At 73.7% G+C, this 97666-nt stretch carries 70 protein-coding genes, 1 other RNA gene and 1 pseudogene; 25 read left to right on the plus strand and 47 right to left on the minus strand.

What is annotated here, in order from left to right; all coding sequences use genetic code 11:
- The first annotated feature begins 149 nt into the window (after positions 1 to 149).
- From ACYVGT_RS15050 to ACYVGT_RS15060, 3 genes are all read left to right on the plus strand, one after another.
- Positions 150 to 1325: a hypothetical protein gene (locus ACYVGT_RS15050; protein WP_460858539.1), complete on the plus strand. Its 1176-nt coding sequence runs from the start codon at positions 150 to 152 to the stop codon at positions 1323 to 1325.
- Between the two features lie 157 nt (positions 1326 to 1482).
- Positions 1483 to 4338: a stealth conserved region 3 domain-containing protein gene (locus ACYVGT_RS15055; RefSeq protein ID WP_460858541.1), complete on the plus strand. Its 2856-nt coding sequence runs from the start codon at positions 1483 to 1485 to the stop codon at positions 4336 to 4338.
- A 59-nt stretch (positions 4339 to 4397) separates the two neighbouring features.
- On the plus strand, positions 4398 to 4964 hold the full coding sequence (locus tag ACYVGT_RS15060) for an acyltransferase (RefSeq protein ID WP_460858543.1): 567 nt from the start codon (positions 4398 to 4400) through the stop codon (positions 4962 to 4964).
- A 10-nt stretch (positions 4965 to 4974) separates the two neighbouring features.
- On the opposite strand, the gene ACYVGT_RS15065 is transcribed toward ACYVGT_RS15060, so the two are convergent.
- The 7 genes from ACYVGT_RS15065 to ACYVGT_RS15095 all read right to left on the minus strand — a co-directional run bounded on the left by ACYVGT_RS15065 (position 4975) and on the right by ACYVGT_RS15095 (position 13234).
- Positions 4975 to 5520 carry a dihydrofolate reductase family protein gene (locus ACYVGT_RS15065; RefSeq protein ID WP_460858544.1) on the minus strand — a complete coding sequence of 182 codons (546 nt, stop codon included), beginning with the start codon at positions 5518 to 5520 and terminating at the stop codon, positions 4975 to 4977.
- A gap of 120 nt (positions 5521 to 5640) precedes the next feature.
- On the minus strand, positions 5641 to 5967 hold the full coding sequence (locus ACYVGT_RS15070) for a MafI family immunity protein (protein WP_460858545.1): 327 nt from the start codon (positions 5965 to 5967) through the stop codon (positions 5641 to 5643).
- 118 nt (positions 5968 to 6085) lie between these two features.
- The gene (locus ACYVGT_RS15075; protein ID WP_460858547.1) at positions 6086 to 7369 is read right to left on the minus strand and encodes a nucleotide sugar dehydrogenase; all 1284 of its coding nucleotides are present in this window, start codon (positions 7367 to 7369) and stop codon (positions 6086 to 6088) included.
- Between the two features lie 3 nt (positions 7370 to 7372).
- Positions 7373 to 9367: a glycosyltransferase gene (locus ACYVGT_RS15080; RefSeq protein WP_460858550.1), complete on the minus strand. Its 1995-nt coding sequence runs from the start codon at positions 9365 to 9367 to the stop codon at positions 7373 to 7375.
- Positions 9368 to 9798: 431 nt separating this feature from the next.
- On the minus strand, positions 9799 to 10911 hold the full coding sequence (gene wecB / locus ACYVGT_RS15085; protein WP_460858552.1) for a non-hydrolyzing UDP-N-acetylglucosamine 2-epimerase: 1113 nt from the start codon (positions 10909 to 10911) through the stop codon (positions 9799 to 9801).
- Positions 10908 to 12113, minus strand: a complete 1206-nt coding sequence (locus ACYVGT_RS15090; RefSeq protein WP_460858554.1) for a Gfo/Idh/MocA family oxidoreductase — start codon at positions 12111 to 12113, stop codon at positions 10908 to 10910. Before ACYVGT_RS15090 ends, wecB begins: the two co-directional genes overlap by 4 nt.
- Entirely contained in the window at positions 12110 to 13234 is a 1125-nt protein-coding gene (locus tag ACYVGT_RS15095) for a DegT/DnrJ/EryC1/StrS family aminotransferase (RefSeq protein WP_460858556.1), read from the minus strand. Before ACYVGT_RS15095 ends, ACYVGT_RS15090 begins: the two co-directional genes overlap by 4 nt.
- A 301-nt stretch (positions 13235 to 13535) precedes the next feature.
- On the opposite strand from ACYVGT_RS15095, the gene ACYVGT_RS15100 reads away from it, so the two are divergent.
- Positions 13536 to 16004 (plus strand): glycosyltransferase, encoded by a 2469-nt coding sequence (locus tag ACYVGT_RS15100; RefSeq protein ID WP_460858559.1) that lies wholly within the window; start codon positions 13536 to 13538, stop codon positions 16002 to 16004.
- A 105-nt stretch (positions 16005 to 16109) separates the two neighbouring features.
- Positions 16110 to 16445 (plus strand): hypothetical protein, encoded by a 336-nt coding sequence (locus ACYVGT_RS15105; RefSeq protein ID WP_460858562.1) that lies wholly within the window; start codon positions 16110 to 16112, stop codon positions 16443 to 16445.
- Between the two features lie 118 nt (positions 16446 to 16563).
- On the opposite strand, the gene ACYVGT_RS15110 is transcribed toward ACYVGT_RS15105, so the two are convergent.
- Together ACYVGT_RS15110 and ACYVGT_RS15115 are read right to left on the minus strand one after the other, a co-directional pair.
- On the minus strand, positions 16564 to 17376 hold the full coding sequence (locus tag ACYVGT_RS15110; protein WP_460858566.1) for an SAM-dependent methyltransferase: 813 nt from the start codon (positions 17374 to 17376) through the stop codon (positions 16564 to 16566).
- An 88-nt stretch (positions 17377 to 17464) separates the two neighbouring features.
- Positions 17465 to 18271 (minus strand): SAM-dependent methyltransferase, encoded by an 807-nt coding sequence (locus ACYVGT_RS15115; protein ID WP_460858568.1) that lies wholly within the window; start codon positions 18269 to 18271, stop codon positions 17465 to 17467.
- Between the two features lie 147 nt (positions 18272 to 18418).
- On the opposite strand from ACYVGT_RS15115, the gene ACYVGT_RS15120 reads away from it, so the two are divergent.
- Both ACYVGT_RS15120 and ACYVGT_RS15125 read left to right on the plus strand, forming a co-directional pair.
- Entirely contained in the window at positions 18419 to 18943 is a 525-nt protein-coding gene (locus tag ACYVGT_RS15120; RefSeq protein ID WP_460858571.1) for an HAD domain-containing protein, read from the plus strand.
- Positions 18944 to 19702: 759 nt separating this feature from the next.
- The gene (locus tag ACYVGT_RS15125) at positions 19703 to 21355 is read left to right on the plus strand and encodes a hypothetical protein (RefSeq protein ID WP_460858573.1); all 1653 of its coding nucleotides are present in this window, start codon (positions 19703 to 19705) and stop codon (positions 21353 to 21355) included.
- Here ACYVGT_RS15125 and ACYVGT_RS15130 read toward each other — a convergent pair.
- Positions 21339 to 23387: an NB-ARC domain-containing protein gene (locus ACYVGT_RS15130; protein WP_460858575.1), complete on the minus strand. Its 2049-nt coding sequence runs from the start codon at positions 23385 to 23387 to the stop codon at positions 21339 to 21341. The genes ACYVGT_RS15125 and ACYVGT_RS15130 overlap by 17 nt on opposite strands.
- A 718-nt stretch (positions 23388 to 24105) precedes the next feature.
- Between ACYVGT_RS15130 and ACYVGT_RS15135 the strand changes: the two genes are divergently transcribed.
- Positions 24106 to 25176 carry a CDP-alcohol phosphatidyltransferase family protein gene (locus tag ACYVGT_RS15135; RefSeq protein ID WP_460858578.1) on the plus strand — a complete coding sequence of 357 codons (1071 nt, stop codon included), beginning with the start codon at positions 24106 to 24108 and terminating at the stop codon, positions 25174 to 25176.
- A 185-nt stretch (positions 25177 to 25361) separates the two neighbouring features.
- Here the strand turns inward: ACYVGT_RS15135 and ACYVGT_RS15140 are convergent, their stop codons facing one another.
- From ACYVGT_RS15140 to ACYVGT_RS15170, 7 genes are read right to left on the minus strand one after another with little or no spacing between them, the layout of a single operon-like run.
- On the minus strand, positions 25362 to 26045 hold the full coding sequence (locus ACYVGT_RS15140; protein WP_460858581.1) for an N-acetylmannosamine-6-phosphate 2-epimerase: 684 nt from the start codon (positions 26043 to 26045) through the stop codon (positions 25362 to 25364).
- Positions 26042 to 26980 (minus strand): ROK family protein, encoded by a 939-nt coding sequence (locus tag ACYVGT_RS15145; protein ID WP_460858583.1) that lies wholly within the window; start codon positions 26978 to 26980, stop codon positions 26042 to 26044. The genes ACYVGT_RS15140 and ACYVGT_RS15145 overlap by 4 nt, the downstream gene beginning before the upstream one ends.
- Positions 26977 to 27906 (minus strand): dihydrodipicolinate synthase family protein, encoded by a 930-nt coding sequence (locus ACYVGT_RS15150; RefSeq protein ID WP_460858585.1) that lies wholly within the window; start codon positions 27904 to 27906, stop codon positions 26977 to 26979. Before ACYVGT_RS15150 ends, ACYVGT_RS15145 begins: the two co-directional genes overlap by 4 nt.
- Positions 27903 to 28901 carry an oligopeptide/dipeptide ABC transporter ATP-binding protein gene (locus ACYVGT_RS15155; protein ID WP_460858587.1) on the minus strand — a complete coding sequence of 333 codons (999 nt, stop codon included), beginning with the start codon at positions 28899 to 28901 and terminating at the stop codon, positions 27903 to 27905. The genes ACYVGT_RS15150 and ACYVGT_RS15155 overlap by 4 nt, the downstream gene beginning before the upstream one ends.
- On the minus strand, positions 28898 to 30877 hold the full coding sequence (locus tag ACYVGT_RS15160) for a dipeptide/oligopeptide/nickel ABC transporter permease/ATP-binding protein (protein ID WP_460858589.1): 1980 nt from the start codon (positions 30875 to 30877) through the stop codon (positions 28898 to 28900). Before ACYVGT_RS15160 ends, ACYVGT_RS15155 begins: the two co-directional genes overlap by 4 nt.
- A 4-nt stretch (positions 30878 to 30881) precedes the next feature.
- A complete protein-coding gene (locus ACYVGT_RS15165; RefSeq protein WP_460858591.1) occupies positions 30882 to 31832 on the minus strand; it encodes an ABC transporter permease in 951 nt (316 codons plus the stop codon).
- A gap of 59 nt (positions 31833 to 31891) precedes the next feature.
- Complete coding sequence (locus tag ACYVGT_RS15170) at positions 31892 to 33469, minus strand: ABC transporter substrate-binding protein (protein ID WP_460858592.1); 1578 nt, start codon at positions 33467 to 33469, stop codon at positions 31892 to 31894.
- 104 nt (positions 33470 to 33573) lie between these two features.
- On the opposite strand from ACYVGT_RS15170, the gene ACYVGT_RS15175 reads away from it, so the two are divergent.
- The 3 genes from ACYVGT_RS15175 (at position 33574) to ACYVGT_RS15185 (ending at position 36052) form a co-directional block, all read left to right on the plus strand.
- Positions 33574 to 34326 (plus strand): FadR/GntR family transcriptional regulator, encoded by a 753-nt coding sequence (locus ACYVGT_RS15175; RefSeq protein ID WP_460858594.1) that lies wholly within the window; start codon positions 33574 to 33576, stop codon positions 34324 to 34326.
- A 53-nt stretch (positions 34327 to 34379) separates the two neighbouring features.
- The gene (locus tag ACYVGT_RS15180; RefSeq protein WP_460858596.1) at positions 34380 to 35531 is read left to right on the plus strand and encodes a sialidase family protein; all 1152 of its coding nucleotides are present in this window, start codon (positions 34380 to 34382) and stop codon (positions 35529 to 35531) included.
- 218 nt (positions 35532 to 35749) lie between these two features.
- The gene (locus ACYVGT_RS15185) at positions 35750 to 36052 is read left to right on the plus strand and encodes a nuclear transport factor 2 family protein (RefSeq protein WP_460858598.1); all 303 of its coding nucleotides are present in this window, start codon (positions 35750 to 35752) and stop codon (positions 36050 to 36052) included.
- Between the two features lie 91 nt (positions 36053 to 36143).
- Here ACYVGT_RS15185 and ssrA read toward each other — a convergent pair.
- The 8 genes from ssrA to ACYVGT_RS15225 form a co-directional block, all read right to left on the minus strand.
- Positions 36144 to 36516: a transfer-messenger RNA gene (gene ssrA, locus ACYVGT_RS15190) on the minus strand.
- Between the two features lie 625 nt (positions 36517 to 37141).
- The gene (locus ACYVGT_RS15195; protein WP_460858600.1) at positions 37142 to 39244 is read right to left on the minus strand and encodes a penicillin-binding transpeptidase domain-containing protein; all 2103 of its coding nucleotides are present in this window, start codon (positions 39242 to 39244) and stop codon (positions 37142 to 37144) included.
- 22 nt (positions 39245 to 39266) lie between these two features.
- A complete protein-coding gene (gene smpB, locus ACYVGT_RS15200) occupies positions 39267 to 39731 on the minus strand; it encodes an SsrA-binding protein SmpB (protein ID WP_460858603.1) in 465 nt (154 codons plus the stop codon).
- Positions 39732 to 39806: 75 nt separating this feature from the next.
- Positions 39807 to 40715, minus strand: coding sequence for a permease-like cell division protein FtsX (ftsX, locus tag ACYVGT_RS15205; RefSeq protein WP_460858605.1), 909 nt, complete (start codon positions 40713 to 40715; stop codon positions 39807 to 39809).
- Between the two features lie 257 nt (positions 40716 to 40972).
- A complete protein-coding gene (gene ftsE, locus ACYVGT_RS15210; protein WP_460858607.1) occupies positions 40973 to 41662 on the minus strand; it encodes a cell division ATP-binding protein FtsE in 690 nt (229 codons plus the stop codon).
- Positions 41663 to 42054: 392 nt separating this feature from the next.
- Entirely contained in the window at positions 42055 to 43170 is a 1116-nt protein-coding gene (gene prfB / locus ACYVGT_RS15215) for a peptide chain release factor 2 (protein ID WP_460858609.1), read from the minus strand.
- 110 nt (positions 43171 to 43280) lie between these two features.
- Positions 43281 to 48185: an NAD-glutamate dehydrogenase gene (locus ACYVGT_RS15220; protein WP_460858611.1), complete on the minus strand. Its 4905-nt coding sequence runs from the start codon at positions 48183 to 48185 to the stop codon at positions 43281 to 43283.
- 787 nt (positions 48186 to 48972) lie between these two features.
- A complete protein-coding gene (locus tag ACYVGT_RS15225; RefSeq protein WP_460858614.1) occupies positions 48973 to 49674 on the minus strand; it encodes an HAD family hydrolase in 702 nt (233 codons plus the stop codon).
- Between the two features lie 524 nt (positions 49675 to 50198).
- Here ACYVGT_RS15225 and ACYVGT_RS15230 point away from each other — a divergent pair.
- On the plus strand, positions 50199 to 51290 hold the full coding sequence (locus ACYVGT_RS15230; RefSeq protein ID WP_460858616.1) for a protein-L-isoaspartate O-methyltransferase family protein: 1092 nt from the start codon (positions 50199 to 50201) through the stop codon (positions 51288 to 51290).
- Positions 51291 to 51311: 21 nt separating this feature from the next.
- On the opposite strand, the gene pruA is transcribed toward ACYVGT_RS15230, so the two are convergent.
- The 3 genes from pruA to ACYVGT_RS15245 form a co-directional block, all read right to left on the minus strand.
- Positions 51312 to 52940 (minus strand): L-glutamate gamma-semialdehyde dehydrogenase, encoded by a 1629-nt coding sequence (gene pruA, locus ACYVGT_RS15235; RefSeq protein WP_460858618.1) that lies wholly within the window; start codon positions 52938 to 52940, stop codon positions 51312 to 51314.
- A 123-nt stretch (positions 52941 to 53063) separates the two neighbouring features.
- Positions 53064 to 53525 (minus strand): DUF6912 family protein, encoded by a 462-nt coding sequence (locus ACYVGT_RS15240; protein ID WP_460858620.1) that lies wholly within the window; start codon positions 53523 to 53525, stop codon positions 53064 to 53066.
- Positions 53526 to 53611: 86 nt separating this feature from the next.
- On the minus strand, positions 53612 to 54421 hold the full coding sequence (locus tag ACYVGT_RS15245; protein ID WP_460858622.1) for an HAD family hydrolase: 810 nt from the start codon (positions 54419 to 54421) through the stop codon (positions 53612 to 53614).
- Between the two features lie 249 nt (positions 54422 to 54670).
- Here ACYVGT_RS15245 and ACYVGT_RS15250 point away from each other — a divergent pair, with 249 nt between their 5' ends.
- Positions 54671 to 55867: an acyl-CoA dehydrogenase family protein gene (locus ACYVGT_RS15250; RefSeq protein WP_460858625.1), complete on the plus strand. Its 1197-nt coding sequence runs from the start codon at positions 54671 to 54673 to the stop codon at positions 55865 to 55867.
- A 469-nt stretch (positions 55868 to 56336) separates the two neighbouring features.
- Here ACYVGT_RS15250 and ACYVGT_RS15255 read toward each other — a convergent pair whose 3' ends face one another.
- The 7 genes and pseudogenes from ACYVGT_RS15255 to ACYVGT_RS15285 all read right to left on the minus strand — a co-directional run bounded on the left by ACYVGT_RS15255 (position 56337) and on the right by ACYVGT_RS15285 (position 63302).
- Entirely contained in the window at positions 56337 to 58007 is a 1671-nt protein-coding gene (locus ACYVGT_RS15255) for a glycoside hydrolase family 3 protein (RefSeq protein ID WP_460858628.1), read from the minus strand.
- 412 nt (positions 58008 to 58419) lie between these two features.
- Positions 58420 to 60102: a phosphoenolpyruvate--protein phosphotransferase gene (gene ptsP, locus ACYVGT_RS15260; RefSeq protein WP_460858630.1), complete on the minus strand. Its 1683-nt coding sequence runs from the start codon at positions 60100 to 60102 to the stop codon at positions 58420 to 58422.
- A gap of 23 nt (positions 60103 to 60125) precedes the next feature.
- Positions 60126 to 60383, minus strand: a complete 258-nt coding sequence (locus tag ACYVGT_RS15265; RefSeq protein ID WP_460858633.1) for an HPr family phosphocarrier protein — start codon at positions 60381 to 60383, stop codon at positions 60126 to 60128.
- A 150-nt stretch (positions 60384 to 60533) separates the two neighbouring features.
- Positions 60534 to 61190: an HAD family hydrolase gene (locus ACYVGT_RS15270; protein WP_460858635.1), complete on the minus strand. Its 657-nt coding sequence runs from the start codon at positions 61188 to 61190 to the stop codon at positions 60534 to 60536.
- Positions 61187 to 61639 carry a PTS sugar transporter subunit IIA gene (locus tag ACYVGT_RS15275; protein ID WP_460858638.1) on the minus strand — a complete coding sequence of 151 codons (453 nt, stop codon included), beginning with the start codon at positions 61637 to 61639 and terminating at the stop codon, positions 61187 to 61189. The genes ACYVGT_RS15270 and ACYVGT_RS15275 overlap by 4 nt, the downstream gene beginning before the upstream one ends.
- 211 nt (positions 61640 to 61850) lie before the next feature.
- Positions 61851 to 62099 (minus strand): annotated as a pseudogene (locus tag ACYVGT_RS15280) (glucose PTS transporter subunit EIIB); the annotation flags it as partial.
- Positions 62100 to 62258: 159 nt separating this feature from the next.
- Positions 62259 to 63302, minus strand: coding sequence for an SIS domain-containing protein (locus ACYVGT_RS15285; RefSeq protein WP_460858641.1), 1044 nt, complete (start codon positions 63300 to 63302; stop codon positions 62259 to 62261).
- A gap of 346 nt (positions 63303 to 63648) precedes the next feature.
- On the opposite strand from ACYVGT_RS15285, the gene ACYVGT_RS15290 reads away from it, so the two are divergent.
- A complete protein-coding gene (locus tag ACYVGT_RS15290; RefSeq protein WP_460858644.1) occupies positions 63649 to 64389 on the plus strand; it encodes a GntR family transcriptional regulator in 741 nt (246 codons plus the stop codon).
- Between the two features lie 34 nt (positions 64390 to 64423).
- On the plus strand, positions 64424 to 65857 hold the full coding sequence (locus ACYVGT_RS15295) for a PTS transporter subunit EIIC (RefSeq protein WP_460858646.1): 1434 nt from the start codon (positions 64424 to 64426) through the stop codon (positions 65855 to 65857).
- A gap of 214 nt (positions 65858 to 66071) precedes the next feature.
- Here ACYVGT_RS15295 and secA read toward each other — a convergent pair whose 3' ends face one another.
- Positions 66072 to 68981: a preprotein translocase subunit SecA gene (gene secA, locus ACYVGT_RS15300; RefSeq protein ID WP_460858648.1), complete on the minus strand. Its 2910-nt coding sequence runs from the start codon at positions 68979 to 68981 to the stop codon at positions 66072 to 66074.
- A 203-nt stretch (positions 68982 to 69184) separates the two neighbouring features.
- Here secA and ACYVGT_RS15305 point away from each other — a divergent pair, with 203 nt between their 5' ends.
- Entirely contained in the window at positions 69185 to 69559 is a 375-nt protein-coding gene (locus ACYVGT_RS15305) for a hypothetical protein (protein WP_460858651.1), read from the plus strand.
- A gap of 255 nt (positions 69560 to 69814) precedes the next feature.
- On the opposite strand, the gene hpf is transcribed toward ACYVGT_RS15305, so the two are convergent.
- From hpf to mtrA, 7 genes are all read right to left on the minus strand, one after another.
- Positions 69815 to 70489, minus strand: coding sequence for a ribosome hibernation-promoting factor, HPF/YfiA family (gene hpf / locus ACYVGT_RS15310; protein ID WP_460858653.1), 675 nt, complete (start codon positions 70487 to 70489; stop codon positions 69815 to 69817).
- 774 nt (positions 70490 to 71263) lie between these two features.
- Complete coding sequence (locus ACYVGT_RS15315) at positions 71264 to 71704, minus strand: MarR family winged helix-turn-helix transcriptional regulator (protein WP_460858655.1); 441 nt, start codon at positions 71702 to 71704, stop codon at positions 71264 to 71266.
- Positions 71701 to 72081 carry a hypothetical protein gene (locus tag ACYVGT_RS15320; RefSeq protein ID WP_460858657.1) on the minus strand — a complete coding sequence of 127 codons (381 nt, stop codon included), beginning with the start codon at positions 72079 to 72081 and terminating at the stop codon, positions 71701 to 71703. The genes ACYVGT_RS15315 and ACYVGT_RS15320 overlap by 4 nt, the downstream gene beginning before the upstream one ends.
- A 230-nt stretch (positions 72082 to 72311) precedes the next feature.
- Positions 72312 to 72959, minus strand: coding sequence for a ComF family protein (locus ACYVGT_RS15325; RefSeq protein ID WP_460858659.1), 648 nt, complete (start codon positions 72957 to 72959; stop codon positions 72312 to 72314).
- Between the two features lie 76 nt (positions 72960 to 73035).
- The gene (locus ACYVGT_RS15330) at positions 73036 to 74904 is read right to left on the minus strand and encodes an LpqB family beta-propeller domain-containing protein (RefSeq protein ID WP_460858661.1); all 1869 of its coding nucleotides are present in this window, start codon (positions 74902 to 74904) and stop codon (positions 73036 to 73038) included.
- Positions 74901 to 76625, minus strand: a complete 1725-nt coding sequence (mtrB, locus tag ACYVGT_RS15335; RefSeq protein WP_460858663.1) for an MtrAB system histidine kinase MtrB — start codon at positions 76623 to 76625, stop codon at positions 74901 to 74903. The genes ACYVGT_RS15330 and mtrB overlap by 4 nt, the downstream gene beginning before the upstream one ends.
- 10 nt (positions 76626 to 76635) lie before the next feature.
- The gene (gene mtrA / locus ACYVGT_RS15340; protein WP_460858665.1) at positions 76636 to 77313 is read right to left on the minus strand and encodes an MtrAB system response regulator MtrA; all 678 of its coding nucleotides are present in this window, start codon (positions 77311 to 77313) and stop codon (positions 76636 to 76638) included.
- A 380-nt stretch (positions 77314 to 77693) separates the two neighbouring features.
- On the opposite strand from mtrA, the gene ACYVGT_RS15345 reads away from it, so the two are divergent.
- The 6 genes from ACYVGT_RS15345 (at position 77694) to ACYVGT_RS15370 (ending at position 88150) form a co-directional block, all read left to right on the plus strand.
- A complete protein-coding gene (locus tag ACYVGT_RS15345; protein WP_460858667.1) occupies positions 77694 to 79103 on the plus strand; it encodes a glycerophosphoryl diester phosphodiesterase membrane domain-containing protein in 1410 nt (469 codons plus the stop codon).
- Positions 79100 to 79786, plus strand: a complete 687-nt coding sequence (locus ACYVGT_RS15350) for a DUF4129 domain-containing protein (protein WP_460858669.1) — start codon at positions 79100 to 79102, stop codon at positions 79784 to 79786. The genes ACYVGT_RS15345 and ACYVGT_RS15350 overlap by 4 nt, the downstream gene beginning before the upstream one ends.
- On the plus strand, positions 79783 to 81042 hold the full coding sequence (locus ACYVGT_RS15355; protein WP_460858671.1) for a DUF4350 domain-containing protein: 1260 nt from the start codon (positions 79783 to 79785) through the stop codon (positions 81040 to 81042). Before ACYVGT_RS15350 ends, ACYVGT_RS15355 begins: the two co-directional genes overlap by 4 nt.
- Before the next feature lie 91 nt (positions 81043 to 81133).
- On the plus strand, positions 81134 to 82120 hold the full coding sequence (locus tag ACYVGT_RS15360) for an AAA family ATPase (RefSeq protein WP_460858673.1): 987 nt from the start codon (positions 81134 to 81136) through the stop codon (positions 82118 to 82120).
- A gap of 216 nt (positions 82121 to 82336) precedes the next feature.
- Positions 82337 to 83641: a DUF58 domain-containing protein gene (locus tag ACYVGT_RS15365; RefSeq protein WP_460858676.1), complete on the plus strand. Its 1305-nt coding sequence runs from the start codon at positions 82337 to 82339 to the stop codon at positions 83639 to 83641.
- 2439 nt (positions 83642 to 86080) lie between these two features.
- Positions 86081 to 88150, plus strand: a complete 2070-nt coding sequence (locus ACYVGT_RS15370; RefSeq protein ID WP_460858678.1) for a tetratricopeptide repeat protein — start codon at positions 86081 to 86083, stop codon at positions 88148 to 88150.
- Between the two features lie 73 nt (positions 88151 to 88223).
- Here ACYVGT_RS15370 and ACYVGT_RS15375 read toward each other — a convergent pair whose 3' ends face one another.
- Positions 88224 to 89219, minus strand: coding sequence for a stage II sporulation protein M (locus ACYVGT_RS15375; RefSeq protein ID WP_460858681.1), 996 nt, complete (start codon positions 89217 to 89219; stop codon positions 88224 to 88226).
- Between the two features lie 142 nt (positions 89220 to 89361).
- Between ACYVGT_RS15375 and ACYVGT_RS15380 the strand changes: the two genes are divergently transcribed.
- Positions 89362 to 90156, plus strand: coding sequence for an RDD family protein (locus tag ACYVGT_RS15380; protein ID WP_460858683.1), 795 nt, complete (start codon positions 89362 to 89364; stop codon positions 90154 to 90156).
- A 1574-nt stretch (positions 90157 to 91730) separates the two neighbouring features.
- Here the strand turns inward: ACYVGT_RS15380 and ahcY (ACYVGT_RS15385) are convergent.
- Both ahcY (ACYVGT_RS15385) and ahcY (ACYVGT_RS15390) read right to left on the minus strand, forming a co-directional pair.
- Positions 91731 to 92993, minus strand: a complete 1263-nt coding sequence (ahcY, locus tag ACYVGT_RS15385) for an adenosylhomocysteinase (RefSeq protein ID WP_460858686.1) — start codon at positions 92991 to 92993, stop codon at positions 91731 to 91733.
- A 24-nt stretch (positions 92994 to 93017) separates the two neighbouring features.
- Complete coding sequence (gene ahcY / locus ACYVGT_RS15390; protein ID WP_460858688.1) at positions 93018 to 94454, minus strand: adenosylhomocysteinase; 1437 nt, start codon at positions 94452 to 94454, stop codon at positions 93018 to 93020.
- Between the two features lie 140 nt (positions 94455 to 94594).
- Between ahcY (ACYVGT_RS15390) and ACYVGT_RS15395 the strand changes: the two genes are divergently transcribed.
- Entirely contained in the window at positions 94595 to 94999 is a 405-nt protein-coding gene (locus ACYVGT_RS15395) for a MerR family transcriptional regulator (RefSeq protein WP_460858690.1), read from the plus strand.
- Positions 95000 to 95249: 250 nt separating this feature from the next.
- On the opposite strand, the gene ACYVGT_RS15400 is transcribed toward ACYVGT_RS15395, so the two are convergent.
- Positions 95250 to 97358 (minus strand): acyltransferase family protein, encoded by a 2109-nt coding sequence (locus tag ACYVGT_RS15400; RefSeq protein WP_460858692.1) that lies wholly within the window; start codon positions 97356 to 97358, stop codon positions 95250 to 95252.
- A gap of 109 nt (positions 97359 to 97467) precedes the next feature.
- Here ACYVGT_RS15400 and ACYVGT_RS15405 point away from each other — a divergent pair.
- A partial coding sequence (locus ACYVGT_RS15405) for a hypothetical protein (RefSeq protein WP_460858694.1) occupies positions 97468 to 97666 on the plus strand: 199 nt, incomplete at its 3' end.

Consider the following 97666-nt stretch of genomic DNA (forward strand, 5'->3'; position numbering starts at 1 on the left):
GGTGATCTCGACTTCGAGGCCGGCCATGCCGCCGGCGGCGCGGACGCGGCCGCCGGCCCGGCGGGACCGCTCCCCGGCCAGGCGGGGCCCGTCGCCGGCGCGGAACCGCTGGCGGAGGGGCCCACCGGAACCGACCCACTGGAGGGTGCGTGACCCGTCTCCCCCGCGTCCTGCCGGCGCGGCTGCGCCCGGAGCGGATCCGGCGCGCGGCCGCGGGCCGGATCCGCTCCGCCGCGGCGCGCTGGGGCCCGCCCCGGACCGCGCCGGAACTGCTCGCCGTCCTCGACGGCTGCACTCTGACGGTCCGCCTGCCCCTCACCGGCGCGGCCGACCTGGAGCTCCGCAGCGGCCGCCGCCGGATCCGCCTGCCCCTGGCCCCCGCCGCGGACGGAGCAGCGGCCGCCGGCGGCTCCGGCACCGGCCCCGCCTTCTCGGGTGCGCAGCAAGGCCGCGGAGCGGCACAGCACCGCACCGGCTGCGGCCCGGAGGTCCCCGCCGCCCGCCGCGGCGGCGCCGCCGGCGGTTCCGCCGTCCCGGTCCGCCGCGCCGGCGAACCCGCCCGCAGCCACCGGCGGCAGAACACCGCAGCAGCCGGTGCGGCACTCGCGCCGCCGGGTGCAGCACCGGGCGGCATCGGAGCGTCGCTGGCGCTGCACGGCAGCACCGTGGAGGTGCCGGACGGCCGCTGGGAGCTCGCGGTGGTGACCGCGGACGGACGGCGGGTACTGGAGGCACCGGCCGCGGCGCCCACCGCGGTGCCGGGGTGCGCGGTCTGCGGGCGGGAATTCGCGGTGGAGGCCGATGCGCTGAGCCGCGCCGTCCTGTCCGTGCGCCCGCGCAGTCCCGCAGCAGAGCTGCGCGGCCTGCTGCTGCGCCCGCACTGCGCGACGGTGCTGGCCGCGCTGACCGGCCCCGGGCGCGGCGGTGCACCCCCTTCCGCCGACCCCGCCGCGTTCGCGGTCCCCGCCGGCGGCGGGGCTCCCGTCCCGGCCGCCACCCGGAGCGATCCGGAGACGGGCGGCTTCCGGATCGACCTGCCGGTCTCCGCGATGGCCGCGGCCGGCGGCCGCTGGGAGATCGCCGTCGCACCGCCCTCGGCGGGCGCGGGCAGCGGCGGCGCGGACAGCACCGCCGGCACCGGCGCACCCGCCGCAGGTCTGCGCGTGCGCCTCGGCCCCGGCGCCCTGCTGCCGCCGGACCAGCCGTTCCGCGCGCCCGCGCGCACCGTCCTTCCGCCGGACGGCCCTCCCGTGCGCATCCGCACCTCCGCCACGAACGAGGGGGTGCTCACGGTCTCCGCCAACCTGCTCGGCCTCCCCCGGTGAGCGCCGAGCGCCCCAGAGCCCCTCTCCGAAGCCCGCTGCCCTCCGACGCGTCCCTCCCGGTGCCGCAGTCCCGGGCGCCGCATCGCCGGCGCTCCGCCGGCCGACCCCGTGGACGTGTCCGGCGGGCGGCGTCCGCGCACGCCCTAGGAGCCCCGACGTGAAGATCACCTACCTGCTGGGCCGCCTCGACGAGATGGGCGGGACACAGGCCGCCGTCCTCGCGCAGACCCGCGCGCTCGCCGACCGGCACGACATTGCGCTGCTGTCGGTACTGCGCACCGCCGACGCCCCCTTCTTCGCGACCGATGAGCGGGTGCGCGTCAGCCACATGGTCGACGCGCGCGGCCCCGTCCATCGGCCCATCCGCTCCGGCAGCGGCCAGACCGCGGGACAGCCCGGCGACGCCGAGCTGGCAGCGCTCACGGCACTGCCCAGCGAGCTGGTGCCGCCGGGCGGCGAGCCCGGCTTCCACCGGCTGTGCGACCTGGAGGTGATGCGGGCCCTGCCGCGGCTGGACACCGACGTGCTCGTCGCCACCACCCCGGCGCTGACGTCGCTGGCCGCGCGGTTCGCCCCGCCGGATGCCGTCCTCGTCGGCCAGGAGCACCGCGCCTCGGAGATGCGCGGTCCCAGCGGCGACCCCCTCCTGCCGTACGCGCCGCGGATGGATGCCGTCGCCGTGCTCACCGAAGCCTCCCGCGACTGGCTCGCGGCGTCGCTCGGCGCCGCAGCGCCCCGGCTCGACGTGCTGCCCAACCCGGCTCCCGACGGGTTCGCGCCGCGTTCCTCGCTGGACGCACCGGTCGTGCTCCTCGCGGGGCGGCTGGTCGCGGAGAAGCAGGTCGACCACGCGATCCGGGCGTTCGCCGACGCGGCCGCCGAGCACCCGGAGTGGCGGCTGCGGATCTGCGGCAGTGGACCGGAGGAGCCGGGCCTGCGCTCCTTGGCCGACGGGCTGGAGCTGGCCGGGCGGGTCGAGTTCGCCGGGGCCCGCACCGACATGGCGCAGGAATGGGCGCGCGCGTCGGTGTGCCTGCTCTCCTCGCGCACGGAGGCGTTCCCGACCGTGCTCACCGAGGCGTTCGCGGCGGGGGTTCCGGCGGTGTCCTACGACTGCCCGACCGGGCCGGCCGAGATCATCCGGCACGGCACCGACGGGTTCCTCAGCGCGGCCGACGACGCGGGCGCGCTGTCGGCGGCGCTGTCCAAGCTGATGGGCGACCGGGAGCTGCGGCAGCGGATGGGGGCGGCCGCACTGGCGGGTGTCGGGCGGTTCGCCCCGGACGCGGTCGCGCAGCGCTGGGAGGAGCTGTTCGGCGCCCTGGCGGCGGTCCCGCCGGCCGAGCGGGCCGCAGCGCGCGCCGACCGGGCGGCGCACTTCGCCGCGGCCGCCGCGGCCGGCGGCGGCACCGTGCTCCCCGCGCCCGCCTGGGAGCACACCCGGCCGCGGGTGCCCGGCCTGAAGGAGCACGAGCGCGCCCTGCTGGAGCTGCCCGGCACCGAGCGCTCTGGCGGGCAGGTCACCGAGGTCCGCGACGGGCTGCAGCCGCAGGACGCGCTCGGCGCCAATCTCGACCTGGCCGCCGGCGCCCTGGACGCCGCCGGGATCGCGCACCATCTCGTCCGGCACTCCGGCCGGAACCCGCGGCTGGCCATCGGGGCCGAACGCGCGGCCGAGGCCGCGTCCGCGCTGGCCGCCGCGCACGGCAGCGCACCGGTCTATGTGCAGGCCATCGATCCGCGCGGCGCGCCGCCGCAACCGGTCCCGGCGGGCCTGCTCGGCGCGGTCGACCTGGTCACCGGTTCGGCGGGGCTGCGCGTGTTCCGGCCATCGATCACCGGCACCCGAACGCTGCGCTACGGCGCGGGCTACGGCGCCGACATCGAGTTCTGGGCCGATGACGGCTCCGGTGGCCGCACCGCGCCCCGCCGCAACGCGATCGGCGCGGGCCTCGCGGCCGGCTCGCTCGCGCCGGCCCGCATCACCCGCTACGGCAGGGAGCGGCCCACCTGGGAGCCGTTCACCCGGACCCTCATGGACGACATCGACTTCCCCATCGACGCAGTCGTACCGTGGGTGGACGGCAGCGACCCGCGGTGGCGCGAGCGGCGCGACGCCGCGCTCGCCGAGGAGGGCGGCCGGGCCAGCCCGGACGGCGCGGCGGAGAACCGCTTCACCGACGCCGGGGAACTGCGCTACGCGCTGCGCTCGATGGCGATGTTCGCGCCGTGGATCCGCACCGTGCACGTGGTCACCGACGGGCAGGTGCCGGACTGGCTGGACGCCGGCCACCCGCAGATCTCGCTGGTCGACCACCGCGACCTGTTCCGCGGCACGGGACGGCTGCCGACGTTCAACTCGCGGGCGATCGGCTCGCGGCTGTACCGGATCACCGGCAGCGCGGAGCACCTGCTGGTCTTCAACGACGACGTGTTCCTCGGCCGCCCGCTGCGCCCGCAGGCGTTCTTCCTGCCCAGCGGCCTGCCGAAGTTCTTCCGCTCGTCCACCGCGGTGCCGTTCACGCCGGTCGACCCCGCCGACCCGGCCTATGACGCGGCCCGGAAGAACGGCCGGGCGCTCATCGAGGAGCGGTTCGGCCGCTCCCCGGCGCACGGCTACCGGCACGCGCCGCACGCGACCCGCCGGTCGCTGCTGGCCGAGGTGGCGGAGGCGTTCCCGGAGGAGGTGGCGCGTACGGCGGAGCACCGGTTCCGCTCGCCGGACGACGTGAGCATGCCGGGCGCGCTGGACCACGACTACGCGGCGCTGGCGGGCCTGGCGGTGCCCGGCGAGGTCCACTGCGAATACGTCGACGCGGGCGACCCCGAGCACCACCGGCGGCTGTCGGTCCTGCTGGCGAAGCGCTCCTACGACGTGTTCTGCGTGACCGACTCGCCGCCGGACCGGGTGCCGCGCACCGAGCAGGCCGCGGTGATCCGCGCGTTCCTCGCGTCCTACTTCCCGGTGGCCGCCCCCTGGGAGCGGCCGGGGCGGGGAGCGGACCCGGGGTAGCGGAGGCAGCGCGGGACGCCGCTGGGATCGGGCCGCCGCGCAGCGCCGTGCGGAGTCTGGTGAACCTGTCGAGGAACGGAGCCTCCATGGAGTACCGCATCCAACCGTCGGCCCAGGTCGACCCGACCGCCGAGCTGGGCCCCGGCTGCGCCGTGTGGGAACTGGCGCAGATCCGGGAGAAGGCGTCGCTGGGGCCGGGCTGCATCGTGGGCCGCGGCGCCTATGTCGGCACCGGCGTCCGCATCGGCGCCAACGTCAAGATCCAGAACCACGCGCTGGTCTACGAGCCGGCGGAACTGGCGGACGGCGTTTTCGTCGGCCCCGCCGCAGTGCTGACCAACGACCGGGCACCGCGCGCGGTCACCCCGGACGGCGACCGCAAGTCCGCTGCCGACTGGGACGCCGTGGGCGTCAGGGTGGAGGAGGGCGCGTCGCTGGGGGCGCGGTGCGTCTGCGTGGCGCCGGTGACGGTCGGCCGCTGGGCGATGGTCGCCGCGGGCGCCGTGGTCACCCGGGATGTGCCGCCGTTCGCGCTGGTCGCCGGGGTTCCTGCGCGCCAGGTGGGCTGGGTGGACCGCTCCGGCGTGCGCGTCCCCGAGCCGCCGGAGGAGGCCCGGGGCAGCTGAGACAGGGCGGCTAGGACTTCGGCGCGTAGCGCAGCACCAGGGCACCGGAGGTGAGCTCGGCGCGGTCCACGAGCTCCAGTTCGAGGGGGTTCGCGAGACCGGCGAAGAGGGTCGGGCCCCGGCCGGCGATCCGGGGGTGCACCACGAACTCGTACTCGTCGATCAGTCCCAGTTCGGCCAGTGCCAGGGGCAGCCGCACGCCGCCGGTCAGCAGGCCCTCGCCGGGCTCCTGCTTCAGCCGCCGCACGGTGCCGGCCAGGTCGCCGCGGATGAGTTCGGCGTTCCAGTCGACCTCGCCCAGGGTGCTCGACACGACGTACTTCTTCGCGGCGTCGATCGCGCGGGCGAACGGGAGCGTCCACTCGGGCATGCCCTCGGACAGCGGCAGCCGCCAGGCCGACTCCATCATCTCGTAGGTGGTCCTGCCGAAGAGGAGGGCGTCGGCGCGCGCCAGGTTCGCGGCGTGGTGGCGGTGCAGTTCCTCGTCCGGGGACCCGCCCCGGTGGTCGCAGCACCCGTCCAGGGTGATGTTGATGGAGTACCGGAGAGGTCGCATTTCCCCAGGTTAGACCGGTTCTGGGCGCCCGAGGCCGTGCTGCGCGCAAAAGGATGGCCAGGGCCGGACACCCGTCCGCGCGCCGGCCGGCGGGGCCGCCGGGGCTGGAGCGGTACCGCCTCACAGGTGTTCCTGTTCAGAGGCGGCAGCGAGGTGGCGGCGGCAGAGGTCGGCGGCTGTGAGGCGGGGGTGGTGCAGTGCATCGCTGTAGAGCCGCATCTCCCGCGCCGCCCGGTCCAGGTCCTGCCAGAAACCCAGGGGCAGGTCGAGGCCGCCCCCGATGTCGACCAGGCAGTCGAAGGCGAGTCCGAGCTCGTTGTGCTCCAGGAACTCCAGCGCTGCCGAGTCATCAGTGCCCGGTAGACGGGCGAGGTGGGCCCGTGCGGCGTTGAGGTGGCCGCGGGTCCGGTTCCAGCTGGCGTGCAGCGCCGCACGGTCGTCGGTCATGCCACCAGTCTTGCCGGTGGCCGGAGGTGCCAGGCGCCGCTGCCGTACGCCCCGCCGGCAGCAGGCCTCCCGGGCACCGCCGCCCTGGTCGAGCGGTGCCCGGGCATGCCGCAGGAGTTCAGCCGCCGATGACGACGCGCTGGGCGGTGGACCATGCGGACGGGTCGGTGATGCGGCGGCCGTCGACCAGGGTGCGGACTCCGGGGAGGTCGTCCGGGCTGAGGGTGCGGTACTCGGCGTGGTCCGCCTGGACGACGGCGGCCTCGACCGGTTCGCCGCGGTGCGCCGGCAGGCCGAGGGCCTCCAGCTCCTCGGGGCCGTAGAGCGGGTCGGAGACCCACGCCCGGGCGCCCTGCTCGCGCAGGGCGTCGACCACGCCGAAGACGCCGGAGAACGCCGTCTCCTTCACGCCGCCGCGGTAGGCCGCACCCAGCACCAGCACGCCGATTCCCGCCAGCGGGCCGTACGCCTCGGCGAGCAGGCGCACCGCGTAGCCCGGCATCGCCGCGTTGGCTTCGCGGGCCGCGCGCACCACGGTCGCCCCCGGGTCGTTCCACAGGTACATCTGCGGATAGACCGGGATGCAGTGGCCGCCGACCGCGATGCCGGGGCGGTGGATGTGGCTGAACGGCTGGCTGTTGCAGGCGTCGATCACCTGCTGGACGTCCACGCCGACCGCGTCGGCGTGCCGGGCGAACTGGTTGGCGAGCCCGATGTTGACGTCCCGGTAGGTGGTCTCGGCGAGCTTGGCCAGTTCGGCGGCCTCGGCCGAGCCCAGGTCCCAGGCGCCGTTGGGGCGCGGCAGGTCGGAGCGCTCGTCGAAGTCGAGGACCGCCCCGTAGAAGGCGGTGCCGGCCCGGCCCGACGCGGGGTCGATGCCGCCGACCAGCTTGGGGTAGCGGCGCAGGTCGGCGAAGACCCGGCCGCTGAAGACCCGCTCCGGGCTGAACACCAGCGGGAAGTCCGGTCCGGGGCGCAGCCCGGACCCTTCTTTTAGGGCGGGCGCCAGGCGCCCGCGGGTGGTACCCACCGGCAGCGTGGTCTCGTAGGAGACCAGCGTGCCGGGGCGCAGCCCGGCCGCTACGGCGGCGGTCGCGGAGTCCATCGCCGCGAAGTCGGGCGCGCCCGCGGCGTCCACGTAGAGCGGGACGACGATGACGACCGCATCGGAGGCGGCCACCGCCTCCGCCGTGGACGTGTCCGCGGTGAGCCGCCCGTCGGCCACGACCCGCTTCAGCTCCACGTCGAGGTCCTCCTCGCCGGGGAACGGCGGGCGGCCGGCTGCGACGGCCGCGACCACCGACGGGTCGGTGTCGGCCCCGCGCACCCGGTTCCCGCCGGCGGCGAACCGCACGGCCAGCGGCAGGCCGATCTTGCCCAGTCCGACGACGCAGATGTCCATGCCCTACTCCCCCGCCTCTGCGGCGCGCGGCGCCGCCACCGTGTCGTGTCCGCCGGCTCCGCGGTCCGCCCGCTGCTGCCGGATCGGGCCCGTTGCGTCCGCCCGGGCGCTGTGCCCGGCGACCTGCGCGGGCCGTTCCTCCTGCCGCGGCACCCCGGTGCTGTCCTGCATTCCGCCAGGACGGCCCCCGCTGCCGGCCCTGCCTGCGGCGGAGCGGTCCGCCGCGTGCCGCCCGCGGGCGGGCGCGGGCGCAGGCGGACGGCCGGCCTCGCTGTCCAGGAGCCCCGCATAGACCGCGTCCAGCCGCGCCGCCTGCTCCGACCACCACCAGGTGGCGACCTCCGGCGAGGCGTCCATCGCCTCCCGGTAGCGCGCCGGATCGCCCAGGACCTCCGCGGCCGCGCGGGCCAGCGAGCCTGCGTCGTCGGCGGTGTACACGGCGCCGATGCCGAGCCGCCGGACCACCTGTGCCATCAGCCGCACGTCGCTGGCGATGAGCGGCAGCCGCGCGTGCACGTACTCGAAGAACTTGTTGCTCAGCGCGATCTCGTGATTGGGCACGTGCGACAGGCCGGAGACCGCTGCATCGGCGGTGGACAGGAACCGCACCACCTCCCAGTGCGGCACGTAGGGGAAGACGTGCACCCGGTCGGCGACGCCGAGCTCGGCCGCGAGCTCCAGCACGGCGTCGACGTGCCGCGTCGACTCCTTGCCGGGCGGCACCGACGCCAGCGCCAGGTGCACGCCGGGCAGCATCGGCAGCGCTTCGACGGCGGTGTCGACGCCGCGGCCGGGCGCGACTCCGCCGCTGTAGGCGATCAGCGGCACGTCCGGGGCCAGCCCGGCGCGGGCGCGGATGTCGAGGAGTCCGGGCTCCGCGGCCGCGTCGTCCTGCGCGTCCTGGCCGCTCTGCTCCTCGGGCGGGCCGGCCTGCGGCCCGCCGGCACCGCCGGCGTCCGGCGCAGGCGCGGTGGCGGTGTCGGCTCCCGGGCCGCTGTCCTGGAGCTCTTCCGCTGCGGCCTCCTGCGGCGCCCCTTCCAGCAGCTCGCCCTGACCTGCCTCCGGTTCGGCGGGCGGCGGCTCCATCTCCGGCATCGGCGCCGCACTGGGCGCATTGAGCACCACGGTCGGCGGCGCGGGCAGCGCGAAGTCCTCCGACAGCAGCTCGGCCAGGCCGGGCGAGACGGTGACGACCGCATCGGCGAACCGCGCATACTCGGCCTCGTGCGCGCAGACCGCGGGGTGCCAGGTGGGCCGGTCCTCGCGCGGCGCAAGCCCGGCGACGTACTCGTGGGCGTCCCAGACGAGCCGCACCCGCCGTCCGCGCGCTGCCGCCCGCAGCTTCGCGCGCGCGGCGACGCCGAGCATCTGGTGGTCGTTGGCGTGCAGCAGGTCGGGCTCCAGCGCGTCGATGGCCGTGCCGTAGGCGAGCTCCCAGTCCCACAGGTGCGGGTGGAGCCGGCGCCACGCGCGGTCGCCCATGAGCAGCGGCCACAGGGCGATACGGACCCGGTCGGCGCCCTCCAGCGGCGCCCTGAAGCGGGCGTCGCGGGCGCGCTGCTGGCGGCTGCGGAACTTCACCCAGGACTGCATGCCGCGGGACGCCGCGCGCAGCGGCATGCCGAGCGGCCCGTCGAGTTCACCGGCGGCGCGCCGCACGTACAGGTCGGCGCGCCAGGCGCGCATCTCCTGGGTGCGGCGGCCCGCGATGCGCTCGCTGTGGTAGGCCAGCGGGTGGCGCGGGGAGAAGCGGCGCAGCCGGCGGCGCGGCCGGTTCAGCGGCGTGGGGACCGGGAGCAGGACGACGCGTGCGCGGCCGAGCCGCCACTCCTGGCGGCGCCTGCTGGGCGAGCGCCCCACCAGGACCACGTCCCAGCCCGCGTCGGCCATTGACACGGCTTCCTTCTGCACGCGCGAGTCGCCGCGCACGCCGTTGTCGACGAGCATGACGATGCGCCCGCGCTCGGGCGCCCGGTCCGGTTCGGTTCGTGTCTCCACCACTGGCCTCTCTCGGGGTCACACGGATGGCTGCGCCGGCGGGGCGGCGGAGGGTTCCGCACCCCCGCCCGCCGGCGCACAACGGTGTCGGGGCTTCGCAGTCCGGGGGGCCGCCGCCGTCCGCTGCCGCCGCGCATGCGGCGGGCGGGCCGGCAGCGGCCGGGTTCCTGGCCGGCGCGGCGGCCGGGCCGGGCCGGGCCGACTCCGGTGAACGACTCCGCCCGCGCCGCGGCCGGCGGCGCGGCAGCCGCCTTCGGCTCCAGCTGCGCGCCCCCGTTTCCTGCTGCCCGGGGCAAGCGCGGCGGCCGGGGGATCCGCGGCACCGTGCTCGGGGTGCGGGCGGGGCGGAGGAGGGACGGCGGGCGGCGCGGGGGCGGTACGGGGCGAGGGGGCGGACGGGTCCGCCGCCCCGGGGGCGGGGGCGTGTGCGGTCACCCTCGCTCCTCCAGGGCGCGGACGGCGCGGGCGGCGGCGCCGGGGGTCCCGAACGGCGCGGCAGACGGGCCCGCGGGATCAGGCGCCGGGCGCAGCACGATCTCCTCCAGCCCACCGGGGTTCAGCGCCGCGGGGTCGGCGACCAGCGTGTTCCAGCCGTCGGCCAGCGTCTCGGGCCACTCCGTCTCGGTGCGCAGCGTGGTGCAGACGCGGCCCAGCAGGAACGCCTCCTTCTGCATCCCGCCCGAGTCGGTGACGACGGCCGACGCGGCGCGAACCGCGCGCACGGTCCCCGCGTAGTCCAGCGGCTCCACCGGAACGATCGCGCCCTTGCGCAGCGGTATCCCGTACTCGTCGGTGCGGGCGCGCAGCCGCGGGTGCACGGGCAGCAGGACCGGGACGTCGAGCTCCGACACGGCCCGCAGCAGCCCTTCCAGGCGCTGCGGATCGTCGGTGTTCTCCGCCCGGTGCAGCGTGGCCAGGACGAAGGGTTCACCGGGGGCGATGTCGCCGGGCAGCTGGCCGGCGGCGTCTTCGCCGGCGCCGGCGCCGGCGTCGGCTGCCTCGACCGCGGCGCCGACCCGCAGGCACACGTCGACCATCACGTCGCCGGTGAGCACCGAGCGCGCGCCGAGCCCCTCTGCGTCGAGGTGGCGCATGGCCTGGGCGGTCGGCGCGAGCAGCAGGTCGCAGGCGTGGTCGGCGAGGACCCGGTTGACCTCTTCGGGCATGCGCCGGTTGAACGAGCGCAGCCCCGCTTCCAGGTGCGCGACCGGGACGTGCAGCTTGGCGGCGGCGATCGCGCCGGCCAGGGTGGCGTTGGTGTCGCCGTAGACGAGCACCCAGTCCGGCGCGTGCTCGGCGAGCGCCGCGTCCAGCCGCTCCAGGGTCTGGCCGGTCTGCCGGCCGTGCCCGCCGGAGCCCACGCCCAGGTCGGTGTCGGGGCGCGCGATGCCCAGACCGTCGAAGAACACCTGCGACATGGCGGTGTCGTAGTGCTGCCCGGTGTGCACGATGACGTGCTCGTGCCCGGCTTCCGCGACCGCCGGGGCGACGGCGGCGAGTTTGACGAACTGGGGCCGGGCCCCGACCACGCTGAGGATCTTCACGCCTGCTCCACTCCCGAATCGTTGGCGGCGCTGCCGGCGACCGCGCCATCGGCCGGGGCACCGCCGTGCTGCGCGCCGCCGGGCGCCCTCGGTGCCGGCGCACCGGGTGCGCCCGCCGCCGGATCGGCAGCGGCCGCCCGGTCCGCGGCGCCGGCCTGGACCGGCACGGCGGGTCCGAGCAGGACCACGCGGCCGCCACGCGCCGAGTCGAGCAGGGCTTCGGCGACGGCGACCGTCCCCGTCCCTTCGCGCAGGGTGACGATGCCCGCGGAAGCATCGGCGGCGCTGTCCGCGGCGCCGCCCCCCGCGGCGGCGAGCACCGCGTCGCGGAAGCTCTCGTGCTCGACCAGCAGCGGCTCGCGCTTGGTCAGCGCGTAGCGCACCATGTCGCCCTCGGCGACCCCGCGGAACGCGCGCAGCGCCTCCCACTCGGTGGCCACCACCCCGTTCGCGTAGAAGGTCAGGTCGGCCGTGAGCGTGTCGGCGACGAAGCAGCCGCGCTCCCCGGTCACCACCGCCGAGCGCTCCTTGAGCGGGCTCAGCCAGTTGACGAGGTGGCTCACCATCGCCCCGCCGGACAGCCGGCCGATCGCGGCGACCATGTCCTCGTGCGCGTTGCCGCTCTTGGACACCGCGTGTGCCGCGACGGAGGCGTAGTGCTGCCCGGTCACCCAGCCGGTGAGGTCGATGTCGTGGGTGGCGAGGTCCTTGACCACGCCCACGTCGGAGATGCGGAACGGGAACGGGCCCTGGCGGCGCGTGGTGACCTGGTAGATCTCGCCGAGCTCGCCGCGGGTGAGCCGCTCGCGCAGTGCGCGCAGCGCCGGGTTGAACCGCTCGATGTGGCCGACTCCGGCGACGGTCCCCGACCGCTCGAACGCCTCAGCGAGCCGCTCGGCCTCGTTGACCGAGCCGGCGAGCGGCTTCTCGATGAGCGCGGCGGCACCCGCGGCTGCCAGCGCAGCGCCCACGTCGGCGTGCAGCGCGGTCGGGCAGGCGACGACGGCGTAGTCGACCCCGATCCGCAGCAGGTCGTCCACGGTGCGCACCAGCTGCGCGCCGGGAGGCACCGCGTCCTGCTTGGCGTCGGGGTCGGCGACGGCGACCAGGTCGACGCCTTCCAGGCCGTCCAGGATGCGGGCGTGGTTGCGCCCCATCATGCCGAGCCCGACGAGGCCCGCCCGCAGGTGCTCTCCGCTCACCGCAGCCCCTCCGCTGCCGCACCGGAGAGCGCCGCCGCGGCTGCCTCCGCCACCCTGCCGAGCTCGTCGGGGGTGAGCGAGGGGTGCACCGGCAGCGACAGGACCTCCGCCGCCGCGGCGTCGGTCGCCGGAAGGTCGGCGCAGGGGCTTCCGTCCGGGCCCAGGTAGGGCTGGAGCCGGTGGATCGGCGTCGGGTAGTAGACCTCGCTGCCGACTCCGGCGTCAGCCAGCGCAGTGCGGACCGCGTCGCGCCGCCCGCCGGGAACGCGGAGCGTGTACTGGTGGTAGACGTGCCGTGCACCGGGCCGCACTGCGGGGGTCGCCGCGGGGTCGGCGATCTTCGCGTCGAGCAGGGCGGCGTTGGCGCGGCGGCGCTCGTTCCACTCCGGCAGCCGCGCCAGCTGCACACGGCCGACGGCGGCGGCGACGTCGGTCATCCGCTGGTTCGCGCCGACGACCTCGTTCTCGTAGCGCCGCTCCATGCCCTGGTTGCGCAGCAGCCGCAGCATGCGCGCGGTACCGGCGTCGCCGGTGGTGACCATGCCGCCTTCGAGGGCGTGCATGTTCTTGGTCGGGTAGAAGCTGAAGCAGCCGGCGGCGCCGAAGGCGCCGACCTGCTGGCCGCCGAGCTCGGCGCCGTGCGCCTGGCAGGCGTCCTCGACGACGGCGAGCCCGTGCCGGCGGGCCAGTTCGCCGATCCGGTCCATGGCGGCCGGGTGGCCGTACAGGTGGACCGGCAGGATGGCGGCGGTGCGCGGACCGACGGCGGCGGCCGCGGCGTCCGGGTCGAGGCAGTAGTCGTCCGGGGCGATATCGGCGAAGACCGGTTCGGCGCCGGCCAGCCGCACCGCGTTGGCGCTCGCCGCGAAGGAGAAGGCGGGGACGACCACCTCGTCGCCGGGCCCGATGCCCAGAGCGGCCAGGGCCAGGTGCAGGGCAGCGGTCCCCGAGGAGACGGCGATGCAGTGCCGCCCGCCGGCGAGCGGGGCGAACTCCTCCTCGAACGCCGCGACCTCCGGCCCCTGGACGACGCGCCCGCTGCGCAGCACGCGCACGGCCGCGGCGATCTCGTCCTCGCCGACGGCGGGGCGCGCCGGCGGGATCATCTCCGCTGCGGCCACGCTGCACCTCCCCATTATTACGCTTCGTATTTATTTGATTCCCCAGAGTTAAGGACCGGTGCCGTCCGCGTCTACCGGACGCTCCGCCGACACACGGGTTTTCTCCGCAACCGGCCTCCGCCGCGCGGTTGGCGATCGGCCGCTGACCTGCACCGCGGGCGCCTGCGGCGTGTCCGCTTCCTCCTGCGGTGCCCGGCGGAGGATGCTGGCTGTGCCGGGTGGGCGCGCCGCCCGCCCGGTCGGGCCCCCTCCCGCCGCCCCTCCTGCGCCGCCATGCTGTCGACGGGAGCCGGAGGGCACCGTGAAGATCGTGTACGTCATCCACGACCTCTACGGGATCGGCGGGACGATCCGCACCGTCCTCAACCAGGCCGGGGCGATGGCTGCGCGCGGACACGACGTGGAGATCGCGTCGGTGTTCCGGGACGCCGACGAGCCGGCGCTTCCGGTGCCGCCCGGCGTCGCCGTTACCCCGCTGGTGGACGAGTGCCGCACCTCGCCCGACCCGCGCGCGCAGCAGCCGTCCCGCCTCTACCCCGCCGAGGAGAAGCACTACTCCCGGCACAGCGCACGCAGCGATGCGCTGATCGCGGGGCTGCTCGCCGCCCGCCGCCCCGATGTCGTCGTCGGCACCCGCGCCGGGATCAACGTGCTCCTGGCGCGGCTGAGCCCGGCCGGCCCGCTCGTCGTCGGCCAGGAGCACCTGACGCTGGGCATGTACGACGCTCCGCTACTCGCCGTGATGGCGCGCGCCTACCGCGGGCTCGACGCGCTCTGCCCGGTGACCGAGGCCGACGCCGCCGCGTACCGGGCCCGGATGCGGCTGCCGGGCGTGCGGATCGCGGCCGTGCCCAACTGCGTGCCCGAACCGGGCCTGATCGCCGACGCGGAGGCGCGGTCGGCGCCGCCGGAGCTCATCTCGGCCGGCCGGATCACCGGGATGAAGGGCTACGACCTGCTGATCGACGCGTTTGCGCGGATCTGCGGCGACTACCCTGACTGGACGCTGCGGATCTACGGCCGCGGCCGCGGCATGGCCGACCGCAAGCGGCAGATCGCCGCGCTGGGCCTGCACGACCGCGCGTTCATGATGGGCGCGCACCCGCGGATCGAGGAAGCCTGGGCGCTCGGGGCGCTCGCCGCGGTGCCGTCCCGGGATGAGCCGTTCGGCATGTCCATCGTCGAGGCGATGCGGTGCGGCCTGCCGGTGGTCGCCGCCGACTGCCCGCACGGGCCGCGGGAGATCATCGCCGACGGCGAGGACGGACTGCTGGTCGCACCCGAGGACTCCGCGGCCCTCGCCCGCGGCCTGGACCGGCTGATGGGCGACAGCGCCCTGCGCGCCCGGATGGCGCGGGCCGCGCTGCGCGCTTCCGCCCGCTACGCCCCGGACACCGTCGCCCAGCGGCACGAAGAGCTGTTCGGCGCGCTGCTCGCGGCGCGCGGCCGCGGCCGGCGCACCCCGCCGCCGTCGCCCCGGGTGATCGCTCCGCGCGGTGCCGCCACCGGCGGCTGCACCGCGGCAGCGGGGCCCGACGGGTCGGTCGAGCTGCTGTTCCCGGCGCCACCCGACACGGTGGTGCTGCGCAGCGCCGGCGGCACCGGCGCCGAGCAGCGGCTCCGCACCGACCCGCGCGGAGCCGTGCTGGTCGATGCGGCCGATCTCCCGGAGGGCATCACCCGCTGGAGCGTGCTGCGCTCCGACGGCGGCGAGGAGCGGGAGGTGCACGCCGACCTGATCGACCTGCGCCGCGCACCCTCCGACCCGCGCACCGCCAAGCGCCTGCGCACCGTGCTGCCCGAGCGGACCGGGCACGGCGCGCTCACCCTCACCGGGCACCTGCTGCCGGCCTACGCCGAAGCCGAGCGGGTCGCGGTGCTCGCCGAGGAGACCGTCGTGGCGGGGCGCGTGCTCGGCGCGTCGGCCCCCGACCCGGACGCGGTGCTGCTGCTGCGCGCCCGCGGGCATTCCGACGTCAGCGCAGAGGTACCGTGCCCGGTCGACGCCGCGGGCCGGTTCCGGGCCGCGATCCCCACTGCGCTGCCGTGCGAGCGCGCCGCCCCGATCCTCGCCGCCGGCCGCGGCAACCGGAACGGCGCCCAGCTGTGGAACCTGCGGCTGCGCGCCAAGGGCCGCAACCACCCGATCGGGCGGACGCTGCTCGGCGCCGCGCGGTGGAAGCACATCGTGAGCTACCCCGCGGTGCCGCACCGGGTCGCCGCGGTGCTGGGCGGCGATGCGCCGCCCGGGATCCTGCTGCACCCCTTCTATAGTGCGGACGGGCTGCTCTCACTGGCCACCGAGCCGCTGGACGCGGCGCCGGAGGATGCCGGGGCGCTGGCCGCCGCAGCCTCGGACGCGGTGCTGCGATGGGGCGGGCCGCACCTGCTGGAGATCGAGGGCCTGGTGCGCTCCCGGGCCGCCGAAGCGGCGGAACTGGCGCTGACCGCCGTGAACGCCGACGGCGCCACCGTCGGACTGGACCTGCACACCGAGCGGACTGAGCGGGGCGTCCGCTACACGGCGGCGGTCGACCTCGGTCCGGGAGCGCTGCACTTCGGGTCGTGGCGGCTGATACTGGCGGCCGAAGGGCCGGAGGGGACGCGCACGGTCGATCTCGCCTCGCCCGGGCCGAAGCTGGCACGGCGCTGGTGGCGCGGCGTGCGGCCGGTCGCCGGGCGGATCCTGCCGGCGCAGCGCGACGGCGACGTGCTGATCGAGCACACGCCGCTGCAGCTGGCAAAGGCGGTGCTGGCAAAAGTCCGGTGATGGGCGGCGATACCGCTGCGGCGTGTCGCACCGTTAGTTACGGCAGGGTAACTCTGCGTGGGGTGACAATGGCGGTGAGCAGCACCCGCGTGAGGAGGAGGCGCCATGGCCACGGAGGACAACGCCCGGACCGGCGCGGCTTCGGCCCCGGACTCGGAGCCGGAAGAAGGGGCGGGCGAGCGCCGGCAACTCGGGCTCCTCGCCGAAGCGCTCATGAAGTATGGGGTAACCACCGAGGTGGTGGGCGCGGCGGGCGAAGAGGCGCCGGTGCTCCGGGTCGGCAATCCCGAGTCGGAGTACGCCGTCGAGGACATCGGCTGCGAGCGCCGCGAGCACGGCCACGCGTTCCTGGCATCGTTCGGAGTGCACTTGGGCTCGTCCGAATCCATCCCGATGACCGCGAAGAAGGTCGCCTGGCTCGTCGGCGCTACGGCGCCCTGAGCCGATCACCCCGCAGGAGCCGGACCACCGGACTGCGGTCGGGCCCCGGAGGCAGGCGCGTCCCGGAGCCGTCGGCGGTCCAGGCCCGGCCGCCCGGCGGCCCCGGGGCGCCCGCCGCTCAGGCCGGCCCGTCCCAGCGGCCCACACCGCAGACGGCCCAGACCTGGTCGGGGTCGTAGTAGGGCTCATCGGGGCGCGGGCGCCAGTCGGCGAGGTGCACGACACCCGGTTCGAGCAGCGTGAGCCGGTCGAAGAACCGGCGCACCTCCGCCTGCGGCCGGATCTGCCCGGGCGAGCTCGTCGCCTGGTACATCTCCTCCATGAACCGCGCCCGCTCCGGGTGCGTGTCGTTCTCCGCGTGGCTGATGGCGACGAACGATCCGGCGGGCAGGTGCTCCAGGTACCGGTCGAGCAGCGCGAAGGGCTCCTGCTCGTCCCGGACGAAGTGCAGCATGGCGATCATCAGGACGCCGACCGGGCGCGACAGGTCGATCCGCTCGCGCAGCCCGGCATGTGCGAACAGCGCGTCCGGGTTCCGCATGTCGGCGTCGACGACCGCTGTGCGGTCGGGACGGTCGACCAGCAGCGCATCGGCGTGGGCGCGCACCACCGGGTCGTTGTCGACGTAGACCACGCGCGCCTCGGGAGAGTGCTCCCGCGCCACCTCGTGCACCGGCCCTTGCGCGGGCAGCCCGGCACCGATGTCGAGGAACTGGTCGACCCCTTCGGCGCACATCAGGTCGACGGCCCGGCGCAGGAACGCCCGGTTGGCGTGCGCCCACATCCGGATCTCCGGTACCGCCGCCAGCATCCGGTCGGCCGCCTCGCGGTCCACCGCGTAATTGTTCTTTCCGCCAAGGAAGTAGTCGTACAGCCGCGCCGAACTCGGCACGGTCGTGTCCACGCCCGCGGGCGCCGGTCCGTCATTCATTTCTGACCTCGAGTCAGGCAGCAGGGGGTGCACACTCTGGGCGCAGCACGCCGGTTCCGCTTTCCGGCGGGGCCGGGCGCTGCCGGCGTCAACCGTCCAAGCGGCCGACGCCGCCGACCGCCCAGACCTGGTCGGAGCCGTAGCGGGGCTCGCCCTCGCGCGGGCGCCAGTCCGCCAGGTGCACGACGCCCGGATCGAGCAGGGCGGCCCGGTCGAAGAAGCGGCGGACCTCTGCCTGGGTCCGGATCTGGCCCGGGGAGCTAGTGGACTCATACATCTGCTCCAGGAACCGGGCGCGCTCCGGCTGGCTGTCCTTCTCCAGGTGCGAGATCACCAGGAACGACCCGGGGGGCAGATGCTCCAGATAGCGCTCGACCAGGGCGTACGGCTGCTCCTCGTCCTTGATGAAGTGCAGGACGGCGATCAGCAGCAGCCCGACCGGCCGCGAAAGGTCGATCCGCTCGCGCAGCTCCCGGTCGGCGAAGACCGCGTCCGGATCCCGCAGGTCGGCCTGGACGGCGGCGGTGCTGTCCGGCCGGTCGACCAGCAGCGCATCGGCGTGCGCCCGCACCGCCGGGTCGTGGTCGACGTAGACCACGCGCGCGTCCGGCAGGTGCCGCCGCGCCACCTCGTGCACCGGCCCCTCCGCGGGAAGCCCGGCACCGACGTCGATGAACTGGTCGACGCCCTCCGCGCACATCGCCTCGACAGCCCGGCGCAGGAACGCCCGGTTGGCCCGGGCGGCCATCCGCAGCTCCGGAACCGCCGCGAGGATCCGCTCCGCCGCGGCCCGGTCGACCTCGTAGTTGTTCTTACCGCCGAGGTAGTAGTCGTACAGCCGCGCCGAACTCGGCACCGTCGTGTCCACGCCAGCGGGCGCAGATCCGTCGTTCATTGCGTCAATCCTCACGCTGGGGGGCGGTGTCGTGACCGCGACTCTAGTTGCCCCGTCCCCGTTCCCCGACCGCCCCGCCGATCCCCGTGCGGACACCTTTCTCCGCTGCCCTTGCCCACCGCGCGCGGGCCGCTGCAGCCTGTCCCCATGCCCGCGAAACCGGACGGCGGGCCGGCAGCATCCGCCCCTGCCCGCCCGCTGCTCTTCCTCGACGTAGACGGAGTCCTCAACCCGTTCGCCGCCCGCGGATGCCCGGACGGCTACCGCGAATACGGCTTCTTCCCCGATGAAGAGCCGGTCCGCCTCAGCGCCGTCCACGGCACCTGGCTGGCTGCCCTCGGCCGGGTCTTCGATCCGGTCTGGGCAACGGGCTGGGGCGGCCCAGATGCGAACCGGTGCATCGCTCCCGCGCTGCACCTGCCGCAGTTCCCCGCCGTCGTCTTCCCGCCCGCCCCGTTCCCGGCCGCGGCGAAGGTCCCCGCGATCTCCGCTTATGCCGAGGATCGCCCCGCGGCCTGGAGCGACGACGCCCACGCCCCCGAAGCCCGCCGCTGGGCCCGCACCCGAACGGCGCCCACCCTGCTCGTGCCTGCAGACCCGTCCCGCGGGATGACCGAACAGGACGTGCACTCCCTCCTGGCCTGGGCGGCCGGCACGTCCACCCGCGCCTGAGCCGCCGATTCGCGGAATCGCCGGTGCGCGACGGCCGAACACGATAGAGCGGTGCTATGCGCACCCACCCCATCGCCGTCCGAGCCGCCATCGTCGCGGCCCTGTCCGCCGGCGTCCTGGCCGCCGCCGGCCTGGCCGCCTCCTCCGCGTCAGCGGAAACACGGCCCGTTCAGACCTCCGCTCCCGCGCCGAATCCGGATCTTCACCTGCTCTGACCACTCCGCCGACCGCCGCCGGCCACCGGGCCTGCCCCCTGAAGGCCCGCGCCGACAGCGCCCCCTCCGCCAACCGCCCCGGTCTCGACGCTGTGCTGAGGCCACCCCTCGTTGCCCCTTTCGTCCTCCCGTGCACTGGTCGATACGATCTGCCCACTAGATCACCCGATCAGGCGCCTAACTCTTGGCAAGGCCAAGTCGAGGCCCGTAGAGGACGAGAAATTGTTCCCGCGTTCCCGCGTTCGCTCTGCGCGAGACTGCGCGAGGAACCACCGTGTTCCCGCACAGCACCCCATGCTTCCCGCATTTCGGCGCCCCTGCACCGCGGTTGGGCGAACAACCACTGTGTTCCCGCGCAGCGTCCAGCAGTCCCAGCCACCAATGCATCCCCACTTTTCCCCGCAATGCCCAGTTCCCTCCTTACTGCGCCGGATCAGCAGCAATGGCAGCGGCCGACCCCGCGCATATGGGCGGGTGAGGGACGGGAGTTCAAGACCGGGGCGCCACAGACCTGAGCCAACCCTCGGCCGCAGAGGGCCGAGTGTTGGCTGAAGTGCCCGGCCCTGATACGGACAGTGCGCGGTGGGAAGCCGCCAATCGCGGAGCCCGAAAGGTCCTCGCCGTCGCCCGCACACTCACGTCGGCCATCCGGGTCCTCGAAGCGCTCGACGGGCTGCGCGGCGACCACCGCATCAAGACCGCCTTCACCGTCGAGGGCACCTCCGCCTACAGCGACGGCGCCGAGGACCTGCTCCGCCGCGCCGGCGCGCGCATCATCCCGTGGGAGTCCGTCGGCGGGCACCGCTTCGACCTGGCCGTCACCGCCAGCGAAAACGTCGACCTCGAACCCTTGGACTGCCCCGTCCTCGTCCTCCCGCACGGCATCGGCTTCCACAAGTTCGTGCCCGACGCGCGCGGCACCGGGCAGCGCATCTCCGGTCTCGTCGGCGAGAAGTTCCTGCGCAGCAAGCACGTCACGATGGTCGTCACCCACCCGCGGCAGGCCGAGTACCTGCGCGCCGCGGGCGGCGAAGGCAGCGGAGGCACCGTCGTCGCGCTCGACCCCAGCCGCGAGCGCCTGCGCGCCGGCCGGAAGCTCCGCGAGCTGTACCGGCGCGAACTCGGTGTCGCGCCCCGCCAGAGCCTCGTGCTGACCACGTCCACGTGGGGCCCGCAGTCGCTCGTCGGCCGGCATCCGCGCGTCAACTCGCTGCTCCTCGCCCGGCTGCCCTATGACTCCTACCGGGTCGCCGCCGTACTGCACCCCAACGTCTGGTCGCGCGAAGGCGCCTGGCAGGTGCGGACGGAGACGGCGGACGCCGTCGACGGAGGGCTCATCCTGGTGCCGCCCGACGAGGGCTGGCACGCCGCGATGCTCGCCGCGGACTGCGTGGTCGGCGATCACGGCTCAGTGACGCTCTACGCCGCCGCGCTCGGCCTGCCGGTGCTGCTGGGCGCGTTCGGCGACGGCACGGCGGTCGTTCCGGGGACGCCGATGGCTGCCCTGGGGGCGGAGGCACCGCGCCTGGACCTCGGGGGCGACCTGTCCGCCCAGATCGACGCGGTCGCCGCGCAGCATGCACCGGACCGGTACGCCGCCTTCGCCGCCGATCTGTTCACTCCGGCCAGCGACGACGTGCGCACCATTGCCGAAGCGGTCTCCGCTCGGCTCGGGCTCGCCCCGCTCCCGTCCGCAGCCCAGACCCGGGCTGCCGCACCGCTCCGCGGCCCCGCCCGGCGCGTCGGCGCGTTCCTGGTGCACACCACCGTCACGGACGGCGGTGTCGACCTTCACCGCTTCCCTGCCGCAGCAGCGCTCGCCATCGACCGCGACCCGGGGCCGGCGCACCTCAGTGCCGCCGAGGGGGAGCCCGACCGGATGCTGGTGGAGAACGCCGCGGTGGTCTGGGACCCGCAGCCGGCCGGGGACGAGGAGGCCGCGGCCACCGCAGCGCGGCTGCTCGGCGCCTACCCGGGCTGCCGGATCGCCGCTGCTGCGACTGCCGCCGGATGCACCCTGGCGCTCCGCGACGGCCGGATGATCGACGCCGCCGCGCAGTCGGGAACACTGCTGTCCCCATGCCTGCTGGCAGGCGCCGTCTATGCCCTGCTTGTCGCTGGCCGATCACTCGTCGGCACCGTGCTGTGCCGGGTCGGCGGGGCCGAGCACAAGGTGGCGCTCAGCCCAGCTCTCTGAGCTGCTCCTCCAGCTTCGGAACACGGCGGTCCTCGGGCGCCAGCACTGCCAGTGCGCGTTCCCGATGAGACCGCGCTGCCGCCACATCGCCGTCGGCCGCATCCAGGTCGGCGAGGACCGAGCGGACGTCGGCTTCGTAGGACAGCCCTTCCAGCACCGGCAGCGCCGCGGCGAGGTGCGCGCGTGCCCTCTCCGACTCGCCGCTGGCGGCGTGGACCAGCCCGATACTCGCGGCCGCACGGGCCGCCATTCTGCCGTCGTCCAGTCCGGCCAGCTCCGCGCGGGCCGCTTCCAGTTCGCGCAGCGCGTCCTCATGCCGGCCGATCCGGGCCAGCGCCGTTCCGAGGAAATAGCCGGCCAGGGCCGCTCCGCGCCGTTCGCCGGCGCTGCCGGCGAGCTGCCGTGCCCGCTCGTAGGCGTCGACCGCCTCGGCGTCGGCGCCGGTGGCGTCGAGGTAGCGGCCGTGGAACTCGGCCACCGACGCGGAGAGCACCGTGTTGCCGGCGCCCGTCGCGGCGTCGAGCGCTCGCGCAATCTCGCGGCCGGCCTCCGCCAGCCGGCCCAGGTCGGTGAGCGGCCGGCTGCGAAGGCTGCGCAACCGCGCTTCGACGTCCTGCGCGCCCGCGCGCTGCGCCGCATCCGCGCCCAGCTCCGCCGTCTCCACCCAGTCGTTCAGGTGGCGGTGGTTCAGGTAGAGGGCGGTCGCCGCCTCCGCCAGCGTGTACGCCTCTCCGTCGAAGCCGGCCCGGGCAGCCGCGCGGACCGCTGCATGCAGGTCGATGCGCTGCAGCTCCAACCACGCAAGTCCTTCGGAGCGCGCTTCGGTACCGGCGAACCGGCCCGTGGCGGCCCGTTCAGGGGAGGTGCGCAGCCGCTCCCCCATGACCGCGCGGTCAGCCTCGGCGACAAGGCCGGTGTAGGCGCCGAGCATGCGGAGGAGCGCAGCTCCGCGCTCCTGCGCGGAATCGTCGCGTTCGGCGAGACCGCGGGCGTGCGCGGGCAGCAGGCCGTGCTGGAAGCGGTGGTCGCCCTCTTCGGTGTCCACCAGCAGATCGGCGTCAGTGAGGGCGGCCACCTCCTCGGCCGCGTCCGGCACGTCAAGGGCAGCAGCCGCGACCAGGGCGTCGATGCGGGTTCCCGGCCACTCTCCGAGCGCGCGGTACAGCTGCGCGGCGCGCGGGGACAGCGCCGAGTAGGACGTGTTGAAGACAGAGTCGAGGTTGTGCTGATCGCTCACTGCCATCCCCTTCAGCCGCTGCCTCTCATCGCGAAGCTCGTCCACGAGCCGCTCCGGGGTCAGCGCGGAGTCGGAGCGCAGCCGGGCGGCGGCGAGGACGAGGGCCAGCGGCAACCCGTCGCAGAACGCCGCGATCTCCCGCAGCGCGGCGCGCTCCGGGGCATCGGAGGTGGCGGCATGCCCCGATTTGGCGGCCAGAAGTTCGACGGCGTAGTCACCGCTCAGGACCTCCAGCAGGAAGAACTCGGCTTCGTCGAGGTGGAGGGCGCTGAGTGACGAGCCTTCCCGGGCGACCACGACCAGACTGCCGGGCGCGCTGGGGACGAGCGGCGTCACCTGGGCGGGGTACCGGACGCCTTCAAGGACGACCAGGGTGGGGCGGGTCGTCCGGGCGGTGTAGAGGTTCCGGCGTCCCGCCAGGCCGCTGGGGATCTGGGCCGCGTCCACCCCGAGTGCGCGCAGCGCATGGTCGAGAGCCGCGGAGCCGTCGCTTCCGCTGCCGAGGGCGAACTCGGCGTAGTCGATGTGCAACTGGCCGCCGGGGAACCGGTCCCGGGCGGTGGCGGCCCAGCGCCGGAGCACGGCGCTCTTACCGATTCCGCGGGCGCCGTAGAGCACCGCGATCGACGTGTGCCCGGATCCGGCCGCATCGTCGGCCAGCGAGTCCAGCCGGCTCCGCTCGGCCTCCCGGTCCACAAACCCCCGCGGCCCCGGCGGCACCTGAAAGGGAACGGGGGCACCGGAGGCAGAGACGTACATGTTCACCGTCCCGGAATTGACTCCGACCTGCGTCACCACTTCCGCGTTCCCGCTGAACGAATTCCCGACGTCCCGCCCCATCGACCGCCTCGCTCCCGTCCTCGCGCCCCACCGTAAGCACTCCGAGGCTACCGACACGAGGGCCGCTGGCGCTGTGGCGGACGATTGGTCCCCGCCGCACTTCAGCAGCGGAAGTGAAGAATCCAGACGTGCAGCCTCTGGGCCCGAACCGGGGGCGGCCGTCCGGACGAACCGAACGGTCATCGGCCGCTGCTCCTGGATCCCCGCTTCGGCGCATTCGTTCTCGGCCGTTCCGGATTGCCGGATTCTCCGGATCCGCGGACTACCGCAAATCGGTGGCCGGATATCCGAACCTCAGTGCGTCGGACACTGGCACGGCGACGGTTGCGGCCGAGGGGCCTGCCGCGGGGCGCGGGTGGTTGTCCCCGCCCCCGGTGGCACCCGCCGGTGCCGCGGCTGCGCCTTCCGCCCACCCCAGCACCGCGACCCGCCCACCGCTGGCGCACTTGGTGCGCGGAGGCGACCCGGTCGCCCTGCGGTGCGGGGGTTGTGGAGCGAGAGGCACCTGACGTTATGTCACAATTCAGTCACTCGCCATGATTGCGTCATCTTTCTGTGCTTCTGAGGCGTCCCGTACGGGGGTTCGCCTTGCGACCGCGGACCCGCGTCAGAGGGTGGGCGCCAGGCGCCCTACCCCCCGCAGGCGCTGCGGCGCCAACACGTACGGAGCACTATGAGCACGTTCACGCTGGCTGAGGTCCAGGAGCGGACCTACAAGCCGAAAGACTCCTGGTGGACGGTTTGGCTGGTGGACCCGGTGGCCTCGCGGCTGGTCACCTTCGTCGCCAACCGCACCTCGATCACCCCGAACCAGCTGACGCTGGCTGCCCTGGTCCTCGGGGCGCTCGCGGCGGCCTGCTTCGCGTGGGGCGAGTGGTATGCGCTGGTCACCGGCGTGGTGCTGTTCCATCTCAGCTTCGTACTCGACTGCATGGACGGCAAGATTGCCCGGCTCAAGGGCAACGGCTCGATCTTCGGCAGCTGGCTCGACTACGTCTTCGACCGGCTCCGGGTGCTGGTCTGCGCCATCGCGCTGATGGGCGGGCAGTACGCGCACACCGGCGAGCCGATCTTCCTGTGGTTCCTGCCGGCGATCGTGTTCACCGACATGTTCCGCTACCTCAACTCGCCGCAGATGGCGAAGGTCCGCGTGGCGATGCGGCGGCACATCACCCACGCCATCCGCGAGGCCGAGCACACCACCGACGGCGACATGGCCGAGATGCACCGCGCCGCCGGCGGCTTCAACGACGGCAGTGCCGACATCGACCACCTCACCGACGGGGAGGGCGGCGTCGCCATCGGCCACGCCGAGCGCGTCCAGACCCCGGGGCTGCCCACCAGCGACGAAGAGCACGAGGCGATCGCCGCGCCGACGGCCACCCGCCGCGCCAAGGAGATCCAGGGCACCGAGCTGCAGAGCCGGTTCCACCGCCTGTTCCCCTGGTACAGCAGCATGCGCGACACGCTGCGCGCCAACCGCATCCGCCCGCACCTGTTCAGCGGCATCGAATACCAGATGGGCGTCTTCATCGTGGCGCCGCTGATCGGCGTCTTCTCGCTCACCGGCATGCTCGCCACCATCGCCATCTCGGCGGCGCTGATGTTCGCCTTCGAACTGGCCCTGATCTACAAGCTCTGGCTGTCCACGCGCGACTTCGCCCGGGTCACCACCGACATCAACGCCGTCCTGGCCTCCCTCCCGGAGCCCGCCCAGGCCGAAGAGCAGAGCACGGCCGCCTAATACGCACAGCGGCCCGCTATGAGGGCCGCCGTCGGCGAGGGAACGTCTACCCGTACGGACGTTCCCTCGCGGGCGGCGGCATCCCCCTACCCGCATCGGTTCCGCTCGCGCGCAGCGCAGACGCAGCGCAGGCAGGAAGAGCCTCCGCCCCGCCCCGGGCCGGAGGCTCTTCTGCTGTCACCGGCTCACCGCGGCCCGCGGGCGGCCGAGGCGAAACTGCGGGTGAGCGTGGTGGGATGGGTGATGGCGGTTCCTACGACGACGGCGAATGCGCCCCGGTCGAGGGCCGCAGCCGCCTGCCCGGGGGTGCGGATGCGCCCCTCGGCCACGACGGGGACCTCCAGCGGCGCGAGTTCGGCGACCAGGTCGAGGTCGGGTCCGGCACTCTTGCGGGAGTGCTCCGTGTAACCCGCCAGCGTGGTGCCGACCAGATCGGCACCCGCCTCCTGCGCCGCCAGGCCCTCGTCCCGGGTGGAGACATCGGCCATGGCCAGCGCGCCAGTGTCGTGGACAGCCCGGACCAGCTCGCTGAACGTACTGCCGTCCGGGCGCGGGCGGGCGGTCGCGTCCATGGCGACGATGTCCGCCCCGGCGCGGGCCGCCGCGACGGCCGCCCGCAGGGCGGGGGTGATCACGACCCCTGCCGCGCCCTCCTTGACCAGCCCGATCAGCGGAAGGTCCAGAGCAGCCCGGATGCAGGCGATGTCCTCCAGCCCTTGGGCGCGGATCCCCACCGCGCCCCCGGCCGCCGCCGCCAGCGCGACCCGCGCCATGGTGTCCGGGTCCCGCATCGGTTCGCCGGGGTACGCCTGGCAGGAGACGACGATCCCGCCCCGGAGGGGTTCGATCAGCGCCTGCGCGGTACTCATGTGTGCTCTCCCTGCTCTCCCTGCTCTCCGTACTTCCGCCACGCCATCCGGCCCGCTCCCAGAAGCGCCGCGTCGGCGCCCAGCTCCGCGGGCTCCACCGGCAGCCCCCGGAGCGCGGGGATCAGGCCCTGCTCGACGCCCTTCCGCAGCGCCGCCCACCAGGTGCGGCCCGCAGCCGCAACGCCTCCGCCGACCACGACGATGTCCGGGTCCACCACGTTGGCGGCACCGGCCAGCGCCGTGCCCAGCGCTGCGCCTCCCCCTGCCAGGACCGCGGAGGCCGCGGCGTCGCCGCTGCGCTCGGCGCGGACGACGTCCTGCAGGCGGCCGGCCGCGCGGCCGGCCCGCTCTCGGTAGGCGCTCGCGAGCGCGGGCCCGGACGCCACCGCTTCGACGTGTCCGGACGCCCCGCAGGGGCAGCGGACTCCGGCCGCCGCAGGCACCGGAACGTGGCCCAGGTGGCCCGCCGCGGCGCGCGCACCGCCGTGGACAGCGCCGTTTAGCAGCAGGCATCCGCCCACGCCGGTGCCGACCGCCGCGAACAGCACCGTCGCGGCATCGCGCGCCGCCCCCAGCCAGTACTCCCCCAGAGCGTGTGCGTGGACATCGTTGGCGGTGGCCACCGGCAGCCCGAGCGCGGAACCCAGACTGCCGGCGAGGTCGGTGCCGGCCCAGCCGGGAAGGGCGTCGGTGGCCGAGCGCACCCGCCCCGAAGCGGGGTCGACCGCGCCGGCGCTACCCACCCCGAGCCCGATGGCGCGATGCTCCCCCACCGCCCGGCGGACCAGCGTCGCGGCAGCACCCAGCACCGCATCCGGGCCGTCCGCCGCGGGCGTGGGCGCGGTGCAGCGGGCGGCGACGGCGCCGTCCGCGGTGACCACCGCCGCCGCGGTCTTCGTACCGCCGATATCGAGGGCAGCGGCCACCACCGTCACAGCAGCCCGACCTCCTTGAGGCAGCGGCGCACGCGCTCGGTCTCCTCAGCGGTGAACGGCCGCATCGGCAGCGCCGGCGTCGGATCGTCGATGATGCCGAGCAGGGCGAGAGCGCACTTGAACCCGCCCACCCCGGCCGTCGACCCGCCCGCCGTGGCCGGATCGGCGGCGCCGACGAGGCGGAACAGGCGGATCAGCCGCTCCTGCTCGCGCCCCGCTTCGGCCCAGTCGCCGCGCGCGCACGCCTGCAGCAGCCGCACATAGCCGTGCGGGTCGACGTTGCCCAGCCCCGGAACCGCGCCGTGCGCGCCGATCAGCATCATCGCGTCGACCACTGCCTCGTGCCCGGTCAGCACGGAGAACCCGGGGATCTCCCGGGCGCCGATGACGAGGTCGCGCAGCCCCGGATCATCGCCGCTGGAGTCCTTCACTCCGTCGATGACCCCCTCTGCGGCGAGGTCGAGCAGCATCCCGGCGTCGAGCTTGGTGTGCACCGAGACCGGCACGTCGTAGGCCAGCAGCGGTAGACCCGTGCCGGCGCGGAGGTGGCGGAAGTGGCGCTCGACCTCCGACGGGTGGGTGCGGGTGTAGAACGGCGCGGTGGCCACCACCGCGTCGGCGCCGGCCTGGGCCGCGGCACGGGCGCGCTCGACGACGCGCGGGGTGGTGGTTTCGATGCAGCCGGCGAGCACCGGAACCCGGCCAGCTGCTGCGCTGGAGACAACCCGCAGTACGGTGTCGCGCTGCCGGTCGGTCAGATAGGCGGCCTCGCCGGAGCTGCCGAGCGCGAACAGCCCGGAGACACCCGCGTCGGCGAGGTGCCCCGCCAGCCGCTCCAGCGATGCCGCATCCACCTCGCCTTCGCCGGTCAGAGGGGTGATGATCGGCGGGATCACACCAGTGAAGGTCGGTGCGTTCCGGGTCATGCGCTGCTCCTCGCTGTCGGTTCCGGATCGCCGGTCGGCTCCGGATGGATGCAGTGCCACGCGTGACCGCCGTCGGACCCGCGGGCGGGGAACGCCTCCGCGCAGTCGGCCTCCGCCTTCCAGCACCGGGTGCGGAACGGGCAGCCGGACGGCGGTGCCGTGGCCGACGGAACCGGGCCGTGCAGCACGATCCGCTCGGCGCGGTCCAGCAGTCCGGGAGCCGCGGAGAAGAGCGCCCGGGTGTAGGGGTGGCGGGGTGCGGCGGCGACCCGGTCCGCGGGCCCCTCCTCCACGATCCGCCCGAGGTACATCACCGCGATGCGGTCGGAGAGGTGGCGCACGGTCTGGATGTCGTGCGAGACGAACAGCAGGCCCAGGCCGAGGCGGGACTTCAGCTCGCTGAGGAGGTTGAGCACCTGGGCGCGCACCGACACGTCCAGCGCACTGGTCGGCTCGTCGGCCACGACCACGTCCGGGCCGAGCGCGAGGGCGCGGGCGACGGCGACGCGCTGGCGCTGCCCGCCGGAGAGCCGCGCAGGCAGCGCGCCACCGGTGTGGCCGGGCAGGCCGACCAGGTCGAGGAGCTCGTCCACGCGCGCCTCGCGCTCCGCCGGCGTGCCCCGGCGGTGCACGTCGAGGGGGTCGCGGAGGATGGCCCGGACCGGCATCCGGGGGTTGAGCGCGGTGCTGGCGTCCTGGAAGACGACTCCGACGCCCGCGCCCATGCGCGAGCGCCGCCGGCCGGCGGGCATCGCCCACAGGTCGCTGCCGCGGAAGCGCACGGTTCCAGCGGTCGGCCGCTGGAGCCCGGTCGCGACGTTGGCCAGGGTCGACTTGCCGCACCCGGACTCCCCCACGACGCCCAGCACTTCGCCGCGCGCCACCCGGGTGCTCACCTCCGCCAGAGCCCGGACCCGGTCACGGCGCAGGAGGCCGCCGGTCCGGGCGGTGTGCTCGACGCGGACGCCGTCGAGTTCGAGGATCGGCTCGGTCACAGCAGCGCTCCCTTGGGGTCGGCGGCCGGGTGCACGCAGGCATAGGAGTGGCCGGGGCCTGCCGTCGTCGGCGCCGGCGGTTCGGTCCGGCAGGCGTCATCGGCGGCCGGGCAGCGGTCGGCGAAGCGGCAGCCGGGGCCGAAGTCGTGCGCTGCGGGCACGACACCGGGGATCTGGTGCAGGCGCTCGGCGCCGGCTTCCAGCGACAGCACCGAGCCCAGCAGGCCGCGGGCGTAGTGGTGGCGCGGATGCACAAGCAGGTCGCGCACCGTGCCGGATTCGGCGAGCTGCCCGGCGTACATCACCGCCAGCCGGTGGGACATCTCCGCGACGAGCGCGATGTCGTGCGAGACCAGCACCATGGCGAACCCGAGCTCGTCGCGCAGGCGCCCGAGCAGCTCCACTACCTGGGCCTGCACGGTCACGTCGAGGGCGGTGGTGGGCTCGTCGGCGATCAGCAGGCGCGGGCTGCGCGACAGTGCCATCGCGATGAGGACCCGCTGGCGCTGTCCACCGGAGAGCTCGTGCGGGTAGCTGCGCAGGGTGCGCTCGGGTGCCAGTCCGACCAGGTCGAGGAGCTCGGCCGGACTCTGCTTGCCGCCGCGCCGGGTGAGCTGGCGCAGCTGCGCGCCGACCATGACCGAGGGGTTCAGCGACGACAGGGCGTCCTGGTAGACCATTGCGAGCTCGGGGCCGGAGATGGCGCGGCGCTCCCGCGCAGAAAGGGCGAGCAGGTCGCGGCCGTCGAAAAGCAGCTGCCCCTCGACCCGGGCCTCCGGCGGCAGCAGCCCCATCAGGGCGAGGCCGGTCAGGCTCTTGCCGCAGCCGGACTCGCCGACCAGGCCGAGCGTCTCGCCGGCCCGCACGTCGAAGGAGACCCCGTCGACTACCGGCGCCGCTCCGTGCACCCCGGGAAAGGAGATCCGCAGGTCGCGGACTGACAGCAGGCCGGGCGCACCGTCAGGCACCGGGGGCGGCCCCGGGGTGTGCTCCCGCGCCGCGGCGGACAGCCGCGCCAGGGAGCGCTCCGCCTCGGCCGCTTCCCTCCCGCTGTCGGCGCCTTCACTCTGGGCGGCGCCAGAGGCGGCGCCGGCCGCGGCCCCGGCCGGACGGTCGGCGCGCCGGGTGCGCGGCGCCGACCAGGCGTCGGTGAGCCCCTCGGAGAGGATGGTGAGGGCGAGCACCGTCAGCAGGATCGCCAGGCCGGGGAAGAACGTCGCCCACCAGCCGCCGGCCAGGACCAGCTGGCGCCCGTAGGAGATGACGTTGCCCCAGCTGGGCAGCGGGTCCTGGATACCCGACCCGATGAACGCCAGGCTGGCCTCGTAGACGATGGCGTCGGCGACCAGGATGGTCGTGAACACCATGACCGGCGCCGCGCAGTTGGCCGCGACGTGCTTGGCGAGGATGTAGTGCCGGCGCGCGCCGATGAGGCGCTCGGCCGCCACGTAGTCCTCGCCGTACTGCTCCAGGACGTTCGCCCGCACCACCCGGGCCAGCGACGGTACGTAGATGATGGCGATGGCGGTGACCAGCACGGGCAGCCCGCTGCCGAAGACCGCCACCAGCACCGCAGCCAGGGCGATTCCGGGGAACGCCATCAGCACGTCGAGCACGCGCATGACGGCCTCGTCCACGGCGCGGTGCGACGTGGCCGCGATCCCGCCGAGGATGCCGCCGATGAGGAGGGCGAGCGCGGTTGCCCCCAGGCCGATCAGGAGGGAGTAGCGCGCCCCGTGGACGACCCGGGCGAAAACGTCGCGCCCGACCCGGTCGGTCCCGAACCAGTGCTCGGCTCCGGGGGGCTGCATCGGCACGCCGGTGGCCAGCGGGTCCTGGGTGAACAGCGGGGCGAAGGCGGCGGCCGCGCCGATCGCCAGCAGGATTGCGAGCGCCGCCTTGGCAGCCGCGGGCAGCCGGCGCTTTCGGGTCGGGCGGGAGAGCCCCGTCAAGCGGGATGCGAGCCGTGGACGCACGTGGTCACACCTCTCGGATGCGCGGATTGATGGCGACGTAGAGCAGGTCGATCACGAGGTTGACGACCAGGAGGGCGGCGGCGACCGTGAGCACGGCGCCCTGGACCAGGGCGACGTCGCCGTTGGTGACTCCGGTGAGCAGCAGCTGGCCCATGCCGGGCAGGTTGAAGATCGTCTCGATGACGACCGCGCCGCCGAGGGCGTAGCCGAACCGCCAGCCCAGCACGGTCATCGGCGTGATGAGGGCGTTGCGCAGCACACCGCGGAGCACCAGCCACCGGGGCAGGCCGCTGCCGGTTGCGGTGCGCACGTAGTCGCGGTCCAGCTCCTCCACCATCGACGTGCGCACTAGCCGGGACAACTGGGCGCCTACCGGCACCGCGACCGCGGCGGCGGGCAGAGCCATGCTGGCCAGCCAGCCGCCGACCGATTCCGCCGGGTGCACGTACCCGCCCGCGGGCAGCAGCCCCAGCCCCAGGGAGAACTGCTGGATGAGCAGGATGGCCAGCCAGAACGGCGGGAGCGCGACAAAGGCGATGGAGACGACCCGGAGCACCTGGTCGGGCCAGCGGCCCCGGTACAGCGCGCCGCAGGCGCCCATTGCCACGGCGAGCACGATGGCCGCCCCCATCCCGATCAGCGTGAGCTGCAGCGTCAGCGGAAAGGACTCCGCGATCCGCTCGGCGACCGGGACGGCTGGCGGGGCGGTCTCGCCGAGGTCGCCCTGGAGGAGTCCGCCGACGAAGCGCGCGTACTGGAGGGGCAGCGGCTGGTCGAGGCCGTGCTCCGCGGCGTAGTCGGCGCGCGCCTCTGCGCTCGCCCCCACCCCGAGGGCGTTGTAGGCGGGGTCGTTCGGCGAGAACTGCAGCACGACGAAGACCAGCAGGGAGACGCCCAGGAGCATCACAGGCAGGACGAGGACCCTGCGCAGGGCGAGCCTCGCGAAGACGCGCATCGGCGTTCTCTCCTCAGAGGGGGTAGGCGGGCCGGCCGCGGCCGCGGTGGTGGCAGCGGTCAGGCGGGGCCGACGTCCAGGAAGGACAGGCCGGTGGTGGCGACGGGCTGGAAGCCGTCCAGTTCGCCGCTGTTCCAGGAGGTGGTGATCTTGCGGTGCAGGATCGGGTAGATCGGCACCTCGTCGGCGATGAGGTCCTCGACCTGCGCCCACAGGGCGGCCCGCTCCGCCGCGCCGGCCGCGCGCGCCGCCTCATCCAGCAGCTCCAAGACGCGTCCGGCCTCCTCGGTGCCGGACCAGTAGTAGTAGCTCGCCGGCCATTCGCCGTCGTAGAACCAGCGGAGCAGCAGGTCGGGGTCGTTGCCGAATACCGAGGGGTCGCCCGGCGCCACCATCACCCGGTACCGGCCGGTCTCCACCTTGTTGGCGTACTGGCCGCCCGACTCTCCGATGTCGAGCGTGGTCGGGATGCCGGCAGCGTCCCAGCTCTCCTTGATCAGCGGCACCAGGTCGCGGACCCACGCGGTGTTGGTGGTGACCAGGTCGACCGCGAGTCCGTCGGCACCGGCCTCTGCCAGGAGCTCCCGGGCGCGGTCCGGGTCGTAGCCGTACACCGTCGCGGGCCGCTGGTAGTCCGGGTGCGACCGGGGCAGGTAGCCCTCGGCGGGCGCGGCGCCGCCCATCATCCCGGTCTCGATGATCTTGTCCCGGTCCAGGGCGTAGTGCAGCGCCTGCCGCACCCGCCGGTCGTCGAAGGGCGGTTCGGCGCAGTTGAACATCAGGAACAGGAGCCCGAACGACTGCTCTTGGGCGACCTCGGCCGTGCGTTTGAGCCCCTCGGCGTCCAGGTAGGGGACGTCCTCGATGACGCTGACCCGGTTGGAGTGCAGGGCGGTGACGCGCGCGCTGGGATCGTCCAGCAGCAGCCACGCCATCTCCTCCGCCCGTGCTCCCCGCGGCCCGTTGTAGGCCGCCCACCGCTCGAAGGTGATCTGGTCCCCGGCGCTGGCGTCGACCAGCGCGTAGGGCCCCGAGCCGATGGGGTGGGCGTCGAACCCGCTGCTGTCGTCCTCGACCAGCGCCCTGGGGACGATCTTGATGATCCCCAGTCGCTGCACGGCCAGCGGGAAGGGGTGCTTGAGGGCGATCTCCACGGTCCCCTCGTCGACGGCGCTGACCTCGTCGATGAAGCTCACGAACTGCGCCATCAGCGAGTTGTTCGCGGGATCGAGGACGCGGGCGAAGCTGAAGGCGACATCGTCGGCGGTGACCGGAGCACCGTTGTGGAAGACGGCCTCCTCACGCAGGGAGATGCGGAGGGTCCGGTCGTCGACCTCCTCCGGCATCCCGGCGGCGAGCGCAGCGTAGGGCTCGCGGGTGACCGGGTCGAGGTCGACCAGCCCTTCGAAGATGTGCAGGTTGGCCGCCTGCGGCAGGGCCCCGGTCGCGGTCATCGGGTCGAACCCGGTCGAGAGCGTGTAGGAGAGCCCTGCCTCGATGCGCCGGCGCCCGGCCGGCCCGCCGGGCGGTGCACCGCAGGCACCCACGGCGCCGGCCACGGCGGCCGCCGCGCCCGCCGCACCGAGCAGCGTGAGGAAGCGCCGGCGGGCCAGCACTTCGGAGTTGCACAGGGCCACGTTCACTCCTCGGCATGCGCAGGGTCCCGCAAGGCATATGACGTCTGATGTCTGATGCCTGTTAAGGTGTGACTCTAAGCACGAAGCCTGAGGGGGGTCAATACGTGACCGCACAATCGGGGGCCGGGGCGCCGTCCCGGAACGCACTGCGCGGCCAGGAAGTCACCGAGCAGATCAAGGGGCTCATCGTGCGCAGCCGGCTGGGACCGGGAGACGCCCTGCCGACCGAATCGGAGCTCTGCGCCGAACTGGGCGCGAGCCGTTCCAGCGTGCGCGAGGCGGTCAAGCGGCTCAGCGCCCTGGACATCGTGGAGGTGCGGCACGGCCACGGCACCTATGTCGGCCGGCTCTCTCTGGACGCACTGGTGGAGAGCCTCACGTTCCGCGGCCGGCTGCACTCCGGCGACGACACCGCCGCGCTCGCCGAGCTGGTCACCGTCCGCAAGGTCCTGGAGCAGGGGCTGGGCGAGGCCATCATCCGCGGCTACACCGCGGAGCAGCACAGCGCGCTGGCCGAACTGGTCGACCGCATGGAGGAGGCGGCAGCGGCCGGCACGAGCTTCGTCGAGGAGGACCGCGCGTTCCACCTCCTGCTCCTCGGCCCGCTCAGCAACCAGCTGGTCACCCAGCTCACCGGGGCGTTCTGGGACGTGCAGTCGGTCGTCGCCCCCACGCTGCTCGCCACCGAGCAGGACGCCCGGGAGACCGCCGCCGCGCACCGGAACATCATCGCGGCCGCCGCCGACGGCGACCTGCCCGGTTTCTCCAGCGCGGTGGCCGATCACTACGCACCGCTGCTCAACCTCCTCGAAAAGATCTCGGCAACCGGGGTTGCCGCGGAACGGCGCGCTGTCTAGCCTCACAACGTCTGATGTCTGATGCCTCCGTTTCCGATGACGCGGAGGTATCCGTGAAGAAGCACGCAGCGCCGGCCGCGCTGGTCCTCAGCCTGGTTGCGGCCGGCGCCGTTCCGCACGCCGCCGCCGAGACCACGGCCGCCGATCCCCTGTTCGAGACGACTGACCTGGCATCCGCGGGCAGCGGAGCGCCCTCCTGGCGCATCCCCGCCCTGGAGAGGCTCAGTGACGGAACGCTCGTTGCCGCCTACGACCGCCGCAACGAAGACTCCTCCGACCTGCCCGGCGACCTCGACGTGATGGTCCGCCGCAGCACCGACGACGGCCAGACCTGGAGCACCCCCGAAGCCGTCGCCGACTACGACGGCGGCGCCGGAGCAGGCGACCCCAGCCTGCTCTACGACCGCGAGGCCGACCGCCTCTTCCTGTTCCACGCCTTCGGACCGGACGGCGTCGGCTTCCACAACTCCGGCTCGGGCAACGCCAACGACAGCGACTCCATCCTGCACACCGACTACTCCTACTCCGACGACGGCGGAGCCACCTGGCAGCACCGCCGGATCACCGAGGACATCAAGGACCCGGCGTGGCTGGGGATCTTCGCCTCCTCGGGGACCGGCATCCAGCTGTCCAACGGGCGCCTGGTCCAGCAGTACGCCTACGACTCGGGCGACGGGATCTACGCGGTGAGCGCCTACAGCGACGACCACGGTGCGACCTGGCAGGCCGGCGAGCCGGTGGGCCCGGGGATGGACGAGAACAAGACCGTGGAGCTTGCCGACGGACGCCTGATGATGAACAGCCGGACCGCTGAGGGCCCGTACCGCAAGGTCGCCTACTCCGAGGACGGCGGGGAGACCTACAGCGAACCGGTCCCCGAGCCCACCCTGGTCGACCCCGGCAACAACGGGGCGATCACGCGCTACGACCCCGGTGCCGCTCCGGGCAGCACCGAGGCTGAGCAGCTGCTGTTCACCAACACCGCGCACGCCACATCGCGGCAGAACCTCACCGTGCGGATGTCCTGTGACAGCGGGCAGACCTGGCCCATCAGCAAGTCCGTCGATGAGGGGGCCGCCGCCTACTCCACAATCGTGCCGCTCGGCGAGGGGGAGTTCGGCGTGCTCTACGAGCGCGGCGACATCGAGCACATCACCTTCGCCCGCTTCAACTCCGCCTGGCTGGGAGAGGATTGCCCGGCCTAGCCCCTTACCAGGGCGCTGCCGCTGCGCAGCGCTCCGACACCGAAGAGCCTCCGGCCGAAGGAGCCCATTGCAGGCCGGAGGATTCTCATCATCAGGGGCACGGGACGCCAACCCACCGGAATCCCCCACGGCGGGTACACCCCACGCTGAAGTACCTGTTCAGGCGCGCTGCAGACGAGGAGGACCAGCCGATGGCGACACCAGAGGTGCCCGAACCCGTGGCTACGTTCATTGAACGGGTCAACGCCCACGACGAGGAAGCGTTCCTCAGCGCCTTCACGGCTGAGGGGACGGTCGACGACTGGGGGCGCACGTTCACCGGCCGCGAGGCGATCAAAGCGTGGAGCGGCAAGGAGTTCATCGGTTCCCGGGGGGTTCTCACCGTTGAGGAAGTCGCTACTGCGGGCAGTAGCGTCACCGTCGTCGGCGATTGGCGGTCGAACCACGCCAACGGCCGCTCGAAGTTCATCTTCGACATCGACGGCGGCAAGATCGCCGCGATGACCATCCGCGAAGGCTGAAAATGGCCGGCGCCAGTCGGAGCGAGGCTGGCGGAAATGCAGAAGAGGCCCCGGTCCGCGGCGGTCTGCCGCGGGCCGGGACCTCTTCCAGGGGTGGAGGTGGCGGGAATCGAACCCGCGTCCTTCAGCATCGAAGCAGAGCTTCTCCGGGTGCAGTTCGTGCTGCCGTTCTACTCGGCCCCAGCGCTACCACGAACAGTTCGCTGACGGGCCCAGCCACGGAGATGTCCCACTCGGGCCTCGTGGCCCGATCCGAGCGGTAAGTCCTCTTAACGATGCCGGACACCGGGCCGAGAACAAGCCCGGGCCGACAGAGTTGCTATCGCTTAGGCAGCGAGAGCGAACTCAGTGCGCTTAGAATTGGCACTTGATATTTATGCGAATGCAGGATTAACGAGGTCACAAACGCAACCCTCGACCCGCTTCCCCTACGACTAATGCCAAAGTCGAAACCGATCACCCCCTGTGCAGTTGTCAACGGGCCCAGGGCCCGCAGACGGGGCCGGAGCCCCGCGCGCCGAAGCACCCGCGGCCGGGCGTGCTGCCCGGGCGCATCGGCATTCCAACGCTACCGGGACAACGCCTCGGACACCAAGCTGATTCCCGGCGAAGCGGAGGAGTGTGGCCGAGTCGTGGCCGATCGGCCGCCGCACCCCGCAGCAGCAGCCTGGCAGCACCGCTCTGCCTCCCGCAGCCGCCGCGCCGGCCTGCGGCGGTGCACCCCCACCCGGACATGCAGAAACCCTCGCGGGCGCGGACGAGAACCATCAACGCCACCCGCGAGGGCGGCCGGCAGGGTCGGGCCGGCCTTCCTGCAGCGGGGCCTCCCCCGAGATGGGGCCCCGCCTCATGGACTGGAGTTCCGCAACCCCCCATTACGTCACCCAGTCACCCGGGAAGACGCCGGACACCCCCGCGAGGGTTGCTCCCGATTCGCGGCATTTGGAGTGACCTGTCCCGCACCACCGCACGGCGCTCTCGCACCGACGGCTCCGGCCCGGTCCCCGGAGGGGTTCCGGGCCGGTGGGCGGCTGCAGCAGCCGCGGCGCTTCGCCGGCGGGAGCGCCATGGTCAGCCGGCGCGCCGGGGTCAGCCGGTATTGGCGACGTCGTCCTCCGCCGTGCCGGAGCCTTCGCCGGAGCCCGCCTGATCTTCGCGGGCGCCCGCTTCGGGCTGGCCGTCTCCGCCGCCAGCGCCGTCCCCACTGCCGCCCTCGGTGCCCTCTCCGTCCTCGCCGCCCTCGGCGTCTTCGGGATCGGGCACGACGGGCGCCGCGTACTCCTCTTCGACGTAGCCGGGCGGCAGACCCTGCAGGAAGCCGTTCCCGGTCAGCAGCGCGTACTGGTCCCACAGCTGGTCGGGGTCGACCTCGGCCACCGCGGCGAACGCCACGTGGCCCTGGTAGCCGACGAACCACTGCACCGCGGTGGCGTCGCCGCCGATCTTCTGACCGACCTGGGCGACCTGGCCGTGCACCGGAACCGTGCCGATGTTGGCCGGGTTGGCCTGGCCCTGCTGGACGGCGGAGCGCATCAGCGTGCGGAGCTGCTCGACGGTGCCCGCGTCGAGCTCTCGGTCGGTGCCGGGCGACTCCTGCACGTCGTCGTCGCCGTCCACCGCGAGCCGCGGCGCGCGCCAGGTGCCGTCGGCGACGGCTCCGGCCACCAGCGCCATCGACAGCGGGCTGACCGACACGGTCTCCTTGCCCGCCATGGCCGCCGCGGTGCCCCCCTCGTCAGCCGCCTCCAGCTCACCGGTGAAGGTCGGCAGGGACAGCTGCCAGTCGCCGCCGATGCCGAAGTCGGCCGCGGCCTTCTCCAGCGCCTCGGGTCCGGTGTCGCCGGCCAGGCCGGCCAGCGCCGACGTGCAGCCGGTCCCGAACGCCGAGGAGAGGTTCTGCGGCTGCACCCAGACGCCGTTGTCGTTCTCGTTGTCGAAGCTGCGCCCGGCCACCTCGGTGCTGGTCGTGCACGGCACCGAGGCACCGGCGCCGCCGACCGTCCCGGACTCGATGGCGGCCGCCGCGGAGACGATGCCGAACGTGCCGCCGGGCCGGTAGGCGTTGGTGAACGCGCCGTCGTTGTCGTAGCTGTCCGGAGTGCTCGCCGAGGCGAGGATCTCGCCGGTGCGGGAGTCGACGGCGACCATGTGGCCGCGGCCCGGGACGGCCTCCAGAGCGGACTCCGCGGCCTCCTGCGCGGGCAGGTCGAGTGTCGTGGTGAGGGCGCCGCTCGCGTCGCCGGCCCAGGACTCCAGCACGCCCGTCACCGCGCCGTCCTCGCCGAGCGAGACCACCTCGGTGGTGGCGGTGCCCGCCAGCCGGTGCTGGAAGACGTTCTGCAGACCGCTCAGACCCACCGTGTCGCCCGCCTGGTAGGCGCTGGCGACACGGGAGGAGACGTTGTGCTCGGCGGTGCCGGCGACCTCGCCGACGACGCTGCGCGCTGCCGACGGCGAGAGCGGCATCGTGATGTCGCGCGTCTCCACACCGGGCAGCGCGGCCGCCTTGCGGAGCAGGCCGGCGTCGACGTCGCGCTTGCGGAGCAGCACCAGCGGGTGGAAGTCCTCCGGAGGCGCCGAGCGGACCCGGTCCATCAGCGGCTCGGGATCCTCGTCGAGCAGCTCCCCCAGGGCCTCGATGTCGGCCTGGGCGTCCTCCATCCGGGCGGGCACCACGCCGAACGCGGTCACCTTGTTGCTGCCGACCATCGGCCGGCCGGCGCGGTCGTGCACGGTGCCGCGCTCGGGCACGTCGTAGGAGACGGCGAGCCGCTCCCCCTCGCCCAGCTCCGGGTGGATGACCGACGGGGACCAGGCGATGTACCAGCCGTCCCCGCCGCGCTCCAGGTCCATGCTGCCGGTGTACTTCCAGACCGGGTCGCCGATGCCGAGGTCGGCCTGCACGTCGAACTCAGCGGTGGCGCGGTCGCCCTCCATCTCCAGCGTGCCCAGCGAGAACCGGACGCCGGCCAGGTCAAGCTGGTCGTGCGCCTCCTCCAGGGCTGCCGCGACCTCGTCCCGGTCGCCGTCGGTGAAGTCGGCGGCGTCCTCGTACGCGCCGGCCTGCCAGTCCAGGAGGAAGCTGCGGACCGCCACGTCCGGGTTGGGCTGGGGGGCGCAGGCGGCGAGCGCCGCGGCAGCGGCGACGGCGGTGCCCGCGGCTGCGTACCTGCGGAAGTGGCGGGGGGACACCCTGCTGGTTCCTTTCAGTCGCCTAGCGCCGGCGGCGCATGGCGCGCTCGATGTCGCGCTGCGCCTCGCGGGCGGCGATGTCCTGGCGTTTGTCGTGCTGGCGCTTACCGCGCGCCAGGGCAAGCTCCACCTTTGCCTTGCCGTCGCTGAAGTACAGCGACAGCGGAACGAGCGTGCGCCCCGGCTCCTGGGTCTTGCCGATGAGGCGGGAGATCTCCGAGCGGTGCAGGAGCAGCTTACGCGGTCGCCGTGCCGCGTGGTTGGTCCACGTGCCGTGGGCGTACTCGGGGATGTGCACGTTCTCCAGCCAGATCTCGCCGTTCTTCACGTGGGCGAAGCCGTCGGCGAGGGAGGCGCGGCCGGCGCGGAGCGACTTCACCTCGGTGCCGGTGAGCACGAGGCCCGCTTCGTAGGTGTCGTCGATGTGGTAGTCGTGGCGCGCTCGCCGGTTCTGCGCGATCGGCTTGCGCCCCTTGTCCCGAGGCACTGGACCCCTCCTTTTGCGGTGCGGCCGCCGCGCCCCGGGACCTGCCGCTGCGGGCGGTCCCGGGGCGGCCGGGCATCACACCCGCAGGTAGCGGCGGAGCGTCAGGAACGACGCGACGGTGCAGAGCAGGATACCGAGGATCAGCGAGAGGCCGATGACGTAGGCGACCGAGCCCGCGCCCAGCGACACGTCGAACGCGAACCAGCTCTGGATCCGGTCGAGCAGCATGAACTTGGCGCCGACGATGAAGCCGGACGCGATCAGTCCGCCGATCAGGCCGGAGATGGCGCCTTCGAGCAGGAACGGCAGCTGGATGTAGAAGTTCGACGCACCGACCAGCCGCATGATGCCGGTCTCCCTGCGGCGGCTGTACGCGGACAGCCGGATGGTGTTGCCGATCAGCAGTGCGGACGCTGCGAGCTGCACGAACGCAACGGTCAGCGCCGCCCACTTGAGTCCGTCGAGCAGCTCGAAGAACTGGTCGAGCACCTGCTGGTCGTTGTGGACCGAGTCGACGCCCTGCGCGCCCTCGACCGCCTGGAGGACCGCGTCGAACTGGTTGGGGTCGGCGAGCTGCACCCGGAAGTTGTCCGGGATGTCGCCTTCCTGAGCAGCCTCGGTGAGCGCCTGGTTCTCCTGGAAGCGGGACTGGAAGTCCTTCCACGCCTCCGCCGCCGTGACGTACTCGACGTTGCTGACCTCCGGCAGGGACTCGAGGTCCTGCTGAATGGTCTGCCGGTCCTCGTCGGTGGCGGGCCCGCTCTCCTGGCAGGTCTCCGAGGGCGAGGCCTCGGTGCACATGTAGACGGTGACCGAGACGCGCTCGTCCCAGAACTGCCGCATGTGCGAGATCTGCTGCTGGACCAGCAGCGCGCTACCGAACAGGGCGAGCGAGATCGCCACGGTGATGATGACGGCGACCGTCATCGTGAGATTGCGGCGCAGGCCGATCCACATCTCGGAAAGTACGAATTGTGCTCGCATGAGTGCTAAAGGTCCATCCTTGAAGGCTGCGCGCCGCTCCGGCGGTCGAAGGGGCGGGGCGGTGCCCGCTCGGTGCTGTGGTGGCCCGGCCGGCGGCCGGGACGTCGAGATCGGACCGGCCACCGATGGCCGCTGCGCCGCGCTTCCGGGCCCTCGTCCTCCTACCGCTGCGGGCGGGAGCACTGCGGGCTGCGGGGCGGCACCGCTGCGGCCGGCGGGAACGCCGGGGTCGGGGCGCCCGGGTCAGGGCAGTGGGATCAGTACGCCTGGCCGTAGACGCCGCGGGTCTGGTCGCGGACGACGACGCCGTCTTCCAGCTCGATCACGCGCTTGCGCATCGAGTCGACGATGGCCGCGTCGTGGGTGGCCATGACGACGGTGGTGCCGGTCCGGTTAATGCGGTCCAGAACCTTCATGATGCCGATCGAGGTGGCCGGGTCGATGTTGCCGGTGGGCTCGTCGGCCAGCAGGATCTGCGGCCGGTTGACGAACGCCCGGGCGATGGCGACGCGCTGCTGCTCACCGCCGGACAGCTCGTCGGGCATCCGGTCGGCCTTGCCCTCGAGGCCGACGAGCTCGACGACCTCCGGGACGACCTTGCGGATGAACCGGCGCGGCTTGCCGATGACTTCGAGCGCGAAGGCCACGTTCTCGAAGACGTTCTTGTTCGGCAGGAGGCGGAAGTCCTGGAAGACGCAGCCGATACGGCGCCGCAGGTGCGGCACCTTCCAGTTGGACAGGCGCGCGAGGTCCTTGCCCGCCACGTGAACCCTGCCGTTGGACGGCTTCTCCTCCTTGAGGACGAGCCTGAGGAAGGTGGATTTACCCGAGCCGGACGGGCCGACCAGGAAGACGAACTCCCCCTTGTCGACATCGATGGAGACATCCTCGAGCGCGGCGCGCTTCTGGGTCGGGTAGACCTTGGTGACGGTTTCGAAGTGGATCACAGGAGCATCACAAGGTTCTCGAGGTCGGGGCACTCCGGCGGAGTTCGCGGTTCCGCGCGGAGCAGTACCGGCCGGCAGCTACCGGCCGCTGGGCCAAACGACAGTGTAGAGGCGTCCGCAACCGGAATGTCCTCGATCGCGCAGGCGCCCGAACAGCATTCCGGCGCCGGTGCGGCGCACCGGCCGGGCGGGTCCCACCCGGTGCCCAGGGCACCGTGCGGCACCGCGCCGGCCACCTGGCGCATCGGCCACAGCCGTCCCGAAGGCGGGGCGGCCGAAACGAGCATATCGGAAGTGTCAACCCAACGTAACATTCCCGCATCGCGACCGGCATGTCGGCCGCCGCATCCGCTGCCTCTGGTAGCTCCGGGAGCCCCGAACGGGCGGGGCCGCTACTCGGCCTCGGCGCCGCCGCCCCGCATCCACCGGATCTCGGCGTCGATGAACGCGTCGATGTCGCCCTCCAGGACGCCCTGGGTGTTTCCGGTCTCCACTCCGGTCCGGGTGTCCTTGACGCTCTGGTACGGGTGCAGCACGTAGTTGCGGATCTGGGTGCCCCAGCTGCTCGTGCCCTCGCCGCGCAGCTCGTCCAGTTCGGCCCGCTCCTCCTTGCGCTTGCGCTCCAGCAGCTTGGCCTGGAGCATCCCCATGGCCGTCGCCTTGTTCTGCAGCTGCGAGCGCTCGTTCTGGCAGGAGACGACGATGCCGGTCGGCAGGTGGGTGATGCGCACCGCCGAGTCGGTGGTGTTCACGCCCTGGCCGCCGGGGCCGGAGGACCGGTAGACGTCGATCCGCAGGTCGCCGTCGTCGATGTCGATGTGGTCGCTCTGCTCGACCACCGGGACGACGTCGATGCCGGCGAACGAGGTCTGCCGCCGGTTCTGGTTGTCGAACGGCGAGATGCGGACCAGCCGGTGGGTGCCGTGCTCGCCGCGGAGCGTGCCGTAGGCGTAGCCCGCCTTGACCGCGAACGTCGTCGACTTGATCCCGGCCTCTTCGGCGTAGGAGGTGTCGTAGATCTCCGTCGCGTAGCCGTGCTTCTCCGCCCAGCGCAGGTACATGCGCTGCAGCAGCTGCGCCCAGTCGGCCGCGTCCACTCCGCCGGCCTGCGCGTTCACGGTGACCAGCGCCTCGCGGGCGTCGTAGGGGCCGTTCAGCAGGGTGCGGACTTCCAGCTCGCCGATGTCGGCGCGGAGCGTGTCCAGCTCGCGGTCGGCTTCGGCCCGGGTGTCGGCGTCGTCCTCGGCTTCGGCCAGCTCGTAGAGCACGCCGAGGTCCTCCAGCCGGCGGCCGATGCCGGCGACCTTGTTGACCGTCGACTCCAGGTCGGACAGCCGCCGCGTGACCGCCTGCGCCCGCGCGGGGTCGTTCCAGAGGTCGGGGTCGGCAGACTGCTCGCGCAGTTCGGCGATCTCGGTGTTCTTGGCGTCCAGGTCGAGCACCGCCTCGACACTGGCGAGCGTCGAAGCGAGGTCCTTGAGCTTGTCTGCGGGGTTGAGGTCTGCCACGGCATCCGATTCTAGGGGTTGGGGAAGGCCCGGGCGTGCGCCGCCGGTTCGGCCGTGCACGCCCGGGCCCCTGTTCGCAGACTCCGAATCCGCTGCGCTCGCTGCGCGGACTACTCTCCGGTGAGGGAGCGCACCGCCCGCAGCGCCACCGAAAGGGTGGCCAGGTCGAAGCGCTCGGTCTCCCAGATCTCCGAGGTGGTCTCCCCGGCGCGCTGCACCGCTTCCAGGTTCTGCTCGGTCCACTTCGCCGCCAGGTCCTCGGCCGACTCGCCGGCCTCGCCGGAGAGCAGCACGTCCCGGGTGAGCTCGGCGTGCGTGGCGTAGAGGTCGTCCCGGACCGCCGAGCGGGCCATGGTGGTCCACCGGTCGTCCCGCGGCAGCGCGATGATGCGTTCCCGCAGCCGGGTGACCTGCAGCCGGTCGGCGAGGTCGAAGTAGACCTCGGCGACCTCGCGCACCGGCCGGCCGGTCTGGTCGGCGACCGAAACCAGGTCGAACACCGTGTAGGCCGGCACCATCGAGGCGACCCGCTCGGCCAGCTCCGCGGGCACCCCGCGGCCGGCCAGCGCACTGCGCCGCTCGGTGTAGGCGGCCAGGTCGCGGCCCTGGAGCAGGTCGGGCAGCTGCGGCACGATCGCCGCCGCCGCGTCAGCGAAGAACGCCACCTCGTCGTCGATGGAGAACGCGCCGCTCCGGTTGCGCAGCAGCCAGCGGGTGCAGCGCTCGGTGAGCTTGCGCGCCTCCAGCAGCATCTGGAGCTGGGTGTCGACGTCGATGGTGTGGTCGAGCTCCTCGACGGCGGCCCAGAACTCGCGCAGCCCGAAGACCTCCATCGCCACCAGGTAGGCGCGGGCGATGTCGGCGGCCGAGGCGCCGAGCTCCTCGTTCATCCGGAACGCGAAGGTGGAGCCGGACCGGTTCACCATGTCGTTGACGACGATGTTGGTGATGATCTCCGACGCCAGCGGGTGCTTCGGCATGGCGTCGGCGAACCTCTCGCGCAGCGCCGTCGGGAAGTACCCGGTGAGGAACTGCTGCAGGTAGGGGTCGTCCGGCAGCGCACTGCTGACGATCCGCTCCTTGAGGTTGATCTTGGTGTAGGCGATGAGCACCGCGAACTCGGGGCTGGTCAGCCCCTGCCCGCTGGAGCGCCGCGCCGCGATCGCCTTCTCGTCGGGCAGGAACTCCAGCGCGCGGTCGAGCTCGCCGTCCCGCTCCATGCGGCGCATGTAGCGGGACTGGACGTGCAGCATCTCGCGGGTCTGCTTGCGGGCCGCGGCCAGCACCACGTTCTGGTCGTAGTTGTCGGCCAGCACGAGGTCGGCGACCTCGTCGGTCATGCCGAGGAACAGGCGGTCGCGCTCCTCGGCCGACAGCCGGCCCTCGCGCACCTCCCGGTCGAGCATGATCTTGATGTTGACCTCGTGGTCGGAGGTGTCGACACCCGCCGAGTTGTCGATGAAGTCGGTGTTGACGCGGCCGCCGGCCAGTGCGTACTCGATCCGACCCAGCTGGGTGAGGCCGAGGTTGCCGCCCTCGCCGACCACCTTGCAGCGCAGCTCGGCGCCGTCGACGCGGACCGGGTCGTTGGCCTTGTCGCCGACGTCGGCGTCGCTCTCCACCTGCGACTTGACGTAGGTGCCGATGCCGCCGTTCCAGAGCAGGTCCACCGGCGAGCGCAGGATCGCGCGGATCAGCTCGAACGGGGCCAGCGCAGCGGTCTCGGAGGGGATGCCGAGTGCGGCGCGCATCTGCGGCGTGACCGGGATGGACTTCGCGGTGCGCGGGAACACCCCGCCACCGGGCGAGATCAGCTTCTCGTCGTACTCCTCCCACGTACTGCGCGGCAGCTCGAAGAGGCGGCGCCGCTCCGCGTAGCCGACGGCCGGGTCCGGGTCGGGGTCGATGAAGATGTGCCGGTGGTCGAAGGCGGCGACGACGCCGATGTGCTCGCTGAGGAGCATCCCGTTGCCGAACACGTCGCCGGACATGTCGCCGACGCCCACCGCGGTGATGTCCTGGCGCTGGACGTCGATGCCCATCTCGCGGAAGTGGTAGCGGACCGACTCCCACGCGCCGCGGGCGGTGATGCCCATGGCCTTGTGGTCGTAGCCCACCGAGCCGCCGGAGGCGAAGGCGTCGCCCAGCCAGAAGCCGCGCTCCTTGGCGATGGCGTTGGCGGTGTCGGAGAACGTCGCGGTGCCCTTGTCGGCGGCGACCACGAGGTAGGAGTCAACGCCGTCGTGCCGGACCACGTCGGCCGGCGGCACCGTCTCGCCGGCCACCAGGTTGTCGGTGACGTCGAGCAGGCCGCTGATGAACTGCTTGTAGCAGGCCACCACCTCGGCCTGGACGGCGTCGCGGCCGCCGCCGGACGGCAGCTGCTTGCAGACGAAACCGCCCTTCGCGCCGCTGGGCACGATCACGGAGTTCTTCACCATCTGCGCCTTGACCAGGCCCAGGATCTCGGTGCGGAAGTCCTCCGGCCGGTCCGACCAGCGCAGGCCGCCGCGCGCCACCGCGCCGAACCGCAGGTGGACGCCCTCCACCCGCGGCGAGTACACGAACATCTCGAACTTGGGCCGCGGGGCGGGCAGGTCCGGAATGGCGTGCGGGTTGAGCTTGAGCGCGAGGTAGGGGCGGCGCGCGCCGTCCTCGCCGGTCTGGAAGTAGTTGGTGCGCAGGGTGCCTTCGACCGAGGCGAGGAACGCCCGCAGGATGCGGTCGGAGTCGAGGCTGGCCACCTGGTCGAGCTCGCCGCGCAGCTCCTCGCCGATCGCGTCGGCGCTCTCCACCCGGCCGGCGCCGATCCGCGGGTCGAACCGGGCCTCGAACAGCCGCACCAGCAGCCGCGCGATGCGCACGTGCGCCGTGAGCACGTCGGCCATGTAGGAGGGCGTGAAGGTGCTGCCGGTCTGGCGCAGGTACTTGGCGTAGGCGCGCAGCACGGTGAGCTGGCGCCAGTCCAGGCCGCCGCCGAGCACCAGCGCGTTGAACCGGTCGGACTCGCCGCGGCCCTCCCACAGCGCGGTGAAGGCGTCCTCGAAGAGGAACTTCAGCCGGGTGGGGTCGACGTCGGCGGAGCCCGCGATCGGAGCCAGGCCGAAGTCGTAGATCCAGGCGCGCCGGGACTCACCGCCGGCCGCGGTGCCCGCGATGCCGTAGGGCCGCTCGTCGATGACCTCCACGCCCATGTTCTCCAGCAGCGGGAGCACGTGCGAGAGCGAGATCGGCGCGCCCTTGCGGTACAGCTTCAGGTGCCAGGGGGCGTCGTCGCCGTCGCCGCGCCGGTGCAGGTTGACACCGAGCCGGCCCTCGTCGAGCTCCTCGAGCCGGGTGATGTCGTCGACCGCGTCGGCGGCGCCGGTGTCGACCTTGTAGCCCTCGGGCAGGCCCGCGCCGATGCCGCGGGCGGCATCGGCGGCCCGGTCGGCGCCGTAGCGCTCGGTCAGCTCGGCGAGCAGGTCGTCGTCCCAGGAGCGGGTGGCGCGGATGACCTCCGCCTCCAGCGCGTCCTGGTCGACCTCGGGCAGCGACTGCTCGTCGCCGGAGCGCACGATGATGTAGAGCCGGGCCAGCGGGGCGGAGCCCACCATCACGCTGTGGTCCAGGGCCGCACCGCCGAACGCCTCGGTGAGGATCCGCTGCACGTTCATCCGGACCTTGGTGTTGTACCGGTCCCGCGGCATGTAGATGAGGCAGGAGACGTAGCGGCCGTAGACGTCGCGCCGGGTGAACAGGCGGGTGCCGCGGCGCTCGCGGAGCCGCAGGACTCCGCTGACGATCCGCTGCAGCTCGTCGACCGGGGTCGGGAAGAGCTCCTCCCGCGGGAAGCCCTCCAGGACCTCGGCGAGGTCCTTGCCGTCGTAGGACTCCGGGTCGAAGCCGGCCCGCTCCAGGACCGCGGCGAGCTTGCCGCGGAGCAGCGGGATCTGGCGGATGCTGACCGTGCTGGCCTCGTGGGTGAACAGGCCCAGGAAGCGGCGCTCGCCGACGACGCTGCCCTCGGCGTCGAACCGCTTGACGCCGATGTAGTCCAGGTGGCGCGGCCGGTGCACGGTGGCCCGCGAGTTGGCCTTGGTCAGCACCAGGACGTGCGGCTCGCGCGCCTTGGCGCGGACTGCGGGCGGCAGCACCGCGAAACTCTGCGAGACGTCGCCGTCCATCCGCAGGATGCCGAGCCCGGTACCGGCGCGCGGCGCGAGGGCGTCGTTGCCCTCGGCGTCGGTCACCAGGTCGTACTCGCGGTAGCCCATGAAGTGGAAGTGGCCGTCGGCCAGCCAGCGGAGGAAGTCGTCGCTCTCGACGGCCTCCTCGGCGCCGACACCGGCGGCGCGCAGCATCTGCTCGGAGCCCTCGATCTCGGCGGCGAGCTCGGTGGCGCGGGCGGCCATCCGGCCCTTGTCCTCGGCCACGTCGCGGACGTCGCCCAGAATGCGCTCGAGGTCGTCGGCGACCTGCTTGAGGAAGGTGGGGTCGGTCTGCCGGTCCAGTTCCAGGTGCATCCAGGACTCGGCGACCGGGGCGAGCCCGCCGACCGCACCCTGCGGCTCGACCTCGATCAGGCGGCCGTCGACCGAGCGCGCGACGCGCAGCTGCGGGTGGACGACCAGGCGCACGCCGATGTTGAGCCGGGCGAGCTCCATGGTCACCGAGCCCACGAGGAACGGGGCGTCGTCGGTGACGATCTGGGCGACCGTCGCGGAGGTCTCCCACCCGTCGGTCTCGGCGGAGGGGTTGAAGACGCGCACCTTGGCGCGGCCCTGAGGGCGCAGCTCCGCGAAGCGGAAGTGGGCGAGGGCCGGCTCGCACACGGCGGCGGCGGAGCGCTCCCGCAGCTCCTCGGGAGCGACGTGGCGGTAGTAGTGGCGGAGGAACCGCTCGGCGGCGCCGGGGGCGGAGAGCGCCTCGGGAAGCGCCTCCGCGCGGCCGGCGGCGTCGCCGCCGTCGCTGTTCCACTGCGCGAACGCCTCGCTCACCAGTGGGTCCTGAGCGGCGTCAGGCTGCGCGGGCATGGTCGATCTCACTCCTTTGTGAGTCGTCGTATGAGTCGTCGTGGCCGGGGTGGTGCTGCTCCGCGCCGGCGTGCGGTGTGCAGCGCGGCCGGAGAGGCATGGGATGTCGGGCGGTCGGGTCATGTGACTTGTGAAGATGTGTGAACGCCGACGGCTCCAGCGGTACCCGGGGGTCGCCCAGGGCCCGCGGCCGCCCCGTTCGCCCCCATGGCGGATCGGGGTCGGGGCTCGTCCGGCCGGACTCCGTCGTCCGACCGCCGCCACCAGACAGGCTACTCCGGTTCACAGGGGTTCACCCCACTCGACACCGCCGCCACCGTTAACAGTACGTAACCCCGCGTTTCCGGCGTCCGACCTCAGCGAGGGACAGGAGGTCCCACTCCGGACGGTACGGGGTGAACCGCGAACCCGCCAGAACCGGGACGGCGCGGTCCGTTTCCGGACATCCGCCCCAGCGGACCGGCTCCCGTCCGCGCAGGTACGGCACCCTGCCCGGGCCGGCGCCCTCCGACCGGCACCCCGCAGCGCGGATTTCGGGCAGGCCGGAGCGGGCGCGTTGAAGGGACGCGTCGGGGGCGCGGCGGGACGCGCGGAGGATGCAGCGGGGGCGTGGCCCAGCAGATGGCAAGCAGCGCGGATGCAGGATGACGCACCGCGGCGGAACCGGCGGGATCCGGTGGCGCCGCTCCCTTCCTACCCGATCGCCGCGCCGCAGGGGCGGATTCCGCGCAAACGCGTGCCGCCGCGGCGGGCCCCTGCGCCCCCGGCCGGGCGGGCCGGGCCGGGGTCAGCGGGCGGGCAGGGCGGTGGCGCGGCGGATCGCCGAGACGACCGACTGGGAGTCGGTGAGATCGGCCAGGACGTCGACGGCGCCGGCCGCGCGCAGCTGCGACTCGGTGGCCGACCCGCTGAGCACCGCGATCGGCGCGGCGCGGCCGATCACGGCGGCCTCCACGTCGCGCACCGAGTCGGTGATGTAGACGGTGGACTCCTCCGGGAACGCCACACCGCGGGCCTCCCCGGCGCGCATGCGGGTGAACTGGATGAGGCTGGCCTTGGGGTAGTGCTCCGAGCCGTAGCCGCCGACGGCGAGGTCGAGCATGCTGTCCAGGCCGAACGCGGCGAGCTTCGCGATCGCGTTGGGCATGATCGTGCCGGTGACCACGGTCTGGAGGGTGTCCTCCATCGCGCTGACGGCGAGCAGCGTCTCGGCGGCGCCCTGCGCCGCGCGGCCGCGGGCGGTGAGCTGGTCGCGGCGGCGGGCGAAGCCCTCGGCGAGGGCGTCGAGGAACTCGGCGAGCGGCTCCTCGCCGGGCTCGGACTCGACGTCGTTGCGGGCGAAGAACTCGAAGAAGACCTCGGAGTCGGTGCGGCCGGCGGTCGACGCCAAGTACACCAGGGGCACGCCGGTGACGCGCTCGAACGCCTCGGCATAGGCCGCGCGGGTAACCTGCGCGGCGTCGACAAGGGTCGGGTCGACATTCCACAAGACCAGGCGGCTGATGGCTCTACTCCTCAGGGCGAAGGGGGATCGGCGGGGGCAGGGATGCTCCCCCTATCTTGCCTCAACCGGCCCCACCGCCCCGACCCGCTGCCGCACACCCCGCGCCCGCCGCCCGCCCGTCCGCCTCCTGCGGCCGCGCGCCAACGCCCGCTGCCGGCAGCGCCCAACCCTCACCACGCGCCAGCAGGATGCCCCGCGCCCCCTGGACCAGGCACGATGACAAGAGAGTGGCCGATCCGGCCACCTGACAGCGCGGCCTGTCTCCGTTAGCGTTTTGCGCAAGCAGTTCTCTCCCCGTTTCCCATGCAGGAGGGGCCGTGCCATCTCCCCGCGTTGATCGGCCGCTTGCCCATCCCACGGCCGCCGAATGCCGTAAATGCGGCGGGTCAGGCGTCATCTGGGTGGCGAAGGACGGCACAGGGCCCTGGAAGAAGGAACCTGTCCCCTGCACCGACTGCGGTGGAAGCGGAGCGCTCTGAGTGGACCTCGAGGCAGAGCACCGTCGGCTCGTGGATCGGCTCGAGGCCGCGGAGTCGATTCGGGCGGCGTTCACGGCCCGGCCGCGGCACTGGTTCGTGCCCGACGTGATCTGGCCGGAGCCGACAGGGCTGCCTGTCATCCGCAGCCGGACACCGGACGCATGGGGCAACGCGGTCTACCAGGACGACGCGGTCACCACGCAGGCGAACGACGGCGGGGCCGGCCCCGTCAACACGCCGTCGTCTTCGTCGTCGGCGCCCCAGGTCATGGCCGACATGATTCAAGCAGCCGGGATTGCGAAGGGCATGCGCGTCCTGGAAGTCGGCACCGGCACCGGATGGAACGCAGCGGTCCTCGCCGTGCTGGCGGGCACTGAAGGACAGGTCACGAGCGTGGAGGTCGACCCGGGGATCGCCGAACAGGCCCGCCGCGCCCTCACCGGAACGGGGGTCCGAGTCGTGACCGGGACGCTGCAGGACGCGCCGGACACCTATGACGCCGTCGTCGTGACCTGCGCCATGAACCGCATTCCCGAGGAGATGGCCGGCTACCTCGCCCGGGGAGCACATGTCGTCGTTCCGTGGTCACCCGACCCGCACTCCTCCAGCACCCCGATCGCTGTTCTCAGCGCCGGTCAGGAGAACTCCGCCAGCCTGTCCGGAGGATTCGTACGCGAAGCGTCATTCATGCGGGCCAGGGAGCAGCGCCCGCAAGCCGGGCCGTTCCCCGGGTTAGGCGCTACACCGGATGCCGCGGCAACGTTCGAGGCCGGAGCTGGCGAGGTGATCGACTCCGGCGCGATGACCCCTCTCATGCTCATGCTGCCGGGGCTCCGCCTCGGCGTCGGCATGCGGCCGTTCGACGGGGTGCCGCAGAGGATCATCTACCTCGGCGCATCCGACGACTCATGGGCGTATCTATGGCCCGATGGGACTCTCACCTGCGGTGGTCCGGCGCCCCTCGGGGAGCGCCTCGCCGCCGCCTACCAAGCGTGGGTGTCTGCCGGGCTCCCTCCGGCGGCCGCCTTCCGACTGGACGCCGACCTCCGGCAGCAGGCGTACCGCGTCTCGGCCGCTGGCGTCGGTGAATGGGTCCACCGGGCGGACCAGGCAGCGCCGTGAAGGCGGCCGGCCCGCTGCCGGTCAGCCCATGTGCGGGTAGCGGTAGTCCGTGGGCGGGACGAAGGTCTCCTTGGTGGCGCGGGGGCTGGCCCAGCGGGTGAGGTTGAAGATGGAGCCGGCCTTGTCGTTGGTGCCGGAGGCGCGGGCGCCGCCGAAGGGCTGCTGGCCGACGATGGAGCCGGTGGGCTTGTCGTTGACGTAGAAGTTGCCGGCCGAGAAGCGCAGGGCCCGGTCGGCCTCGGCGATCGCGGCCCGGTCGCGGGCGATGACGGCGCCGGTCAGGGCGTAGGGGGCGACGTCGGCCATCTGGGCGAGGACCTGGCTGTAGCGGTCGTCGTCGTAGACATGCACGGCGAGGATCGGGCCGAAGTACTCGGTGCGGAACACCTCGTCCTCGGGGTCGGCGGCTTCCAGGACGGTGGGCGCCACGAAGTAGCCGGTGCTGTCGTCGGCGGTACCGCCGGCGAGGATGCCGATGCCGTCGGTGGCGCGGGCCCGCTCGATCGCGGCGGTGTTCTTGGCGAAGGCGCGGTCGTCGATGAGGGCGCCCATGAAGACGGACAGGTCGCCGGTGACGTCGCCCATGGTGAGGCCCGCCACCTGGTCCAGCAGGTCGCCGCGCATCCGCGCCCACACGCTGCGCGGCACGTAGGCGCGCGAGGCCGCCGAGCACTTCTGCCCCTGGTACTCGAAGGCGCCGCGGATCAGCGCGGTGCGCAGCACATCGGGGTCGGCCGAGGAGTGCGCGACGACGAAGTCCTTGCCGCCGGTCTCACCCACGATGCGCGGGTAGGAGCGGTACCCGCCGATGTTGGCGCCCACCCCGCTCCACAGCCGCTGGAACGTTGCCGTGGAGCCGGTGAAGTGCACGCCCGCCAGGTCCGGGTGGCCGAGCGCGGACTCGGACACGGCCGTCCCGTCCCCGGTGACCATGTTGATCACCCCGGGCGGCAGGCCCGCCTCCTCCAGCAGGCGCATCAGGTGCCAGGCAGAGAAGGTCTGGGTGGGTGCGGGCTTCCACACCACGGTGTTGCCCATCAGCGCGGGCGCCGTCGGGAGGTTCCCGGCGATCGCCGTGAAGTTGAACGGGGTGACGGCCAGGACGAAGCCTTCGAGCGGGCGCAGTTCCTGCCGGTTCCACGTGCCGCGCGGGGAGAGCGGCTGCTCCTCGTACAGGCGGCGGGCGAAGGCGACGTTGAACCGCCAGAAGTCGATGAGCTCGCAGGCGGCGTCGATCTCGGCCTGCTGGACCGACTTGGACTGGCCGAGCATCGTCGCGGCGTTGACGGTGGCCCGCCACGGGCCGGCGAGCAGGTCGGCGGCGCGGAGGAAGACGGCGGCGCGGTCGTCGAAGGGCATGTCCCGCCACGGCTTCGCGGCCGCCAGCGCGGCGTCGATCGCCTCCTGGACCTCGCCGGTGCGCGCGTTGGGCATGTGCCCGAGGACGTGGGCGTGCCGGTGCGGGACGACCGCGGCGACCGGCTCGCCGGTGCCGGTCCGCTGGTCGCCGCCGATGGTCTGGGTGAGGTCGTGCTCCGACGACTCCAGGCGGGCGATCTCCGCGGCCAGTTCGGCGCGCTCGGGCGACCCCGGCGCGTAGCCGAGGTTCGGCTCGTTCACGGGTGCGGGTACACGGGTCACGGCGTCCATGGCGTCGCCTCCGATCTGCGGTGAGCGGTGGTGCGAGCGGTGGCAGGGGTCGTACCCGGCTCCGCCGCCTCCATAATCCCGGCACCGCCCCGCGGCGCCCTGCAGGCGCGCACGGGCCCGCGATCAGGGGCGCACCGACGCCTCCTGCACGAGGTAGGGCAGCTCCTGGACGGCGTACCACATCAGGGCGTGCTCGTCCTGTCCTCCGGACTCGGGGTCAGCGGCCGCCGCGGCGATGGCGGACTCCGCGCCGGCGTCGTCGACGTGGACCGCGGCGAAGCGCTTCACCGGCACCGTCCCGTCGACGCGGACCGCCGCCGGGGCCTCCTCCGGGGCGGGCGCAGCGATCCGGTCGGGCACGTCGGCGGCGACCACGACGCGTCGGCGCGGCGCGTCCGGGTCGGCCGCGAGCAGCGCCAGCGAGGCGTCGCCGGCGGACAGCAGCGCCTCGTAGGCGAGCTCCTCCTCGTCCCCGCCCCCGGGCAGCACCTCGGCGGCGTAGGCGGTCAGCGGGCCGCCGCCGAACCCCCCGGCGTCGAGCGCGTCGGCGAGGGCGGTGAGGGTCGTGGGCAGGAAGATGCGCATGGCAGAAGTCTGCCAAAGCCGCGCCGCGGGCGCGCCCGGCACGCGGCCGGGCGCGCGGCGGCGGTCCCCGGGACGGGCGGGACGGCTCAGCCGGCCGGCACCCGCTCCAGCGGGACACCGCACTCGGCGGCGATGCGGCTGCGCGTGGCCGCCGCGTCGGTGTGCAGCACGCCGACCATGCCCAGGGCGGCAGCGGCGGCGACGTTGTGCTCCAGGTCGTCGATGAACAGGCACTCCTCGGGGGCGAGCCCGGTCTCCTCCAGCGCACGCAGGTAGATCTCCGGCTCCGGTTTGCGCAGTCCGACCTCGCCGGAGATGACGACGGAGTCGAAGGCCCGCGCGAAGCGCTCCCGCGGGTAGCCGTTGCCCCACGAGTTGGAGAGCAGGGTGGTGCGCACGCCGTGCCGCCGCGCCGCCTCCAGCGCGTCATACATCGGCTCCACGGGGGTGAAGCCGGCGAACATGCGGTCGATCAGGCCGTCGGCGGGCACCGGTCCCCCGTCGGCGAGCCGGAGGCCGGCGGCCAGCGCGCTCTCGAACTCGGCCACGTCCACCTCGCCGCGCTCCAGCGCGTGCACTGCGTTGCCGCCGCGGGCGAGCGGCCCCTCTCCGGCGAACCAGGAGCCGATCACGGTGCCGTAGTGGTCGGCGTCGATGCCGTCGGCGGCGAGCCAGGCGTCGATGGAGGCGCCGAGCGGAGCGGTGAGCACGCCGCCCCAGTCGCTGATGATGCCGCGGCACAGCGGGCCCCGCCGCTGGGCCGCGGCGGGCGCCGCGTGCGGCACTGCGGCGGCGCCGGGACCGGCGCGTCGCGGTTCGGCGGTGTGCGGCGCGGCCCGGCGGCCCTCCTGGCGGCGGGCCGGTGTGCGGTGCGTCTGCTGCGGGAGATGCCGCATTCGTCCTCCTCGCGGACGGCGTGCGCGCCTGGTCAGCGCGCGGGCGGGGATTGTTCCCCACGCGCCGCGCCGCCAACCCGCACGGAGCTGCGTGGGCGGCCGCCCACGGCCCGTGCGCGCCGCTGCGCCCCGCGGGGGCGCGGTGTTCCGCCACCGCCGCCGCGGCGGGTTCGGGCGGCTCCCGAGCCCGCTTCCGGAACCGGCGGCAGGGGGAAGACCGACCGGTCGGTCTAGTGGCATACTCGCCCCATGGACTTCGGACTCAGCCCCAAGGCCGCCCGCTACCTCGCCGAGCTCCAGGACTTCATGGAGCACCGCGTCTACCCCGCCGAACCGGTCTACGAGGAGTACCGCGCCCAGGCCGGGCCGGACGACCACACCCTGCCCCCGGTGATGGAGGAGCTCAAGGCCGAGGCGCGCCGCCGCGGCCTGTGGAACCTGTTCCTTCCCGACATCGGCGGGCTCACCAACACCGAGTACGCCACGCTGGCCGAGGTCACCGGCCGCTCGCACCTCGCGGCCCAGGCGCTGAACTGCTCGGCGCCCGACACCGGGAACATGGAGGTGCTGCACATGTTCGGCACCCCCGAGCAGCGGAAGCAGTGGCTCGACCCGCTGCTGGACGGGACCATCCGCTCGGCGTTCGCGATGACCGAGCCGGACGTGGCCTCCTCCGACGCCACCAACATCGCCACCTCGATCGTCCGGGACGGCGACTCCTACGTCGTCAACGGCCGCAAGTGGTGGATCAGCGGCGCCGCCGACCCGCGGTGCGCGTTCTTCATCGTGATGGGCAAGACCGACCCGGACGGCCCGACCCACCGGCAGCAGTCGATGGTGCTCGTACCGCGGGACACCCCGGGCCTGGAGATCGTGCGGGCGCTGCCGGTCTTCGGCTACCAGGACCAGGAGGGCCACTGCGAGCTGCGGCTGACCGACGTGCGCGTGCCCGCGGAGAACATCGTCGCCGGTGAGGGCGACGGCTTCATGATCGCGCAGGCGCGGCTGGGCCCCGGCCGCATCCACCACTGCATGCGCGCGCTGGGCGTCGCCGAGCGCGCGCTGGAGCTGATGGTGCGCCGCGCCAAGGACCGGGTGGCGTTCGGCAGGCCGCTCGCCGACCAGGGCGTGGTGCGCGAGCAGATCGCCGAGTCCCGCATCGCCATCGAGCAGGCCCGGCTGCTGGTGCTGAAGACGGCCTGGCTGATCGACACGAAGGGCACCAAGGAGGCGCGCACCGAGATCTCCGCGATCAAGGTGGCGGCGCCGCGCGCGGCGCTGCAGGTGATCGACCGGGCCATCCAGGTGCACGGCGGCGCGGGCGTCAGCGACGACACGCCGCTGGCCCGGATGTACGCCCATGCCCGGGCGATGCGCATCTTCGACGGACCGGACGAGGTCCACCTCCGCTCGCTGGGCCGCCAGGAGATCAAGAACGCCGGGTAGGACGCGCCCGGGAGCCGCTCCCCGCCCGCACCCGCCGTCCACCGCGCAGCCCCGCCCCCGGACTTCCGACCGGGGCGCGGGGCGCTGCGCTGCCTCCCGTGCTCGCCCACCGCCCCCTCGGCCCGGGCAGGGCACTGCCGCGCCGGACGTGCGCCGCGCTGCTCCGGCGGGCCGTCCCGGCACCGTCGGCACTCCGGGACAGCCGGAGAGCGGCAGCCGCAGCGCGGCCCTGCTCGCGCCGGCCGGCCGGCAGCGGCGCCGCAACCGCCGGAGGGCACCTCAGCCGCCGCGTCAGAGCCCGACCGCAGGACCGTCCGGGACTCGTGCACCGGGGTGCGGGGCCCGGTGGTGCACCGTCCCGCTCTGCCGCGGTTCGGCTGCCTGCGCCTCGGGGCCCCGCGGCTGTGCACCTCGCCGGCTCCGGTGTGGAGTGGAGGGTGTTCACTGCGACAGGTGCCCCCGGCGCTCCCTAGCCGCCTGCGCCGTCGCCGCGCTCGTAGGGCGTGCCGGGGATGTCCACGGGCAGGGCGCCGGCGGGCTCGGCCTCGCCCGCGATGACCCGGGCGGCCGCGGTCCGGGCGACGCCGACCGACGAGTAGACGGCGAGGTAGGCGTCGATCCCGTCGAGGACCGCCGCGTCGTAGGGGGCACCCTGGCCGACGGCGACCACGGGGGTGCCGCTGTCCACGGCGCGCTGCACCAGCGCCTGCTGGTCGGGCTCGCCGCGCGCGCCGTTCACACCCACGACGGCGAGGTCGGCGCCCGCGGCGCTGTCGGCCACCTCCACGCCCAGCTCCTGCAGCGCTTCGGCGATAGCGTCCGAGCCCACACCGCTCACCGCGACCGAGCCGCCCTGGGCCACCGGCACCGCGTCGGCGCCGCCCAGCAGCGTCGCCGAGGCGTCGGCGAGCTCCTGCGCCGCGGCCTTGTGGTCGGCCGCACCGACCGTGTCCGCGGCCGCCTGCGCGTCGACCGGGCCGGCGTCGAACAGGCCGCGCTTCGCCTTCACCTCAAGGATCCGGCGGGCGGACTCGTCGATCCGCTCCTCGGTGATCCGGCCCTCCTCCACCGCCGCGGACAGCGCGTCGAACGCCGCCTGCGGGTCGGGCGGCATGAGCAGCTGGTCGACGCCGGCCTCGACGGTGCGCACCGCGATCTCGCCGTCGTCGTGCGTCTCGCGCACGCCCTCCATGTTGAGGGCGTCCGTGGTGACCACGCCGTCATAGCCGAGCTCGTCGCGCAGGACCCCGTCCACGACCTCCGGCGACAGCGTCGACGGCTCACCGGAGTCGTCCAGCGCGGGCAGGAACACGTGCGCCGTCATGATCATGTCGACACCGGCGTCGATCGCCGCGCGGAACGGCGGCAGGTCCTCCTGCTCCCACTGCTCGCGGCTCTTCTCCACCACCGGCAGCCCGGTGTGGCTGTCGACGTCGGTGTCGCCGTGGCCGGGGAAGTGCTTGACGACCGGCGCCACCCCGTTCTCCTCGAACGCCTCGGCCTCGGCGACCGCCAGCGCGCCGACCTGCTCGGGGTCGGAGCCGAACGAGCGGATTCCGATCACCGGGTTGTCCGGATCGGTGTTGACGTCGGCGGCCGGCGCGTAGTCGAGGTTGATACCCAGTGCGCGCAGCTCGGCGGCGGTCGTTCCGGCCAGCGCCGCAGCCTGCTCCTCCGACCCGGTCGCGCCGACCGCCATCGCGTCCGGGAAGCGGGTGCCGACCGGCAGCCGCGACACCATGCCCTGCTCCTGGTCGATGCCGATGAGCAGGGGCACTGCGGCGCCGCCGCCGGACGCGGCCGCCTCCTGCAGGCCGTTGGAGAGCTCCGCGATCCCTTCGGCGCCGCCGGACTCGAGGTTCTGCGGGAAGTAGATGAGGCCGCCGGGGCGGAGGGTCTCCAGCCGGTCGGCGTTCTCCTCGGGGGTGGTGCCGAGCACGTCGAGGACGAGGAGCTGGCCGATCTTCTCCTCCAGCGCCATGCCGTCGAGCACCTCGGCAGCGCGCTGCTCGGCCTCGGCGTCCGGCAGGACCTCACCGCCGCCCTGCTCGGGCGGCGGGGTGCTGCCGCCGCCCTCGGCGGAGCACGCGGGAACGAGCAGCAGCAGGGCGCACAGCGGCGCGAGCAGGCGTCGGGGCATAGCGAGGCCTCTGTTCGGATCGGGGCGGCCCGCGAGGGCCGCGCTGCCGCCCGGGACGGGTGGCAGCGGTGCAGGACTGCAGCCGAGCGGGGTACCGGGCGGCGCGGTGCGCGGGCCTTGCGGTCACAGCTCGGGCCTGCGGTCCGGGCCCGCCGGTGCTGTCCGCTGGACCGGCGCTGCACCGTGCAGCCGCAGAGCCGTGCAGTGCCGCCGATACCGACGCCGGCCGGACCGGCGCGGCCCGGCGGCGAGCAGCCGGAGAACACACCCTGGGACGTATCCGGCGTGCGGCGTCCGCACCGGGAATACCCGGCGTCTCCGCCGGTCGGAGCCGGCTGGGGCGGCACGGCCCGCACAGCGGTCCGGACCTGCCCCGGGGGCCCGGGCGCGGCTGCGCGCCCGGGCCCCTACGCTACAGGCCCAGCGCGGCCGGTCCGGGCAGAGCGGCCCGAGCCGCATCGCGGGCCTGGTCCGGACCGCGGGCGGCGACGGCCGCGGCGGCGGCCGCCCGGCACTCCTCCAGCGTGGCGCGGGACAGGGCGGCGCGGACCATCGCCAGTGCCGGAGCGCCCATCGACAGCGTCGTGACGCCGGCGCCGGCCAGCACGCAGGCGAGCAGCGGATCGGCCGCGGCCTCTCCGCACACCCCGCACGGCCGCTCTGCGGCGGCGGCCTCCTGCGCGGTGCGCGCCACGAGCTCCAGGACCGCCGGCTGCCAGGGGTCCTGGAACCGGGACAGGCCGCCCACTTCGCGGTCGGCGGCGCAGGCGTACTGGGTGAGGTCGTTGGTGCCGATGCTGAAGAACGCGGCGCTCTCGGCGATGTGCCGGGCCCGCAGCGCGGCCGCGGGCACCTCGATCATCACCCCGGCCTCGGCGATCCCGGCCGCCGCGGCGCGGCCGGCGAACCAGTCCGCGTCCGCGGCGTCGGTGACCATCGGCGCCATCACCCACAGGTCGGCGGCGGCGCCGCGGGCCGCGTCGGCGAGCGCCGCCAGCTGGCCGTCGAGGACGCCGGTGTGCCGCTGCCCCATCCGCAGGCCGCGCTCGCCCAGCGCCGGGTTGGGCTCTTCGCCGGGCGCGGGCAGGAACGCCAGCGGCTTGTCGGCACCGGCGTCCAGCGTGCGCACGACGACCTTCGCGCCGGCCGGGAACGCGTCCAGCGCGGCCCGGTAGGCCTCGGCCTGCTCGGCCCGGCCGGGCGGGTCGGTCCGGTCCAGGAAGAGGAACTCGGTGCGGTACAGCCCGATGCCCTCCGCGCCCGCCGCGACCGCGGCCGGCAGGTCGGCCGGGCCGCCGATGTTGGCGAGCAGCGGGACCGGGTGGCCGTCGCGCGTGCGTCCCGGGCCGGACGCGCCGGACGCCGCGGCCTCGCGCTCACGCTGCGCGGCCAGCGCCCGCTCTGCCTCGGCCGGGTCGGGGTCGGCCACCACCCGGCCGGTGCCGCCGTCGACGAGCAGCGGGGTGCCGTCCGCGATGCCGTCGGCCTCCGGCCCGGCGACCACCGCGGGGAGCCCGAGGGAGCGCGCGAGAATCGCGGTGTGGCTCGTCGGCCCGCCCTCGCGGGTGACGAACGCGAGCACCGCCGCCGGGTCGAGGGTGGCCGTGTCGGCCGGCGCCAGGTCCCGCGCGACCAGGACGAACGGCGTGTCCGACGTCGGCACGCCGGGCATCGGGACGCCCAGCAGCCGGGCCACGATGCGGTCCCGGACGTCGTCGAGGTCAGCGGCGCGCTCGGCCATGTACCCGCCGGCGCCGGCCAGCAGGTCGCGGTAGTGCCCCAGCGCCTCGTAGACGGCGCGGGGGGCCGCGGTGCCCTCGGCGACGCGGCGCCGCACGTCGTCGGCGAGCGAGGGGTCCTCGGCCATGAGCGCCTGGGCGGAGAGCACGTCGCGCGCCTCTCCGCCGGCCTTCTCGCCCCGCTCGCGCAGCTGCGCGGCGGTGTCCTGCATCGCCTGCACCGCACGGCCCGACTCAGCCTCCGCGCCGCCGGCATAGCCGGTCTGCGGCGGCTCCGGTACCGACCGGACCAGCCGCAGCGCCGGCCCGTAGCCCACGCCCGGCCCGACGCCGGTTCCCTCCAGAGTGCGTCCCATCTGCTCCCCCTCGCGTGGCGCGGTCAGCCGGCGTTGGCGGCCGCTGCCATCCGGTCCAGCACGGCCTCCGCGCCGTCCCCGTCCACCCGCAGAACGATCTCATCGCCGTTGCGCACGTCCAGCCCCATCACGGCGAGGATGCTCTTGGCCGACACGGCGGCGCCGCCCTCCTTGGCCACGGTGGCCTCTCCGGACGCCGCAGCGGCCGCCTCGACGAACAGCGCCGCCGGGCGCGCGTGCAGCCCGACCTCGGACTCGACCGTGACTCGTCGCTCCGCCACCTTCATCTCCTTCCGCCCGCCGCGGCGGGCCGCTCAGTGCGGGGTGCCCGGCCGGGCCGCCTCCGCTGCTGCCGTACTTCTGCCGTAGTGCTGGTTGCCTGCCGCCCCGGCCCGCCCGCTGCCCGCGGCGGCCCGCGGGGCGCGCTCGGCTCAGCCGGGACGTACCGGCCCCTCCGCGTCGGCCAGGTCGTCCACCACCCGGTGGGCCGCCGAGAGCGCCGCGGCCGGGTGCGTGGTGGTGACGGCGACGACCGTCATGCCGGCGCTGAGGCCCGCCTGCACCCCGGCCGGCGTGTCTTCGAAAACGGTCACGTCCTCCGGCGCGGCCCCGAGCAGCCGCGCGCCCGCCAGGTAGCCCTCGGGGTCGGGCTTGCCGCGGACGACGTCCTCGGCGGTGACCGCGCCCGCGAACGCGTCGGCGATACCGGCCAGCTCCAGCGCCTCCCCCGCCCAGCCGCGCTCCGCCGAGGTCACCAAGGCGATGGGGACCCCGCTCCGGTGCAGCCGCCGCACGTAGTCGGCGGACCGCGGCAGCGTCCGGACCGGCGGCAGCCCGGGCAGCGCGGCGAGCGCGAGGAGCCGCTCGTGCAGCTCGGCCCAGGGGGCGCCGCCGAACAGGTCCGGGTCCTCGGCGACCACGTCGGGACCGCGCCGGCCGGTGAACCGGTTCAGCACCGCCTCGTCGTGGGCGATCCCGTAGGCGTCGAGCAGCCTGGACCACAGGGCCAGGGACCGCGGCTCGCTGTGCACCAGGGTGCCGTCCAGGTCGAACAGCGCCGCTGAGGGCGCGCCAAGCGCCCCGTTCACGGCAGGCCGAAGAGGACGGTCCGGCCCGCCTCGGCCGGCCCCTCCTCCACCAGGCCGGTGAGGACTTCGGCGCCGACGTCGAGGGCGATCACCGGCACCACCGGCGCCCGGCCGCCCTGCTCGACTGCCGCCGGGTCCCAGCGCACCAGCGGCGTACCGGCCTCGACCGCGTCGCCCTCGGCGGCGAGCACGGTGAAGCCCTCGCCCTTCAGGTCGACGGTGTCGATGCCGAGGTGGACGAGGACGCCCTTGCCGTCCGCGGCGACGAGGACGAATGCGTGCGGGTGCATCTTCAGCACGGTTCCGCTGATCGGCGCGAGTGCCTGCTGCGGCCCGCGCTCGGGGTCGATCGCGGTGCCCGGGCCGACCATGGCCTGGGAGAAGACCGGGTCTGCGACGCCGGCCAGGCCGACGGCCTGCCCGGATACAGGGGCGAGCACTGAGGGCATGCGGCCCCTCCTTTCGGCATGTGTGCGCACGGGTCGTGTGCGCGGGGGTTGCGGGAGGCGCGGGGCAGCGCTCTCCTGCGGCCGGCGGCGCGGCCGTCCGCTCGGGCGCGTCCGGTCGGCAGCGGCCCTCCTGCAGACGCCGCCCATCGGACACGCCCTGGGGCGTGTCGGGTGAACAGCTGTCCTGCAAACGCCGTCCACCCGACACGCCCTAGTCGAGGAGGTCGTTGATGTCGTCGGTGAGCGTGTCGGCTTCGGGGCCCACGACCACCTGCACCACCGATCCGGAGGAGAGGACGCCGTGGGCGCCGGCGGCCTTCAGCGCGGCCTCGTCGGCCAGCGACGGGTCGCGCAGTTCGGTGCGCAGGCGGGTGATGCACGCCTCGACCTCGACGATGTTCGCCGCGCCGCCGAGCCCGGCGACGATCGCGGCTGCCTTGTCGGCCATCTCAGACCTGCCTTTCTCCGGCTGTCCCGCGCGGGCGGCGCCGCGCCCGTGCGAGGGGGTGGGTACGCCTGTGACCGGAAGCTTAGATCCCCCGGGCCGACGATCCTAAGAGGGCGGCGCCGCGAGGCGCCGCGGTTCCCGGGGCGGACCCGCCCCGGGACGCGTGCAGCCTCATGCGGTCTGGGTGACCTTGCCGAGCCCGCGCGGGGAGTCGGGGTTGTAGCCCAGCCGGCGGGCCAGCGCCTCGGTGAGGAGCTGGGCGGGGACGATCAGCCCCATCGGCGCGGTCCACTCCGGCGTGTCCGGTGCCGGTACGGCCAGGTCGCACGCGCCGGGCAGGACGGAGCCGCCGCCGATGCCGTAGACGGGCGCACCCGCCGCCGACACCCGCTCGGCCAGGGCCACCGCGCCCGCCAGTGCGGGCCCGGTGCCCGCCGAAACCAGGATCGCGGGGGTGTCGTCGTCCACCACGGCGATCGGGCCGTGCAGCAGGTCGGCGTAGGAGAGGCCCATCGCGTGCAGGTAGCACGCCTCCTTGAGCTTGAGCGCGGCCTCCAGCGCGGTGGAGAACGCCAGTCCGCGGCCGGACACGACGGCGCCCTGCACCCCGGCCAGCCGCTCGGCGATGCGCTCGACCTCGTCGGTCGGCTCCGCGAGCAGCGCCTCCACGGCGTCCGGCACGGCGCGCAGCTCGCCGGCGTCCAGCTCGGCGCCCAGGCCCAGCGCCAGGACCGCGAGCGCCGCGAGCTGGGTCGTGTAGGTCTTGGTCGCCGGGACTGCCAGCTCCTGGCCCGCCTGGGTGACCAGCGCCAGGTCGGCCGCCTCGGCCAGCGGCGAACCGGCTCCGTTGGTGACGGCCACGGTGCGCGCGCCGCAGTCGGCCGCCCACGCCATGGTCTGGGTGATCTCCTCGGTGCGGCCGGACTGCGAGATGGCGACCGCAAGTACGCCGGACAGGTCCAGGCGCGCGCCGTACTCGGTGGCGATCGAGGGGGCGCCGAGCGTCGCCAGCCGGCCCGCGTGCGCCTGCAGCAGGTAGGAGCCGTAGACGGCGGCGTTGTCGGAGGAACCGCGGGCGATGAAGAGGACCTGGCGGGTGGCGCGGCCGAGGGCGGCCAGTTCCCCGGTGAGCGGCAGCAGCGCGTCCAGGGTGGCCCGGAGCGCCGCGGGCTGCTCGGCGATCTCCGAGCGCATGACGCTCGTGCTCGTGGTCATGGGAGTGCTCCTGCTCGTGGTCCGCTGCTCGGCGTGCGGCCCGAATGCGGCGCCCCCCTTGACAGAGAGGCCCGGGCGACACGATCGTCATCTGGTCTAGTCCGGCCTATACCAGTCCTATCAGAAGGGGTCCTTGCCGCAGAAGCCCCGCGGGAGGAAGCTCATGCAGCGGACGCACCGCGGCGGCCCGAGAATGGCCGTCCGGCGGCCGTTCCGGCGGCAGCGCGCCAGCGGTGCCGAGCGGCCGGCTCCCGCAGCGAGTACAGCGAGGAGGAACCCCGGCAGTCCGCACCGGATGCGCCGCCGGCCCGCAGCACCCCACCCGTCCCGTCACGAAGGTCCGCCCATGGAGATCGACCCGTCGCGCCCCGCACCGAAGTACGCGCAGCTGCGCGACGTCCTCGTGGACTGGATCGCGGAGGCGGGCCTGGGCGTCGACGACCCGATCCCCTCCGAGCGGGAGCTCGGCCGCCAGTACGGCCTGTCCCGCATGACCGTGCGCCAGACCATTGACGCCATGGTCGCCGAGGGCAAGCTGTACCGGGTGCCGGGCAAGGGCACCTTCGTCAGCCGCCCGAAGATCGAGATGCCCCTGGAGCTCGCCTCGTTCACCGAGGACATGCGGGCCCGCGGCTTCACCCCCGGCGCCCGCGACCTGTCCCGCAGGACGGCACCGGCCGGCCCGCACATCGCACGCACGCTCGACGTGGCGCCCGGCACCCCCGTGCACCACATCGAGCGGCTTCGCACCGCCGACGGCGAACCGATGGCCGTGGAGCGCACCGCGCTCCCGCTCTCGCTGCTCCCCGGACTGGAGGACGCCCCCCTCACGGGGCGGTCCCTCTACCGCGTCCTGGAGGAGGAGTACGGGGTCCTGCTGGACTCCGGCGAGCAGACCATCGAAGCCGGGCTGTGCGACCACGCCGACGCGAAGCTCCTCGGCCTGGCCCCCGGCAGCCCCGTCCTCTCCATGCAGCGCCGCAGCTTCAGCAACGGCACCTGCATCGAGTCGGCGGTCTCCCGCTACCGCGCTGACCGGTACCAGCTGCATTCGCGCCTGGCTCCCCGCCGCAACGGCGCGGCCTAGCCGCGCCACCCCCCTCAGGCAAGGAGGACCGGAAGTGAGCACGACAACCGCGCCGGCACCCGGCAGATCCAACCGGGTGCTCGGCGTACTGCAGCGCATCGGGCGCAGCCTGATGCTGCCCATCGCGGTGCTGCCCGCCGCCGCCATCCTGCTCCGGCTCGGACAGCCCGACATGCTCGGCGCCAACGGCCCCGAGCCCGGCGGCCTCGCCGACGTGCCCGGCATGGGCTGGCTGGAACCGGTCGCGCCGGTCATCGGCGAGGCCGGCAACTCGCTGTTCGAGCTGCTGCCACTGCTGTTCGCGGTGGGTGTCGCCATCGGGTTCGCCAAGCGCGCCGACGGCTCCACGGCGCTGGCGGCCGTCGTCGGCTACGTGGTCTTCGACCGCGTCAGCAAGTACATGTTCTTCCACTTCGACCCGAGCGGCGAGCTGCGCGAGACGCTGCTGCTGATCGACGCCGAGGGCGCCGAAGTGGTGAACTACGGCGCGAAGAACCCGACCGACGTGCTGGGCGGCATCGCGATCGGACTGATCGCGGCGGTGCTGTGGCAGCGCTACCACCGCATCAAGCTGCCGGACTGGCTGGGCTTCTTCGGCGGCCGCCGGTTCGTGCCGATCGTGACCGCCTGCGCGGGCCTGCTGCTCGGTGTCGCGCTCGGCGCGGTGTGGCCGGTCCTCGGCGGCCTGATCAACGACCTCGGCAACTGGATCATCGCGGCCGGACCGATCGGCGCGGGCGTGTACGGCGTCGTCAACCGGCTGCTGCTGCCGTTCGGCCTGCACCACATCGTCAACTCGGTGGTGTGGTTCGTCTTCGGCGAGATCCCGCGCTACATGGAGGGCGACCCCACGGCCGGCGGATTCCTCTCCGGCTTCTTCCCGGTGCTGATGTTCGGGCTTCCGGCGGCGGCGCTCGCCATGTGGCGGGCGGCGCACCCGTCCCGGCGGGCCGCGGTGGGCGGCATCATGATCTCGGCGGCGCTGACCGCGTTCGTCACCGGCATCACCGAGCCGATCGAGTTCGCGTTCATCTTCATCGCGCCGGTCCTGTTCGGCGTGCACGTGGTGCTGACCGGTATCTCGATGGCGGTGCTGAACGCTCTCGGCGCCCACCTCGGCTTCGGGTTCTCGGCCGGCCTGATCGACCTGGTGCTCAACTCGTTCAAGTCGAACACCTTCGGCCTGGGCTGGGTGCTGCTGCTCGGCGTCGTCTACTTCGTGCTCTACTACGTGATCTTCACCGTCCTGATCCGCAAGCTGAACCTGCCCACGCCCGGCCGCGAGCCGATCGAGGAGCAGGCCGGCGAGGCAGGCGCGACCGGAGACGCAGCCGGACCGGCGGTCTCCGGAGCTGCGGGGGCCGCGGGCGAGGACACCGACCGCGGTAGCGCCGCCTCAGGCGGCGCAGAAGGGGCCGGCGACCGGGAGGGCGGCCCTGGCGGCACCGGAGGGCCCACGCGCGGCTGACGCGGCTCAGGCGCGGTCCGCGGCGGGTATCCGCTGCGGGCCGCGGCCGGGGCCCTGCCGGCCGACCGGAGCCGCGGCGGCGCCGCGCGCCCCGGGCGGCCTGGCGGCCCGGCGCTGCGGCCGCCGGGCCGGGTACTACGGCAGCGGGGGCCGGTCGCACGCGACCGGCCCCCGCCCCTGGATGCGGCCCCGCTGAGCGCGGGGCCGCCGGAGATCACTTGTTCTTCGGGTCTCCGTGGCACTTCTTGAACTTCTTGCCCGAGCCGCAGGGGCACGGCGCGTTCCGCGGCGTACCGGCGTAGGAGTCGCCGGCCGTCTCGGTGCGCTTGGTGACCGTGCCGTCCTCGGACGGGGCGGTGTACTGCAGCCGGCCGGCCGCGCCCTCGTCCTCGAAGCCCGGAACGACGACCTCTTCGGCGGCAGCCGCCTCCGCGGCCGCGTCCTCGGACGCGGCGGACTCGTCCTCGTCCGCCTTCTCGGCGTCGCCGTCCCCGGAGCCTGCGTCCTCGCCCTCGTCGACCGCCTCCCTGGTGGCGACGGCCGTGGCCGAACCCGAGCCGTTCGCCGAGACCGCCACCGCGGTGGCGGCGGCCGAGGCCGCGGTCAGGCCCTCCTGCTGCTCCTTCGGCTTGACCTGCACCTCAACGCTGTAGAGGTGGCGGACGGAGTCCTCCTTGATGCCGGCGAGCATCTCCTGGAACATGTCGAAGCCCTCGCGCTGATACTCGATCAGCGGGTTGCGCTGCGCCATGGCCCGGAGGCCGATGCCCTCCTGGAGGTAGTCCATCTCGTAGAGGTGCTCGCGCCACTTGCGGTCCATGACCTGCAGGACGACGCGGCGCTCCACCTCGCGCATGGCCTCTTCGCCGATCTCCTCCTCGCGCTTGGCGTAGGCGGCGTGCGCGTCCTCGCGGACCCGCTCGGAGAGGAGTTCCGCGGTGATCGAGCCGATCCCGCCGTTCTCGTCGATGAACTCGTCGACGGTGAACCCGATCGGGTAGAGCTGCCGGAACGCGTTCCACAGCTTGTCCAGGTCCCAGTCGTCGGAGTCGCCCTCGGCCGTGGCGGAGCGGACGTAGCCGTCCAGCACGTCGTCGATGAAGCCTTCGACCTGCTCCTGCAGGTCCTCGCCCTCGAGTACCTTCTTGCGCTCGGCGTAGATCACCTTGCGCTGCCGGTTGAGGACCTCGTCGTACTTGAGGACGTTCTTCCGGATCTCGAAGTTCTGGCTCTCCACCTGCCCCTGGGCGCTCTGGATCGCCTTGGTGACGACACCCGACTCGATGGGCTGGTCGTCGGGGAAGTTGGTGCGCTCCATGATCATCTCGACCCGGGCGCTGTTGAACATGCGCATCAGGTCGTCGCGCAGCGACAGGTAGAACCGGGACAGGCCGGGGTCGCCCTGGCGGCCGGAGCGGCCGCGGAGCTGGTTGTCGATGCGCCGCGACTCGTGCCGCTCGGTGCCGAGCACGTACAGGCCGCCCGCTTCGACGACCTCCTCGTGCTCGCTGCTCACGGCCTCCTCGGCCTTCTCCAGCGCCTCGGGCCAGGCCGCCTCGTACTCCTCCGGAGTCTCCAGCGGGTTGAGGCCGCGCTCCTGCAGCTCCTCGTCGGCCATGAACTCGGCGTTGCCGCCGAGCATGATGTCGGTACCGCGGCCGGCCATGTTGGTGGCGACCGTGACGCCGCCGAGCCGGCCGGCCCGCGCGATGATCGCGGCCTCTCGGGCGTGGTTCTTGGCGTTCAGGACCTCGTGCGGGACGCCCTGGCGCTTCAGCAGCTTGGAGAGGTACTCGGACTTCTCCACGCTGGTGGTGCCGACCAGGACCGGCTGGCCCTTCTCGTGCCGCTCCGCGAGGTCCTCGACGATCGCGTCGAACTTGCCTTCCTCGTTCTTGTAGACGAGGTCGCGCTCATCGTCGCGCACCATCGGGCGGTTGGTCGGGATCGGGACCACGCCGATGCTGTAGGTCTGGTTGAACTCGGCCGCCTCCGTGGTGGCCGTACCGGTCATGCCGGCGAGCTTGTCGTAGAGGCGGAAGTAGTTCTGCAGCGTGACCTTGGCGAGGGTCTGGTTCTCGTCCTTGATCTGGACGCGCTCCTTGGCCTCGATGGCCTGGTGCATGCCCTCGTTGTAGCGGCGGCCGCGCAGCACGCGCCCGGTGAACTCGTCGACGATGAGGACCTCACCGTCCTTGACGATGTACTCCTTGTCCTTGCGGTACAGCTCCTTGGCCTTGACCGCGTTGTTCAGGAAGGACACCAGGGGCGTGTTCGCCGGCTCGTAGAGGTTCTCGATGCCGAGCTCGTCCTCGACCTTGGCGACACCGGCCTCGTTGATGCCGATGGTGCGCTTCTTCTCGTCGACCTCGTAGTCGGTGTCGCGGCGCAGCCGCGGCGCGAGCTTCGCAAACACCTCGTACCAGCGCGAGTTCTGCTGGGCCGGTCCGCTGATGATCAGCGGGGTGCGGGCCTCGTCGATGAGGATCGAGTCGACCTCGTCGACGATGGCGAAGTTGTGGCCGCGCTGGACCAGCGCGTCCATCGACAGCGCCATGTTGTCGCGCAGGTAGTCGAAGCCGAACTCGTTGTTGGTGCCGTAGGTGATGTCGGCGGCGTAGGCTGCGCGCCGGGCCTCCGGCTTCATGTCCGGGCTGATCACGCCGACCTCGAGGCCGAGCAGCCGGTGGATGCGGCCCATCGACTCGGCGTCGCGGCGGGCGAGGTAGTCGTTGGTGGTGACGACGTGGACGCCCTTGCCGGACAGCGCGTTGAGGTAGACCGGGAGGGTGGAGGTCAGCGTCTTGCCCTCACCGGTCTTCATCTCGGCGATGTTGCCGAGGTGGAGGGCGGCACCGCCCATGAGCTGGACGTCGAAGTGCCGCTGGCCGAGGGTGAGCTGGGCGGCGCGGCGCACCGTCGCAAACGCCTCCGGCAGGAGGTCGTCCAGCGTCTCGCCGTCCTCAAGGCGCTTGCGGTACTCGTCGGTCAGTTCCCGCAGCTCAGCCTCTTCGAGGTCGGCGAAGTCCTCCTCGATCGAGTTGATCTGGTCCGTCAGCTTCTTGAGCTTGCGCAGGATCTTGCCTTCCCCCGCGCGGAGGACCTTGTCGAGTATGCCTGGCACGTGCTATGCGCTCCTCGCGAATCGGGGCCCGCGTCCGGAGGCGGGACGGAGTCCTTGACCCCCATCGTTCCATCCTAGGCGAGCCTATTGCCCCGCCGCCGCGGTCGCACCGAGTACGGCGCTGAGCACGGGCGGTTCGTCCGTTTGGCCGGGACGACACCGGAAATCTCAATTCATGAGGACCACTGCTGAGGGGGGCCGCCATGAGCGAGGTCCAGGGGAACGGATCGTCCGCGAGTGTCGAATACTACATCCGGGGCTATCAGGACGAGGGCGGGCGCTGGGCACCGGCCCCCGAACACCGCGGCCGCACGGTCAGCTGGCTGGGGGTGGGCATGATCCTGGCCGGCTCGGCGGCGATCGGCATCGGCATGGTGCTGGGCGCGGTGTGGCTGTGGGTGCTCGGCCTCGTCGCGGCGGTGGTCGGCGGCGCGCTGTGCGCGGTGACCGACATCTTCCTCGACGTCGTGCTGGACGAGCCGCGCAAGCACTCCGAGGAGCCGCACGCCACGCCGCTCCACCGGATCAAGGACCGCGACAAGGCGGTGGCGTCGGCCTCGTCGGCCGCCGCCCGCTGACCGCCCGCTGCCGGTGCGGCAGCGCACCCGACACACGCAAGAGCGGGGCGGCATCCCATCCCGGGGTGCCGCCCCGCTGCCGGTCCGGGGGGGGAGCACGTGGCCGGTGCCGGGCGCGGGGCGGGCGGTGCAGGCGCGCGCGGCCCGACAGGGGTCCGCGCGCGCCCCCGGCGGTGCGGGGGCGCGCGGGCGGAGCTGCGGCTGGGGCGTGCCGGGTGACGGCTGCCCGGCCGTGCGCCACCCACCCGGCACGCCCTAGTCGACGAGCCGCATCACGCCGTAGTTGAAGCCCTTGCGCCGGTAGACGACGCTCGGCGCGTTCGCGTCCTCGTCGTGGAAGAGGTAGAAGTCGTGGCCGACCAGTTCCATCTCCATGAGGGCCTGGTCGATGCTCATCGGCTTCGCCGAGTGGAACTTCTCCCGCACCACCACGGGCCCGTCGCCCTGGGTGTCGAGCTCGACGATGTCGTCGTCGAAGCGGCTCTGCCCGGCTGCCGACGCGTCGCCGTCGACGGTGCCGGCCGCACCGGAGCCGCTGGCCGGGGACGGCACGGCGGCCGCGGGGGCTGCCTCTGCGGCGAGCGCGGCGGTGGCGTCGGCGACCGAGACGGGGGTGCGGCCGCTCTTGCTGACCTTGCGGCGGTCGGCGGCCTTGCGAAGCCGCGCTTCAATCCGCTCCACCGCGAGGTCGAGCGCGCCGTAGCGGTCGTCGGCGGACGCCTCGCTGCGGATCACGGGCCCGGTGGAGTGGATGGTGAGTTCGATCCGCTCGCTCTGCGCCGCCTGGCGCGGGTTCCGTTCGCGGGAGACCTCGACATCGATCTCCATGCCCTTCTTCTCCCACTTGGAGAGCTTGGCGAGCTTGGTTTCGACGTGGTCGCGGAACCGGTCGCTGATCTCCGTGCGCCGCCCCTTGACGATGATGTCCACAAGACCCCCTTCATCGCCCGGCCGCCGAACCCCGGCGGGCCGGGCCGTCGTCACGCCCTCCGCGGGGCGGAGGGCTTCGCTCCGGGTCTTCCTCCTTCCGTCCGCCCCTGGAGGGGCGGGCCGCTTCGCCATCCGTATACCCAGCTGACGGCCGTGATCACGCGGCTGCGGGGTGGGCAAACAGCCGGACCGCGGCGCGCATCGGCGGGCCGCATCCGGGTAGGCCTGGACAGAGGTGTGCCCTGGAACCCAGGGACATGCCACCCGCCCGGCCGACCTGGTCTTCGTCCCCACATCCGCCTGCTGAGGGATCCGCCGCTTCGAGTGCGACTACTGCCCTTCTCTCGCTCCCGAGGGACATCTGGACCCTCTGCGAGGCAGGTCTTACCTCTAAGGCGCACCGTGATCGGTCGACGAAAAGTCGCCTTACGTGGGCCGTTTCGCCTGCGCCTGGCATCGGCTTGCCGGCCGTACGCGCCACTGCCGTCAGCAGCGGAGCGACCGGCGCAACCACGGACCCGGGCGGGTGCCATGCACGAACGCTAACCCGATATCCCCCTCTTGTCAGGTGGCGCTCGCCCAGCGATCCGCCGCCCCTCCCCGCCAGACCCCCGCCGTCCGCGTACTCCCAGCTCACCGGACGGGAACGGCAATGCCGATCCCGTAGCCGATCTTGGCCCCCTCTTGGCGCCCGCACCAGTTCCCCACCAGGCGGGATCCCCCTTCAGGCGGGTGTCCGAAGCCACTCGCCCGCCCCGGGGAGAGCGCGGCGGATCATCGGCCGATCACGGAGGACCGGGCGACGAGGTCAGCCATCGCGCTCTGGAAATCGGCCCGCCGCCGGCGGCTCCATCCCGCGGTCAGCTCGTCGAACACGCGCTCCTGCCATTCGTGCGCGCGCTCCAGGGCGGTGTACCCGGCGGGCGTGACCGCGGCTTCGCGCCTGCGCCCGTCCGCCGGCACTCTCGCCATCGTCAGGTAGCCGGCGTCCACCGCGCTCCGGATGAGCCGCGACGCACCGCTCTGGTCGATACCGACCTCGTCCGCCACCGCGTTGACGGTCGCGGGTACCTCGCGCCCGGCCAGTGCCGCCGCGGCTTCGGTCACTGCGACGAGCCGCCCCTGTTCCCCGATGGACGCGTCACCGGCGGTCGGACGGCGGGACCAGTGCCGGACGAAGCTGAACAGGGCCTGCCCCGGGCCCGGTGCGCTCATTCGGTCGCGGCCAGTTCGCGGCAGATGACGGCCAGATCCAGGGCGGAGCCCAGGTCCGGCAGCCGCAGTGCCGCGGTGACCTTCGCGTCCGCAACGCGGAACACCGTAGCCACGCGGCTGGGGGCCGGGCTCTCGGGCCACGTGGCGTCCTGCTCGACCACCATCAGCCGCTCGCTGACCGGGTGCCACGAGCGCGGCACCAGCCGGATGCCCGACCGCTCGACCCACCCGGCGAACTGGTCCGGTGAGATCGGCCCCGCTCCCTTCGGACCGAGCACGACGATCGGATCCCCGACAGCCGACGACGCGCGGCGGAGGTCCCCGGCGTTGACACCTGCGTGCCACTCGCTGACTGCCTGCTCCAACAGCGGTTCCATCCGCCAAATATATGCGAAACGCATACGTTTGGGAGCGGACCGCAGGCCCGCGCGCTGGGGCGTGTTCGGTGGCGGGCGTCTGCCGCGATCGGTGTCGGCGGTGCGCCGTCGCACGGCAGGCGAGGGAGTCCGGGGCCCGCTGTTCCCGCCTCCCCTCCCCGACTTCGGAGAACGCCGTGCGGGGCGTGCCAGGGCGATACGCAGCCGGACAGCTGCCCGCCCGGCGCGCCCTAGCGCTCCACCAGGACCGCAGCCCCGAGCACCGGGATTCCGGCGGCTCTCAGGGCACGGGCGGCTTCGGCCAGGGTGGCGCCGGTGGTGACGACATCGTCGACCAGCAGCACGGGGCCGGGAGGGGCGCGGCGGAGTTCCAGGGCACCGGACAGGTTGCGGCGGCGGGCGCCGCGGTCGAGGCCGACTTGGTCGGCGACGGCGCGGCCGTGGCGGAGGACCGGGGCCCAGGGCAGCGGCGGGGTCCAGCGCGCTGCGGCCCGGCGGACGAGGAGCGCGACCGGGTCGTAGCCCCGGGCGCGTACGCCGCGCCGGCGTGCGGGGACCGGGACCAGTACCGGCGGAGAGCGGGCAGCCGGACCCGCTGTTCCGAGGGCCGCCCGGCCCGCCGCGGCGAGCCGGAGCGAGAGCGGTGCCGCCAGGCGGCGCCGGCCGCGCTTGAAGGCGAGGAGGAGGGCGCGGTCGGGCCCGGTGTAGCGGCCGGCGGCCCACACGGGCGGGCAGCCGGAGCGGGCCGCGCAGCGGTGCGGCCGGGGGGCGAGGCCGGCCGCGCACTCAGCGCAGACGGTCCCGCCGGGGGTGCCGCAGGCTGCGCAGCACTCTCCGAGGAGAAGGGCGAGGGCCTGGTGGAGCGGATGGGCCTGCATACCGGCCACGGTCCGCTACCGCGCACTCCGCTGCCAGAGGGGTCCGCCGATCTGTGCAGAACCGGCGCCCCGCGGGTCAGCCGGGGAAGACCGGGTCCGTGCCCTCGGTGCCGCGCTGCCACAGCACGCGGTCGCTGGTCAGCCAGAGCTGGTCGTCCTCGCCGGACGCGATGAGCGGGCGCTCGGGCGCGGCCGCGATGGTGTCGGCGGCGGCCACGTTGCCCACTGACGTCGGCTCGGTACCGCCGTCCAGCGGCACGAGGTAGCCCCGCATCGGGCCGCCGGACCGGCTGGCCAGCGCCGCCAGCTGGTCGGCGCCCCGCCACGCCACGTCGGCGACCGTGCCGATCTCGCCGGCCAGCGGCAGGAACGACTCCAGCGCAGCGCCACCGCCGTCCCGGACCACCCGGCCGACGACCAGCTCCCCGGCGGCGCCGCCCGCGGAGGTCACCGCGGCCACGCGGGTCCCGTCCCGCGACACGCGCAGCTGGGCGACGGACCGGTCGTCCAGGGCCGGCGCCGCCACCTCCTCGGGGTCGGTGCCGTCGCGCACCCGCCACACGCGGGTGCCCTCGGACTCCTCGCTGCCGTCGTCGGCGTCGGCGCCTTCGCCGGCCGATTCGCGTGCTCCGCCGCCGTCGGCGTCCTCGTCCTCGTCCTCGTCTCCGCCGTCCTCGCGGACCGTCTCGCTCACCCACAGGTCCCCGAAGGGGTCCCAGGACACCGACGTGTAGTCGCCGCCCTCCAGCACGGTGTCCGACGGGCCGCCGGCCGCGGGCCCGGTGGTGACGCTGCTGCCGTCGCTCTCGATCGCGGCGTAGTACTCCTCGTCGAGCGAGACGGCGTACTCGCTCGGCCCCGCGTCCGCGGCCAGCAGCCCCGGCACCTGCTCCACCTGCTCGCCGATGTCCTCCTCGTCGGCGGCCATGCTCCACAGCCGGCCGTCGCGCAGGAAGTAGGCGTCCAGGTCCGTGGAGCCGGACGGGTCGACCGAGTCCCAGTCCGCGGCGTCGGTCTGCAGGTTCTGGTCCTCGTCACCCGGGATGCGCGTCTCCTCGCCGCCGACCCGCAGCAGGACCTCCTGCACCTCGGGCAGCTGCTTCAGGGTCCAGCCGAGCTGGGCCTCCATGCCGAACTTCTCGGCCTGGCCGGAGTCGACGCCGCTCAGTTCCACCACCACGGTGCCCCCGTCGAACGCGACGTCGGCGGTCGCGCCCTCCGGGAACGCCGATCCGACGGCCGGCTCCAGCCACGACGTGGGGCCCGCGACGAGCTTCTTGGCCAGCCGGGTGGCCACCTCGTCCGAGGTGACCGGCAGGAACACCGGGTCGGGCACCAGCGTGCTGGCGGAGGTGTTGAAGAAGTACAGGTTGAGCGGCCGGTAGACGCGGTCGACGTCGGCGCGCGACAGGATGAGCTGGTCGGGCAGCTCGGTGATGCGCCACTCGCCGTCGCCGTCGCGCTCCAGTTCGAAGCTGACGTCGATGATGTCGCTGCCGTTGCCGCTCACGTACTGGCCGTCCGGGCGGATGACGGCCGCCTCCGGAGTCCGCATCCGCACGGTGGCGGAGGTGTCGTCGGCGTTGGTCTCCACGTCGAGGGAGACCGCGTCCGGAGTCTCGTAGATGCGCGCGGAGTCGTCCGGTGACCAGTCGGCGCGCTGCTCGGACATGAGGAACCGCCGCGCGGCCGCGTGGTTCTCCTCGAAGCTCGCCATGTCCTTGAGGAAGCCGGTGATCAGCCCTTCCTCGCCGACGCCCGGCTGCGGGCCGACCGGCAGCATGCGGACATAGCCGTCGTAGGGGTCCGGCGACTCGCCGCCCCGGTCCGCCTCCACGATCGGGCCGCCCGACGGGACGGCCGCGCATCCGCTCACCAGCAGCGCGGCCAGGCCCAGCGCGGCGCCGGCCCGGCCGGTACGCGCGCGTGCGCGGTGTGTCCTCATGCCCCCTCCCCGGTGGCGGGCGCCGCCGGGCCCGGGGCGGGTGCGGCGACGCGGTTCGGCAGCGACTTCTCCGGCGGCACCAGCGGCAGCGGCGAGCCGCGCAGCTCGGCTCCGGCCCGGCGCGGCAGCGAGAGCCGGAACTGCGATCCCCGGCCGATCTCGCCCCAGGCCTGCAGCCAGCCGCCGTGCAGCTGCGCGTCCTCCTTGGCGATGGACAGGCCCAGGCCGGTACCGCCGGTGGTGCGGGCCCGGGCCGGGTCGGCGCGCCAGAAGCGGTCGAAGCAGAGGTGCTCCTGGCCTTCTTTGAGCCCGACGCCGAAGTCGCGCACGGCGACCGCGACGGCGTCCCGGTCGCCGGCCGCGGTGACCACGACGTCGCGCCCCTCGCTGTGCTCGATGGCGTTGACCACGAGGTTGCGCAGGATCCGGTTGATGCGGCGGGTGTCGTACTCCGCCGTGCAGGGCTCGGCAGGCAGCCGCAGCACGACCTTGATGCCGCGCTTCTCGGCGATCTGCTCGGACTCCCCGACGGCTTTGAGGACGGCGTCGCGCACGTCGGCCGACTCCACGGCCAGGGTCGCGGCGCCGGCGTCGTACCTGCTGATCTCCAGCAGGTCGGCGAGCAGCTCTTCGAACCGCTCCAGCTGGCCCTGCAGCAGCTCCACCGAGCGCCCCATCGTCGGGTCGAGCGATGCGCGGTCGTCGTAGAGCAGGTCGCCGGCCATCCGGATGGTGGTCAGCGGGGTGCGCAGCTCGTGCGAGACGTCGGAGACGAACTGGCGCTGCGCCTGGGAGAGCTCCTCCAGCTCCTGGATCTTCTCCTGCAGGTTGCCGGCCATCTCGTTGAAGGAGACGGCCAGCCGCGCGAGGTCGTCGGCGCCGCGCACCTCCATCCGCTCGTTCAGGTCGCCCTCGGCGAGCCGCTCGGCCGAGCCGGCGGCGGCCCGCACCGGGCTCACCACCTGCCGGGTGACCAGGTAGGCGATGACGCCGAGCACGAGGCAGAGCAGGGTGGCCACGAAGTACAGGGTGTTCTGGACGAGGTCCAGGATCTGCTGCTCGTGGGTGAGGGGGAAGACGTAGTAGAGCTCGTAGGCGTGCGACAGCGGGGCGCCCACGACCAGGCCGGGCTCGTTCTCGCCGCGGTCCCGCTGGATCGTGGTGTAGGTCCAGTAGGAGGAGTCCATGGAGCCGGCGGACTGCACGCGCTCGCGCAGCCGGTCGGGCACGGTGTCCTCGCGGATGCCGCCCGCCACCCAGCCGGACGAGCCGTCCACGCTGGGCAGGATCATCGCCTCGTAGGTACCGGAGGTGCCGCTGCCGCCGGTGAGCTGCTCGACGATGTCGGAGAGCTGCTTGTCCCGGTCGACCGGCTGGTCGCCGTCCTGCAGCTCGCTGAGCGCGGTGCTCAGGCCCGAACCGTGGTCGCTGACCGCGGCTTCGCGCTGCGCCTCCAGCAGCCCGCTGCGGACCTGCTGGACGAGGAAGAACCCGAGGACGGCCGCCACCGCCATCGAGATGAGCAGGGTGCTGGTGACCACCCGCAGCTGGAGCGATCCGCGCCAGCGCTGGTGGACGCTGCGGACGAGCCAGCGCGCGGCGCGCTGGGCCGCGTGGTAGCCGCGCAGAAGCCGACCGGTCAGCCCGCGCCGCGGCGGGCCGTCCGAGTCGGCGGTCTCCGGCCCGGCGCCGTCCGGCACCGGGCCCCTTCTGCGGGCCATGGGGGTGTCCTCAGACCGTGCCGGCCTTGTAGCCGACACCGCGCACGGTCACCACGACCTCGGGGTGCTCCGGGTCCTTCTCGATCTTCGCGCGCAGGCGCTGCACGTGGACGTTGACCAGGCGGGTGTCGGCGGCGTGCCGGTAGCCCCACACCTGCTCCAGGAGCACCTCGCGGGTGAACACCTGGCGCGGCTTGCGGGCCAGCGCCACCAGCAGGTCGAACTCGAGCGGGGTGAGGCTGATCTGCTCGCCGTCGCGGCGCACCGAGTGGCCGGCGACGTCGATGGTGATGTCGCCGATCTGCAGCACCTCGGGGGCGGGCTCCTCGGTGCGGCGCAGCCGCACCCGCAGCCGCGCCACGAGCTCCTTGGGCTTGAACGGCTTGACCACGTAGTCGTCGGCACCGGACTCCAGGCCCAGCACGACGTCGATGGTGTCGCCCTTGGCGGTGAGCATCACGATGGGCACGCCCGACTCGGCGCGGATCTGCCGGCAGACGTCGATGCCATCGGTGCCCGGCAGCATGAGATCGAGGAGCACCAGGTCCGGCTTGGTCTCCCGGAAGGCGTCCAGGGCCTTGTCCCCGTCGTGCACGAACGTGGGCTCGAACCCTTCGCCTCTGAGCACAATGCCCAGCATCTCGGCGAGTGCGGGGTCGTCGTCGACGACCAGTACGCGTCCCTTCATCAATGCATCCGGCGCCCGGTCCACGGCGCCCCGCTTCAGGGCGCAGAACCCGGCACCTTCTCCTTTCTGGACACTTGTGCGGCGAACAGCGGTCACATCTGCCGGGGTCCCTGGCGGGAGCCGTAGTCCCACCCCACCTTGCCATCCCCCGCCACTCGCGGCGGGGTTTCGGCGATGGATGCCGCTGGTCGCCCGCGGCGCGCGTGACTTGGTCGGGAGATAACCGAAAGCATACAAAACGAACGACCCGAACGAGCGGGCCGAGCGCCGCGGACCGGTGCGCACCTCCGCGGCCGCCCGCCCCGAACGCCCGCCCATGCACTGATCTGGCATAGCGTGGGCATTCCCACGCGGGCCAGGCAACGACCCGGAGGAGCACCATGGCGCAGGAGCACGGACGTCCGGACGACCCGCCGGCGGGCGACGCCGGCTGGGCGGTGCCCGGGGCGGGCTCCGGCGGCACGGGCGGCCACTCCGGCAGTCCGGACGACCGGGCCGGCGAGCGCGCGGCGTGGGCCGCCCCGGGAAGCGGCTTCGACCAGGGCTGGAGCGCGCCCGGAGCCGGCAGCGGAGCCGGCCCCGGCTGGGCGCCCGGACAAGGCGGCGGCAGCTGGCAGCAGCCCGGCGCCGGTGCCTCGGGGTGGCAGCAGGGGCAGGGCTGGCAGGGAGCTCCGGGCGGCTACCCGGGCCCGCCCTGGGGGACGCCCCCGCCACCGCGCCCCGGTGTGGTGCCGCTGCGCCCGCTCACCCTCGGCGACATCCTCAACGGCGCCTTCTCCTACATCCGCGGCAACCCCAAGGCCGTGCTGGGCTTCGCGGCGCTGATCGGAGCCATCGCGTCGCTGCTGCCCGCGCTGGGCACCGGGTCGATGTTCAACAGCCTCCTCACCCTGGAGGACGCCGCGACGGGCGGAGAGCCCGTGCCCCCGCCCGAGTTCAACGAGATCTTCCCGGTCGAGGCCCTGGTGATGCTCGGCGCTTCGATCCTGGTGCAGTTCGCCGCCGGCGCCCTGCTCTCCGGTCTGCTGGCCGGGATCATCGGCATGGCCGTACTCGGCCGCAAGCTCGGCTTCAGCGAAGCCTTCGCCCTGGTGCGCCCCCGCCTGGGGGCCGTTCTCGGCGCCGTCCTGCTGATGTCGGCCGTCAACGCCGGCCTCTTCGTCCTCGGCATCGGGGGGATGGCCGGCGGAATCGCGCTCTCGGTCGTGTTCAGCGACTCGCTGCTCTGGCTGGGCGTGCTGGTCGCCATCAGCGCGCCGCTCGCCGTGGCCGTGCTCGCGGTCTTCGTCAACGTGCGGATCGCGCTGGCCGTCCCGGCGGCGGTGCTGGAGGGCGTCTCGGGCGGCGCGGCGCTGGCCCGCTCGTGGCGGCTGTCCCGGGGCTCGTTCTGGCGGCTCCTCGGCATCCTCCTGCTCACCATGGTCATCACCTCGCTGGTCAGCCAGGTCCTGAGCACGCCGTTCTCGCTGATCGGCCTGGTCGGGTCGGTCGCGGTGCCCGAACCGCAGCTCGCTGCGGTGCTGTACGCGGCCACGCTGTTCCTCGGCACGGCCGTCGCGATGATGATCACCTACCCCTTCTCCAGCGGGGTGTCGGGCCTGCTCTACGTCGACCTCCGGATGCGCCGCGAAGCGCTGGACCTGCGGCTGCGCCAGGCTGCGCAGTCCGGCTCCCCGGTCGGCCCCGAGGTCTACCTGCCGGCGTACGGCAGTGCGGCGCCGCCGCCCGCTGCTGACACGCCGCAGTGGCCGCAGCCGAACGCTCCCGGCCCTGCCGGGGGCCACCTGTGATCCCCGCTGCCGCCGCGGCAGCCGAGGTCTCCCGGGGCGAGGGAGCCCGCCTCGCACGCGAGGAGCTCGCCGACTCCGCCTACGCGGAGAGCGAGCCCGGCCTGCTTCAGCGGATCTGGGACGCCGTGCAGGAGTACCTCGCCGAGCTGCTCGGCCGGGCCGCGGGCGGCATGCCCGGCGGCTGGTGGACGCTGGCTCCGCTGCTGGTCCTGCTGGTGCTGGCCGCGGTGCTGCTCGCCGTGCGCGCGCGGCCGGGCCGCGCCCACCGGCGCAGCGGCGACCTGTTCGCCGGCTCCGCCGCGATGACCGCGGACGACCACCGCACCGCTGCGGAGCAGGCGGCCGCGGACGGCGACCACACCGCGGCCGTGCGGGAGCGGCTCCGCGCGATCGCGCTCGACCTCGAGCGGCGGGCCGTCATCCGGCCCCGGGCCGGGCGCACCGCCTCCGAGCTTGCCGCCGACGCCGCGGCCGCGCTCCCCGAGCACGGAGCCGCCCTCGGCCGCGCCGCCGACGTGTTCAACGGCGCCGTCTACGGCGGCCGAGCCGCCACCGCGGACGACTCCGCGGACTTCCGCGACCTCGACAGCGCGCTCGCCGCGGCCCGCCCCGCGCAGGAGGCCGGTGCGGATACGCCGTCCGGCGGCGCTCAGCGATCCGGAGGATGGGAGATCGGCCGGTGACCGCACTCGCCCCTGCCCCGCCGCCCGGACCGCCGGACCGCGCTGCCGGAACCGGCAGCGCGGTCACCCCCGGCCTCGGCGACCTGTGGCGCCGGTACCGGGCCGTTGCCCTCGTCGGCGCGGTGCTGGTGCTGGTGGCCCTGGCCGTGTCGCTCGGCGCCCGCCCCGAGCGCAGCGGGCCGCTCGAGCCGGAGAGCACCGAGCCCGACGGGGCGAGCGCCCTGGTCAACGTCATCGGCGAGGCCGGCGGCAGTGTGGACGTCGAGCGGTCGTCCGAGGCGGCAGCGGACACCCTCGGGGCCGGCGACTCCGCGGTGCTGTCCGCGACCCACCGGCTCTCCGCCGGCGAACTCGACCGCCTCGCCGCAACCGGCGCGCACCTCGTCGTCGTGCAGCCCACCGGGCCCGCGCTCGACGCACTCGCGCCGGGCACCGAGGTCGCCGGGAACACCGGCGACGGCACCCGGGAGCCCCGCTGCTCTGCCCCCGCCGCGGAGGCCGCCGGCGCCGCCCGCACCGGCGGCGAGACCTACACCGGCGACGACCCGGTGGCGGCCTGCTACCCCGGGGACAACGGCCACGCCGTGCTCACCGCCGAGCGCGGCAACGGTGCGCCCACCACCGTGATCGGCACCCCGGACCCGTTCACCAACGCCTACCTCGCCCGCGAAGGCAACGCCGCCCTCCTCCTCAACCTGCTGCGCAGCGGCGGAGGCGCGGCGGAAGCGGAGCGCACCGTGTGGATCATGCCCGACGTGCCCGCGGTCGGCGGGGAGAAGAGCCTCACCGACCTGCTCCCCCAGCAGCTCAAGTCGGCCCTGGTACCGCTCGGCGCAGCGCTGCTGCTGCTCGCCTTCCAGCAGGGGCGGCGCCTCGGCCCGCTCGTCCAGGAGCGGCTGCCCGTGGTCGTCCGCGCCGCGGAGACCACCGAGGGCCGCGCGCGCCTCTACGCCGGGCGCCGCGCGCGGGGCCCGGCGGCCGCCGCCCTGCGCACCGCTACCGCTGACCGCATCCGGCCCCGCCTCGGGCTCACCGCGCAGGCCGGGCCGGACGAGGTCGCCGCGGCCGTCGCGGACCGCACCGGCGGCGAACCGGAGCGCATCCGGACGCTCCTGTACGGACCGCGCCCCGCCCCCGGTGCGCCGGGCAGTGCGCCCGGGGGCCCGCTCCGGCCCGACGGCTCCGACATCGCCGGCGACTCCGACCTGGTCGCCCTCGCTGACGAGCTCGACCGGCTGGAGGAGAAGCTCCAGTGACCCCGCCCAGCGGCCGCTTCCGGGCGCCCCGCACCCGCACCACCCCACGACCTGCCGCGCCGGGCGCGGCCGACCAGCACGGAGGTATCCGGTGAGCCGACATGTGACCGGTACGACGCTGCCGAGCGCCGAGCAGGCGCGCGAGGCGCTCAGCGCCGTCCGCGCGGAGGTGGCCAAGGCCGTCGTCGGGCAGGACGAGGCGGTGACCGGCCTGGTGGTGGCGCTGCTGTGCCGCGGCCACGTGCTGCTCGAGGGTGTTCCCGGCGTCGCCAAGACGCTGCTGGTGCGTGCGCTGTCCGCGGCGCTCGCACTGGACCACAAGCGCACCCAGTTCACGCCGGACCTGATGCCGGGCGATGTCACCGGGTCGCAGATCTACGATGCCGCCTCCGGCCGGTTCGAATTCCACGCCGGACCGGTCTTCACCAGTGTCTTCCTCGCCGACGAGATCAACCGGACGCCGCCCAAGACGCAGGCGGCGCTGCTGGAGGCGATGGAGGAGCGGCAGGTGACGGTCGAAGGCTCGGCGCTGCCGCTGCCCGACCCGTTCCTGGTGGCCGCCACCCAGAACCCGATCGAGTACGAGGGCACCTACACGCTGCCGGAGGCGCAGCTCGACCGGTTCCTGCTGAAGCTCGTCGTGCCGCTGCCCGAGCGCGACGCGGAGCTCGACGTACTCACCCGGCACGCCGGCGGGTTCGACCCCTCCGACCTGGCCGCGGCCGGCGTACGGCCGGTGGCGGGCGCCGCGGAACTCCAGGCCGCGCGCCAGGCAGCAGCCGAGGTGCGCGTCTCCCCCGACGTCCTCGGCTACATCGTGGACCTGTGCCGCGCCACGCGGCAGTCGCCCTCGCTGCAGCTCGGCGCTTCGCCCCGCGGTGCAACGGCGCTGCTGCGCACCAGTAGGGCCTGGGCGTGGCTCACGGGTAGGAACTACGTCACGCCCGACGACGTGAAGGCGCTGGCCAAGGGCACGCTGCGGCACCGGGTGGCGCTGCGCCCGGAGGCCGAGCTGGAGGGCGCCTCGGCCGACGGCGTGCTCGACGGCGTGCTGAATGCGGTGCCGGTGCCGCGCTAGCCGCGGGCGGCGGGCGCTGCGGGGCGCAGGCCCCGCTGCGGCCTTGCGGGGCGCAGGCCCCGCTGCGGCCTTCTTCCCTCGCGCCGCGGCAGCTACGGAGCGGAGCGGCCGCCGGGCGGCCAGGGCCGACGTGTCCGGTTCCGGCCACGGAGGCGGCGGCTCCGGACTGCGTCCGGCGCCGCCGGGCATTCCCACGACCCGAAGGGACGGACTCTCATGGCGATCACCGGGCGCGCCGTGCTGGCGGCGTTCGCCGCGGCCGCCGTCGTGCTGGCCTCCGGAGCGCTGGGCACCTGGGCGTTCGCGGCCGCGGCGGTCGGCGCGGTGCTGCTGCTCATCGCCGCCGACCTGCTGCTGGCACCGAGCGCGCGGGGCATCGTGCTGGAGCGCTCCGGCGAGGACTCCGTCCGGCTCGGCGAAGAGGCGCCGGTCGAGCTCATCGCCGCGGCACCGTCCGGGCGGCGGCTGCGCGGCCTGGTGCGGGACGCCTGGGCGCCGAGCAGCGGCGCCGAACCGGCGCGGCACCGGATCGACGTGCCCGCCGGCGACCGGGTACGGCTGACGACGGTGCTGCACCCGCAGCGGCGCGGCGACCACGCCTCGGCCGGTGTGACGGTGCGGCTGATCGGGCCGCTCGGGCTCGCCGCGCGGCAGGCGGTGCACAGCGCGCCGTGGACCGTGCGGGTCCTGCCGCCGTTCCACAGCCGCCGGCACCTGCCGGACAAGCTCGCGCGCCTGCGCGAACTGGACGGCCGGCAGAGCGCTCTGGTGCGCGGCCAGGGCAGCGAGTTCGACTCGCTGCGCGAATACGTGTCCGGCGACGACGTCCGGTCGATCGACTGGCGCGCCACCGCGCGCCGGGACACCGTGGTGGTCCGGACCTGGCGGCCGGAGCGCGACCGGCGCCTGCTGGTGGTGCTGGACACCGGCCGCACCTCGGCGGGCCGGGTCGGTGATACGCCGCGGCTCGACCACTCGATGGACGCCGCGCTGCTCCTGGCGGCGCTGGCGGCGAAGGCGGGTGACCGGGTCGACCTGCTGGCCTACGACCGTGCCGTGCGGGCGCAGGTCCGCACGGGCGGCCGCGCCACGACACTGCCGCCGATCGTGGAGGCGCTGGCACCGCTCGAACCGTCCCTGGTCGAGTCGGACCCTGCGGGCATGGTGGCGGCGGTCCTCGGCGGACGCGACCGGTCGAGGAAGCTCGTCGTGCTGCTGACCGACCTCAACGCAACCGCTCTGGAAGAAGGGCTGCTCCCCCGGCTGTCCGCGCTGACCTCCCGCCACTTGGTCCTCGTCGCCGCGGTGCGCGACCCCTCCGTCGAGTCCATGGCCGCGGAGCGCCACGACGCCCGTTCCGTCTACCGCGCCGCCGCCGCTGAACGCTCCCTCTCCGACCGCCACCGCATCACCGCCGAACTCCGCCGCCGCGGCGTCGAAGTCGTCGACGCCACCCCCGAACACATCGCTCCGGCCCTGGCGGACGCCTACATCGCCTTGAAGGCCCAGGGACGGTTGTAAGAGGGGCAGGGGGCGGCTGCGGCGGCAGTCTTCGCTCTGTCCCACGGGTTCGGGCTCGGTATGCGGTCAGCAGTGCTGCCGGTCGCGGGATGAGGTGCAGCCAAGACAGACATGGGCGGCTTCGCCGGCAGCCTTTCCGCTCTGTCCCACCGGTTCGGGGCTCGTGTGCGGAGAGGGTTCCTGTTGTTCGTGGGGAGCGGCTGGCGCCGTAGGCTCCCGCTTCCCTGCGGCCGCCCAACCGGTGTTCATTGCGTCGGACCAGCGGAAAGCGGCAGCAACGGCGAGCCTGGGCAGGGGGCTCGGGCTGGTCGGCCGGGCGGCGGGCTGATCGCGGAGCGGGGACGGGGGGGCAAATGCCAAGAAAAAGGACACTGCAACAGGGGCCCCGCATGCCCCGCCCAAGCAAGCGCGGCCCCCTGCAGGCCCTGCACGCAGACCCCGATATCGCGCCGCACTGACCTGCACAAACACGAGGTCACGTAGCGTCGCGGTGTCCGCTTCCCGCGCACCCGCCTTTTCCGCGGCCCGATCGGCGAAAACGCGCGAGTGGCGGCCTCGCACTGCCCCGATTTGGGCGATTTGAGACAGCAGTGATCTCAGCACCCCGCGAAAAGGAACGCGCCGCGCTTCTGCGCGTGGGTCCCCAAGCCGGACACCCGCGCCCCGTCGATGACCGTTGCCCGGTTTCGCCCCCTATGTCGCCACGCAGAGTGAAAATGGCCCGGCGGATCGGCCGAGGAAGGGCCACGCATCCCGATTCCGCGCGCATTTACCGCTGAAAAGGTGGGAGTCGTGGCGCCGATGGGGTGTTACCCGGGGTTCGCGAAATACCCGCCCGCACTCGGCCCACCAGCCGCCGACCCTGCAGCTCCGCTATTCACACCAGTCACACCCGCCCCGCGCGCGCCCCACGCGCCCCTCGCGCGCCCCGCGATCAGCCCCGCGGCCCCGCCCTGTAGCCAGCCCGCGCCCGGCCGCTGCCCCGAGCTTCCGGCCACCTTCGCCGTCGCCGCCGCTTTGGCTTGTCCGACGCAATGAACACCGGAAAGTCGACTGCCGAGGTGCGGGAGCCTTCGGGTTCATCCGCCCCTGTAGTCACACCAGTCTCGCGACCAACCGACGCTCGGCCGCCTGGGTGGGCGCGAAGCGAGAGCGGGGAACAAATGACAAGAAGACGGACACTATGACGGGGCCCCTGCACGCCCCGCCCAAGCAGAAGAACTCCTCCCTCCTCTAGGCCCTGCGGAGAGCTCGATTGCACACCACGCTGAACTGCACAACGCGGGGTCACTCAGTGTGGTGATGTCTGATTCCCGCGCACCCACCTTTTCCGCGGCCCGATCGGCGAAAACGCGCGAGTTGCGGCGTCAGGATGCCCCGCTCTGGGCAATTTGAGGAAGGGGAGATTTCACCACCCCGCGGAAAGGAACGCGCCGCGCTTCTGCGCGTGGGTCCCCAAGCCGGACGCCCGCGCCCCGTCGATGACCGTTGCCCGGTTTCGCCCCCTATGTCACCACGCAGAGTGAAAATGGCCCGGCGGATCGGCCGAGGAAGGGCCACGCATCCCGATTCCGCGCGCATTTACCGCTGAAAAGGTGCCAGTCGTGGCGCCGGTGAGGTGTTACCAAGGGTTCGCGAACCACCCGTGCTTCCCCGGCCCGCCGACGGCCGACTCTCCAGCCCCGCTATTCACACCAGTCACACCCGCCCCACGCGCCCGCTCCGCGCCCTGCGAGCAGCCCCGCGGCCCCGCCCTGTAGCCAGCCCGCGCCCGGCCACCCACCCGAGGCCCCGGCCCCCCGCGCCGTCGCTGCCGTCCTTAGCTGGTCCGACGCACTGACTAACCCGCCACCCGGCCGCCCACGAGCGGGAGCCCGCAACCTCCCTCGCCGCTCCGGTCACCCCAGCCCCGCGACCAGCCGCCACCCGGCCGCCGACCCGAGGCTCCGGGCACCCTCTCGCCGTCGCCGCCGCATTTTTCGCTGGTCCGACGCACTAAACACCAGGAAGCCAGCGATAGAGAAGCGGGAGCCCTCGTCCCCAGCCACCCCAACTCCGAGACCAGCAGAATCACTGGTTGCGCACCGCTCCCGAAGCGGCGGGACAGAGCGGAAATGTCTGCCGGCTAAGCCGCCCTTGCTGTAATGCGTGAGCCCGCGCCACGGCCTGCCGCCACCCGGCCGACCCACCCGGGCCTCTGCCCGGCCGCGCCGTCGCCGCCGCTTCTCCGCTTGTCCGACGCACTGATCGTCGGGCAGCCAGCTGCAGAGGCGCGAGAGCCCTCGTCCCCAGCCGCCCCCAACCCCGCGACCAGCAGAATCACTGGTCACACGGCGCTCCTCAAGCGGCAGGGCAGAGCAGGCAAGACCGTCGGCAAAGCCGCCCTCCCCCTATACAGCAGCCGATCCTGGGCCCGCACACGCATGGCATGCTGCTCGGATGGACATCCCCCCGCGGTCCGCTGGGAACAGGGCGGGCGACGTGTATGGCGCGCTGGTGCAGGCGGGCGACGTGCATGGCGACGTGCACGTGTACGCGCCGGAGGTGCCGGAGGCAGCCGACGTTGCACTCGATCCGCCGCTGCCTGGCATGCCCGTCCGGGGGCGCGAGGAGTTGCTGGGCGCGCTGCGCGGCGAGTTGCGGGCCGGCGCGCCGGTGCATGTGCTGACCGGGCCGGGCGGGTTCGGCAAGAGCACCGCCGCGGCTGCGCTGGCCGAGCACGCGCGGTCGCTGGGGTGGACCGTGTTCTGGGTGCACTCGGACACGCTGCTGCCGGGCATGCTGGAAGCCGCCGTTGAGCTTGGCGGGTCCCGTGCCGAGGCCGAAGAGGTCGCCCGCTCGCCGCGCGCTGCCGCCCGCTGGGTGTGGCGCCGCTTCGACCGCACCGATGAGCCGTGGCTGCTGGTACTCGACGGCGCCGACCGCCCTACCGAACTCGACCCCGACCACCGCCCTGGCGAGCAGCGCGGCTGGGTGCGGTCGAGTCCGGGCGGGTTCACGCTGGTCACCAGTCGCGTTGACGACGCCGCGCTGTGGGCGCCCGCCGCTGTCCACCGGCTCGGCGTGCTCGCTCCCGGCGACGCCGCCGCAGCGCTCGCCGACCACGCCGGCGCCGCGATCCCCGACGACTCGGACGCGGACCGGCTCCCCGGAGCAGAGCAGCTCGCGGCGCGCCTAGGCGGCGTGCCGCTCGCGCTCTCGCTGGCCGGGCGCATCCTCGCCACCCACCAGCTGCTCTTCCCCGACGCGGAGGCGCTGCTCACCCATCTCGGCGACGACGCCGCCCGGCTGGACAGGCTGGCCGCGCCGCTCGGCCCCGAGCATGCCGACAGTCGGCGGACGCTGTCCGGGGTATGGGAGCTGTCGCTCCGGCTCGTCGGCGAAGAGCAGCCGCAGGCGGTCCCGCTACTGCGGCTGCTGTCGCTACTCGGCCCGCGCGGGCGGCCAGTGCCGCTGTGGCGCCTCCCGCTGTCGGCCGACAGCGTGCTCACCCTCCCCGGAGGTCCGGTGGACGCGGCAGGGTTCGCGCGGGCCGCGAACGCGCTCGCGGTGCACGGACTTCTGCGCATCACCAGCGACCCGGACGGCCGCGGGCTTGCCCTGCACCCGCTCATCGCTGAGTCGGCACGCGCCGGGATCAGCGGCGACGGCGACTCTGAGGGCGCCGATCTGGTGCGGGAGGCGGCGCGGCTACTGGACGCCAGCGGCGACCGCGACCCCCGGTTCGAGCTGCACGCCCGCACCGCCGTCGCCGCCCAGGCCGAGCGGTTTCCCGGACTCGACGCCGAATTCCGCGTCGAGGCTGGCCTCGCGGAGGTCCGCTCGCTGATCCAGCTGGGCCGGTTCGCCGACGCCGACGGCCGCGCCCGAGAGCTGCATGCGCTGGCTGGGGAAACGCTGGGGCCCGACAGCGGGACCACCCTCCAGGCGCGGCACCTCCGGATCGAATCGTGGCTCTTCCAAGAACGCGTCGACGAAGCCGAACACGCGTACCGCGTGCTGCTGGCCGACCGGCTCCGCGTGCTGGGGCCAGAGCATCCGCGGACCCTGGACACCCGCCACCAGCTCGCCATCGCGGCCGGGCTGCGCGGTGCCTGGGCAGAGGCCCGACGCCTGCACCTCGCGATCGCCGACGAGCGGCTGCGGCTGCAGGGGCCGCACGCGCGGGAAACCCTGGCGTCGATGGACGCGGTGGGCTATGCGGCGCTGCGGGCGGGCGACCTGAACGACGCCTACCTGTGGCTCATACGCGTCTACGAGGCCCGGGCAGAGCTGCTCGGCGAGCGGGACCGACTCACCACAAACTCGCTGTACAAGCTCGGGGTGCTCGCTCTGCGCCAGGACCGGATCTCGCTGGCCCGGAACGCGTTCGAGCGGGTACTCCGCAACCGCGAGCGGATACTGGGATCCGACCACCCGCAGACGCTGCTGGCCCGCGACCGCCTCAACGGCGTCCCCGTCGAGCCGCGCCGCGAGCACTACTCCGGCGGTGAAGTGAACTCCGGCTGATCCGCGAGCGGCTCTTGCCGAGGGCGTCCGGCGAAGCTCTTCGCTGGCCGGGGGCAGGCGCCGTCCTGCCGCCCTACCCCAGCGTCGGCGCCTCTTCGGGGGCGTGGGCGATGTCGCCGCGTTCGCCGGCGGCGTGGGCGCGGCGGCCGAGGGTGAAGACGTAGGCGAGGAAGAGGGCTTCGGCCGCGATGCCGATGCCGATGCGCAGCCACGTGGTGTGGACGTAGCCGGTGACCAGGCCCTCGATCAGGCCGGAGATGAAGAGCACGACGACGAGGCCGAGGGCGGCCGCCATAGCGGGGCGCGCTTCGCGGCCCAGGGCCTGGATGCGGGTGCGCGGCCCGGGGGCCACCAGGGTCCAGCCGAGCTTGAGGCCGATGCCGGCGGCGACGAACACCGCGGTCAGCTCCAGCAGGCCGTGCGGGATGATCAGGCCGAAGAACACGTCGGCCTTGCCGTGCGCGGCCATCATGCCGCCGGCCGCGCCGAGGTTGGCGCCGTTCAGGGCGAGCACGTACAGCGTCGGCACGCCGCCGAAGACGCCGAAGATCAGCGCCTGAGCGGCCGCCCACGCGTTGTTGGTCCACACCTGGGCCGCGAAGGAGGCGCCCGGGTGCTCCACGTAGTAGTTGGCGAAGTCGTGCTCGACGTAGGCGCGGATCGACTCCGGGGTGCCCATGGCCGCCATGACGCCGGGGTTCAGGGCGATCCAGGCGCCGATGGCCGTGGCGAACGCGACGGTCCCCAGCGACGTGGCGATCCACCACCAGCGCAGGCGGTAGACGACGGCCGGGAAGGTCGCCGTGAAGAACCGGCCGATGTCGCGCCAGGCCGAGCTCTCGGCGCCGATCACGGCCGCGCGGGACCGCGCGACCAGCCCGGAGAGCCGCCCGGTCAGGACCGGGTCGGCGCCGGAGGAGCGCACCAGGGAAAGGTGGGTGGACACCTTCTGGTAGAGGTCGACGAGCTCGTCGACCTCGTCGCCGCTGAGTCGCCGGCTGCGCCGGACCAGCTTTTCGAGGCGGTCCCACTCGTCCCGGTGCACGGCGGCGAATACGTCGATGTCCACGCCGCGACCCTACCGGTCCCTCCCGTGCGCGGCCGGAGGCGGCCAGCGGCGGGCCGCCGCAGACGGGGAACTTCCGGTCGGGCCCCTAGAGTTGGCAGAGCGGGGCGGTTCGCCCCGTATCCGACGAAGCGAGGGGGCGGCGGTGGTCCAGTCCGGCCAGGAGTCCTACGAGGGGCCCGCGGAGCTGGTGACCGGGGACGCGGTCGTCCTCGACCTGCGGCCCGCCGGGTTCGCGACGCGCTCGCTCGCGGTCCTGCTCGACCTCTTCGTGCAGGGCGGACTGATGGTCGGCGCCCTGCTGGCGGTGGCCGGAGTCGCCAACGGCCTCGACGCGGCGGCCGCCGCCGCAGTACAGGTCGGGATGACCGCCCTGATCATGGTCGGCTACCCGACCGCGTTCGAAACCCTCACCCGCGGCCGCTCGCTCGGCAAGTTCGCGCTGGGGCTGCGCGTGGTCGGCACCGACGGCTCACCGGAGCAGTTCCGCCAGGCACTGGCCCGGGCGCTCTGCGGCGTGGTGGAGTTCTGGCTCTCCTCGGGCGCGGTCGCACTGATCACGTCACTGCTGAATTCCGACGGCCGCCGGGTAGGCGACTTCGCGGCCGGCACCGTCGTGGTCTCGGAACGGAGCCGGGGCGGCCGCGGCGCGGACATCGAGATGCCGGAGGCGCTCGCCGGATGGGCGGCCGGCGCGGAGCTGTCCGGGCTGTCCGCCGAGACTGCGGGCATGGCGCGCCAGTACGTGCAGCGCTACGGCGAGCTCTCCGAGCAGGCCCGCTACGAGATGGGCGTGGGCATCGCCGACCAGGTTGCCCGCTCGGTCAGCCCGCCTCCGCCACCCGGTGTCTCGCCGCCCGAGTACCTGTCCGCGGTGCTCGCTGAACGCCGCCGCCGCGAGGAGCTCCGCAGCGCTCCAGACGACGCGCAGCTGCCCTAGCCACGGGGCAGGGGCTCAGGGCCGAGGGGCAACGGAGGCTTCGCCGGGGAGCCTTCTCGCTCTGTCCCGCCGCTTTGTGCTCGCTGTGTGACCAGTGATTCTGTTGGTCGCGGGTGTGGGGTGCTGGCATTACAGGCAACCTTTTGCTCTATTCCACCACTTCGGGCCCGGTATACGGCGAATGGCGCTGCTGATCAAGGGGCGCGGCACGGTTCAGGCCGAAGGCTCCCGCACCTCGGCAGTCGACTTTCCGGTGTTCATTGCGTCGGACAAGCCAAAGCGGCGGCGACGGCTCAGGGGGCCGGGGCCGCGGGTGGGCGGCCGGCTTGCGGCTGGTCGCGGGGCTGGTGTGACTGGAGGGGCGGGGGAGGTTGCGGGCTCCCGCGCGGGGGTGGCCGGGTGGCGGGTTGGTCAGTGCGTCGGACAAGCGGAAAAACGGCAGCGACGGCGAGAGTGGTCGGAAGCTCGGGGCGGTGGCCGGGCGCGGGTTTGCCACAGGGCGGGGCCGCGGGGCGGGCGAGTGGGGCGGGTGTGACTGGTGTGAGTAGAGAGGCTGGAGAGTCGGCCGCCGGCGGGCCGGGGAAGCACGGGTGGTTCGCGAACCCTTGGTAACACCCCATCGGCGCCACGACTGGCACCTTTTCGAGGGCAGATGCTCGGATAACCCGGGAGGTGCGACCGTTCCGCGGCCCGCCCACCGGGTCAGTCTCACTCTGCGTGGCGACATATCGGGCGAAACCGGGCGTCGATCACTGCCGGGGTCCGGGTGTCCGGTTCGGGGGCCCACGCGAAAGAGCGCGGCGCGTTCCTTTTCCGCGGGTTGCGAGGTCACCCCTGCCTCAAACCGCCCATAGCGGAGCATCCTGACGCCACGGCGCGCGCCTCTTCGCCGACCAGGTCGCGGAAAAGCTGAATCCGCGGGAATCAGACACCGCAACGCTGCGTAACCTCGCGTTCTGCACAGGTCCGCGGGACGCGGAAGCGGGCTCTGCGTGCAGGGTCTGCAGCGGGCCGCGCTTGCTTGGGCGGGGCGTGCAGGACCCCTGTTGCAGTGTCCTTTTTCTTGGCATTTGTCCTCTTGTCCTCGCTCCGCGATCAGCCCGCCGCCCGGCCGCCCGCCTGAGGCGCCGCCCGGCTCTGTTGTCGCTGCTGCTTTTCCGCTGGTCCGACGCACTGAATACCGGTTGGCCGGCCGCAGAGAAGCGGGAGCCTTCGGTAGCCCCCGGGCCCGCCCCGCGAACAGCAGAAGCACTGGTTGCACACAGTCCCAGCAGCAGCGGGACAGAGTGGAAGGCTGTCGGCGAAGCCGCCCTAGTCTTTATGCCGTGAGTCCCGCCCCGCGACCAGCGCCAACACTGACCGCACACACTGATGCCGAAGCGGTTGGCCAGAGCAGCCCGACTGCCGGCGAAGCCGTCCTTGTCTTGATGCCGTGAGCCCACCCCGCAACCCCGCAGGTCCCCTGGCCGCAAAGCGGTCCTGAAGCAGCGGGACGGAGCGGAAGGCCGCCGGCGAAGCCGCCATGCCCCGGAGCGGGGCCGCGGGCTGAGCGGCTCCGCCCCGGCGGCAGGGGGTCAGGCCCGCCAGGAGCTGAGGTAGTCCTCCTGCTGGGGGGTGAGGTGGTCGATGGCGACGCCGAGGGCCTCCAGTTCGAGGCGGGCCACCTGGGTGTCGATACGGCGCGGCACGTCGTGGACGCCGGGCTCCAGGGTGGGACCGATCTCGGCGAGCCAGGCCGCGGTGAGGGCCTGGCCGGAGAAGGACATGTCCATCACCGCAGCCGGGTGGCCCTCGGCGGCGCCGAGGTTGACCAGGCGGCCCTCGGCGAGCAGCACGATGCGTCGGCCGTCGGCCAGCACGTACTCGTCGGCGCTCGGGCGCACGTCGGGCCGGACCTCCACGGCCGCGTCCTCCAGTGCGACGAGGTCGATCTCGACGTCGAAGTGGCCGGCGTTGGCGAGTACCGCGCCGTCCTTCAGCCGGGCGATGTGCTCGGCGCGGACGACGTCGCGGTTGCCGGTCACGGTGACCATGACGTCGGCGACAGCGGCGGCCTCGGCCATCGGCAGCACCGTGTACCCCTGCATGACGGCGTCCAGCGCGGTCACGGCGTCGACCTCGGTGACGACCACCCGGGCGCCCATGCCGCGGGCCCGCTCGGCAAGCCCGCTGCCGCAGTAGCCGAAGCCGGCGACGACGACGGTGCGGCCCGCCAGCATCGTGTTGGTGGCCCGCAGGATGCCGTCGATGGTGGACTGCCCGGTGCCGTACCGGTTGTCGAACATGCGCTTGGTGGCGGTGTCGTTCACGGCCACCATGGGCAGCTTCAGCGCGCCCTCGGCGGTCATGCCGCGCAGCCGGATCACGCCGGTGGTGGTCTGCTCGCAGCCGCCGATGATGCCGGCGAGCAGGTCGGGCCGGCGCAGATGGGCGATCTCGACGAGGTCGCAGCCGTCGTCGAAGAGCAGCTGCGGCCCGGTCTGCAGCACCCGCTCGAGGTTGCGGTCGTAGGTCTCGGGGTCCACACCGGCGCGGGCGAACACGGAGACGCCGTACTCGGCGACGAGCGCCGCGGCCGTGTCGTCCTGGGTGGACACCGGGTTGGAGGCGGCGAGGGCGACTTCGGCGCCCCCGGCCGTCAGGGTGCGCAGCACGTTCGCGGTCTCCGCGGTCACGTGCATGCAGGCGGCGACGCGGACGCCGGCGAGCGGCTGCTCGGCGGCGAAGCGCTCGCGGACGCGGCGCAGGGCGGGCATGGCCCGCTCGGCCCATTCGACGCGGCGGACCCCGGCCTGTGCAAGGCCGAGGTCCGCGACGTCGTGCTCTGGGAGTGTCATCCTCAGCGGATCAGTCGCCGGGTATCAGTAGCGGTAGTGGTCGGGCTTGTAGGGACCGGCCACGTCCACGCCGATGTAGGCGGCCTGCTCCTTGGAGAGCTCGGTGAGCTTGACGCCGAGCGCGTCCAGGTGCAGGCGGGCCACCTTCTCGTCGAGCAGCTTCGGCAGCACGTACACGCCGATCGGGTACTCGTCGGTCTTGGCGAACAGCTCGATCTGGGCGAGCACCTGGTTGGTGAAGCTGTTCGACATCACGAAGCTGGGGTGGCCGGTGGCGTTGCCCAGGTTGAGCAGGCGGCCCTCGCTCAGCACGATGATGTTGTGGCCGTCGGCGAAGGTCCAGGTGTGCACCTGGGGCTTGATCTCGTCCTTGACGACGCCCGCGATCTTCTCCAGGCCGGCCATGTCGATCTCGTTGTCGAAGTGGCCGACGTTGCCGACGATCGCCTGGTGCTTCATCCGCGACATCTGGTCGGCGGTGATGATGTCGAAGTTGCCGGTGGTGGTGATGAAGATGTCGGCGGTCTCGACGACGTCCTCGAGGGTGGTCACCTCGTAGCCGTCCATGGCGGCCTGCAGGGCGTTGATCGGGTCGACCTCGGTGACGATGACCCGCGCACCCTGGCCGGCCAGCGCCTCGGCGGAGCCCTTGCCGACGTCGCCGTAGCCGGCGACGACCGCGACCTTGCCGCCGATCATGACGTCGGTGGCGCGCATGATGCCGTCCGGCAGCGAGTGGCGAATGCCGTACTTGTTGTCGAACTTGGACTTGGTGACCGAGTCGTTGACGTTGATCGCGGGGAAGAGGAGCTTGTCCTCGCGCGCCATCTCGTAGAGGCGGTGCACGCCGGTGGTGGTCTCCTCGGAGACGCCCTTGATGGCGGCGGCGGCCTTGGTCCACTTGTCCTTGGACTCGGAGAGGCTCTTCTGCAGCAGGGTGAGGACGACCTTGAACTCGTCGCTGTCCGCAGTGGCGGGGTCGGGCACCGCGCCGGCCTGCTCGAACTCGCGGCCCTTGTGGACGAGCATGGTGGCGTCGCCGCCGTCGTCCAGGATCATGTTCGGGCCGTCCTGGCCGGGCCAGGTAAGCGCCTGCTCGGTGCACCACCAGTACTCTTCGAGCGTCTCGCCCTTCCAGGCGAACACCGGCACGCCCTTGGGGGCGTCGGGGGTGCCGTTCTTGCCGACGACGACGGCCGCGGCCGCGTGGTCCTGGGTGGAGAAGATGTTGCAGCTGACCCACCGCACCTCAGCGCCGAGGGCGGTGAGGGTCTCGATGAGGACCGCCGTCTGCACGGTCATGTGCAGCGACCCCATGATCCGGGCGCCCCGAAGGGGCTGGCTCTCGCCGTACTCGGCCCGAAGGGCCATGAGACCGGGCATCTCGTGCTCGGCGAGGGTGATCTCCTTGCGGCCGAAGTCGGCCAGGGTCAGATCGGCGACTTTGAAGTCGAAAGACATGCGTGGCTTCACTCCTCAGGTGGATGCGCCACCGAGTGTAGGACCGCGGTACCGCTCCGGGCACGCCCTGGCGAGCGAAATTGACGTTGCAGTGTCAGATTCGACCGCAGCGGTGGCCGCGCCGGTTAGGGTCGGGAGGCGTGACGAGCAGCGAGCACGAGCCCCGACCGCACCCGGATGCGGTGCCGATCTCTGACGCGGCCAGCCGGCTGGGCGTGACGCCGCGGAGCCTGCGCTACCGCGAGGCGCTCGGCCTGCTGCCCGCAACGAAGGAGCGGCCGACCGGGCGGGGCCACCGGCACCGCCGGTTCGGACCGCGCGAGCTGCGCACCGTTGCCGCGGGGCTGGAGCTGGAGCAGCGGTACGACGTGAGCCCCGCGGCGCTCGCGTTCGCGCTTCGCGTGCTGGCCGAGCCGGAGGCGATGGCGGCGGTGCGCTCCTACGGCGAAGGGCTGGGGCGGCTCGCGCCGCGGCCGGCTCGCGCGATGGACTTCGACAAGGAGAAGGCGCTGCGCCTGCTGCGCGGCCGCCCGGGCCAGCGCTGACGCCGGGCGCGCGGCACGGCCGCAGGCGCAGCCCCGCACCGCGGTACCCGCTGCGGGCCGGCCGGAGCGTGGGCGTCCTGCGCCGGCGCGCACACCGGCGCAAGCGCGCCCAGACGGCCGCGGCGGCACCCGCCGGGTCCGCATCCGGGGCGGCCCGGATGCGCCGCGCGGGCCGGCACCGGCACAGCCGACCGGGCGCACGCCCGCCGCCGTGCCGAGCGGCGGCACGCACGGCCGCACCGCCGTCTGCTCACCAGCCGGCGGCGGCCACCATGCGGCGCTCCAGTGCGGGCGCCATGGTGCGCATGTAGGAGGCGGAGATGTGCGCGGAGTCCCAGTACACGAGCACGTTGCCGATCACGGCCGGGCAGTGCGCACCGGTTCCGCCGGTGCCGTCGGCGCAGAGCTGGTCGGTCATGTCGAGCGGCACGACGTTTCCGGGCAGCTCTGCCGAGGCGAGCGGGTCCCGGTCCGCCAGGGAGTCCGCGGCGGGTGCGCCGCAGTCGGCCCGCGCCTGCGCTCCGATCTCCCCGCCGCCGCTCGCCGGGCCGCCGGCGTCGGCCAGGCACTCCGGAGCGCTGCCGGGCAGCCGCGGCGTGTCCCGCACCGCGATGACCTGCGCGCCGAGGTCGCCGAGCTCGGCCCACCGCTCGGTGTAGCCGTCGACGACCTGCTCCTCGCCGAACCCGGCCGAGGTGTCGAGGCTGGTGGTGGTGCCGGTGGTGAAGACCGCGTCCGGCTGCAGCCGGTCCAGTTCCTCCATCGCGCCGCGGTTCCACTCGGCGCACGAGGTGTAGGGCGACCCCTTGTAGGTCTGGGGTGCGTCGGTGAACAGGCAGGCGCCCTTGAGCAGGGTGGTGACCTGCCAGTCGCGGCGCTCGGCGATCTCCTCCAGGGCGGGGAACCAGTGCGCGGCGTGCGACCCGCCGACCAGGGCGATCGTGCGCTCAGGGTCGTCTGCGCCGTAGGTGCAGACCAGCACCTCGGATGGGCCGGTCTCCTGGTTGCAGCCGTCGTCGTAGGTGGCCGGCACGTCGTCGGCGGCCTCGGCGAGCGCGGGCAGGACCGGCTGGAGCTCGGCGGCCGCTCCGGCGCCGCCGGCCAGCGCGGCCGCGCCCGGGTAGCGGTCGGGGTCGCCGATCAGGGCGTCGCGGGCGCGCTCTTCTGCGTCCAGCCGGGCACTCCAGGCGCCCGCGGTGAGCAGCACCGGCAGCAGGCAGGCCAGGGCGAGCGCGGTGCTGCGCACCGCCGACCCGCGCGCGGCGCCGGCGATCCGGTCGGCGAGCGGCGCGGTGGCCGCGGCCAGTGCCAGGGACACCGCGATGACTGCGGCTCCGGTCAGCGGGTCGGCGAGTGTCTGCCCGCTCAGGTGCAGCGCGACGATGAGCACCGGCCAGTGCCAGAGGTAGAGGGCGTAGGAGATCGATCCGATGTAGGCGAGGGGGCGCAGCACCAGCAGCCGGTCGGCGGCGAAGCGGTGGCCGGTGGTGCCCGCCGCGATCACCGCGGCAGCGGCCAGCGTCGGCCACAGCGCGATGAATCCGGGGAAGGCCGTGGAGACCTGCAGAACCAGCCCGCACAGCACGAGTGCCGCCAGCCCGGCCCAGCCGAGGAGGACGCGCGCCCGGCGGGGCAGCCGCAGGAAGGGCAGGGCGAGCGCGAGGAGGCCGCCGAGGGCGAACTCCCACAGCCGGGCGCCGGTGTCGAAGTAGGCCCAGGGCTGGTCGGCGCGGGTCACCGCCACCGAGTAGGCGAGCGATCCGGCGAAGACCAGCACCAGCGCCGCGGCGGCACCCGCGCGGACGCTGCGCCCGCACCGCGCCGCGGCCCACGCCGCAGCGGCGATCAGCGCCGGCCACAGCAGGTAGAACTGCCCCTGGATGGACAGCGACCAGAAGTGCTGGAACGGGCTCGTGGCGTCGTCGCGTGCCAGGTAGTCGACGGAGTCCAGGGCCAGGCGCCAGTTCAGGTGGTAGAGCAGCGCAGCGGTGCCCTGCTCGATGGCGGCCCGCCACTGGTCGGCGGGGAGCAGCAGCCGCGTCGCGGCGAGGGTCGCCGCGGTGACCAGCGCCGCCGTCGGCACCAGCCGGACGGCCAGGCGGGCGAGGAAGCGGCCGAACCGGATGCCGTCGCCGCGCTCCACGGCGCGCACCAGCGACCCGGTGATGAGGAACCCGGTGAGCATGAGGAAGACGTCCACGCCGCCGGAGACCCGGCCCAGCCACACGTGGTAGGCGGCGACCAGCAGCACGGCGACCGCGCGGAGTCCGTCGATCTCGGGCCGGCGCGCCCCCGCCGGCCGCTGCGCCGCCGGGGGCGCGGGTGGGTCCGTCCGGGGCGCGGCGGTGGTCGTGTGCACCCGGGGGATGTTGCCGCTGTCCCGTTACCGGCCGGCGTCGGGGCGCTGAATCCGGGCGATCCGCGCGATGGCCGTTTTCCGGCGGGCGCCGCGGGTTAGGGTCACTGGCGTGGACGGACGAAGCGGTTTGGACACCCTCGACCGATTGGATGCGCTCTGTCGCGAGTTGCATCCTCTGACCTGCGCCGAACCCGAGCTGCGCCCGGCGCTGGCGCGCCACGCGGCTGCGCTGCGCGGCCTCGCCGGGCGCGACGCCGGCGCGGAGGCGGTCGCGCGCGACACCGACGCCCTGTGCGCCCTGGCCGCCG

This window comes from Nocardiopsis coralliicola (assembly GCF_054779695.1).

What these genes read in the sequence shown, in the direction of transcription:
- ACYVGT_RS15065 (WP_460858544.1), bottom strand. Translation starts at nt 5,520, where the DNA reads ATGCGACCTCTCCGGTACTCCATCAACATCACCCTGGACGGGTGCTGC.
- ACYVGT_RS15070 (WP_460858545.1), bottom strand. Translation starts at nt 5,967, where the DNA reads ATGACCGACGACCGTGCGGCGCTGCACGCCAGCTGGAACCGGACCCGC.
- ACYVGT_RS15075 (WP_460858547.1), bottom strand. Translation starts at nt 7,369, where the DNA reads ATGGACATCTGCGTCGTCGGACTGGGCAAGATCGGCCTGCCGCTGGCC.
- ACYVGT_RS15105 (WP_460858562.1), top strand. Translation starts at nt 16,110, where the DNA reads ATGGCCACGGAGGACAACGCCCGGACCGGCGCGGCTTCGGCCCCGGAC.
- ACYVGT_RS15110 (WP_460858566.1), bottom strand. Translation starts at nt 17,376, where the DNA reads ATGAATGACGGACCGGCGCCCGCGGGCGTGGACACGACCGTGCCGAGT.
- ACYVGT_RS15115 (WP_460858568.1), bottom strand. Translation starts at nt 18,271, where the DNA reads ATGAACGACGGATCTGCGCCCGCTGGCGTGGACACGACGGTGCCGAGT.
- ACYVGT_RS15120 (WP_460858571.1), top strand. Translation starts at nt 18,419, where the DNA reads ATGCCCGCGAAACCGGACGGCGGGCCGGCAGCATCCGCCCCTGCCCGC.
- ACYVGT_RS15135 (WP_460858578.1), top strand. Translation starts at nt 24,106, where the DNA reads ATGAGCACGTTCACGCTGGCTGAGGTCCAGGAGCGGACCTACAAGCCG.
- ACYVGT_RS15140 (WP_460858581.1), bottom strand. Translation starts at nt 26,045, where the DNA reads ATGAGTACCGCGCAGGCGCTGATCGAACCCCTCCGGGGCGGGATCGTC.
- ACYVGT_RS15150 (WP_460858585.1), bottom strand. Translation starts at nt 27,906, where the DNA reads ATGACCCGGAACGCACCGACCTTCACTGGTGTGATCCCGCCGATCATC.
- ACYVGT_RS15165 (WP_460858591.1), bottom strand. Translation starts at nt 31,832, where the DNA reads ATGCGCGTCTTCGCGAGGCTCGCCCTGCGCAGGGTCCTCGTCCTGCCT.
- ftsX (WP_460858605.1), bottom strand. Translation starts at nt 40,715, where the DNA reads ATGCGAGCACAATTCGTACTTTCCGAGATGTGGATCGGCCTGCGCCGC.
- ACYVGT_RS15220 (WP_460858611.1), bottom strand. Translation starts at nt 48,185, where the DNA reads ATGCCCGCGCAGCCTGACGCCGCTCAGGACCCACTGGTGAGCGAGGCG.
- pruA (WP_460858618.1), bottom strand. Translation starts at nt 52,940, where the DNA reads ATGGACGCCGTGACCCGTGTACCCGCACCCGTGAACGAGCCGAACCTC.
- ACYVGT_RS15240 (WP_460858620.1), bottom strand. Translation starts at nt 53,525, where the DNA reads ATGCGCATCTTCCTGCCCACGACCCTCACCGCCCTCGCCGACGCGCTC.
- ACYVGT_RS15245 (WP_460858622.1), bottom strand. Translation starts at nt 54,421, where the DNA reads ATGCGGCATCTCCCGCAGCAGACGCACCGCACACCGGCCCGCCGCCAG.
- ACYVGT_RS15250 (WP_460858625.1), top strand. Translation starts at nt 54,671, where the DNA reads ATGGACTTCGGACTCAGCCCCAAGGCCGCCCGCTACCTCGCCGAGCTC.
- ACYVGT_RS15255 (WP_460858628.1), bottom strand. Translation starts at nt 58,007, where the DNA reads ATGCCCCGACGCCTGCTCGCGCCGCTGTGCGCCCTGCTGCTGCTCGTT.
- ptsP (WP_460858630.1), bottom strand. Translation starts at nt 60,102, where the DNA reads ATGGGACGCACTCTGGAGGGAACCGGCGTCGGGCCGGGCGTGGGCTAC.
- ACYVGT_RS15275 (WP_460858638.1), bottom strand. Translation starts at nt 61,639, where the DNA reads ATGCCCTCAGTGCTCGCCCCTGTATCCGGGCAGGCCGTCGGCCTGGCC.
- ACYVGT_RS15285 (WP_460858641.1), bottom strand. Translation starts at nt 63,302, where the DNA reads ATGACCACGAGCACGAGCGTCATGCGCTCGGAGATCGCCGAGCAGCCC.
- ACYVGT_RS15290 (WP_460858644.1), top strand. Translation starts at nt 63,649, where the DNA reads ATGGAGATCGACCCGTCGCGCCCCGCACCGAAGTACGCGCAGCTGCGC.
- ACYVGT_RS15305 (WP_460858651.1), top strand. Translation starts at nt 69,185, where the DNA reads ATGAGCGAGGTCCAGGGGAACGGATCGTCCGCGAGTGTCGAATACTAC.
- ACYVGT_RS15315 (WP_460858655.1), bottom strand. Translation starts at nt 71,704, where the DNA reads ATGAGCGCACCGGGCCCGGGGCAGGCCCTGTTCAGCTTCGTCCGGCAC.
- ACYVGT_RS15320 (WP_460858657.1), bottom strand. Translation starts at nt 72,081, where the DNA reads ATGGAACCGCTGTTGGAGCAGGCAGTCAGCGAGTGGCACGCAGGTGTC.
- ACYVGT_RS15325 (WP_460858659.1), bottom strand. Translation starts at nt 72,959, where the DNA reads ATGCAGGCCCATCCGCTCCACCAGGCCCTCGCCCTTCTCCTCGGAGAG.
- ACYVGT_RS15330 (WP_460858661.1), bottom strand. Translation starts at nt 74,904, where the DNA reads ATGAGGACACACCGCGCACGCGCGCGTACCGGCCGGGCCGGCGCCGCG.
- mtrB (WP_460858663.1), bottom strand. Translation starts at nt 76,625, where the DNA reads ATGGCCCGCAGAAGGGGCCCGGTGCCGGACGGCGCCGGGCCGGAGACC.
- mtrA (WP_460858665.1), bottom strand. Translation starts at nt 77,313, where the DNA reads ATGAAGGGACGCGTACTGGTCGTCGACGACGACCCCGCACTCGCCGAG.
- ACYVGT_RS15345 (WP_460858667.1), top strand. Translation starts at nt 77,694, where the DNA reads ATGGCGCAGGAGCACGGACGTCCGGACGACCCGCCGGCGGGCGACGCC.
- ACYVGT_RS15365 (WP_460858676.1), top strand. Translation starts at nt 82,337, where the DNA reads ATGGCGATCACCGGGCGCGCCGTGCTGGCGGCGTTCGCCGCGGCCGCC.
- ACYVGT_RS15370 (WP_460858678.1), top strand. Translation starts at nt 86,081, where the DNA reads ATGGACATCCCCCCGCGGTCCGCTGGGAACAGGGCGGGCGACGTGTAT.
- ahcY (WP_460858686.1), bottom strand. Translation starts at nt 92,993, where the DNA reads ATGACACTCCCAGAGCACGACGTCGCGGACCTCGGCCTTGCACAGGCC.
- ahcY (WP_460858688.1), bottom strand. Translation starts at nt 94,454, where the DNA reads ATGTCTTTCGACTTCAAAGTCGCCGATCTGACCCTGGCCGACTTCGGC.